Source organism: Streptomyces sp. NPDC046261, from assembly GCF_040646235.1.
GTDB lineage: Bacteria > Actinomycetota > Actinomycetes > Streptomycetales > Streptomycetaceae > Streptomyces.
On sequence record NZ_JBEYZU010000015.1, the window covers coordinates 1 to 111,827 of the forward strand.

Genomic DNA, 111,827 nt, shown 5'->3' on the forward strand with positions numbered 1-111,827 from the left:
GTCCAGCCCCCCCCCCCCCGCCGGGACTTCCTCAACGTGCCCTCCGCCCACGGGGCCCCCCAAAAAAACACCGGCGGGGGCCGGGGGAAACCCATTGGGTTTCCCCCGCCCCCGGCGGTTTTCGTCTTAGTGGCTCTCGCGCCGAAGGCTCGGCTTGAGCTCCTTGAAACGACCGAGGAGGCCGTTGACAAAGGCCGGCGAGTCGTCGGTGGAGAACTCCTTGGCGAGCTGCACCGCCTCGTCGATCGCGACGGCGTCCGGGGTCTCGTCCTCCCAGATCAGCTCGTACGCGCCGAGCCGCACGATGCTCCGGTCCGCGGCCGGCATGCGGTCCAGGTCCCAGTCGATCGCATAGGTGGCGATCAGCTCGTCGATCCGGGCGGCGCGCTCGGCGTAGCCCTCGATCAGCTGCATCGTGTACGGGTTCACCGGCGGCTGCCGGTCGTCCGACCGGGCGTGCCGGACCCAGTCCGCGAGGACGTCGCGCACCGAGCTCTCGCGCTGGTCGGCCTCGAAGAGGATCTGGAAGGCGCGCTTACGGGCCTTGCTGCGGGCGGACACGGTTAGCTGTTCACCCGGCCGAGGTAATCACCGGTGCGAGTGTCGACCTTGATCTTCTCACCCGTGGTGATGAAGAGCGGGACCTGGATCTCGTAGCCCGTCTCCAGCTTCGCGGGCTTGGAGCCACCGGTGGAACGGTCGCCCTGGACACCGGGCTCGGTGTGCTCGATGGTCAGCTCGACCGCGGCGGGCAGCTCGACGTAGAGGACGGAGCCCTCGTGCTGCGCGACGGTGGCCTCGAAGCCCTCGATGAGGAAGTTGGCGGCGTCGCCGACGGCCTTGCGGTCGACCATCAGCTGGTCGTACGTGTCCATGTCCATGAACACGAAGTACTCGCCGTCCATGTACGAGAACTGCATCGTCCGCTTGTCGACGGTGGCCGTCTCGACCTTCACGCCCGCGTTGAAGGTCTTGTCGACGACCTTGCCCGAGAGCACGTTCTTCAGCTTCGTACGGACGAAGGCGGGGCCCTTGCCGGGCTTGACGTGCTGGAACTCGACGACGGACCAGAGCTGGCCGCCTTCGAGCTTGAGCACCATGCCGTTCTTGAGGTCGTTCGTGGATGCCACGGTTGCGGTATCTCCTGGGCTGGTGGAACCAGAAAGTGCGATGCGCCCCGCTAGAGCGCGAGCAGCTCTTTGGTCGTGATGGTGAGTAGCTCGGGTCCGCCGTCCGCCTCGGGGCGGACGACGAGCGTGTCATCGATCCGGACGCCGCCCCGCCCCGGGAGGTGGACTCCCGGATCTACGGTGACCGGCACGCAAGCGTCCAGTTTACCCATTGCCGAGGGCGCCAGCCTCGGGTCCTCGTCGTTTTCGAGTCCGACGCCGTGTCCGATGCGCGGCCCGACCCGTTCGCCGTGGCCCGCGGCCTCCAGCACGACCCGTGCCGCCCGGTCCACGTCACGGTAGGCCGCGCCCGGCGCGAGCGCCTCGCGGCCGGCCCGCTGAGCGGCGAAGACCTGCTCGTACAGCTCGATCTGCCAGGGGGCGGGAGAGGTCCCGATGACGAACGTACGGGCGATCTCACTGCGGTACCCACGATAGTCCGCCCCCAGGCAGACGCTGAGGAAATCGCCCTCCTCGACCCGGCGGTCGGTGGGCACATGGCCCGCCAGGCCCGAGTTCGGCCCGGCACCCACACAGGTGGGGAAGGCCGCGCCGTCCGCCCCGTGGTCGATCAGCCGGCGCTCCAGCTCCAGCGCGAGGTGGCGCTCGGTCCGTCCCACCAGGATCGACTCCAGCAGCTCGCCCAGGGCCTGGTCGGCGATCTCGGCGGCGATCCGCAGGGACGAGATCTCCTCGTCGTCCTTGACGATCCGCTGCTGCTCCACGGCCGTGCCGAGGTCGTTCAGCAGCACCCGGGGCACCACCGAGCCCACCGCCCGGTGCCGGGCCACGGTCAGGTGGTGCTCCTCCAGCGCCAGCGAGCGCGCGCCGGCCTCGGCGGCCCGCTCGGCGCCCGCGACGGCCGGGTCGCCCTCGGGCGTCGGCAGCACCTGCACACACAGGTCGTCGGCGGGCCGGCTGGCGCCCGTGGCGTCCGCGAAGGGGTCGGTGGCGCACACCAGCACGTCCTGGCCGGGCCCGAGCAGCAGCACCGCGCCCGCCGGGGCCCCGCCCGACAGATAGCGCACATTGGCCCAGCCGGAGACCAGGGCGGCGTCGCTGCCGCCCGCCTCGCACCGCTCGCGCAGCCGCGAGCGCCGTGCCGCGTACACCTCGGACATGCTTCCGAGCGTACGTTCGGCGGCGGGTTCCGGCCTTTCCAACGCCTCCGACCGGGCGGCGCGGGCCGGGCCGGGGCCGCTACCGGGCGGTGAGGGAGCGGGCGACGACCTCGTCCAGGAGCCGGGCCGTGGTGGCGACGTCCTGCTGGGTGTTGTCGATGATGGGCAGCCCCGAGCCGTACCAGCCCGCCATGCGGCCGTGGATCCGGGCGACCTCCTCGTCGCTGAGGCGGCGGTTGCCGGTCCGCTCGGCGTTGCGCTCCAGGACGACCTCCAGGCCCGGCAGCAGCACCACGGGCAGCAGCCCGGGGCCCACGTGCCGCTTCCAGCCACCGAGGCCGACGACGGGCCGGTCGGGGAAGACGGCGTCGTCGAGGATGCAGGAGATGCCGTTGGCGAGGAAGTTGCGGGCGGCGAAGCCGCAGGTGCGGCGGGCCAGCCGGTACTGCGCCTCGGAGTGGTCGTTCCAGCCGGACTGCGGGTCGGCGAAGCCGGACCGCACCCACTCGCGCACGTCGTCGAGGCTGACGTGGGCGGTGGGCACCCGGCGGGTGTCCGCCCAGTGCCGGGCGACCGTCGTCTTGCCGGCCCCGGCCGGGCCGATGAGGAGCACCGCCACCGCGGCCGTCTGGGCCGCTCCGGCCAGCGGGAAGTGCCCGGTGGCGGCGTCCTGACCGGGCGGGGGCGGCGGCACTGCCGGCATCGGGGGGTGCGTTGGCGGCCCCACGGGGTACTGCATCCGGTGGCACTCCGTCTCGTACGGGCGACTGGCGGGGGATGTTCTTCCCCGGACCCGCCGCTTCCCGTAACCGGGGGCCGGTCCGGGGAAAGAGTAAGCTTTCCGGCCCCCACCGTGGGAACGGCCCCGTCAGCCCCCGAGTTCCTCCGCCAGCGCCCGCAGCGCCAGCCGGTACGAGCCGATGCCGAAGCCCGCCACGGTCCCGCTGGCGACCGCCGCGATGACGGAGGTGTGGCGGAACTCCTCCCGGGCGTACGGGTTGGAGATGTGCACCTCGATCAGCGGCGCGGTGCGCTGGGACGCCGCGTCCCGCATGGCGTACGAGTAGTGCGTGAACGCCCCGGGGTTGATGACGACCGGCACCGAGCCGTCGGCGGCCTCGTGCAGCCAGCGCACCAGCTCGCCCTCGTCGTTGGTCTCGCGCACCTCGACGGCGAAGCCGAGCTCCGCACCGAGCCGGGTGCACTCCTCGACCAGCCCCTTGTAGGAGGTCGAGCCGTAGACGTCGGGCTCGCGGGAGCCGAGCCGGCCCAGGTTGGGCCCGTTCAGCACGAGAACACGGCGCGCGCTCACGCTGCAATCTCCGCGTGAGCGGCCAGCAGCATCGCCGGGTCCGGGCCCTCCAGAACCGTCGGCTTGGCCAGGCCGTCCAGGACGATGAAGCGCAGCCGGTCGCCGCGGGTCTTCTTGTCGACCTTCATCGTCTCCAGCAGCTTGGGCCACTGGTCGCCCCGGTAGGTCACCGGCAGGCCCACGGCCTTCAGGACCGCGCGGTGCCGGTCGGCGGTGGCATCGTCCAGCCGGCCGGCGATCCGGCCCAGTTCGGCGGCGAAGACCATGCCGACGGCGACGGCCGCGCCGTGCCGCCAGTTGTAGCGCTCGTTCTTCTCGATGGCGTGGGCGAGCGTGTGACCGTAGTTGAGGATCTCGCGCAGGCCCGACTCCTTGAGGTCGGAGGAGACGACGTCGGCCTTCACCCGGATCGAGCGCTCGATCAGCTCGGCGGTGTGCGGGCCGGCGGGCGTGCGGGCCGCCTCGGGGTCGGCCTCGATGAGGTCCAGGATCACCGGGTCGGCGATGAAGCCGGCCTTGATGATCTCGGCGAGCCCGCTGACGTAGTCGTGGACGGGCAGCGACTCCAGCGCGGCCAAGTCGCACAGGACGCCGGCCGGGGGGTGGAAGGCACCCACGAGGTTCTTGCCCTCGGCGGTGTTGATGCCGGTCTTGCCGCCGACGGCCGCGTCGACCATGCCGAGCACGGTGGTGGGCACGGCGATCCAGCGCACCCCGCGCAGCCAGGTGGCCGCCACGAAGCCGGCGACGTCCGTGGTGGCGCCGCCGCCGACGCCGACGATGACGTCGGTGCGGGTGAAGTTGGTCTGCCCGAGCGCCTTCCAGCAGTAGGCGGCGACCTCGACGGTCTTGGCCTCCTCGGCGTTCGGCAGCTGGATCGCGATGGCCTCGTAGCCCTGGGAGGCCAGGTCCTCGCGGATGGCCTCGCCGGTCTCGGCGAGGGCCTCGGGGTGCAGCACGGCCACGCGCTTGGCCTTGGTGCCGATCAGGCCGGGCAGCTCGCCCAGCAGCTGGCGCCCGACCAGGACCTCGTACGGCGCGGTACCCGCGCTGCCGGCGACCTGGATGCGGGTGGGGGCGTCGGTCATGCGTTCCTCACTGCGTGGTGTCCGGTGTGTGGGCCCGGGGCAGCCGCAGCGCCTCCATCACGGCGTCGGCTACCTGGTCCGGGGTACGGCCGCCGGTCGCGACGACGGCGCGGGCGACCTCGGTGTAGAGCGGGCGGCGCGCCTCCATCAGCTCGCGCCACCGCTTGCGGGGATTGACGGCGAGCAGCGGGCGCGGGGCGTCCAGGCCCACGCGGTGGACGGCGTCGGCGAGCTCGACGTCGAGGAAGACCACGGGCAGGCCGGTGAGCAGGGCCCGGGTGGCGGGGTCCATGACGGCGCCGCCGCCGAGGGAGAGCACCCCGGGGTGCTCGGCCACGGCGGCGGCCACGGCCTGCCGCTCCAGTTCGCGGAAGTGCGGCTCGCCCTCGTCGATGAAGATCTCCGGGATGGGCTTGCCGGCCGTCCGCTCGATGTCGGCGTCGGTGTCCCGGTAGCCGGTGCCCAGCCGCTGCGCGAGCAGGGCACCGATGGTGGACTTGCCCGCTCCGGGCGGGCCCACCAGGACCGCTACGGGGGGTGTCACTTGATGGCCAGGTTCTCGAGGTAGCCGCGGACGTTGCGGCGGGTCTCGGTGACGCTGTCGCCGCCGAACTTCTCCACGATCGCGTCCGCGAGGACGAGGGCCACCATGGCCTCGGCCACGATGCCGGCGGCCGGGACCGCGCACACGTCGGAGCGCTGGTGGTGCGCCTGCGCCGCCTCGCCGGTGGTGACGTCCACGGTGGCCAGCGCGCGGGGCACGGTGGCGATGGGCTTCATCGCGGCCCGCACGCGCAGCAGCTCACCGGTGGTCAGGCCGCCCTCGGTGCCGCCGGAGCGGCCGGAGGTGCGGCGGATGCCGTCCTCGGTGGCCACGATCTCGTCGTGCGCCTGGGAGCCGGGCACCCGGGCGAGGTCGAAGCCGTCGCCGAGCTCGACGCCCTTGATGGCCTGAATGCCCATCAGGGCGGCGGCCAGGCGGGCGTCCAGGCGACGGTCCCAGTGGACGTGCGAGCCGAGGCCCACCGGCACCCCGTAGGCGAGGACCTCGACGACGCCGCCGAGGGTGTCACCGTCCTTGTGCGCCTGGTCGATCTCGGCGACCATCGCCTCGCTCGCCCCGGCGTCCAGGCAGCGCACCGGGTCGGCGTCGAGCTTGTCGACGTCGGAGGGCTTGGGGTAGACGCCGTAGGGCGCCTTGGCGGAGGCCAGCTCCACCACGTGCGAGACGATCTCGATGCCGGCCGTCTCCTTGAGGAAGGAGCGGGCGACGGCGCCGAGGGCCACGCGGGCGGCGGTCTCGCGGGCGGAGGCGCGCTCGAGGATGGGCCGGGCATCGGCCACGCCATACTTTTGCATTCCGGCGAGATCCGCATGCCCCGGGCGCGGCCGGGTCAGCGGGGCATTACGAGCCAGCTCCGCCAGCTCGGCGGGGTCCACGGGGTCGGCGGCCATGACCTTTTCCCACTTGGGCCACTCGGTGTTGCCCACCATGACCGCAACCGGGGAACCCATCGTCAGGCCGTGCCGGACGCCGCCGATGAAGGTGACCTCGTCGCGCTCGAACTTCATGCGCGCGCCGCGCCCATAGCCGAGGCGCCGCCGAGCAAGGTGGTCCGCCACCATCTCAGTGGTGATCGGCACGCCGGCGGGAAGACCCTCCAGCGTCGCCACGAGTGCGGGGCCGTGCGACTCCCCTGCGGTCAGCCAGCGCAACCTGCTCAACGGTGCTCCTCATCAGCCTTGGCCATGCAAAATGCTCGTTCCGATCCTCCCACGAGCAGCCGCCCGGACAGGTCTCAGGTCCAAGGTGCGGACGCATGAGGACAAAATGCGGGCGGCAGCGCAATCCGCTGCCGCCCAATCCCCGCAAGTGCGGGGAGCACCAAGCCGACCTCGCCGGCATCCAAAAATACGGCGGACCACCCCCGCAGCCGCGGGGAATTTCGGCTCTTCCCCGCTAACGATGGCGGCTGCAGCAGGTCACGCGCGACGGGCCGCCAGCGCCGCCTCGCCGGCGGCGCGCATCGCGGCCAGCGGGGCGGGGGCGCGGCCGGTCATCTGCTCGACCTGGAGCACCGCCTGGTGCACCAGAAGGTCCAGGCCGCCCAGGACCGTGCCACCGTGCCGCGCCCAGGCGGCGGCCAGGGGGGTGGGCCAGGGCTCGTAGAGGACGTCGAAGAGCGTGCCGGGGCGGTCGGGCACGGCGCCGGCCAGCGCGTCGGTGGCGCCCGCCGGGGTGGTGGCGACGACCAGCGGCGCGGTGAGGGCCTCGGCGGCCCGGGACCAGTCGGCGGTGCGCACGGTCACGCCCAGCCGCTCGCCCCACTGCCGCATCTCGGCCGCGCGCTCGGCGCTGCGCACGTACGCGGTGACCTCGCCGGTGCAGATCCTGGCGAGGGCTGCCAGCGCCGAGGAGGCGGTGGCGCCGGCGCCCAGGACGGCGGCGCTGTCCACCGTCCCGACGCCGCGTTCGCGCAGGGCGGCCGCGATGCCGGGGATGTCGGTGTTGTCGCCGAGGCGGCGGCCGTCCTCGGTCAGGACGACGGTGTTGACGGCCTCCACGGACCGGGCCGTGGCGCTGACGGAGTCCAGCAGCGGGATCACGGCCCGCTTGAGGGGCATGGTGAGGGAGAGCCCGGCCCAGCTGCCGTCGAGGCCGTCGAGGAAGCCGGGCAGGGCCGCCTCGTCGACCTCGAAGCGGTCGTACGTCCACTCCCCCAGGCCCAGCTCCGCGTAGGCGGCCCGGTGCAGCACCGGCGAGAGCGAGTGGGCGATGGGCGAACCGAGCACGGCCGCGCGGTGGCGGGCGGCCTCCCTCACGTGACTCATTGCGTCTTCCGACTCTTGTTGAACTCGTCCACGAGCTTCTGGTGCTCCTGCAGGTTCTTGGTGAACGTCGTCTTCTCGTTGATGGAGACGAAGTAGTACCAGTCGCCCGGCTCGGGATCCATGGCCGCCCGGAGCGCCTCGGCGCCCGGATTGCCGATGGGGCCGGGGGGCAGGCCCTTGTAGAAGTACGTGTTGTACGGGTCGTCGAAGGCGCGGAGCTGCTTGGGGCTGAGGTCCAGCTTGCTCTGGTTCTTCAGGTAGTTGTACGTCGAGTCGAACTCCAGCTTGCCGTTCGTCTCGGTGTTGGTGGGCTTGAGGCGGTTGTAGACGACCCGGGACATCTTGCGGAAGTCGTCGTGCGTCATGCCCTCGGCGTTGACCAGGCTGGCCACGGTGATCAGCTGCAGCGGGGACTTCAGGCCCAGCTCGCGGGCCTTGCCCTCCAGGTCCTGCTTGGCGTAGTTCTCCTTGGCCCGGGTGACCATCTGCCTGAGGATGGCCTCCGGCTTGGTGCCCTTGCCCGCGCTGTACTGCGAGGGGTAGAGGAAGCCCTCCAGCGGGTCCTTGATCTTCGGGTCGGAGTTCGCCCACTCGGGCAGTCCGAGGCTCTTCGCCTGGTTCTTGGCGACGTCCTTGGTGGTGCCCGCCGGGAGCCCGAGCTTCTCGTCGATGGCGCCGTAGATCTGGACGGCGCGGCGGCCCTCGGCGATGGTCAGGAAGTTCGCCGCGTTGGTCATCATCTCCACGGCCGCGGCGCCCGACATCTCCTTGCGCAGGGTGTAGGTGCCGGCCTGGATGGACTTGCCCTTGGGGTTCTTGCCCGCGGCCTCGGTGAAGGCGCCGACGCTCTTGACCACGCCGGCCTTGTACAGGGCCTGGCCCATCGTGGTCAGGCTGGAGTTCTTGGGGATCTCGACCTGCACCTCGCCGCTGCCCTCGCCCGTGTAGTCGGGCGCGGCGCCGTAGTGGGTCTGCCAGTAGTCGTAGGCGAGGTAGCCGCCACCGCCCACGACGCCGACGAGCACGACGGCGACCAGCAGGCAGGCGGTGCCGCTGCGGCGCTTGGGCTTCTTCTCCCGGCCGCCCTTGCCCTTGCCGCGCCGCTCACGGCCGCGGCCGCGCTCCTCGCGGGGATCGGGGTCGTCGTCGACCGGGGCGGGCGGGGTGTCCTCCGGGTCGTCGAAGAGGGAGATCTTGTCCTCGACGGGTTCCGGACGCCACTCCTGGGGCTCCTGGCGGGCGGGGGCCGGCTGCTGGGCCTGCGCCTGGGCGCGGACCTGCTCGTGCTGTCCCTGGTGCTGCTCGCCCACGTAGGGGGCCTGCTGCTGCGGGTAGCCGCCGGTGTCGTACTCGTAGTACTCCGACGGGCCGCCGGCGTACGTCCCGGGCTGCCCGGCGTACGAGCCGTCCTGGCCGGCCGGGGCGTACGGGCCGGGACCCCCCGCGCCCTGCGAGGGATCCCAGCCGTACTGCTGCTGCTCGGGATAGGGCTGCTGGCCGTAGGGGGGCTGGGACTGCTGCTGCGGCTGTCGCTGCTGCGCGTACTGCTGCCCGGTGTATCCCTGGTCCCCGTAGAGAGGGTCCTCGGGATGCCACGGTTGGGAGCCGGAACCCCGGCCGTACTCAGTCATCTATCCCCTAGAGCCGCACAGCGGCAGCCAGTGCGCCAGGTGAAGCGCGGAAGTCCGACGTCTGGTCCTGCCCTGTAGACATTCGAACAGCTGCCATGTCGCGCGGAACGTTACCGTATTGCGATCAGATGACCACTTCGACGGCCTCACCCGGAGGCCGCCCGGAGATCTTCTCGATCTCCAGGGCGTTCTGCAGGATCACCACGGCGGCCGCCTGGTCGACGACCGAGCGGCCCTTCTTGGAGTTGACGCCGGAGGCGCGCAGGCCCTGCGCGGCTGTGACGGTCGTCATGCGCTCGTCGACCAGCCGCACGGGCACGGGAGCGATCCGCCGGGCCATCTCCTTGGCGAAGGTGCGCACCTTGGCCGCGGCCGGCCCCTCTCCCCCCTTGAGGGAGCGGGGCAGACCGACGACGACCTCGACCGGCTCGTACTCCGCGACGATCGCCGCGAGCCGCTTGTGGGCCTGGGGGATGTCCCGTCCGGGGACGGTCTCGACCGGGGTGGCGAGGATCCCGTCGGGGTCGCACGACGCGACCCCGATCCGGGCGTCCCCGACGTCCACGGCGATACGCCTGCCTCGTCGCACGATCAGGCCGCTTCCGCCACGAGGCGCTCGACGGCGGCCATGGCCTCGTCGACGGCCTCGGGGTTCTGACCGCCGCCCTGGGCGACGTCCGGCTTGCCGCCGCCACCGCCGCCGAGGGTCTTGGCGGCCGTGCGCACCAGGTCGCCGGCCTTCAGGCCCCGCTCGCGGGCGGCCTCGTTGGTGGCGATGACGGTCAGCGGACGCCCGTTGACCACCGTGAAGAGCGCCACGACGGCCGCCCGGCCGCCCTGGATGCGGCCACGGACGTCCAGGACGAGCTTGCGCAGGTCGTCGGCGCCGGTGCCGTCCGGCACCCGGCCGACGGCCAGGGCGGTGCCGTGGACGTCGCGGGCACCCTCGGCGAGACCGGCCGCGGCCTGCAGGACCTTCTCGGCGCGGTAGCGCTCGATCTCCTTCTCGGCGTCCTTGAGCTTGGCGAGCATGCCGGAGATCTTCTCCGGGAGCTCCTCGGGACGGCCCTTGACCAGCTCGGTGAGCTGGGCGACGACCGTGTGCTCCTTGGCCAGGAAGTGGTAGGCGTCGGCGCCGACGAGGGCCTCGACGCGGCGCACGCCGGAGCCGATCGAGGACTCGCCGAGCAGCTTCACCAGGCCCAGCTGGGCGGTGTTGGCGACGTGCGTACCGCCGCACAGCTCCTTGGAGAAGTCGCCGATGGTCACCACGCGCACGCGCTCGCCGTACTTCTCGCCGAACTCGGCGATGGCGCCGGCCTTCTTGGCCTCGTCCAGGCTCATGACCTCGGCCTGGACGTCCAGCTCGCGCGAGAGGACCTCGTTGATCCGCTGCTCGACGTCGGTGAGCACCGTGCCGGGCACGGCGGCCGGCGAGCCGAAGTCGAAGCGGAAGCGGCCGGGCGAGTTCTCCGAGCCGGCCTGGGCGGCCGTCGGGCCCAGGGCGTCGCGCAGCGCCTGGTGGGTGAGGTGGGTGGCGCTGTGGGCGCGGGCGATGGCCCGGCGGCGCGTGACGTCGATGGAGGCGTGCGCGGAGGCGCCCACGGTGACCTCGCCGACCTGGACGACGCCCTTGTGGACGTTGACGCCGGGGACGGGCTTCTGCACGTCCCGGACCTCGATGACGGCGCCGTTGTCGAGCCGGATACGGCCGGTGTCGGCGAGCTGGCCGCCGCCCTCGGCGTAGAAGGGGGTGCGGTCCAGGACGACCTCGACCTCGTCGCCCTCGGAGGCGGCCGGGGAGGTCACGCCGTCGACGAGCAGGCCGACGATCGTGGCCTCGTTCTCGGTGAGCGAGTAGCCGGTGAAGTCGGTCTCGCCGGCGGTGTCGGCGACCTCGCGGTAGGCGGAGAGGTCGGCGTGGCCGGTCTTCTTGGCCTTGGCGTCGGCCTTGGCGCGCTCCCGCTGCTCCTTCATCAGGCGGCGGAAGCCGTCCTCGTCCACGGACAGGCCCTGTTCGGCGGCCATCTCCAGGGTGAGGTCGATCGGGAAGCCCCAGGTGTCGTGGAGCAGGAACGCCTTGTCGCCCGCGAGGACGGTGCCACCGGCGGACTTGGTCTCGGCGACGGCGGTGTCGAGGATGTTGGTGCCGCCCTTGAGGGCCTTGAGGAAGGCGGCCTCCTCGGCGAGCGCGACGGTCTCGATGCGTCCACGGTCGCTCAGCAGCTCGGGGTACTGCTGGCCCATCGTGCGGATGACGACGTCGAGCAGCTCGGCGACGACCGGGCCGGTGGCGCCGAGCAGGCGCATGTTGCGGATGGCGCGGCGCATGATGCGGCGCAGGACGTAGCCGCGGCCCTCGTTGCCGGGGGTGACGCCGTCGCCGATGAGCATCGTGGAGGTGCGCATGTGGTCGGCGACCACGCGCAGCGCGACGTCGGAGTCCTTGCCGGCGCCGTACTGGACGCCGGTGAGCTCGGTGGCCTTGTCGATGACGACGCGCAGGGTGTCGGTCTCGTACATGTTCTGCACGCCCTGCAGGATCATCGCCAGGCGCTCGAGACCGAGGCCGGTGTCGATGTTCTTGCTGGGGAGCTCGCCGAGGATCGGGAAGTCTTCCTTCCCGTCGCCCGCGCCCCGCTCGTACTGCATGAAGACCAGGTTCCAGATCTCCACGTAGCGCTCGTCGTTGACGGCCGGGCCGCCCTCGATGCCGAACTCGGGGCCACGGTCGTAGTTGATCTCGGAGCAGGGTCCGCACGGGCCGGGGACGCCCATGGACCAGTAGTTCTCCTTCTTGCCCAGGCGCTGGATGCGCTGGGCGGGCACGCCCACGACGTCGCGCCAGATGCGCTCGGCCTCGTCGTCGTCGAGGTAGACGGTGATCCAGAGCTTCTCCGGCTCCAGGCCGTAGCCACCGTCCGCCACGGGAGTGGTCAGCAGCTCCCAGGCGTACTTGATGGCGCCTTCCTTGAAGTAATCGCCGAAGGAGAAGTTGCCGCACATCTGGAAGAACGTGCCGTGCCGGGTGGTCTTGCCGACCTCTTCGATGTCCGGGGTGCGCACGCACTTCTGCACGCTGGTGGCGCGCGGGAAGGGCGGCTTGACCTCGCCGAGGAAGTAGGGCTTGAACGGGACCATGCCCGCGGGGACCAGCAGCAGCGTCGGGTCGTCCGCGATGAGCGACGCCGACGGCACGACGGTGTGCCCACGCTCCTCGAAGAAGCGCAGCCAGCGCCTGCGGATTTCAGCCGACTCCATCAGTGGTCCTCTTTCCGGGTGTACGAGTTGTAGGTGTGCTGCTGCTCGAGAGCGACGAGGTGGCGCTGCTCGGGGAGCGCGCGGCGATCGGGTGCGGGAGGTACGGCGGTCAGGCCGAGCGCGTCCTTGAGCGCCGCCTCACGGTGCGCCATGCCCTCGCGCACGTCCAGGGCGAAGAGCTTGACCTTGCGGCCCGCGATGACGGCGCGGTCGGCCGCCTGCAGGGCCAGGCTCTCGGGGGTGAGCTTGGCGAGCTTGCGGTTGACCTTGGTCGTGGCCCAGACACCGGCTGCGACACCGGTGGTGAACCAGAACGTGCGGCGGAACATTTCTGGGGTCAACCCTTCTTGCGGATACGGCTGCTGCCGCGCCGGGCGGACGGCAGGTCCTTGCCGACGGCTCTGCCGACGAAAACGGTGCCGCCGCCCTGCCGCCCGGTCTCGGTCGTGAGGCCCATGGCGCGCCGCACGCCGTAGCCGAACGCGGCGACCTTGACCAGGGGCCCGCCGAAGGCGGAGGAGACGGTCGAGGACAGCGCGGAGGCGTTCGCGGTGACTTCCTGGACGTCCGCGGTGATCGAGTCGACGCGGGCGAGCTGGGTGTTCGCGGAGCGGACGGTCGCGGAGGCGTCGGCGAGGAGGGGTACGGCCTGCTCGGAGACGTCGGCGACCAGCTTGGTGGCCGCTTTCAGCGTCTGCGCCAGCCGCACCAGCACCAGGGCGATGAAGGACACGAGGATCGCCCAGAAGACGGCCACGAGGATCCCGGCCACCTCTCCACCGGACACGCTGCACCGCTCCCTAGCTGGTTCGTCGTCGCTTGTCCGTACCTTCCCAGGTACAGGTACCGACCTTATCGCGCCGGGCCTGCGCGCCCGTACCGCATTACCGGTCCGTACGGCACGGATGTACGACCGTACGGACGGGGGAAACGCGCCAGCCCGCCGGCTCGCCGACCGCGGGGGCCGGAGAGACGACGGGCTGGGCAGAAGGAGAGTTCCGCGTCCGGGTCAGCGGGCGTAGTACTCGACGACGAGCTGCTCGTCGCAGATCACGGGGATCTCCTTGCGGTTCGGGTCCCGGTCCAGGCGGAAGGCCAGCGCCGGCAGGTTGACCTGCAGGTAGCGCGGGGTCTCGCCCTCACCGGCGTAGCCGCCGGCCATGGCGACCTGGAAGGGGTGCTTGGCACGGCTGCGCTCGCGGACCATCACGACGTCGTTCGGACGGACGCGGAAGGACGGCTTGTCGACCTTGCCACCGTTGACCTCGATGTGGCCGTGGACGACCATCTGGCGGGCCTGGTAGATGGTGCGGGCGATGCCCGAACGCAGAACCAGGGCGTCGAGACGACGCTCGAGCTCGACGACCAGCGCCTCGCCCGTCTTGCCCTCGGCCTTCTTGGCGCGGTCGTAGGCGCGCGCCATCTGGCGCTCGCTGATGTCGTACTGGGCGCGCAGACGCTGCTTCTCGAGCAGACGGACCTTGTAGTCCGAGTTCTGCTTGCGGCCACGGCCGTGCTCGCCCGGCGGGTAGGGGCGGGCCTCGAAGTACTTGACCGCCTTCGGCGTCAGCGCGATGCCGAGCGCACGAGACTTCTTGACCTTGGGACGCGACTGGTTAGGCACGTTCTCCAGACCTCCGTTGTAAGTTAGGTTAGGCTTACCTTACTCAAGGAGATCGCATGTCTCGTCCGGGGAACACCAGTCACATCACGGACAGCACAAAGGAGGTCGACGCAACTGATGGCGTCGACGCGACGGAGGTCCGATCAGATCGTGGTCAGCCGCGTCCCAGCGGACTTGAAATCGCACGGATGCCGTCAGCAGCCGAGCGCACACGAACTCTCGTACAGAGTACATGCTCGGCGGTACTGCTGATTCCCGGCCTGAGCGGGGGCCACCCCGACCAGCTGATGCCGGACGCCCGGACCGTGGGCCCCGACGGCGAGGTGTTCCTGGTGCTGCCCGCGGATTCCCCGGCCGTACGGGCCGCCACGCACGCCCAGGACGACGAGCTGTCGGCCGTGCTGGAGCTCACGGATGTGGCACCGGTCTCCGTGCCCAACCGTATCCGGGGCCGCGCCTGGCTGTCCGGCTGGCTCACCTGCGTGCCCGGGGTGGCCGAGCCGGGCCGGATGCTGCTGCGCCTGGAGCTGGGCGAGCTGAGCGTGGACGACCTGTGGGGCGCCGAGACCGTCGAGCCGGAGCAGTTCGCCGGCGCCCTCGCCGATCCCCTGGTCACGCACGAGGCGGAGCTGCTGCAGCACCTGGCCTCCGGCCACGGCGACCAGGTCCGCGGCCTGTGCACCCTGCTCGGCGACCGCGAGAGCGCCGCCTGGGACGCCTACGCCTCCGCCGTGCCGGTGGCCCTGGACCGCTTCGGACTGCGCGTGCGCTTCACCCGCCGCCACGGCGGCGGCACGGCGGCGGACCGCTCCTTCGACGCCCGCTTCGAATTCCCCGAACCGGTGCGGGACGTCATCGAGCTGCGCACGGAGATGCACCGCCTCTTCGAAGCCGCGGGCCACTGACCGGGGGGCACCGCCCCGGTCCCCGGCCGCCGGACGGGCTGAACGGCTCAGCCCTCCGGCTGCTCCCCTCTCAACCGCGACCGCACCCGCTCCACCACGTCCGCGTACCGCGCCTCCGCCCCGTACCGCGTCGGCTCGTAGTACCGCTTGCCGTGCACGGAGTCCGGCGCGTACTGCTGCGCCGCGATGCCGCCCGGCACATCGTGCGGATAGACGTAGCCCTGCCCGTGCCCCAGCTTCTGGGCGCCCTTGTAGTGGCTGTCCCGCAGGTGTGCCGGCACCGGTCCGGCCAGGCCCGCGCGGACGTCCGCCAGGGCGGCGTCGATCGCCAGATACGCGGCATTGGACTTCGGCGCGAGCGCCAGCGCCACCGCGACCTGGCTCAGCGTGATCCGCGCCTCGGGGAAGCCGATCATCGCGACGGCCTGCGCACCGGCCACCGCCGTCTGCAGGGCCGTGGGGTCGGCGAGGCCCACGTCCTCGCTCGCCGAGATCATCAGCCGGCGCGCGATGAACCGGGGGTCCTCCCCCGCCTCGATCATCCGGGCCAGATAGTGCAGCGTCGCGTCGACGTCGGAGCCGCGGATGGACTTGATGAGGGCGCTGGCGACGTCGTAGTGCTGGTCGCCGTCGCGGTCGTACTTCACCGCCGCCCGGTCGACGGCGCCCTCCAGCGTCTCCAGGGTGATCTCGTCCTCGCCCTTGGCGATGGCCGAGCCCGCCCCCGCCTCCAGCGCCGTCAGCGCGCGGCGGGCGTCACCGCCCGCGATGCGCAGCAGATGCGCCTCCGCGTCCTCGGGCAGCGTCACGGCGCCGCCGAGCCCCCGCTCGTCGGTCAGCGCCCGCCGGATCAGCGCCCGCAGGTCGTCGTCGGTCAGGGCCTGCAGGGTCAGCAGCAGGGAGCGGGACAGCAACGGGGAGATGATCGAGAAGTAGGGATTCTCCGTCGTGGCCGCGATGAGGGTGACCCAGCGGTTCTCGACGGCGGGCAGCAGGGAGTCCTGCTGTGCCTTGCTGAAGCGGTGGATCTCGTCCAGGAAGAGGACGGTCTCCTTGCCGTAGCCGCCGGAGGCGCGGCGGGCGCCGTCGATGACGGCCCGTACCTCCTTGACGCCCGCGGTGATCGCCGACAGCTCGACGAAGCGCTTGTTGGTGGCCTGGCTGACCACATAGGCGAGCGTCGTCTTACCGATGCCCGGCGGGCCCCACAGGATCACCGAGGACGGTCCGGCGGGACCGCCGCTCCCCTCCCCCACCAGCCGGCGCAGGGGCGAGCCCGGCTTCAGCAGATGGCCCTGTCCGACGACCTCGTCGAGGGTGCGGGGGCGCATACGGACGGCCAGAGGACTGCCTGCCGGGTCCTTCTCCTGGCGGTCCTCTGCGGCTGCGGTGAACAGGTCGGGCTCCACGCTCGAAACCCTATGCCACGGCACTGACAACGCCGCCGGACACCATGTCCGGCGGCGTTGATCAAGCCATGCGAGCGGTACGGACGGTCAGGCCGTGCCGCCGGTCCAGAACCACCACCACTTGGTGAGGATGAGCATCCCGATGATGCCGATCCACAGCACCGGCACCACCCAGTGGAACTCCAGCACCGTCTTCTTCAGCCCCTCGGGGGCCGGGATGAAGCCGTGGCGGAGGTTCTGCACGGTCACGTAGCAGAACATGACGATGGTGGCGACCCAGGCCAGGCAGCACCACAGGCACAGCGAGCCGATCACGTACAGCGACTCGTACTGCAGCCACGTGACGAAGCCGACGCCGAAGAGGCAGCCGGCCTCCATCCCGAGCCAGTACCAGCGCGGCAGGCGGGCGCCCGACAGCAGGGCCAGGCCGATCGCGATGATCATGCCGTAGGCGACCAGGCCCAGCATCGGGTTGGGGAAGCCGAAGGCCTTGGCCTGGTCGCTCGACATGATGTTGCCGCAGGAGACGATGGGGTTCAGGCTGCAGCCCGGCACGAAGTTCGGGTCCTCGAGCAGCTTGAACTTGTCGAGAGTGATGACCCAGGACGCCAGCAGCCCCATCGCTCCGGTGATCACCAGCAGCAGGGCGAACCCGCGGCCGGCGCCCACCGCGCCCGTGGCCGGGCCGTCCCGCCCCGCGCCGTCGGTGGCGGAGCGGTCGAGTGCCGAAGTCGTCATAGCGCCGTCGATCCCATCAGTAGGCCGTTGTCGCCCATTCTGCACCAAGGGCCCGGCAATCAGCCTTGGGCCGAAAGGACTTCACTCACCACGGAGTCGAACGCCACGGCCTTCTGCTCACCGCTCTCCAGGTCCTTGAGCTGGACCACGCCCTCGGCCAGATCCCGCTCGCCGGCGACGAGCGCGAAGCGCGCGCCGGAACGGTTGGCCGACTTCATGGCGTTCTTCAGGCCCTTGCCGCCGAAGGCGAAGTCCGTCGCGACGCCGGCCCGGCGCAGCTCGGTGACCAGACCGAAGAGCACCCGGCGGGCCTCCTCGCCCAGCGGCACGGCGAAGACCTCGGTGGCGGCGGGCAGTTCGAGCTCGACGCCCTCCGCCTTCAGGGCCAGCACCGTGCGGTCGACGCCGAGCGCCCAGCCCACGGACGGCAGCGCGGGGCCGCCGATCATCTCGGACAGACCGTCGTAGCGGCCGCCGCCGCCCACCGCGGACTGCGAGCCGAGGCCGTCGTGGACGAACTCGAAGGTGGTGCGGGTGTAGTAGTCCAGGCCGCGCACCAGCTTCTCGTCGTCGACGAAGGCGACGCCGGCGGCGGTCAGCAGCTCGCGGACCCGCTCGTGGTACTCCTTGCACGCCTCGCACAGGTGGTCGCGGAGCATGGGCGCGCCGACGAGCTGCTTCTGCACGGCCTCGCGCTTGTCGTCCAGGACGCGCAGCGGGTTGATCTCGATGCGGCGGCGGGTGTCCTCGTCGAGGTCCAGGCCGCGCAGGAAGCCCTGGAGGGCGTCCCGGTAGGCGGGGCGGCACTCCTTGTCGCCGAGCGAGTTCAGCAGCAGGCGGAAGTTCTTCAGGCCCAGCGACTTGTAGGCGTCGACGGCCAGGATGATCAGCTCGGCGTCCAGGGCCGGGTCCTCCGCGCCGATGGCCTCGGCGCCCACCTGCGAGAAGTGGCGGTAGCGGCCGGCCTGCGGGCGCTCGTAGCGGTAGTAGGAGCCGGAGTACCAGAGCTTGACGGGGAGGTTGCCGACCTTGTGGAGATTGGCCTCCAGCGCGGCGCGCAGCACGGAGGCGGTGCCCTCGGGGCGCAGCGCGAGCTGGTCGCCGCCACGCGTGGTGAGGGTGTACATCTCCTTGGTCACGATGTCGGTGGACTCGCCGACGCCGCGGGAGAACAGCTCGACCTGCTCGAAGCCGGGGGTCTCGATGTAGCCGTAGCCGGCGCGCTGGAGCGGGGCGGAGATGGCCTCGCGCACGGCGAGGTAGACCGCGGAGTCGGGCGGGGTCAGGTCGTAGGTGCCCTTGGGGGCCTTGAAGGTGCTCACGAAACTCGTCACATTCCTCGTCGCGGAGCCGGGGTGTCGGCTCCAAGGCCGGCGGCCACTTCCCGCAGGTACGGGTTGGCGGCGCGCTCGTGGCCGATGGTCGTCTGGGGGCCGTGGCCGGACAGCACCACGGTCGAGTCGTCCAGGGGCAGGCACACACGGGCCAGCGACTGGAGCATCTCGGCGTGGTCACCGCCGGGCAGGTCGGTGCGTCCGATGGAGCCGGCGAACAACAGGTCGCCCGAGAAGAACACCGACGGAATGTCGGCGGTCTCGGGCATCCGGAAGGTCACCGACCCCTTGGTATGGCCGGGCGCGTGCGCGACGGTGAACTCCAGCCCCGCGAGGTCGAGGCGGCTGCCGTCGGACAGCTCCTTGACGTCGTCGGGCTCCCCCACCGTCAGCTGCCCCATGAGCTGCTGACCGATGGAGCGGCCCAGTGCCTTCTCCGGGTCGCTCATCATGTAGCGGTCGGCGGGGTGGATCCAGGCCGGGACGTCATGGGCGCCGCACACCGGGACGACCGAGGCGACGTGGTCGATGTGGCCGTGGGTGAGGACGACGGCGACGGGCTTGAGCCGATGCTTCTTCAGTGCGTCCTCGACGCCCTGGGCCGCCTCGTGGCCCGGGTCGATGATCACGCACTCCTCGCCTGCGGCGGGGGCGACCAGGTAGCAGTTGGTCCCCCAGGCCCCGGCGGGGAACCCGGCAATCAGCACGTTCGTCCTTAAAGATCGGTCGGCAATCGGTCGGCGGGAGTCCTGCGGGGAGCCCCCCGGCGGAGGACACCCGACCGCCTCAGAGCCTACCGGCGGCACTCCTGCCGCCGCGAACCCGTATACGGTACGGGCACAATCGCGATATACCGCTCATGACATGCGACGAACGGCAGGAGAAGAGGACCCGGTGGTCAGTAACGAGCAGCGGCGGCGGCAGCTCGCCCGGGAGAAGTTCGAGCGGCAGCAGCAGCGCCGGGAGGCGGCCAAGCGCAAGGCCCGGCGCCGGAACGCGGTGATCGCCGCCGGCCTCGCGGTGGTGCTGGCCGCGGGCGCGACCGCGTATGCCACGGGCGTGCTCTCCGGCGACGACAAGGACAGGACCGACACCGCCGCGGACAGCGCCCCCACCCCGAAGAAGGGGCCGGACCCGTGCGCCAAGCCGGCGCCGGGCTCCCCTTCGACGAAGACGTGGAAGTCCGAGCCGGAGATGACGGTCGACAAGGACGACAAGTCGGCGTCGTACGCGATGGCCCTCACAACCACGTGTGGCTCGATCGACGTCAAGCTGGACGCGGCGAACGCTCCGCATACGGTCAACTCCTTCGCGTTTCTGGCGAAGGAAGGGTTCTTCGACCACAGCAAGTGCCACCGGCTGACCACCGCCGGGATCTACGTCCTGCAGTGCGGCGACCCCAAGGGCACCGGCCAGGGCGGCCCCGGCTACACGCTGCCGGACGAGAACCTCAAGGACTCCCGGCTCAAGGGGAACGTCTACCCGGCGGGCACGATCGCGATGGCCAACACCGGTCAGCCGCACACCGGGGGCAGCCAGTTCTTCCTCGTCTACCAGGACAGCCAGCTGCCGCCGCAGTACACGCCGTTCGGCACCATCGGCGCCGAGGGCATGAAGACGCTGAAGAAGATCGCCGGCGCGGGCGAGCAGTCGGGGGCCGGCGACGGCGCCCCCAACGCGACCGTCGTGATCGACAAGGCGGCCGTGACCAAAAACTGACGCCCGGACGGCGAAATTTCGGTCGCGCGGGATACGGACAGCCGGGCCGCCGTTCGCCTATGTTGGCGTTGTGTAGGGTGCCAGCTCCGACGGCTGTAAGCACCCGGATGATCAAGCCGTCGGACCGGCCAGGGCGCGGCCCTGCCCGGAACAACTGTGGACGATGCGCGGGCCGCACACCGGCCCGGCATCATGTGGAGGAGGCGCTGTGAGCAGCGACCCGTGGGGCCGCGTCGATGAGACGGGGACCGTGTACGTGCGTACCGCCGACGGAGAGCAGGTCGTCGGCTCGTGGCAGGCGGGGTCTCCCGAGGAGGCCCTGGCTTACTTCGAGCGCAAGTACGAGGGCCTGGTCGTGGAGATCGGCCTCCTCGAGCGGCGGGTCAGGACCACCGATCTGTCGGCCAAGGACGCGATGACCGCGATCGATCACCTGCGCACCCAGGTCGACGAGCACCATGCCGTGGGCGACCTGGCCGCGCTGCGGGAGCGGCTGGACAAGCTGGTCTCCACGGTCGAGTCGCGTCGCGAGGAGCGCAAGGCGGCCAAGGCCAAGCAGTCCGAGGAGGCCCGTACGGCCAAGGAGGCGCTGGTCGCCGAGGCCGAGGAGCTGGCGGCGAGCGAGCAGTGGCGGTCGGCCGGTGAGCGGCTGCGTTCGCTGGTCGACACCTGGAAGGGCCTGCCCCGGCTGGACCGCAAGACGGACGACGAGCTGTGGCACCGCTTCTCGCACGCCCGCTCGGCGTTCTCCAAGCGGCGCAAGGCGCACTTCGCCTCGCTGGACGCGCAGCGCGAGGAGGCCCGTAAGACCAAGGAGAAGCTGGTCGCCGAGGCCGAGGCGCTCTCCGGGTCCACGGACTGGGGCCCGACGGCCGCGCGCTACCGCGACCTGATGACGGAGTGGAAGGCCGCCGGGCGCGCGCAGCGCGAGGCGGAGGACGAGCTGTGGACCCGCTTCCGGGGCGCCCAGGACGTCTTCTTCCAGGCGCGCAGCGAGGTGTTCGCCGAGCGTGACGCCGAGCAGCAGAGCAACCTCACGCTCAAGGAAGAGCTGGTCATCGAGGCCGAGAAGCTGCTTCCGATCACGGACCTGAAGGCCGCGCGCGCGGCGTTCCGGTCGGTGAACGAGCGCTGGGAGGCCATCGGCCACGTGCCGCGCGACGCCCGGCCGAAGATCGAGGGCCGGATGCACGCGGTCGAGCGGGCCATCCAGGAGGCCGAGGAGGCCGAGTGGCGGCGTACGAACCCCGAGGCGCGGGCCCGTGCGGCCGGCCTGACGGGTCAGCTGCAGTCGGCCGTCGACAAGCTGCAGGAGCAGGTCGACAAGGCCCGGGCGGCGGGCAATGACGCCAAGGCCGACAAGCTCGCCAAGGAGCTCGAGGGCCGTAAGGCGCTGCTGGACCAGGCTCTGAAGGGCCTGGAGGAGTTCGGCGGCTAGTTTCCGATTTCCGCACACGATGTAAGGGGCTCCGGCTATCGCCGGAGCCCCTTACTCATGTCTGCCCTGTCTGCTTACGGCCTGCGGGCCGACGTCACGCGGTAGACGTCGTAGACGCCCTCGACTCCGCGCACCGCCTTCAGGACGTGCCCCAGGTGCTTGGGGTCGCCCATCTCGAAGGTGAAGCGCGAGGTGGCGACGCGGTCGCGGGAGGTCTGCACGGCGGCCGAGAGGATGTTGACGTGCTGGTCCGACAGGACCCGGGTGACGTCCGACAGCAGCCGGGACCGGTCCAGCGCCTCCACCTGGATGGCGACGAGGAAGACGGACGACTGCGTGGGCGCCCACTCGACGTCGAGGATCCGCTCGGGCTGCTGCGAGAGCGAGTCGACGTTGACGCAGTCGGCGCGGTGCACCGAGATGCCGTTGCCGCGGGTGACGAAGCCGATGATCGGGTCGCCCGGCACGGGGGTGCAGCAGCGGGCGAGCTTGACCCAGACGTCGTCGACGCCCTTGACGACCACACCCGGGTCGGCGCTGGAGCGCCGCTTGGAGCGGCCGCGGATCGGTGTGGCCTCCTCGATGTCCTCGGTGGCCGCGTCCTCGCCGCCCAGGGCCTGGACGAGCTTTTGCACCACGCCCTGGGCCGCGACGTGGCCCTCGCCGATGGCGGCGTAGAGGGAGGAGATGTCGGGGTAGCGCATCTCGTGGGCGAGGGTGACCAGCGAGTCGCCGGTGAGGATGCGCTGGATCGGCAGGTTCTGCTTGCGCATGGCGCGCGCGATGGCGTCCTTGCCCTGCTCGATGGCCTCGTCGCGGCGCTCCTTGGAGAACCAGGCGCGGATCTTGTTGCGGGCCCGCGGGGACTTCACGAAGCCCAGCCAGTCCCGGGAGGGGCCGGCGCCGGATGCCTTGGAGGTGAAGACCTCGACCAGGTCGCCGTTGTCGAGGGTCGACTCCAGCGGCACGAGCCGCCCGTTGACCCGTGCGCCTATCGTGCGGTGGCCGACCTCGGTGTGCACCGCGTACGCGAAGTCGACGGGGGTGGCGCCCGCGGGGAGCGCTATGACATCGCCCTTGGGGGTGAAGACGAAGACCTCGTTGCGCGAGAGGTCGAAGCGCAGGGACTCCAGGAACTCGCCCGGGTCCTCGGTCTCCTTCTGCCAGTCCAGCAGCTGCCGCAGCCAGGCCATGTCGTTGACGGTGTCCTGGCCCTTGCCGGCGTTCCTGGGCACGTCGGTGCGGATCTTGGAGGCTCCCGCGACGGCCTCCTGCTTGTACTTCCAGTGCGCGGCGATGCCGTACTCGGCGCGGCGGTGCATGTCGAAGGTGCGGATCTGCAGCTCGACGGGCTTGCCGCTGGGCCCTATGACCGTCGTGTGCAGCGACTGGTACATGTTGAACTTCGGCATCGCGATGTAGTCCTTGAACCGCCCCGGGACCGGGTTCCACCGGGCGTGGACGGTGCCGAGCGCCGCGTAGCAGTCGCGGACGGTGTCGACGAGGACGCGGATGCCCACCAGGTCGTAGATCTCGGCGAAGTCACGGCCCCGCACGATCATCTTCTGGTAGACGCTGTAGTAGTGCTTCGGGCGGCCGGTGACGGTGGCCTTGATGCGGGCGGCGCGCAGGTCGGCCTGGACCTCGTCGGTGACGATGGCCAGGTACTCGTCGCGCTTGGGGGCCCGCTCGGCGACGAGGCGGACGATCTCGTCGTACATCTTGGGGTAGAGGATCGCGAAGGCGAGGTCCTCCAGCTCCCACTTGATGGTGTTCATGCCCAGCCGGTGCGCCAGCGGGGCGTAGATCTCCAGGGTCTCGCGGGCCTTCTTCTCCTGCTTCTCCCGCTTGAGGTAGCGCATGGTGCGCATGTTGTGCAGCCGGTCGGCGAGCTTGATGACCAGCACCCGCGGGTCCTTGGCCATGGCCACGACCATCTTGCGGACCGTCTCGGCCTGCGCGGCCTCACCGAACTGCACCCGGTCGAGCTTGGTGACGCCGTCGACGAGGAGGGCGACCTGGTCGCCGAAGTCGCGGCGCAGGTCGTCCAGGCCGTACTCGGTGTCCTCGACGGTGTCGTGCAGCAGGCCCGCCATCAAGGTGGCCGGATCCATGCCGAGCTCGGCGAGGATCGTGGTGACGGCCAGCGGGTGGGTGATGTACGGGTCGCCGCTCTTGCGCTTCTGGCCGCGGTGCCAGCGCTCGGCGACCTGGTAGGCCCGCTCGATCTGGCGCAGCGTCGTGGCGTCGGCCTTGGGGTCGTTCCCGCGCACGATGCGCAGCAGCGGCTCGAGCACCGGGTTGTACGGGCTGGAGCGCTGTACGCCCAGGCGGGCGAGGCGGGCCCGGACGCGGCTGGAGGAGCCGGGGCGGGACGTGGCGCCGGGCGGGGGCGTGGGGCGGGCGGGAGCGGTGGAGGCGGGGGGCTGTGCCGCGGCCGTGCGGGGCGGCGGTCCGTCGCCGCTCCTGTGCTCGCTCCGGCCGCCGGGGGCGGGCTCGGGGGCGTTGCCCGGGCGGCCCGTGGGCGTGCCCGTGGCCGCCGCGGCCTCGGGAGACGGCTTGTCCTGTTGAGCGGCGGTGAGCGGCTGGACCTCGTCTGGCAAGAGCACTCCTCATGCGTTCCGGCCCCCCGTTCAGGTCCGGACTGCCCATGGTATCGATCCCGGCCACCGGACGGCCGCGCGCCCGGCGGCACCACGGGCGTCACATCTCCCACAACGCCTGACGGGCACCGGGAGCTTCCCCGGTGCCCGTCATGTGGTCGCGTCGTGCCTCAGACCGTGATCAGCGCCTCCAGAGGCGCGCCGTCCAGGGCGCCCTCCAGCCGCTCGCGGCCGGGCAGGAAGCCCAGCTCCATCAGGACGGCGACGCCTGCCACCTCGGCGCCTGCGCGCCGGATGAGCTGCAGCGACGCCTCGGCGGTGCCTCCGGTGGCCAGCACGTCGTCGATGACGAGCACCCGGTCGCCGCTGTCCAGGGCGTCGGCGTGCATCTCGATCGCGGCGGTCCCGTACTCGAGCTCGTAGGACTGCGCCAGGGTGGCGCCGGGGAGCTTGCCGGCCTTGCGTACGGGCACGAAGCCGAGCCCGGCGCGGACGGCGACCGGGGCGGCCAGGATGAAGCCCCGCGCCTCCAGGCCGACGACCTTGGTGGCGCCGTAGCGCTCGCACAGGCCCGCGAGGGCGTCGGTGAGCGCGCGGAATGCCTCGGCGTCGGCGAGCAGGGGGGTGATGTCCTTGAACATCACGCCCGGCTTCGGGTAGTCCGGCACGTCGTGGATGCGGCTGAGCAGCAGCTCCCGCAGCTTCGGGTCGGCGCTCTGGGCGCGTGCGGCGGTCATCGGCGCTTGCCCGAGGGCCGGCCGCGGCCACCGCGGTTGCCGCTGGCGTCCTCGCCGCGCTGGCCGACCACGCCCGCGGCGTCCTGCACGTCGTCCTCGGCCGCGGAGTCCTGGGCCCCGGTGGCCTCGCCCTTGGCGGCGTCGGCCGCGCGCCGGGCGCGCACCCGCTTGGCCAGGGCCTTCATCTGCGGGTCGCGCTCCTTGAGGTCGGCGACCAGCGGGGTGGCGATGAAGATCGAGGAGTAGGCGCCGGCCGCGAGACCGACGAAGAGGGCGAGGGAGATGTCGTTGAGCATGCCCGCGCCGAGGAAGCCACCGCCGATGAACAGCAGGCCGGCGACCGGCAGCAGCGCGACGACCGTGGTGTTGATCGAGCGCACCAGGGTGCTGTTGAGGCTGCGGTTGGCGATCTCGCTGTAGGTGAAGCGGGTCTGCTTGGTGATGTCCTTCGCGCCCTCCTTCAGACCGTCGAAGACGACGACGGTGTCGTAGAGGGAGTAACCGAGGATGGTCAGCAGACCGATCACCGTGCCCGGCGTGACCTCGAAGCCGACCAGCGCGTACACGCCGACGGTGATGGTGAGGTCGTGGATCAGCGCGATCAGGGCGGCGAGCGCCATGCGCCACTCGAAGGCGATCGCCAGATAGATCACCACGAGGATCATGAAGATCCCCAGACCCGTCCAGGCCTTGTTGGCGATCTGGTCACCCCAGCTGGGGCCGACGATGTCGGTGTTGACCTTGTCCAGGGAGACGTCGAGCTTCTTGGCCAGCGCTTCCTGGGTCTTGCGCGACTGCTCGGGGGTCAGGTCGCTGACCTGGACGCGCAGCGTGCGGTCGCCGAGCTTCTGGACGACGGCGGTGTGGCCGGAGGCCTCCTCCGCCGTCTCCCGGGCCTGGGTGGCGGAGACCGAGGTCTTGGGCGTGGTGAAGACCGCGCCGCCGGAGAACTCGATGCCCATGTTCAGACCACGCACCGCCAGGCCGACGATGGCCGTGATGGTGATCAGGATCGAGATGCCGTACCAGATCTTCCGCTTGCCGACGAAGTCGTAGCCGACCTCACCGCGGTAGAGCCGGGCGCCGAGGGTGCCGAGTCGCGACATCTCACGCCTCCTTCGGGTCGACGGGGGCGGAGGGGCGGCGGCGGGAGGCCCGCAGCGGCGGCTTGACGCCGAGCCGCGTGGGGTCCAGACCGGACCAGGGGTGGCCGTTGGCGAAGAACGGGCGGCGGGCGAGAAGCGTCATGAGCGGCTTGGTGAAGAAGAAGACCACGACGACGTCGAGCAGCGTGGTCAGACCGAGGGTGAAGGCGAAGCCCTGCACCTTGCCGACGGTGACGACGAAGAGCACCGCGGCGGCGAGGAAGGAGACGAAGTCGGAGACGAGGATCGTGCGCCGGGCACGCGGCCAGCCGCGCTCGACCGACGGGCGCAGGCTGCGGCCCTCGCGGATCTCGTCGCGGATGCGCTCGAAGTACACGATGAAGGAGTCGGCGGTGATGCCGATCGCCACGATGGCACCGCAGACGGCCGGCAGGTTCAGCGCGAAGCCGATGGCCGGGCCGAGCAGGACCATGATCGTGTAGGTGAGGACCGCGGAGACCGCGAGGCTGGCGAGGGCGACGAGCGCGAGGCCGCGGTAGTACGCCACCAGGTAGACGATGACGAGGGCGAGGCCGATGGCACCGGCGATCAGGCCGGCCCGCAGCTGCTCACCGCCGAGCGCGGCGGTCACGGTGGTCTCGGTGACCACGTCGAAGGAGAGCGGCAGGGCACCGTAGGACAGCACGTTGGCCAGGTCCGTGGCGCTCTGCTGGGTGAAGCCGCCGGAGATCTCCGCCTGGCCGCCGCCGATCGAGGTGGAGACGGAGGGGTCGGAGACGACCTCGCCGTCGAGGACGATCGCGAACTGGTTCTGCGGGGCGGGCTTGGTGGCCAGCTGGCCGGTGACGTCGGCGAACTTCTTCGCGCCGGACGAGTTGAACTTCAGCTGGACGATCCAGCCCTTGCCGCCCTGGGTGTCGAAGACGGCATCGGCGTCGGTGACGCCGGTGCCCTCCACGGCCACCGGGCCGAGGATCTCCTTGACCTGGCCGTCCTTGCGGCACGCGACGACGGGGTCGCTCGGCTTGGCGGCGGCAGCGGCCTCGTTGGCGTTGGCACGGCTCTCCTTGGTGGAGCAGTCCAGCGCGTCGAGCTTCTTCTGCAGGGCCGCCATGTCCCCGGCCGGGGCCGGCGTGGGCGTGGGCGCCTTCTTGCCGTCCTGCTTCGTGTCCTTGTCGGACGAGGCGGCGGCGCTGGGCGTCGCGTCGGCCTTGTCGGCCTTCAGGGCGTCGGTCACGGGCCGGCCCTGGGTGCTGGCACTGGCCGACGGCGAGGGCGAGCCGGACGCCTTGTTCTTGTCGTCCTGCTTGCTCTTGTCGTCCTGCTTGCCCTTGTCGGCCTTGTCGGCCTTGTCACCGGAGGCGCTGGGCGCGGGCTCCGGGGTCTTCACACCGGGGGCCCCCGTCAGGACGGGCCGGAAGGCGAGCTGGGCGGTGGTACCGACCTGCTGGCGGGCCTGCTTCGCGTTCGTCCCCTTGGGGATGTTCACGATGATGTGCTTGTCGCCCTGCGTCTGCACCTCGGCCTCGGTCACACCGAGACCGTTGACACGACGGTCGATGATGCCGACCGCCGTGTTCATGTTGGTGGGGTTGATCGCATTGGGCCTGCCGGGCTGGTTCTTGGCCTCCAGCGTGAAGCTGGTGCCACCCGCCAGGTCGATGCCCAGCCTGGGCGTGGTGTGCCCGGAGGCGAACATCCCCCCGGTGAGCGCCGCCATGGCGATCAGGATCAGGGCCAGGACTCGGCCCGGCCTGCCCTGGCCGCCCGGGGACCTGCGGCCCTTCTTCGGTGCTGCCACCTTGTCGTTTCTCCCTGTCCAACCATCCGGCGTCGGGTGTTCGCCGGACGGCCACGAAGTGTTGTGGGGACCTGCCCCCCCGCCGGAGCCTAGACCGTAACGGAACCGCGGCTCACCGCTCGGTGGGTGCTCCGCGGTTCCGGAAAGGGGCTACTTCGCGTCGGTGTCGCCGTCCCGCTTGGCGTCCTTCTTCTCCGCGTCGGTCACATCGCCGGACGTGTCGGACGTGGCGTCCTTGTCTTCGGCGGCCGCGGCGGTGTCCTTGCCGAGGTCGATCTTCTTCTCGGCCGGAGCGTCGGCGTCGGTTCCGGTCAGCGACGAGGCGTCGTCGGGCACGACCGGCGTCTCCTCCGGCTCCAGGCCGTGGACGATGCGGTTGTACTCGGCGTCCTCCAGGACGGCACCGATGGCGTTCTTCGCGTAGATCGCGTGCACGCCCGGGGCGACCTCCAGGAGGACCGTGTCCTCGTTGATCTCCTTGACGGTGGCGTACATGCCGCCGATCGTCCGGACACCGGTACCCGGCTGCATCTGGTCGCGCATCTGCATGGCCTGGCGCTGCTTGTTCTTGGCCGACCGGGTCATCAGGAACATGGCCCCGATAAGCACGATGAACGGCAGGAGAGTCACGATATTCACGGGACGGGGTTTCCTTCACACGACCGCTGGGGCGCGGCCTGGTCTACGGGGGTGGTATGCCGCACAAATACGGACGGCATCGGCGGAGTCTAAGCGAGTCCGCACCTATGGAACAACGCCCAGCATGGCACCGTGGTTCCTGAGCCGACCAGCCCACGCGCCGGTCACTGCCCGAAGAGGCCCTGCTGCGCCTTGCCGCCCGCCTGGTGCTGGGGCGGGGTGAGCCCGAGGTGGGCCCACGCCGCCGGGGTGGCGATCCGGCCCCTGGGCGTACGGGCCAGCAGCCCCTCCCGCACCAGGAACGGCTCGGCGACCTCCTCGACCGTCTCGCGCTCCTCGCCCACGGCGACGGCGAGCGTGGACAGCCCGACGGGGCCGCCGCCGAACAGCGTGAGCAGCGCCGTCAGGACCGCGCGGTCCAGCCGGTCCAGGCCCCGGGCGTCGACCTCGTACACCTCCAGGGCCTGCTCGGCGATCTCCCGGGTGATCACTCCGTCGGCCTTGACCTGGGCGTAGTCGCGCACCCGGCGCAGCAGGCGGTTGGCGATGCGGGGGGTGCCGCGGGAGCGGCCGGCGATCTCGCCCGCGCCTTCCTCCTCTATCTCCACGTCCAGCAGCCGGGCCGAGCGGTGGACGACGCGCTGGAGCTCGGCGGGGGCGTAGAACTCCATGTGCCCGGTGAAGCCGAAGCGGTCGCGCAGCGGGGGCGGCAGCAGGCCGGCCCGGGTGGTGGCGCCGACCAGGGTGAAGGGCGGCAGCTCCAGGGGGATGGCGGTGGCGCCGGGGCCCTTGCCGACGATGACGTCGACGCGGAAGTCCTCCATGGCCATGTAGAGCATCTCCTCGGCGGGCCGGGACATGCGGTGGATCTCGTCGAGGAAGAGCACCTCGCCCTCGGTGAGCGAGGAGAGGATGGCGGCGAGGTCGCCGGCGTGCTGGATGGCGGGGCCGGAGGTGATGCGGATCGGGGCGCCCATCTCGGCCGCGATGATCATCGAGAGGGTGGTCTTGCCGAGGCCGGGGGCGCCGGAGAGCAGGACGTGGTCGGCGGTGGCGCCGCGGGCGCGGGCGGCCTTCAGGACGAGGTCGAGCTGCTGGCGCACGCGCTCCTGGCCGACGAACTCGCCGAGGTCCTTGGGGCGCAGCGCGGCCTCGACGGCCCTGTCCTCGCCGTCGGCGTCGGTGGCGACGAGGCGGTCGCCTGCCGAGGATGCTGCGGATGCTGCGGATGCGGCGGGTGCGGAGGGTGCGGGGTAAGCGGACTCGTCGTCCCAGTTCACGAGTGCCTCACGAATTCGTTGGCGGGGTGGTGGTGGCCGTTGGCGGTGGGTCTTCCCCCACCCTCACCGCGCCCGGTTCAGGCTCTGCAGGGCCGCTCGCAGCAACTGCCCCACCTGCGGGGTGCCGCCCTCGGCGGCGACGGCCTCGGCCTGGGGCGTCACCGCCGCCACCGCCTCGTCCGCGTCGCGGCCCGCGTAGCCAAGACCCACGAGCGCGGCGTGCAGTTGGTCGCGCCAGCCGGCGGCGGCCGACGTCGCCGCGGCCGCGGCGGCCGGACCGACCGGCTCGCCGAGCCGGTCCCTGAGCTCCAACAGCAGCTTCTGGGCGCCCTTCTTGCCGATGCCGGGCACGGCGGTGAGGGCCTTTTCGTCGCCGGAGGCGAAGGCGCGGCGCAGGGCGTCGGGCGTGTGGACGGCGAGCATGGCCTGGGCGAGGCGGGGGCCGACGCCGCTGGCTGTCTGCAGCAGCTCGAAGGTCTGGCGCTCGTCGTCGTCGGCGAAACCGTAGAGGGTCAGGGAGTCCTCACGGACCACCAGGGACGTGGCGAGCCTGGCCTGTTGGCCGACGCGGAGCCCGGAGAGGGTGCCCGGCGTGCACTGCACGGCCATGCCGATGCCACCGACCTCGACGACGGCGGTGTCCGGGGCGAGGGCGGCGACCGGGCCGGAGACGAAGGCGATCATCGGGTGCCCTTCGGGAGTCGTACGGAAGCGGGGGAACGGCGCTGGGCCTCGGCGAGCCGCTGCAGGCGGCCGGCCGCGGGGGCCCGCCAGATGTGGCAGATGGCCAGGGCGAGGGCGTCGGCGGCGTCGGCGGGCTTCGGCGGGGCGTCGAGCCGCAGCAGCCGGGTGACCATCGATCCGACCTGGGCCTTGTCGGCCCGGCCGGAGCCGGTGACGGCGGCCTTGACCTCGCTGGGGGTGTGCAGGGCGACCGGCAGCCCGCGGCGGGCGGCGCAGAGCATCGCGACGGCGCTGGCCTGGGCGGTGCCCATGACCGTGCTGACGTTGTGCTGGCTGAACACCCGCTCCACGGCGACGTATTCGGGGCGGTGGGCGTCGAGCCACTCCTCGATGCCGCGCTCTATGAGGACGAGGCGCTCGGCGACCTCCGCCTCCGCCGGGGTGCGGACGACGCCGACGCCGACCATGCGCAGCGGACGGCCCGCGGCGCCTTCCACCACGCCGACGCCGCACCGTGTCAGCCCCGGGTCAACACCCAGCACTCGCATCGCCCCTCCCTTCGATCATCTGCCCGGAAGGCTATCCGCTGCCACTGACAACGGCCGCTCATGCCGACGGGCCGGCGGGGTGTGTTCCCCGCCGGCCCGCCGAGCGACCGCGGCCGACCGCGGTCGACAAGCCTTACGCGTCGACCTTGGCCATGACGTCGTCGGAGACGTCGAAGTTGGCGAAGACGTTCTGCACGTCGTCGCTGTCCTCCAGGGCGTCGATCAGCTTGAAGATCTTGCGCGCGGCCTCCTCGTCGAGCTCCACCTGCATGGTGGGGACGAAGTTGGCCTCGGCCGAGTCGTAGTCGATGCCTTCCTTCTGGAGCGCGGTGCGGACCGCGACCAGGTCGGTGGCCTCGGAGATGACCTCGAAGGACTCGCCGAGGTCGTTGACCTCCTCGGCACCGGCGTCCAGGACCGCGCCGAGCACGTCGTCCTCGGTGAGCTCGCCCTTGGGGACGATGATGACGCCCTTGCGGTTGAACAGGTACGACACCGAACCCGGGTCGGCCATGGAGCCGCCGTTGCGGGTCATGGCGACGCGCACGTCGGAGGCGGCGCGGTTGCGGTTGTCGGTGAGGCACTCGATGAGCACCGCGACACCGTTCGGGCCGTAACCCTCGTACATGATCGTCTCGTAGTCGGCGCCGCCCGCCTCAAGACCGGCGCCGCGCTTGACCGCGGAGTCGATGTTCTTGTTCGGCACCGAGCTCTTCTTCGCCTTCTGGATGGCGTCGTAGAGCGTCGGGTTGCCGTCGATGTCGGCGCCGCCCATGCGGGCCGCGACCTCGATGTTCTTGATCAGCTTCGCGAAGAGCTTGCCGCGCTTGGCGTCGATCACGGCCTTCTTGTGCTTCGTCGTAGCCCATTTAGAGTGGCCGGACATCCGCCTGTCTCCTTCGCGTAACCAAATTCTGAGAACGAACGACTGAGATCCTACCGGGATCCCGCTACCGCGCTGCGCGCACCATCTCCACGAAGAGGGCGTGCACTCGGTGGTCGCCGGTGAGCTCCGGGTGGAAGGACGTGGCCAGTACGTTGCCCTGCCGGACGGCGACCGTGTGGCCGTCGTAGGTGGCGATGACGTCGGCGGCCGCGCCGACGGACTCGACCCAGGGGGCGCGGATGAAGACGCCCTCGACGGGGCCGCCGTCGATGCCGGCCATCTCGACCGCCGCCTCGAAGGACTCGTTCTGCCGGCCGAAGGCGTTGCGCCGCACGATCATGTCGATGCCGCCGAGGGTCTCCTGGTCCTCGCGGCCGTCCAGGAGCTTGTCGGCGAGCATGATCATGCCGGCGCAGGTGCCGTAGACGGGCATGCCGGCGCGGACGCGCTCGCGCAGCGGCTCCAGCATCCCGAAGACGACCGCGAGCTTGGACATGGTGGTCGACTCGCCACCGGGTATGACCAGGCCGTCGACCTCGGCGAGCTCCTCGGGGCGGCGCACCGGGCGGGCGAGGGCGTCGGCCGCGGCGAGGGCCACGAGGTGCTCGCGGACGTCGCCCTGGAGGGCGAGGACGCCGATGGTGGGGGTGGTGGTCACGGGTGCGTACCTCTCAGGGATCTACGACGCCGGTGGGCGGCCCGCGGACTGCTGCGGACCGCCCACCGGGACGAACGTGGTGTTACCAGCCGCGGTTGGCGTAGCGCTCGGCCTCGGGCAGGGTGTCGCAGTTGATGCCGACCATGGCCTCGCCGAGGTTGCGGGAGGCGTCCGCGATGATCTTCGGGTCGTCGTAGAAGGTGGTGGCCTTCACGATGGCGGCGGCGCGCTTGGCCGGGTCGCCGGACTTGAAGATGCCGGAGCCGACGAAGACGCCCTCGGCACCGAGCTGGCGCATCAGCGCGGCGTCCGCGGGGGTGGCGACGCCACCGGCGGAGAAGAGGACGACGGGCAGCTTGCCGAGCTCGGCGACCTCCTTGACCAGCTCGTAGGGGGCGCGCAGCTCCTTGGCAGCGGCGTAGAGCTCGTTGTTGTCGAAGCCGCGCAGCTTGGCGATCTCGTTCTTGATCTGGCGCAGGTGGCGGACGGCCTCGACGACGTTGCCGGTGCCGGCCTCGCCCTTGGAGCGGATCATGGCCGCGCCCTCGGCGATGCGGCGCAGGGCCTCGCCGAGGTTGGTGGCACCGCAGACGAAGGGGGTGGTGAACGCCCACTTGTCGGAGTGGTTGATCTCGTCGGCGGGGGTGAGGACCTCGGACTCGTCGATGTAGTCGACGCCGAGGGACTGCAGGACCTGGGCCTCGACGAAGTGGCCGATGCGGGACTTGGCCATGACCGGGATGGAGACGGCGCCGATGATCTCTTCGATCATGTTCGGGTCGGACATCCGGGCCACGCCGCCGTCCTTGCGGATGTCGGCGGGGACCCGCTCCAGGGCCATGACGGCCACGGCGCCCGCGTCCTCGGCGATCTTCGCCTGCTCGGCGTTGACGACGTCCATGATCACGCCGCCCTTGAGCTGCTCGGCCATGCCGCGCTTGACGCGCGCCGTGCCGGTCTCGGGATTCTGCGTGGTGGGGCTGGACACGATGTGACCTCACTATCAAGGGCGGTGATGCTGCAGCGTCATCAAACCCAGTGCCGGTGGACCCGAAAAAGGGCCAATTCGAGGTGAGTGGCTTGTCGCAGCGCGGCGGGGGCCCTGGCGTCGCCCCCAGGAGGCCGCGGTCAGTGGCCGCTGCGGTCGCCGAGCACCGCCGGAGGCTCGTCGTCCATCTCGAAGGCCATGGGGAACGGGGCATGGCCGGCCAGCCGGAACCAGCGCACCGTGCGGTGGCGGCGCAGCGCCCGGGCCGCCCGGACCGCGTCGTTGTGGAACCGCCGCGCCATCGGCACCCGGCGCACGGCCTGGGCCAGCTCCTCCAGCGACTCCTCGCCGCCGGGCGCCTGCCGTACGGCCTCGACCTGCGGCGCCTCGCCGAAGACCGCCCGCAGGGCCTGGCTCAGCTCGCTCTCGGCGACCTCGCGGTGCTCCTCCTCAGCCTGCCGGGCGGCGTGCGCCGCCTGATAGAGCACGATCGAGGCGGCCGGATCGAGGATCCCGGCGGTGGCGAGCTCCTGGGCCACCGAGGCCCGCCGCAGCAGCTGGGCGTCCAGGGCGGCGCGGGCGGCGTCGATGCGGCTGTGCAGCCGGTCCAGCCGGCCCGCGGTCCAGCTCAGGTAGACGCCGATGACGACCAGGGCGGCCGCGATCCAGATCAAAGTGGTCACGCCGGGTCACGTTACCGCTCGCCGCCCGGGCAGCCGGACGTCCCCGGCCACGGCGGCTGAGCTCTTCGACTGCGGCCGGGGACGACGGGTTGGCGCCGCTAGTCGCGGGCGAGGCCGAAGCGGGCGCGCAGGCTGGTGCGCTCGTCGGCGGCGACCGAGGCCGCGCCGGCCGTGACCGTCTCGTAGACGGCCAGGATGTCGGCGCCGACCACGGACCAGTCGAAGCGGCGTACGTGCCTGCTGCCGCGCTCGCTCAGCTCCGCGCGGCGCCCTGGGTCGCCCAGCAGCCGCAGGGCCGCGGCGGCGAGGGCGTCGGCGTCCTCGTTGGCGAACAGCTCGCCGGCCGCGCCCCGGTCGAGGACCTGCGCGAAGGCGTCCAGGTCGCTGGCGAGGACGGGGGCGCCCGCCGACAGGGCCTCGACGAGGATGATGCCGAAGGACTCGCCACCGGTGTTGGGCGCCACGTAGACGTCGACGCTGCGCAGCAGGCGGGCCTTGTCCTCGTCGCTGATCATGCCGAGGAACTCGACGTTGGCGCGCATCGCGGGGGGCAGGGCGGCGACGGCCTCCTCCTCGTCGCCCCGGCCGGCGACCAGGAGCCTGGTGTCCGGGCGCTCGGCGAGGATCCTGGGCAGGGCGCGCATGAGGACGGGCAGGCCCTTGCGGGGCTCGTCGATGCGGCCGATGAAGCCGATGGTCCGGCCCTGCCACTCGGGCCGGGGCTCGGCACCGGCGAAGAAGCCGACGTCGACGCCGTTGGGGATGACGACCGCGTCGCCGCCCAGGTGCTCGACCAGCGTGCGGCGGGCGTACTCGCTCACCGCGATGCGGGCGCTGATCTTCTCCAGCGCGGGCTGCAGGATCGGATAGGCCGCGATCATGGCGCGGGAGCGCGGGTTGGAGGTGTGGAAGGTCGCCACGATCGGGCCCTGGGCGGCCCAGCACGACAGCAGGCCCAGCGAGGGGGAGGTGGGCTCGTGGATGTGGATGACGTCGAAGTCGCCCTCGTGCAGCCAGCGGCGTACCCGGGCGGCCGAGAGGAAGCCGAAGTTCAGGCGGGCCACCGAGCCGTTGTAGGGCACGGGGACCGCTCGGCCGGCGGAGACGACGAAGGGCGGCAGCGGCGTCTCGTCGTCGGCCGGCGCCAGCACCGACACCTCGTGGCCCAGCCCGATCAGATGCTCGGCCAGGTCACGGATGTGGAACTGGACGCCTCCGGGGACGTCCCACGCATACGGGCAGACGATCCCGATCCTCAAGGCTTCTCCGTTCCGGAGCTCTCGTCGGGGCGGGGCGGGCGCCGGTCGAGGTCGGCGAGCCACAGCCGCTGCAGCATGTGCCAGTCCTGCGGGTGTTCGGCGATGCCCGAGGCGAAGGCGTCGGCGAGCCGCTGCGTCATCGCCGCGGCCTTCTGCGCCCGGGTCCCGCTCTCCGGCACCTCGATGGGGGCGTGTATGCGCCCGCGCATCACCGGCGACCGGTCGTACCAGAGGGTGACCGGCAGCAGCAGTGCGCCGGTCTGCACGGACAGCATGGCGGGGCCGGCGGGCATCTTGGCGGCCTCGCCGAAGAAGGTGACCTCGACGCCGGAGGAGGACAGGTCGCGGTCGGCCACCAGGCAGACCACGCCGCCGGCGCGCAGCCGCCGGGCGAGGGTGCCGAAGGCGCTGCCCCCGGCGTGCGGCAGGACCTCCATGCCCAGGCCCTCGCGGTAGGCCACGAAGCGGTCGTAGAGCGTCTCGGGCTTGAGCCGCTCGGCGACGGTGGTGAAGGGCGTGCCCAGCTCGGTGGTGAGCCAGGCGCCGGCCAGGTCGTAGTTGCCCATGTGGGGCAGGGCCACGACGACGCCGCGACCGCTCGCCAGCGCCTCCTCCAGGCGGTGCAGTTCCTCGGCCGAGAAGCCGCCGCGGATGCGCTCCTCGCTCCACGTCGGCAGCCGGAAGGACTCCATCCAGTAGCGCATGTAGGAGCGCATGCCCGCCCGGGACAGCTCGGCGAGCCGGGCCGGCCCGGCGTCGGGCACGACCCGGGCGAGGTTGGCCTCCAGACGCAGCACGCCCTGGCCGCGCCGCTTCCAGGCCACGTCGGCGATCCGCCGTCCCAGCCCGGTGGCGACGGGCTCGGGAAGCTTCTTGACGGTGCTCCAGCCCAGCCCGTACAGCGCGTCGGTCAGCCGGTCCTTCACCCGGCCTCGCCCCCGCCGGCCGTCGCGGCGGCGTCCGCCTCGGCGGACTCGCGGCGCACGGTGACCATCCGCTGGATCAGCGTGATCAGGCTGCCCACGGCCACGATCCACAGGGCGATCGGCAGCAGGATCTGGATGTGCGGCACACCGAACGCGTGGAGGCCGGAGAAGCCGCAGGCCACCAGGGAGATCACCAGTCGCTCGGCGCGCTCGACCAGGCCGTTGACGTTGACCGGCAGCCCGATGCTCTCGCCGCGCGCCTTGGTGTACGACACGACCTGGCCACTGGCGAGGCAGAAGATCGCCACCGCGCACAGCGGGAGACTGTCGCCGCCCCCGGCATACCACAGGGCGAGACCGCCGAAGATCGCCGAGTCGGCGACCCGGTCCAGCGTCGAGTCGAGGAAGGCCCCCCAGCGGCTCGAGCGGCCGAGCTGGCGCGCCATGTTGCCGTCGACCAGGTCGGAGAAGACGAAGAGGGTGATGACGATCGTGCCCCAGAAGAACTCGCCCTGGGGGTAGAAGACCAGCGCACCCGCCACCACGCCACCGGTACCGATGAGAGTCACCGCGTCGGGGCTGACGCCCAGGCGAATGAGCAGAGCGGCGAACGGCGTGAGAACACGCGTGAAGAAAGCACGCGCGTACTTGTTCAGCATGGCCTTCCCGGAGGGTCGTATCGGGCCGGGTGGTCGGAAGGCCACCGGCTGGCCCATCGTAGCCAGGCCACGGGGGCCCACCGCGCAGACGTCGCTCCCCCGGCCCATGGCGCAGGTCACGCCCGTCGCGGCCGTCCGCCCCGGCGGGCTCACTCGGGGGGCGGGCGGTTGCGTGCGCCTGTGCGACGTATGGACGCAGCGTGACCACGGTGGAAAGCTCGAAGGACCGCAGGTGTCGACCGGGAGGCGAGACACATGGGCGAGAAGACGAGTACCCACCCAGGGGCCGCGGGCAGAGCAGTGACGGCCGACCGGCCGGACGCTATCCGCAACGTGGTGCTGGTCGGCCACAGTGGCTCCGGAAAGACGACGCTGGTGGAGGCGCTGGCACTGGCCACCGGCGCGGTCAACCGGGCCGGCCGGGTCGAGGACGGCTCGGCCCTGTCCGACTACGACGAGATCGAACACCGTCAGCAGCGCTCGGTACAGCTGTCCCTCGTGCCCGTCGAATGGGCCGGGATCAAGATCAACCTGCTGGACACACCCGGCTATGCCGACTTCGTCGGCGAGCTGAGGGCCGGTCTGCGCGCCGCGGACGCGGCCCTCTTCGTCGTCTCGGCGGCCGAGGGCGCCGAGGGCATCGCGGGCCCGACCCGCATGGTGTGGGAGGAGTGCGCGGCGGTCGGGATGCCCCGCGCCATCGTGGTGACGCACCTGGAGGCCGCCCGGGCGGACTTCGAGGAGATGACCGCGACGTGCCGCGAGGCGTTCGGCAACGACGACCCCGACAGCGTGCTCCCGCTCTACCTCCCCCTGCACGGGGAGGAGGGCCCCGACGGCCACCGCCCGGTGGCCGGCCTCGTGGGCCTGCTCACCCAGCGCGTGTTCGACTACTCCTCCGGCACCCGGACCGAGGCCGCCCCCGGCCCCGACCAGCTGCCGCTGATCGAGGAGGCCCGCAACCGGCTCATCGAGGGGATCATCGCCGAGAGCGAGGACGAGACCCTCATGGACCGCTACCTCGCCGGCGAGGAGATCGACGTCAAGACCCTGATCGGCGATCTGGAGACCGCGGTCGCCCGCGGCCGCTTCCACCCCGTGCTCGCCGCGGCGCCCGCCACGGACGGCGCCAAACAGGGCCTGGGCACGGTCGAGCTGCTGGAGCTGATCACCGGCGGCTTCCCCACCCCGACCGAGCGCACGGCTCCCGTCGTCACCACGCCCGACGGAGCCCCCCGCCCCGAGCTGGCCTGCGATCCGGCCGGCCCGCTGGCGGCCGAGGTGGTCAAGACCGCCTCGGACCCCTACGTCGGACGCATCTCCCTGGTCCGGGTCTTCTCCGGCACCCTGCGCCCCGACGAGACCGTGCACGTCTCCGGGCACGGCCTGGAGGACCGGGGCCACGAGAGCCACGACGTCGACGAGCGCGTCGGTGCCCTCACCTCGCCCTTCGGCAAGCACCAGCGCCAGCTCAACCAGGCCGTCGCCGGCGACATCGCCTGCGTGGCCAAGCTGGTGCGGGCCGAGACCGGGGACACCCTCTCCTGCCGCACCGACCCGCTGCTGATGGAACCGTGGCTCATGCCCGACCCGCTGCTGCCCGTCGCCATCCAGGCGCACAGCAAGCCGGACGAGGACAAGCTCTCCCAAGGCCTGTCCCGGCTCGTGGCCGAGGACCCCACGATGCGGCTGGAGCACAACCAGCACACCCATCAAGTGGTCCTGTGGTGCCTGGGCGAGGCACACCGCGACGTGGCCCTGGAGCGGCTGCGCACCCGCTACGGCGTCCAGGTCGACGTGGTGCCGCACAAGGTGTCGCTGCGCGAGACCTTCGGCACCCGGGCGGCCGGCCGCGGCCGGCACGTCAAGCAGTCCGGCGGCCACGGCCAGTACGCCATCTGCGAGATCGAGGTGGAGCCGCTGCCCGGCGGCTCCGGCATCGAGTTCGTGGACAAGGTCGTGGGCGGCGCGGTCCCCCGCCAGTTCATCCCCTCGGTGGAGAAGGGCGTACGGGCCCAGGCCGCGCGCGGCGTCGCGGCCGGCTATCCGCTGGTCGACGTGCGGGTGACCCTCCTCGACGGCAAGGCGCACTCGGTGGACTCCTCGGACGCGGCCTTCCAGACCGCCGGCGCCCTCGCCCTGCGCGAGGCCGCCGCCGAGGCCCGCATCCACCTCCTCGAACCGGTCGCCGAGCTCCAGGTGCTGGTCTCCGACGACTACGTCGGTCCGGTCATGAGCGACCTGTCCGGACGACGCGGCCGCGTCGTCGGCACGGAGCAGTCCGGCGCCGGCCGCACCCTCGTACGCGCCGAGGTCCCGGAGATCGAGATCGGCCGCTACGCGGTGGACCTGCGCTCCCTGTCGCACGGCACCGGGCGGTTCAGCCGCTCCTACGCCCGGCACGAGCCGATGCCACCGCAGCTCGCGGACCGCATTCGCGAACAGGCGGAGAACGGCGCATAGTTCACAAGCCGCCCACATCAACTCGCTTGGTGCGGGCGGCTTTCCGATCTCCCACGACAGACGGCCCCGGCCCCATTACGCTGAGCACGCGGCCCATGACGCAGTCCATGGGCGGTAGTCGGGAGCAGGCCGGCGCACCGGACGCGTACGGCATTGGGGGCATCAGTGGCAACAGGCGACGCGTACGACTTCAGCCCGGGTGCGCAGATCCCGGTCGCCGGCGGCGCCGGGCAGACCGCGGCGACCCAGGCGCTGGCCTCGGCGGCCTACCGCGACGGCCCGGTCGAGGAGCTGCTCAAGGCCAACTCCGAATGGGCCAAGTCCGAGGTGAAGAAGCCCCGCATCTCCCTCTTCGAGCCCAACCTCGGCGAGGCCTTCGCCCGCGCCGTGCAGACCCGCATGCTCGGCGGCGGGCGCAAGCCCCTCATCCAGTCCTTCGGCCTCGAGCCCCAGGTCATCGTCGAGCACTGCCTGGCAGCGTCCCGCATCCGCAAGGAGCGCGACACCAGGCTCACCCTGATCATGGCCGTCTTCGGACTGCTCTTCCTGCCCGGCGTCCTGCTGTGGCTCGGCGCCTTCCAGCTGCGCCGCAGCCTGGCCGGCGCCCAGAACAAGCGCGCCGGGGCGCTGGGCACCACCCTGCTCGTGGCCCTCGCCGCCGTCGTCGTGATCTTCATGGTCAAGGCGCCGCTCAACGGCCTCCTGGGCCTCTACCTCCGCGCCATGATCATCGCCCCCCTCGTCGGCGGCTACTGGGCGAAGACCGTCTGCGAGCGCACCGCCAAGGACCTGCGCGAGCGCTGGACCGGCCTGCTCGACGGCGGCGGCGTCGCCGCCAAGATCCCCGAAGCCGTCCCCTCCACCCCCGGCCAGACCGCCGCCGAGCAGCTGCGCCAGAACCTGGCGAAGCTCAGCGCCGAGCAGCAGAGCAACCTCGTCTTCTACGCCGGCCCCAAGGGCATACTCGGCATGGGCACCCGCTGGGGCAGCTGGCAGCTCGCCGAGGACCTCGCCCCCCTCGAGCCCGGCAAGGACATCAACCCCTTCCGCAGCTGGGACATCGCCCGCGCCGTGCACGACCAGCTCAAGCTGCTGGAGCGCACCCCCATCAACACCGGCGGCCTCCCCCAGCCCCACGTCGAGCACTGGGTCGTCTCCCCCATCGGCGAAGGCGCCTCCGCCGTCTCCCGCCCCGGCGGCAGCGACGCGGCCTCGTACCAGATACGGGGCGCCAAGCTCCAGGAGATCTGCGACAAACAGCACTTCGGCAGCGGCGACCGCCATTACCTCGGCGTCCAGTTCGTCCTCTGGGACGGCCAGCTGGTCATCAACCTGCTCATCAACGTCACCGTCCTGCACAAGACCCTGCGCATCGAGGTCACCGGCCACGCCCTCGGCCCCACCCACGCCGTCTTCAACGCCAGGCCCAAGAACCGCACCCGGACCTTCAAGAAGGGCCTGAAGTTCTGGGAGACCTACACCCGCACCCTGCCCGTCGTCGAACCCCGCGAGGTCGTCCGGCTCGCCGCCCGCGCCCCCCTCACCTGGTACCCGCCGCTCCTGGAGTACTGGGGCGGCAAGCTCGTGCTGCCCGAGCCCTTCGGCCTGCGCCACGCCTGGGCCGACAAGCCCTGGCGCCACCGCTTCATGGCCGACGACGCCCTGCGCGCCGCCACCCCCGTGCTCCGCGTCGTCCACGAGGCCACGCTCCGCGTCCTCACCGAGCACGGCGTCGACACCACCCGCTTCGCCAGCCGCGCCGGCAACCTCAGCGGCGCGGTGCAGGACCCCACACCGCGCCAGGCCGACGTCTACAACGCCTGAGGCCCCCCGCTGGGCCACGCCCTACCGGAAGATCCCGGTGTGGCCCAGCGAGTACCGGCCCGGCTGCGGATAGACCGCCAGGCCGTGCGGGCCGTCGCCCACCTTGATCCGGGCGATCTGGTGCCCGTCCTCGGTGTCGATCGCGTAGACCTCGCTGTCATAGCGCCCCGACAGCCACAGCACCTTGCCGTCCGCCGACACCCCGCCCATGTCCGGGCTCCCGCCGTCGGGCAGCTCCCACTTCTTCACCAGCTTGCGGCTGGGCAGGTCCAGCACCGAGATCGAACCCTCGCCCCGGTTGGAGATGTACATCGACTTCGAATCACGGCTCACATACAGCCCGTGCGCGCCCTTGCCCGTGGGCATCAGCCACGGCTCGCCGAACTTGTCGCCGTCCAGCACCCACAACCCGTCGGCCATCATGTCCGCGACGTACCACGTCTTGCCGTCCGAGGCGATCTTCACGTCCTGCGGCATCGCCCCGTCGAACGGCAGCTTCTGCTTGTCGATCACCTTCATCCGGGCCGTGTCGACCTTCAGCAGCTCCCCGGAGAACTCGCACGAGACGATGAAGTAGCGCCCGTCCGGCGAGAAGTCCGCGTGGTTGACCCCCAGGCAGTTCACATGCTCGGTCTTCACCCGCTTCATCGTGTGCGCGTCCCGGAACACCAGCTCCCGGTCCATCGACGCCATCACCACCGCGTACTTGCCGTCGGGAGTGAAGTAGAGGTTGTACGGGTCGTGCACGTCGACCGTCTTACCGGGCTTGCCGGTGGCCGGGTCGATGGGCGTGAGCGTGTGCCCGCGGTCGTTGTTGACCCACAGCGTCTTCATGTCCCAGGAGGGGACGACGTGCTGGGGCTGGTTGCCCACCGGGATGGTCTCGATGACCTTGTACGTCTTGGGGTCGATGACGCTGACCGTGTCCGACTCCGTGTTGGGCACGTACACCCGCGACGGGAAGTCCTTCACCACCGGCGACAGGGCGTTCGGCCGGTCCGCCGCGTACAGGTCGTTCGGATCCAGCAGCGGCGGCATCCCCGGCAGCCCCTGCGGGACCCCGCGGCCCGCGCCCTGACTGTGGGCGCCCTGCTGCGGCTTGCCGGCCCCCCCGTCCCGGCCGCCGCCACAGCCGGACGCCGCCAGCAGGGCACAGGCCGCCGTCAGGAGCGCGGCCGTGCGCACTCCCCGCGTGCGGAAGGGGGTACGGGGACGGGAACGGTGATGCGAGAACTGGATCATCGGGTCAGCAGCTCCGTAGTCGTCACCGCACGCAGACCGCGGCGGTGCAGGCCGTCGAGGATCGCGGGCAGCGCGGCGACCGTGCCGGCATGCCCGAAGTGCAGACTCACGACCGACCCGGGCCGTACCGCGCTCAGCACGGTACGCCGGACCGCCTCGGCACCCGGGTCGGTGTGGTCGAGGGAGTCCACGTCGTACGACAGGATGTGCGGGTACCCCGCCTTGCGTGCCAGCCGCACCACCTCATCGGTGGCCCGCTGCGCACGGGAGGGACGGAACCAGCGGCCGATGCCGCCCGTGAGCCGGCGCAGCCGGTCCGCGCACTCCGTGATCTCGGCGTAGGCGGCCTTGGCCGGCATCGAGCAGATGTTCAGATGCCGCATCGTGTGATTGCCCAGCTCGTGCCCGCCGTCGAGCACCCGCCGCGCGAGCTGGGGCTCGGCGTCGAGCCACTGGCCGACGGCGAGCACGGTGAGCCGGGCCCCGGCCCGCTCGGCCTCCGTCAGCAGCGCGGTGGTGGACTTCCGGTCCCCCTGGCCGTGGAAGGTCAGGGCCACCGCCCGGTTGCCGCGCGGACCGTGTTCGATCTGTGCCGGCAGCCCCGCCGGCAGCCTGGGCAGCAGCAACGGCGGCCCCGGCGGCATCGACGGCCGGGCGGCCGCGGCGGTCCCCGTCCGCGCGGCCGCCGGCGTACGCGCCCGCGAGCCGGTGGCCGTCCGGTCCCCGCCGCACCCCGAGGCGGCAGTCCCGACGGCCCCGGCCAGGGCGCTGCCCGCGGCCGCGCGCAGCACGGTGCGACGGTGAAGGAAGGTCACCGTCCCATTAGAGCTTCTTTAGAAAGAATTGGTGTGATTTGCCCGATTTTGCTCGGGTGTGTCATGTCCGGTCGTCATACGACCACCATTCCGACAACGCCTGGCCGCGGCTAGACGGTCGGCCAGACGTCCGCGAGCATCTTCCGCGTGTCCGCGAGGAGTTGGGGCAGCACCTTGGTGTGGCCGACGACCGGCAGGAAATTGGTGTCCCCGCCCCAGCGAGGCACGATGTGCTGGTGCAGATGGGCGGCGATGCCCGCGCCGGCGGTGGCCCCCTGGTTCATGCCGATATTGAAGCCGTGCGCCCCGGAGGCCGCACGCAGCGCCCGCATCGCACGCTTGGTGAAGTCGGCCAGCTCGACCGTCTCGGCCTCGTCCAGGTCGGTGTAGTCGGCGACGTGCCGGAACGGCACGATCATGCAGTGGCCGCCGTTGTAGGGGTAGAGGTTCAGGACGGCGTAGACGAGCTCGCCCCGGGCGATGATCAACCCGTCCTCGTCGCTCTTGGCCGGGATCGAACAGAACGGGCAGCCGTCGTCGGCCCCGGGGCCGGTGGGCTTGCCCTCGCCCTGGATGTACGCCATCCGGTGGGGCGTCCACAGGCGCTGGAAGGCGTCCGGCGCCCCCACTCCGAACTGCTGCTCCGGCTCACTCGTCATGCAGGCAAGCATATTCCCCGGGGCGGACGCGAGGAGGGGCGGCCCTGGTGGGCCGCCCCTCCGACCCCGCATGGGCGGGGAACGCGTCACACCTGGACGCGACGCTCCACGACGTCGACGAGCTTCGCCAGCGCCTCCTGGCGCGGAACGCCGTTCTCCTGCGAGCCGTCCCGGTAGCGGAACGAGACCGTGCCCGCGTTCATGTCGTCGTCACCGACGATGATCATGAACGGCACCTTGGACTTCTGCGCGTTCCGGATCTTCTTCTGCATCCGGTCCGAAGAGGAGTCCACCTCGACCCGCAGGCCCTTCTTCTTCGCCTCGGCGGCGAACTCCTGCAGGTACTCGACGTGCGCGTCACCGATCGGGATGCCGACCGCCTGGACCGGAGCCAGCCACGCCGGGAACGCACCCGCGTAGTGCTCCAGCAGGACGGCGAAGAACCTCTCGATGCTGCCGAACAGCGCACGGTGGATCATGACCGGGCGCTGCTTGGTGCCGTCAGCCGCCGTGTACTCCAGGTCGAAGCGCTCCGGCAGGTTGAAGTCCAGCTGGATGGTCGACATCTGCCAGGTCCGGCCGATGGCGTCACGCGCCTGCACCGAGATCTTCGGGCCGTAGAAGGCCGCGCCGCCCGGGTCGGCGACCAGCTCGAGGCCCTGCTTCTCCGCGACCTTGCGCAGCGTCTCGGTGGCCTCTTCCCAGGCTTCATCGGTGCCGACGAACTTCGTCTCGTCCTTGGTGGACAGCTCGAGGTAGAAGTCGTTCAGACCGTAGTCGCGCAGCAGGTCCAGGACGAAGGTGAGGGTGCGGTCGAGCTCCTCGGCCATCTGCTCACGGGTGCAGTAGATGTGCGCGTCGTCCTGGGTGAAGCCGCGGGCACGGGTCAGGCCGTGCACGACGCCCGACTTCTCGTACCGGTACACGGTCCCGAATTCGAACATGCGCAGCGGAAGCTCCCGGTAGGAGCGTCCCCGCGCATCGAAGACGAGGTTGTGCATGGGGCAGTTCATGGGCTTGAGGTAGTAGTCCACGCCCTCGTCGAGCTGCATGGGCGGGTACATGCCGTCGGCGTACCAGTCCAGGTGGCCCGAGGTCTCGAAGAGCTTCCCCTTCGTGGCGTGGGGGGTGTAGATGAACTCGTACCCCTCCTCCTCGTGCCGCTTGCGGGAGTAGTCCTCCATGACCCGGCGGATGATGCCGCCCTTGGGGTGGAAGACCGCCAGGCCCGAGCCGATCTGCTCCGGGATGGAGAACAGGTCCAGCTCGGAGCCGAGCTTGCGGTGGTCGCGCTTCTCGGCCTCGGCCAGGAACTCCAGGTGCGCCTTCAGCTCGTCCTTGGTCGGCCACGCGGTGCCGTAGATGCGCTGGAGCATGGGGTTTTTCTCGCTGCCGCGCCAGTACGCGGCGGCGTTGCGCATCAGCTTGAACGCCGGGATCATCCGGGTCGTCGGCAGGTGCGGGCCCCGGCACAGATCGCGCCAGCACAGCTCGCCGGTCTTCGGGTCGAGGTTGTCGTAGATGGTGAGCTCGCCCGCTCCCACCTCGACGTCCGCGCCGTCGTCGTGCGAGGCCGAGCCCTTGAGGCCGATCAGCTCGAGCTTGTACGGCTCGTCGGCCAGCTCCTCGCGGGCGGCGTCGTCGGTGACCACGCGGCGTGAGAAGCGCTGACCGCGCTTCTGGATCTCCTGCATGCGCTTCTCGATGAGCTTGAGGTCATCGGGAGTGAACGGCTTCTCGACGTCGAAGTCGTAGTAGAAGCCGTCCTTGACCGGCGGGCCGATGCCCAGCTTGGCCTCGGGGAAGAGCTCCTGCACGGCCTGGGCCATGACGTGGGCGGTCGAGTGGCGCAGGATGTTGAGGCCGTCCTCGGAGGAGATCTCGACGGGCTCGATCTCCTCGCCGTCGGCGACGACGTACGCGAGGTCCTTCAGCTCGCCCGCGACGCGCGCGGCGACGATGGTGCGCTCACCGGCGAAGAGGTCGGCCGCCGTAGTGCCCGTCGTCACCACGCGCTCTTCCCGCTCGGAATCGCGTTGGATGATCACACGGACGTCTGACACCGGTCTCTCCTGACGTATGGGGCGCTGCAGTGGTCACTGCGCGCCTGAATCGTACCGAGCCCGGCGCACTGGACGCTAAACGGTTATCCGGCGCCGGTCATCCGGCATCGTGCTTCTCCTCGAAGACGTCGAGGTTCTCGTGCAGGGACTTCAGCAGCCGGTCCCGCTCCGCCTCGTCGACCCGGACGGGCAGCACGCCGCCGGCGTCGGCCAGCCGACGGAAGCCGGCCCGGCTCTCCAGCCGTCCGCTGACGGTGACAGCCAGCCCGGCGAGGTGGGCGTGGCCGGCGATGCGGTAGTCGTCCTCGGCGAGGGTGGCCCGTACCTGGGTGACGTCCGCGCCGGTCAGGACGCGCAGTCGCACGGTGCCGGGCCCGCCGGGCGCCTCGCGGCGCATGCGGACCACGGTCGCGGTGAGCCGTACGGGCAGGGAGGGCTCGTGGCGTACGTAGCGGGCGCCGGCCTCGCGCAGCGCGGGCAGGTCGCCCGCGGAGAACTCGACGGGTTCGGGGCGGGCGGCGAAGCCCTCGGGCGGGCCCACGGCCGGTGCCCACTCCACTGCGATGCGTATCCCCTGCGCGCCGCCGACCAGGGCGACGAGGGCCTCGGTGAGCTCCTGGCACACGCCGGCCCCGACCGCGGCGTCGAAGGCGTCCGGGCGGCCGGTGGCGCGCTGGTAGTCGGTGGCGTCCCGGGCGGCCTGCAGGGCGCGCAGCAGTGCGGTCACCAGGGGGCGGCCGCCTTCGGTGACGGCGCCGACCGGGGGTTCGACCGGTACGAAGACGGTGAGCCGGCGGCCTTCGGGGTCGGGGCAGGCCAGCAGCGGGTCCAGGGCCGCCTCGGCCTGCCGGCGGCCGCGGGCCCCGTGGTGGCCGGCCCTGCCGCGGGCGGCAAGGGCCCCGGCGAGCAGGAGGGCGCGGGCGCCGGACCGCAGGCGTTCCTGGGCGCTCCAGGCGGCGGGGGCGCCGGGCCCGGGGATCTCCTGGCACCAGCGGATCTCGTCGCTGGGCCGGTGCAGGGCCAGGAGGATGTCGCGGGCGGAGGGCGCGGCGCTGCGCTCGAGGGCGGTGAGGGCCTCGGCGAGCAGGTCGGCGCTGTCGGGGAAGGCGTGGCCGACGGGCACGAGGAGGCTGGTGCCGGTGCCCTCGGGCGGTGTCCAGCGGCTGTAGCGCCCGGGCGCTCCCCCGCGCCGCCGCCAGCCGTGGCGCGCCAGGAGGGCGCCGAGAACGGCGGGGTCGGGGTGGTGCCGGGGGTCGTGGGTGGGCCGGTGCATCAGGGTCTCCCTCCCGCCCCGACCCGGGTCATGATCTCGCAGAGTGCGCGGTCGTCGAAGACGCGCGAGGTCGGGATCCGCACGGTGGTCCTGCGCCGGCCGGTGACGGGGTGGCCGGCCAGGTTGGTCCAGTAGCAGCAGTGCCGCAGTGCGAGGTGGTCGTGGCCCGCCAGCAGCCAGTCGTCCCGGGCGCGCGGCACGATCATCACGACGAGGATCTTGTGGACCGACACGGGGGTGCGGGCGAGCTTGGCCAGGTGGTCGTTGTCGAGGGTGAAGGCGAAGGTCGGCCCGGGGGGCGGGAAGGGGGCGGGCGGCAGCGGGGGGCGGGGCTCCGGCGGGCGGGCCGAGGCGTGGGCGGTGAGGTGGCGGGGCGGGCGGGCGGCGGGTGAGGCCGTGGGGGCGCGGGGGCCCAGCTGGTAGGTGCTCTTGAGCTGGACCTTGATGGTGACCTCGTCGTCGGCGGCGTGGCCGGGGGCGCTGTGGCTGACGTGCCAGTCGATGCCGTTGTCGGGGAAGGGCTGCGCGAGGGAGCAGCCGGCGGCGGCCGCGACGGCGTGCAGGTAGCCGACCTGGAGGGTCTCCATGCACGCGGTGGTGGCGAGGGTGCCGCGCGGTGGTGCGGGCTGCCCGGGCGGCCGGCCGCTCGTGGGCGTGGCCGGGTCGGGCTGAGCGAGCGCCATGTCCGAAATACCTTCCGGGCTCGCATGTTTTCGGGTCTCCTCCTGTGTTGTCTCCATGCGAACTCCCCGGCAAACAGCGGCGGTTCGGGCAGCGGGGTGGCCGGGTATCACCTGAGCGGGGAGGCGAAACACGCCATGTGACGTACAAGCGCGAGGAGTTGTGTCATGCCCTGTTGGTTCGAGGGGCCGTTGGCCGCCTTCGACACCGAGACGACCGGTGTCGATGTGGAGCACGACCGGATCGTCTCGGCGGCCTTCGTGACGCAGTCACAGGCGGGGGCCTCGCCGGTGGTCACGCGGTGGCTGGTGAATCCGGGGGTGCCCGTGCCCGCGGAGGCGACGGCGATACATGGGCTCGGTGATGAGCATCTGCAGCGCCACGGCCGGTGGCCGGCGCCGGTGATGGAGGAGGTGGCGCGGGCCCTGGCGGGGCATGCCACGCGGGGCATACCGCTGGTGGTGATGAACGCGCCGTTCGATCTGACGCTGCTGGACCGGGAGTTGCGCCGGCACCGGGCGTCGTCGCTGGCCTCGTACCTGGGGGGCGGGGCGCTGTGCGTGATGGACCCGTGGGTGCTGGACAAGCATCTGGACCGCTACCGCAAGGGGCGTCGCACGCTGTCGGATCTGTGCGCGCACTACGGGGTGGAGCTGGCGGGGGCGCACGACGCGGCGGCGGACGCGACGGCGGCGCTGGAGCTCGTCCGGGCGGTGGGGCGCCGGTTCGCCTCGCGGCTGGAGCGGCTGAGCCCGGCGGAGCTGCACACGCGGCAGGCGGTGTGGCACGCGGCGCAGGCGCGGGGGCTGCAGGCGTGGTTCGCGCGCAACGGCTCGGACGAGGAGTGCGATCCGGCGTGGCCGCTGCGGCCGGGGCTGCCCGCCGCGGCGTGAGGGCGGTGGCGTAACGGGTGGGCGGCAATGCGGAAGGCCGGCCCATCAGTTGATGGACCGGCCTTCCGGATGTGTGGGCGATACTGGGATCGAACCAGTGACCTCTTCGGTGTGAACGAAGCGCTCTCCCGCTGAGCTAATCGCCCGGGAGCGTCTCGGGGTTTCCCCCGGGAACGCACTGAACAATACAGGTCGCGGCGGGTCTCGTTCAAATCCCGTCCGGCGGTCCTTTCCGGTGGGCGCCCGGGCCCGCTCCGGGGCGCAAAAAACCGAGGGCCCGCGAAGTGTGTACCTCGCGGACCCTCGGTGTGATGTGGGCGATACTGGGATCGAACCAGTGACCTCTTCGGTGTGAACGAAGCGCTCTCCCGCTGAGCTAATCGCCCGGGCGCACCGCAAACATTACCGCATGTCAGGCGGTGCCTAGAACCACCCGTGCCTGGTCAGGGGCCGGGCGGTGGTCAGCGGGAGACCTTCCAGGGCATCTGGATGCCGTACCGGGCGACGTAGACGCCGACGAGGGCGGTGACGATGACGAGCCCGATCACGGTGAGCGTGATGTTGCGGCGCCGGACCCTGGGGTCGAGGGCGCGCTGGGCGGCCTCGGTGACCTTGCGCTTGGTCCAGCGCAGCACCAGCTGGGCCCAGACGAACTCGGTCGCCCAGATCGCCATGCCACCGAAGATCACCAGCCAGCCCGGCCCGGGCAGGGGCAGCATGATGACGCCGGCCACGACGACGGCCAGGCCGACGACGAAGACGCCCACCTGCCAGCTCAGGTGCAGGGGCCGGGACCGCTTGACGAAGTGGGGGGCCCGGGAGCCGAGGGGCTTTCCGGGCTCGGCGATGTCGTCGATGTCGTCCGCAGCTGCGGATCTCTGCTCGTCACTCTCCGCGTTCATACGGCCCAAAGTACCCGACGGGCCCGAAGTCACCGGTTCGGCGGTACGCGCGCCGCGACGACTGGGCCGTACGAGGTATACGAAGGGCCTCAAAACGGTCAGAGGGGTTTACAACGGCACCGTAGGTGGCATGTCGATTTCGCCGACGTGCGAATCCCCGAGCGCACACTGAGCGAAAGGCCCTGGCGCTTATGAACACCACGGTCAGCTGCGAGCTGCACCTGCGCCTCGTTGTGTCGAGCGAATCCTCACTGCCTGTACCCGCAGGCCTGCGGTACGACACGGCCGATCCCTATGCCGTGCACGCCACCTTCCACACCGGAGCCGAAGAGACGGTCGAGTGGGTCTTCGCCCGGGACCTGCTCGCGGAGGGCCTGCACCGGCCCACCGGAACCGGCGACGTCCGCGTCTGGCCCTCCCGCAGCCACGGCCAGGGCGTCGTCTGCATCGCCCTGAGCTCGCCGGAGGGCGAGGCCCTGCTGGAGGCCCCGGCCCGGGCCCTGGAGTCGTTCCTGAAGCGGACCGACGCCGCGGTTCCACCGGGCACCGAACACCGTCACTTCGATCTGGACACCGAGCTCTCCCACATCCTGGCGGAGAGCTGATGCCGGGCCGGAGCTGATCCGGGCGCGCCGGCCCACTCGGGGAGGCCGCGCGCCACATCCGGACATCTCGCATACGGCACGAGGACGGCGCCGTCGCCGCGGATCCACCGCGGGCGACGGCGCCGTCGCGTTGCGGAGCCGCTAGAGTCTGCTCCCCGCGGTCGAACACTTGCCGCCCTACCTCCATCCGGCCAGGGAGCGAACGTTCCGTGCTGATCAACCACGACACCCGGTGCACGCTCGACGCCATCGTCGACCTGTTGAACATGGACCTCGACGACCTGGCCGCGCTGGAGGGCTTCGTCGAGCGCCACGACATCAGCGGCATCGACACCCTCGGCGAGCCGGATCTGGCCGCCGTGGGGTCCATACGCGACCGGATCGCGCAGGTTTTCGACGCCACCGACACCCGGTACGCCGCGGAGCTGCTCAACGCGCTGGTGGCCCAGGCGGGCACCACGCCCCGGCTCACCGACCACGACGGCTACGACTGGCATGTGCACTACTTCGCGCCCGGCGCCTCGCTGGCCGAGCACCTGGCGGCCGACGGCGGCATGGCGCTGGCGTTCCTGCTGGTGGAGGGCGAGCGCGAGCGGCTGCGGCGCTGTGAGGCGCCGGATTGCGGACGGGCCTTCGTCGATCTCTCCCGCAACCGCTCGCGCCGCTACTGCGACGGCCGCACCTGCGGGAACCGGCTGCACGTCGCCGCGTACCGGGCGCGCCGCCGGGGGGCCTCGGACTGACGGGCGGCACCGGACGGGCGCACGTCACCACCGGTAGAGGTCGTGCACGGCGGTCACGAGGATCAGGGTCGCGATGAAGGCGAGGAAAAACATCAGCGGCGGCTGGGAGAGCGCGAACAGACAGCCGCGCGGCTCGTCGGTGATCTGGGCCGGTTCGTCGTTCATCTCCGACAGATCATGGCGCAGCTCCGCCGGGGGACCTCACCAACGTGTCACTCGTGAGGGGGAGTTGTTCAGATTCCGTGTTTTTTGAGGATCGCTTCGATATCGGAGAAGTCCTCCGCGTCGCCGCCGGAGCCGCGCGTCCCCCTGCTCTTGGGGCGGTCCGCCGTACGGGCCGGGCCGAGCGAGGGCGCCGAGGCGGCCGGGGCCACCGCGGCTCCGGGTGCGCCGGCCGCCGCCTCGCGGCGCTGCTTGCGGGTGCCGCCGGTGCGGCGCTCGGCGGCCCGGGTGATCATGAACAGGAGCGCGGAGAGCGCGAGCACACCGAAGCCGGCCCAGACGGTGGGCTTGAACACCAGGTCCGTGACCCAGTCGACGACGCCCGTCATGACGAGGCCGACGGGGATCAGGGACCAGGCCGCTATCCGCGCGGCACGCAGGAAGCGCTTGCGGTAGGCCGTCAGCAGGGCGATGCCCAGGCCGGCCGCGGATACCGCGGCGCATACGGTCGAGGTCAGCATCCGGTCCTCCTGCCGATGGTGGGTCCTGCATCCATCCTGCACCGGCCATGGCGGCCGGGGCCACGGCCGGCCCGGAGATCGGGGAGAACTCCGGGTCGTCTCAGGGTCGCCGCCGCCGGGCTGGAAGACTGGCTCCATGAGCGATAGCGACACCCCCCGCCCCGTCCGCCCCGTCCTGGACGTGTGGTGCGAGCTGCAGTGCCCCGACTGCCACCGGGCCATGGACGACCTGCGCGCGCTGCGCGCCCGCTACGGCGACCGGCTCGAGATCCGGCTGCGGCACTTCCCGCTGGAGAAGCACAAGCACGCCTACGCCGCCGCGCAGGCCGCCGAGGAGGCCGCAGAGCAGGGGCGGGCGTGGCCGTACGCGGAGGCGGTGCTGGCCCGCACCGAGGAGCTCGGCGCCCGGGGCGAGCGGCTGCTGACGGAGATCGCCGGTGAGCTGGGCCTGGACGCCGGGGAGGTGGACACCGCGCTGATCGACGGGCGCCACATGCTGATCGTCGACGCCGACCAGGCCGAGGGCAAGGCGATCGGCGTGACCGGCACGCCCACCTACGTCATCGACGGCGAGCGGCTGGACGGTGGCACGAGCCAGGAGGGGCTGCGCGAGCGCGTCGAGGAGATCGTCGACCGGCTGCTGAACGCCTAGTGCAGCACTTTGTACAGGTGGATCTGGGTGGGCTCGTAGCCCAGTGACGTGTACAGCCCCAGGGCCGGGGTGTTGTCGGCGAAGACGTTGAGCCCGAGGGTCGTGGCCCCGGCCGCCAGGCACTCGCGCTCGGCGAGCAGCATCAGGGTGCGGCCGTGGCCGCGGCCTCGGTGGCGGGCGTCGACCTCGACGTCGAAGACGAAGCCGCCTTCGCCGGACAGCGACAGCCACAGGGTGCCCACGTCGACGCCGTCGTGCGCGAGGACGCGCAGCACCGCGCCGGGGCTGGCCACGCCGGCCGGCAGCTTCGCGGCGTGATCGGTCTCGGCCTTGGCCTCGGCCCGGTCGCGGGAGACGCCGCGGTCCCGCCACATCCGGGCGTACTCGGCCTTCGCCGCCCGCTGCCACGGCGCGAACTCCGCCTCGCTCATGGGGCGGGCGACGCTGCCCGCCGGCAGCTCGGGGACGGTGGCCAGCGGCTTGGTCATGTTGCGGTTGCGTTCGACGTAGCCGAGCGCGCCCGCCAGCGCCAGGGCGGTGGCGGCCCCCGCCGGGACGCTCACGTTGATCTGCGCGCACCCCCAGCCGCGCAGCACCTCCTCGGCGGCGAGCGCGGCCACCGTGCCGCGGCCGCGGTGCCGGTCGCGCTCGTCGATGGCGAGGTGGGCTATCCGGCCGAAGCCGGGCCCGAAGCGGGCGTCCGTGGCGAGGTCGATCCTGCCGACGGGCCGGGCGTTGACGCAGACCTCGTACGAGCGGGACCGGCCGCCGTCGTCGGTGCGCTGCTCGGGTGCGGTGGGCCGCAGGGTGGTGGTCACGTTGGTGTTGTACCGGCCCCGCGGCCCCACGTCACCCGGTTTACGGATCGAGGTCCGCGGTCGCGTGCTCGTCGAAGATCCGCATGGCCTTCGCGGTCACCGGGCCCGGGGCGCCGGGCAGTTGACGACCGTCAAGAGTGTGCACGGCCTGCACGTCGCGCAGGCTGGAGGTCAGGAAGATCTCCTCCGCGCGGTCCAGGACGTCGAAGGGCAGGTCGGTCTCCTTCGCGCCAGCCCACTCGACGACCAGGGCGCGGGTGATGCCGGGCAGGCAGCCGGAGGAGACGGGCGGGGTGTGCAGCTCGCCGTCGAGGACGACGAAGACGTTGGAGCCGGTGCCCTCGCAGAGCGCGCCGACGGTGTTGGCGAACAGCGCCTCGCCGGCGCCCTGTTCCCTGGCCCGGGCCAGGGCGACGACGTTCTCGGCGTACGAGGTGGACTTCAGGCCGGCCAGCGCGCCGCGCTCGTTACGGGTCCAGGGGACGGTGACGGCGGCGGTGCTGTCGGCGTGGGGGGAGGTCGGTACGAGGGCGACGACGAGGGTGGGGGTCACGGCGCCCCGGTCCGAGCCGAGCGGGGCGACGCCGCCGGTGTAGGTGATCCGCAGCCGGCCGAGCGGCATGGGGTTGGCCTCGAGCACCGCCGCGCAGGCCCGGCGGATCTCGTCCGCGTCCGGCTCGGGCAGGCCCAGGCCGCGGGCGCCGGCGCCGAGGCGGGCGAGGTGACGGGTCAGGGCGAAGGCCCGGCCGTCGGTGGCCTTGAGCGTCTCGAAGACGCCGTCGCCGACCGTGAGCCCGTGATCGAAGACCGAGACCTGGGCGCTGTCGGCGTCACGCAGTGCGCCGTTGAACCAGATTCTCACCGTTTCGTCCCTCCTAGCGGCTGCTGTGCTGCCGACGCTATCGCGAGGAGCCGGGACGCCTTCAGTTCCGTCTCGGCCCACTCCCGCTCCGGGTCGGAGCCCCAGGTGATGCCGGCGCCGGTGCCGAAGCGCAGCACGGGGCCGCCGGTGGCCGCGCGGTCGATCCAGAACGTGCGGATGCCGACGGCCAGCTCGCCGGTGCCCCGGTCGGCGTCCACCCAGCCGACGCCGCCGCAGTACGGGCCGCGGGGCGCGGTCTCCAGGGCCTCGATGATCCCAAGGGCGCTGGCCTTGGGGGCGCCGGTCACCGAGCCGGGCGGGAAGGTGGCGGCGAACAGGTCGGCCCAGCCGGCGCGCTCGGCGAGCTCGCCGCGGACGGTGGAGACCAGGTGGACGAGGCCGGGGTGCTGTTCCAGCGCGCACAGGGCGGGGACGGTCACGGTGCCGGTGGCGCAGACGCGCCCGAGGTCGTTGCGGACCAGGTCCACGATCATGACGTTCTCGGCGTGGTCCTTCTCCAGCAGATCCCCGGCGGTCCGGCCGGTGCCCTTGATGGGCCCGGACTCCACGGTGCGCCCGGAGCGGCGCAGGTAGAGCTCGGGTGAGGCGGTGGCCACCTCCACGCCGTGGGCGGGCAGCCGGACCGTTCCCGCGTAGGGGGCGGGGTTGCCCTGGGCGAGGAGGGCGGTAAGGGCGTCCACGTCGGCGGCCGCCGGCTCGGGCAGGGGCGCGCTCAGGACGCGGCAGAGGTTGGCCTGGTAGACCTCGCCGGCGGCTATGTGCTCGCGTATGCGCCGTACGCCCGCGGTGTAGGCGGCCCGGTCCAGCGAGCTGCTCCAGTCCTCGGGGGCGGGGCCGCGCCAGCCGCCCGGCACGGGCGCGGGGGCCGGGGCGGGGCGTACGTCGCCGAAGCGGGCACAGGTGAGGCGCCCCTCGAAGTCCGCGACCACGGCCCACCAGCCGGTGGAATCCAGGGCCGCCGGGTCGCTGGTCACATCGCGCAGATCGGTGGCGAGGAGACCGCCGAAGCGGGCCATCGGGGAGATCGTCGGGGGGAGGCTGTGCACGTCATCGAGTCTATGGCGGCACCCGTGAAGATCGTCCGTGAGCCGTGCGGGAGGCGGGCCGGCGGCGAGCGGGAGCCCTCCGGGCGGCGCCCTCGTGGACGATCAGCGCAGCATGCTGGGCAAACGGAATTTGAGCTGGCGCCGGAATCCGCTAAAGTTCAACACGTCGCCGGGACGCGGAAGCGGGCCGGAAAGACAAATGCGGACGTAGCTCAGTTGGTAGAGCACCACCTTGCCAAGGTGGATGTCGCGAGTTCGAGTCTCGTCGTCCGCTCGAGTTGGGGGATCTTCCCGAACCCCCGCACTCCTGGTGGAGTGGCCGAGAGGCGAGGCAACGGCCTGCAAAGCCGTCTACACGGGTTCAAATCCCGTCTCCACCTCCAAGGACGATTAGCTCAGCGGGAGAGCGCTTCCCTGACACGGAAGAGGTCACTGGTTCAATCCCAGTATCGTCCACCAGGGTCCTCATGGACCTTCCCGCGCGATTAGCTCAGCGGGAGAGCGCTTCCCTGACACGGAAGAGGTCACTGGTTCAATCCCAGTATCGCGCACGCAGCGTCCCGGACGATTAGCTCAGCGGGAGAGCGCTTCCCTGACACGGAAGAGGTCACTGGTTCAATCCCAGTATCGTCCACCGAGGTCCTCACGGGCCTTCCCGCGCGATTAGCTCAGCGGGAGAGCGCTTCCCTGACACGGAAGAGGTCACTGGTTCAATCCCAGTATCGCGCACGCTGATCGGCCGGTGGCCGGGGCTTTCGGGCTCCGGCCACCGGCCGTTTTCGTCGGTCCGCCCGCCCGTCGGCCGGGCCCGGCCCGGGAAACGCGACGGCCGGGTACCTCCCCAGGTACCCGGCTCGTCGTGCCGTCCGCCGCACCCCCGTCCCCACGGGGTTATGACCGGTCTGTACCCGGCCCGGGCCGCTCTCCCGGGCCGGAAGCGCTCAGCGCCCCAGCATTCCGGCCACGGACGACGCTTGAAGGACGACGGCGTCCCAGCCGCCGAAGACCACCGCCAGGAAGGCCGCCAGCGGCAGCACCATGGCCGCCGCGACCAAGGGGTGGCGGGTGGTCGAGGCCCTTGAAGGAGGGGAAGGAGGCGCGGGAGACGCGGGCGTCGAGGGCACAGCCGCCCGGCGCTCGCCGAAGACGTCCGCGCCCCGGCCGCCGTGTGCCCGGTGGCCCGTACGCCCCGCGATGTGCGCCATCGTCCCGCTCCCTTCATGTGTGCGGAGCGGCGGGCACCTGGCCTCGGGGGACGAGTGTCGTGCCCGCCGCTTGTCTTCAACCCTAGGCGCGGGGCCCCTGCCGGGCGTCATGCCCTCGTACCGCTTGCCGGTTCTCCCGGAGGATGAGGGTGGTACCTGGGTGGTACTCCCCTGGGTGGAGACCGACCCCCTTGGCCTTGGGGTCTTCCCGGAGGGGGGACCGGTGACTTCGCTCACTTCCGGCCCACTGCGCCGGGCGACCGTCCGCGCCTGCCGGGCGGCCCCGCCCACCACCGCTTCATACGTTCGAGCCGGACCGCGCCACCACGCCACCGTCGTCCCAAGATCACCATCCGTCCCGTCAATCCCCCTGTGGCGATGGCCCCTTGGGAGGCAGCCCGCACGCCGGTGACCTGCGGCCGGATCCCCCGGACGGGGCCGCGGGCGCCTGGCCGGGCACCGACAATCCACCCGCCGACGCATGCGCGGCCTCTGCGCACGACCGTCCGTCAATCCGTAAGCTGTGCCACGTCAGACGCCGGGAAGCTACGTGGGGCAGCCCCACCGGAGGTAGGGGACGAAGATGACGATGATGCGGCTCCGGCGCGAGGACCCGCGTGTCGTCGGCTCGTTCCGGCTGCACCGGCGGCTGGGCGCGGGCGGCATGGGCGTGGTCTATCTCGGCTCCGACCGGCGCGGCCAGCGGGTCGCGCTGAAGGTGATCCGGCCGGACCTGGCCGAGGACCAGGAGTTCCGCTCCCGCTTCGCGCGCGAGGTGTCCGCCGCCCGGCGGATCCGCGGCGGCTGTACGGCGCGGCTGGTGGCCGCGGACCTGGAGGCGGACCGGCCCTGGTTCGCCACGCAGTACGTACCGGGGCCCTCGCTCCACGACAAGGTGAACGAGGAAGGGCCGCTGTCGGCGGCTCAGACCGCCTCCATCGGGGCAGCGTTGGCCGAGGGCCTGCTGGCCGTGCACGACGCCGGAGTGGTCCACCGCGACCTCAAGCCCTCGAACATCCTGCTCTCCCCCAAGGGCCCCCGCATCATCGACTTCGGCATCGCCTGGGCCACCGGGGCGAGCACCCTCACGCACGTGGGCACGGCCGTCGGCTCCCCCGGTTTCCTCGCGCCCGAGCAGGTGCGGGGCGCCGCCGTCACCCCCGCCACGGACGTCTTCGCGCTCGGCGCGACCCTCGTCTACGCCTCGACCGCCGACTCTCCCTTCGGACAGGGCAGTTCGGAAGTCATGCTCTACCGCGTCGTGCACGAGGAACCGCAGCTCATGGGCGTACCGGACGCACTCGCCCCGCTGGTGCACGCGTGTCTGGCCAAGGACCCGGAGGAGCGGCCGAGCACGCTGCAGCTCTCGCTGCGGCTGAAGGAGATCGCCGCGCGCGAGGCCCACGGCATCGGCGAGGGCCGGCCGCCGGCGCCCCGCCGCGAACCGGACCGCCCCTCGGCACGGCGGGCGGCGGAGTACGAGCGCCAGCGCACCGAGCGCCGCCCCGGCAGCGCCCCCACGCCGCGTCCGCACGCGCCCCACGGCTCTCCCGGCGGGCATGCCCCGCACGGGGGCGGCGCCCGCGCCGGCGGTGGCCGGATGCCGGACGGCCGGCCCGTGCCGCAGCGCGGCGGCGGCCAGGCCACGGGCGGCCGGGGTGCCGCCCGCCCCGCCCGGCGCCCGCGGCCGGCCGCACGACGCCCGGGTCCGGACCGCAAGCTGCTGCGTCAGCGCCTGATCGTCTTCGTGGTGGTGACCCTGCTGGTCGCCCTCGGCATCGCGGCCGCCCAGGGCTGCCAGGGCCCCGCCCACAGCATGGGCGAGCTGCCGGTCACCGTCTCCCGGGACGTGGCCCCGGACACCGGTCCTTGATCGCCGGACGGGCTCCGGGCCGGCGCCACCGGCCTCACGCCACCGGTCTCAGGCCGTCGGACGGCCCGTCGTGACCGCGTAGAAGGCCACGGCCGCCGCCGCGCCCACGTTGAGCGAGTCGACTCCGTGGGCCATCGGGATACGGACCCACTCGTCGGCCGCCCGCAGGGCGCGGGGCGACAGGCCGTCACCTTCCGCCCCCAGCATGAGCGCCACCCGCTCCAGGCGGTGCGGTGCCGCCTCGTCCATGGAGGTGGCCTGCTCGGCCGGGGTGAGGGCGAGGACACGGAATCCCGCCTCGCGCACGGTCTCCAGGTCGCCGGGCCAGGTCTCCAGGCGCGCGTACGGGACGGAGAAGACGGCGCCCATGGAGACCTTCACCGAGCGCCGGTAGAGCGGATCCGCGCAGTCCGGGGAGAGCAGGACCGCGTCCATGCCGAGGGCCGCCGCGCTGCGGAAGATCGCCCCGATGTTGGTGTGGTCCACGAGGCTCTCGAGAACCGCGACGCGTCGTGCGTCCCGCAGTACCTCGCCCGCCGCGGGCAGCGGCTTGCGCTGCATGGACGCGAGCGCGCCGCGGTGGACGTGATAGCCCGTCACCCGTTCGGCCAGGTCCGGCGTCACGGTGTAGACGGGGGCGGGGCTCGCCTCGATGACGTCCCGCATCACCTCGATCCACTTGGCCGTCAGCAGCATCGACCGCATCGCGTAGCCGGCCTGGTGGGCTCGCCGGATCACCTTCTCGCCCTCGGCGATGAACAGGCCCTCCGCCGGCTCCCGGCGGCGGCGCAGCTCCACGTCCGTCAGGCCCGTGTAGTCGTGCAGGCGCGGGTCGTCGGGGTCGTCGATGGTGATGAGTTCGGCCATGGGAGGTGCTGCCTTGTCCTGGTGCGGGTGGTGCGGGGCGGTTCGGGACGGTGACGCGGTGTGCGGGGGTTACGTGCCGGCCGGCGCCGGGGCCGGCGTCACCACCTCGCCGATCACGATGACGGCCGGCGGGCGTATGCCCTCCGCCTTCACCCGCTCCCCCGCCGTGGCGAGCGTGGCGTCCACGCGGCGCTGGGCCGCCATGGTGCCCTCCTGCACGACCGCCACCGGGGTGTCGGCCGGGCGCCCGTACCGCATGAGGGCCGAGGCGATCGCGCCGATGTTCTCGACCGACATCAGCAGTACGAGCGTGCCGCGCAGCCGCGCCAGCGCCTCCCAGTCCACGAGCGAACGCGGGTCGTCGGGCGCGACATGGCCGCTGACCACGGTGAACTCATGGGCCACGCCACGGTGGGTGACGGGGATTCCGGCCGCCCCCGGCACGCTGATCGAGCTGGAGATGCCCGGCACGACGGTGCACGGAATGCCATGCTCCGCCAGGGCCTGGACCTCTTCCATGCCGCGTCCGAACACGAACGGGTCCCCGCCCTTGAGACGGACGACCGCCTTGCCGGCCTTGGCGTGCTCGATCAGAGCGCCGTTGATGGCCTCCTGGGCCATGTACCGGCCGTACGGGATCTTCGCCGCGTCGATCACCTCGACGTGCGGCGGCAGCTCGTCCAGGAGGTCGCGGGGGCCGAGGCGGTCGGCGATGACCACGTCGGCCTCGGCGAGCAGCCTGCGGCCGCGGACGGTGATCAGGTCGGGGTCGCCGGGGCCGCCGCCGACCAGGGCCACGCCCTTGGCCCGGTCCCGGAAGTGCGGTGCGGCCAGCGAACCGTCGCGCAGGCCCTCGACGATGGCGTCGCGCACGGCGGCGGAGCGGCGCGGGTCCTGGCCGGTCAGCACGGCCACGGTCACGCCCGCGCCGCGGCCGGTGGCCGGCGTCCAGGCGGAGGCGGAGGCGGCGTCGTCGCTGCGCACGGCCCAGACGCGGCGCGCCTCGGCCTCGGCGGAGGCGGCCTCGTTGGCGGCGGGGTCGTCGGTGGAGATCAGGGCGTACCAGGCGCCGTCCAGGTCACCGTCGCGATAGCGGCGGCGCTCCCAGCGGACCTCGCCGGCCTCGGCCATGGCCTCGACGGAGGGCGTGGCCGAGGGGGACACGAGCAGCACGTCCGCACCGGCGGCGATCAGTGCGGGCAGCCGGCGCTGTGCGACCTGGCCGGCGCCGAGAACGACGACGCGGCGCCCGGCAAGGCGCAGTCCGACGGGGTAGGCGGCGACTTCGGCATGCTCGGCCATGGGCAGGTCTCCTCGTACGAATGCGCTGGTGAGGACACCTTAAGGGGCGTGGCGCGGGTTGTGGGCAGTCGTTCCGCAAGGCGGAACGGGTGGGCACAACCAACCACCGGGCCGCACCCGCATCGTCAACCCGCCGCCCCCCGGACGTCAGCTCTTCTCCGCCACACCCGCCGCGTCAAACGTGGCGACCTCATGCATCGCCCGCGCCGCACTCTGCACGACCGGCAGCGCCAGCAGCGCCCCCGTGCCCTCGCCCAGGCGCAGGTCGAGGTCCACCAGCGGGCGCAGGCCCAGCTTGGTGAGGGCCGCGACATGGCCGGGCTCGGCGCTGCGGTGGCCGGCGATGCACGCCGCCAGCGCCTCGGGGGCGATGGCGCGGGCGACCAGGGCCGCGGCCCCGGCGCTGACGCCGTCGAGGATCACCGGCGTGCGCAGGGACGCGCCGCCCAGGATCAGGCCGACGAGCGCGGCGTGCTCCAGGCCGCCGATCGCGGCGAGCACACCGATCGGGTCCTTCGGGTCCGGCTTGTGCAGCTCCAGCGCGCGGCGCACGACGTCGATCTTGCGGGCGTGCATCTCGTCGTTGATGCCGGTGCCGCGGCCGGTGATCTCGGCCGGGTCGGCGCCGGTGTAGACGGAGATGAGGGCCGCCGACACCGTGGTGTTGGCGATGCCCATCTCGCCCGTGAGCAGGGCCTTGTTGCCGGCCGTGACCAGGTCGCGGGCCGTCTCGATGCCCACCTCGACGGCCTGCAGGGCCTCTTCTCGGGTCATCGCGGGGCCGGTGGTGAAGTCGGCCGTGCCGGGCCGGATCTTGCGCGGCAGCAGGCCGGGCGTGCTGGGCAGCTCGGCCGCGACGCCCACGTCCACGACGCAGACCTCGGCGCCGACCTGGTTGGCGAAGGCGTTGCACACCGCTCCGCCGCCCAGGAAGTTGGCCACCATCTGCGAGGTGACCTCCTGGGGCCATGCCGTGACGCCCTGGGCGTGCACGCCGTGGTCCCCGGCGAAGATGGCGACGGCCGCGGGCTCCGGGATCGGCGGCGGGCACTTGCGGGAGAGGCCGCACAGCTGCGCGGAGATGATCTCCAGCATGCCGAGCGCGCCGGAGGGCTTGGTCATCCGCTTCTGCCGCTCCCACGCCTCGCCGAGCGCCTTGGCGTCCAGCGGGCGGATGCCGCGCAGGGTCTCGGCGAGCAGGTCGTGCGGGTCCTCGCCGGGCAGGGCGCGGCGCCCGTACTCCTCCTCGTGGACGACCCACGACAGGGGGCGGCGCTTGGACCAGCCGGCCTGCATCAGCTCGGGCTCGTCCGGGAACTCGTCGACGTAGCCGACGCAGAGGTAGGCGACAACCTCGAGGTGCTCCGGCAGGCCGAGGGCGCGGACCATCTCCCGCTCGTCGAAGAAGCTGACCCAGCCGACGCCGAGGCCCTCGGCGCGTGCCGCGAGCCAGAGGTTCTCGACGGCGAGCGCGGAGGAGTACGGCGCCATCTGGGGCTGGGTGTGCCGGCCGAGGGTGTGCCGGCCGCCCCGGGTGGGGTCGGCGGTGACGACGATGTTGACGGGCGTGTCGAGGATGGCCTCGATCTTCAGTTCCTTGAACTGCTTGGCCCGGGCCTTGGGGAGGGACTTGGCGTAGGCCTCGCGCTGGCGGGTGGCCAGCTCGTGCATCGTCCGGCGGGTCTCCTCGGAGCGGATGACGACGAAGTCCCAGGGCTGGGAGTGGCCGACGCTGGGCGCGGTGTGCGCGGCCTCCAGGACGCGCAGCAGCACCTCGTGCGGGATGGGGTCGGTACGGAATCCCTTGCGGATGTCGCGCCGCTCCCTGATCACACGGTGGACGGCGGCCCGCTCGGCCTCGTCGTAGCCGACGGCCGGGGGGCCAAGCGGCTCGGGCTCGGGCTGCGGCTCGGGCTCGGCCTCGGCGGCGGGCGCCGCTTCGGTCTCGGGCGCCGCTTCGGCCGCCGCGTCCTGCTGGGCCGGCTCGGCCGGGACCAGGTGGATGTGTACGGGCTCGGGGGCCGGTTCCGGGACCGGCTCGGGCGCCGGGGCCCGGTCGGCGGCCGGCGTCTCCTCGACGGGGGCCGGGGCGGGGACCTGGTCCTGCTCCGGGGCATGCTGCGCGGGCACCGCCTGGTCGGGGGCCGCCTGGACAGGGGCCGCCGCCTCGGGGGCCGTCGCCTGAGGAGCCGCTTCCTCGGGCGCGGTGGCCTGCGGCGCGGGCTCCTCGACGGATGCCTGGGGCTGCTCCTCGGCGACCGGCGCCGGGGGCACGGGCGCGGGCTGGACCGGTGCCTCGACGGGCACCTCCACGACCGGCGCCGGCTCGACGGGTGCCTCCGCCACCGGGGCAGGCTCGACGGGCACCTCTACCACCGGGGCAGGCTCGACGGGCGCTTCCGCGACCGGGTCGGGCGTCGGCTGGGCGGCCGGCACCGGCTCGGCCGGAGCCGGGACGGCGTCGGCGACGGCCTCGGGGACGGCCTCGGGCTCGGCGGAAGCCGGGTCGGCGGCGACGGCCGGTACGGGCGCGGGCTGCTCGGCGTCCAGGGCCGGCGTCACGGTCGCCTCGTGCTGTTCGGGTGCGGACTGCTCGTCAGCTTCCGCCGCCGGAGCGGGCTCGGCGGCCTCGGCGACCGGGGCCTCGGGCGCGGGCTGCTCGACGACGGCCTGCGGCTCGGGCGCGGGCGCCTCTTCGGCGACCGGCGCCGGGGGCACGGCCGCGGCCGTGTCCTGGGCAGGCGTCAGGGGCTCCTCGACGGCGGCCGGGGCCTCGGGCGCGGCCGGGGCCTGCACGGGGGTCTGCTGGGCGAGGTTCGGCACCAGGCGTTCGACGAACGCCTGTGCCGCGCCGGGGGCCACGCCCCCGACCGGCTGCTGCTGCGGCTCGGCGGGCGCCGGGACCGCGGCGGGCTCCGCGGCCGCCGCCTGCGGCTGGGGCGCGGCGGCGGACGCGCCGTCCTGCGCCGGCACCGACACGGGCTGCGGCGCGGCGACGGCGGTGGCCTCGGGCTCCCGCTGGCCGGGCACGGACTGCGGGGCGGGGCTCTCCGCGGACGCCAGGGCTGAGGCCGGCTCAGACTCCGGCAGCGTCTGGGCCTCGGGGATTATTTCGTGCCCCGCCACGGGTGCGGGTGCCGCCTGCGCCACTCCGGCGCCGGCGTTCTGGGTCGGCACGAAGGCCACGGGGGGCGCCGTGTCGTCGGGGCCCGGGGAGGGCGGTGCGTCGAGGTACTCGACGCCCGCGACCTGCGGGGCCGGGGTGCCGACGGGCTGCTGGGGAGCGGCCGGGCCACGGTCGGCGAGGGAGCGGACGACGCCGTTGGAGGGGTCGGGCACGGGCGGGCCCATGTGCAGCGGGCGGCGCGGCGGCGCGGCGGCCGCGGGGGCCTGGGCCGGCGGCGGGGTGCGCACGCCCGTGTAGTCGAGGGAACCGGTGTCACGGCCGCCCGTCTCGTGCGTACCGCCCTGGGGCGCCGGCTGCTCCATCCAGGCGCCCTGGGCGCCCGGCATCAGCAGGAGGTCGTCCTCGTCGGCGACGTCGTTCTCGAGGAAGGCATACGTAGAAGGTGCAGTAGGCGCAGTAGGGGCGGTAGGCGCAGGTGGCGCAGCGTGCGCAGTCGGTGCAGCGTGCGCAGTCGGGACTCCGGTGTCGGCAGGGGCTGCGGCGTCCGCGGGAAGCGGGTGGCCGGGCAGTGCGCCTGCGTTCTCCGGCTGTCCCTCGTCCGGGAACCGGCCGGTGTCGGTCATGCGTACCCCTCGCCCATCGGTAGTGCTCCTTCCAACCGCTCACGCCCATAGACAAGAACGAGCGTGGATGCCTCGCGGCACGTTGTGTGCCGTCCGGTGTCACCCTGCCCTGTACGCGCCAAGCGGGGGGTGCGTTCGGAGCATTGACGACTGTGGTGTCGGACACCGAGCGGCTGCAACAACGATCCGCCAGCCTACCCTCCGCCCGGCCCCCGGCCCTCAGGGGTGTGTACGACGGCCACTCAGGAGGAAGGCTACGGCGCGCTCGCGCTCGGCCCAGGCGGTTGTGTCCAACTCCACCGCCTGGAGCAGCGTGCACTCCACGGCGTACCCGCCCTCGGCGAGGGCGCGGCCGATGGCCTCGGCCTGGTCGCGGGTGGCGGCGTGGGTGACGATGCGCTCGGGGCGGCGGTCGGCGCACGCGGCGACGACGGGGGCTCCCCCGCCGCCGACGCGGACCACGTCGGGTTCGGGGAGGTCCTCCAGGACCTGGGGGGCGGTGCCCTCGACGACCTGGAGCTGCACGCCGTGGTGCCGGGCCGCCGCGGCGGTGCGCCGGCAGGCCTCACGGTCGCGGTCGACGGCGATGACGGCGGCGCCGAAGCGGGCGGCTTCCACGGCCGCCGCGCCGCTGCCGGAGCCGATGTCCCAGACGAGGTCGCCCACGCGCGGCCCGAGCCGTGCGAGTTGGGCGGCGCGCAGTTCGGTGCTCTCGCCCTCGCCGAGCCCGGGTCCGTACGCCTCGGCGGGCAGGGCCCAGCCCCGCGCGGCCGACGGGTGGCCGGGGTCGCGGCCGGCGATCCAGCCTCCGGTGCGCACGGCGGGCACGCCGGAGCCGCCGATGACGATGACGACGTTGGGGTCGCGCCAGGTGTGGTCGGCGGCCCGGTCGGAGGTGACGACGGTGACCTGTTCGCGCTCGGTGCCCAGTTCCTCGCAGATGACGAAGGTGCGGTGGACGGTGCCGAGGAGGAGGGCGAGTTCGGCGGGGCCGGCGCCGGGCGAGGTGAGGACGGCGACCTTGGGGTGGGCGCGGCAGACGTTGACGGCGCGTCGCAGGTCGCGGCTGTGGGCGACGACGATCTGGGCGTCGTCCCAGGGCATGCCGGCGCGGGCGAAGGCGGCGGCGACGGCGGAGACGGCGGGCACCACCTCGACCTCGAGGCCGTGCTCGGGTGCGCGCAGGGTGCGGACGACGCCGAAGAAGCCGGGGTCGCCGTCGGCGAGGACCACGGCCGAGCCGCGGTGCTGGGCGATGCGGCGGGCGGCGAGGTCGACGCTGCCGAGCCGGATGCGCTCGGCGGTGGGCGGCACCTCGGGCAGGGCCAGGTGGTGGGCGGCGCCGGCCACGAGGGTGGCGGCGGCCAGGGCGGAGCGGGCCGCGTCCGGAAGCGGTGAGCCGTCCCACCCGATCACCGTGACCCGGTCGGCCATCGTCGTCTGTCTCCTGGGCTTGTCTGGGGTCGGTGGTCCCCCGGGCAGGGGGCCGGCGCGGGCAGGGTGAGCGTACCCCGATGGGTAGGGACCGCAGCGGGGCCGCGGGGCTGAAGGGGGCTCAGCGCCAGTCGGGGAAGGTGGAGGCGTAGTCGTAGCCGCCCCCGGGGTGGCCGTCGCGGCCCTCGTCGAGGTCCTCGGGCAGCAGGCTCCAGACGATGAGGTCGGTGCGGGTCTCGGTCCACCCGGCGTCCTCGGTGCGGGTGCGTGCTATCCACGCGCTGCGCAGCACCCCCTCGCTGACGCAGCCGGTCTTCTGGGCGACCTGCTGGGCGGCGGTGTTGTCGGCGGCGGTGCGCAGTTCGAGGCGTTCGAACTTCTGGTCGCGGAAGAGCCACTCGGCGACGGCGAGGACGGACTCGCAGGCGTAGCCCTCGCCGCGGGCCCAGGGGGCGGTGATGTAGGAGGCCTCGGTGGCCAGCATGCGCCAGTCGGTGTTGCGGAGGTGGACGGTGCCCACGAGGCGGTGGGTGAGGAACTCGGTCACCGCAAAGACGATTCCGCGCCCGGAGGTGCGCTCCCCCGGTGCCCGGCGCAGCGCCCAGTCGCGGGCGTCGGCGGTGGTGTAGGGGTAGGGCGCGGAGGTCCAGGCCGTGATGAGCTCGTCGTTCATCATCTCGGCGAGGGCGGGGATGTCTCCGGCTTCGAACGGGCGCAGCACCAGCCGGTCCGTACTGATGGAGATGTCCGGAAAGGTGGAAGTCATGCGCTGCTCCAACGCCGGGGCGGGTGGGCTCGGGGTGATGCGGGTGTGCTCGGGTGCACCAGCATGCAGCATCGACGGGTGGGTATGCCAAGCGCCGGGCCCCGCGTACGGCGAATGCGTACGCGGGGCCCTGGGCCATCTGCGCGGCCGTGGTGACAGAGTGTCAGCTCTGCTCGGCCGCTGCCGTCAGCTCTTCGGCGCGCCGAAGGCGGGGATGACGGCGCCGTTGCTGAACTTCTCCTCGATGAACTTCTTGACCTCGTCGGAGTTGAGGAGCTTGGCGAGCTTGGCGATGCGGGGGTCGCCCTCGTTGCCCTTCTTGACGGCGAGGAAGTTGGCGTAGGGGTTGCCGTCGGCCTTCTCCAGGGCCAGGGAGTCCTTGGCGGGGTTGAGCTTGGCGCCGATGGCGAAGTTGCCGTTGATGACGGCGGCGTCCACGTCGGCCAGGCGCGAGGGGATCTGGGCGGCCTCGAGCTCGGTGAACCGCACGCCCTTCTTGTCCTCGATGTCGGAGAGCTTGGCCTCGGCGCCGACGCCGTCCTTGAGCTTGATGATGCCGTTGTCGGCGAGCAGCTTGAGGGCGCGGCCCTCGTTGGTGGCGTCGTTGGGGACGGCGATGGTGGAGCCGGAGCCCAGGTCGCCGACCTTCTTGCCCTTCTTGGAGTACAGGCCGAGCGGCTCGATCTCGACGTTGACGACGGGCACGATGTCGGTCTTGTTCTTCTTGTTGAAGTCGTCGAGGTACGGCTTGTGCTGGAAGAAGTTCGCGTCGACGTCGCCGTTCTGGGTGGCGGTGTTGGGGAGCACGTAGTCGTTGAACTCCTTCACCTCCAGGTTCAGGCCGGCGTCCTTGGCGAGCTTGTCCCGGACGAAGTTCAGGATGTCGCCGTGGGGGGTGGGGCTGGCGGCGACGACGAGCTTGGCCGCCGGGTCGGCGTCCTTGCCCTTCTTCGAGCTGCTGGAGGAGGTGTCGGAGGGGGCGCTGCAGGCGCTCAGGCCGAGGGTCAGCGCGGCGGCTGCCGCGACGGCGGCGGTGAGCTTGACGGTGGTACGCACGAAGAGTGCCTCTTTCTTGTTCTCACGAGGTGTTGCCGCCCGGCAAAGGGTCCGGGCTCGTGGGTTGTGGGGGGTGGGGGCTCGCGGGCCGCCCGGCTCAGGCCGCCTTGGTGGGCTCCGCGGCCTCGGGGGCGGTGCGGGGCTTGGGGACGGCGGGGGCCCAGAGCCTGCGCAGGCCCACGGCCGTGGCCTGGCGGCCGCTGCGCCGGGTCAGGCGTCGTACGGCGAGGTCGCCGGCGAGCTGGACGATCGTGACGATGGCGATGAGCAGCACGATGGTGACGTTCATCAGGCCGGTCTCGTGGCGCATGTAGCCGTAGGTGATGGCGAGGTTGCCCAGGCCGCCGCCGCCGACCGCGCCGGCCATGGCGGAGTAGCCGAGGAGGGCGATGACGGTGGTGGTCAGGCCGGCGATGAGGGAGGGCAGGGCCTGCGGGAGGAGGACCTTGAAGACGACGGTGAAGGTGCCGCCGCCCATCGACTGGGCCGCCTCGATCAGGCCGTGGTCGACCTCGCGGATGGCGGTCTCCACCAGCCGGGCGAAGAACGGCACGGCGCCGATGACCAGGGCCACGACGGCGGCGCTGGGGCCGATGGAGGTGCCGACGATCAGGCGGCTGAGGGGGATCAGCCAGACGAGCAGGATGATGAAGGGCAGCGAGCGGCCGAGGTTGACGATCACGCCGATGACCTTGTTCACCACGACGTTCTGCAGCAGCGCGCCCCGGTCGGTGAGGACCAGCAGCAGGCCCAGCGGGATGCCGCCGATGACGGCCCAGACGGTGGACCACCACACCATGAAAAGGGTGTCGAGACAGGCGTCGCGCAGCAGGGGCTGCATCTCGGTCCAGGTCACTTGGCACCTTCCTTCAGGAGCGCGTCGGCAGGCGCCGGGGTCTTGATGTCGGCGACGTCGACCTGCAGGCCCTGCTCGCGCAGGAAGCCGATCGGCACGACGTTCTCCTCGAAGCGGCCGGGCAGCTCGATGCGCATCCGGCCGACCTGCTTGCCGGCGATGGTGTCCATCGCGGCGCCCAGGATCGAGATGTCGATGTTGTACGTGCGGGAGAGCTGCGAGATCACCGGCTGGGTGGCGGCCTCGCCGTGGAAGGTGACGTCCACGACGGTGCGGTCGGGGCCGGAGGGCTCGCCGCCGACGGGGAAGAGCTCGGCGGCGAGCTCGGAGCCGGGGGTGGCGAGGATCTCGGAGACGGTGCCGGACTCCACGACGCGGCCGCCCTTCATCAGCGCGGCGGAGTCGCAGATGGTCTTGACGACCTCCATCTCGTGGGTGATGAGGAGGACGGTCAGGCCGAGCTGCTGGTTGAGGTCGCGCAGCAGCTGGAGGATCGAGCGGGTGGTCTCCGGGTCGAGCGCGGAGGTCGACTCGTCGGAGAGCAGCACCTTGGGGTCGCCGGCCAGGGCGCGGGCGATGCCGACGCGCTGCTTCTGGCCGCCGGAGAGCTGGGCGGGGTAGGCCTTGGCCTTGTCGGCGAGGCCGACGAGGTCGAGCAGTTCGAGGGCCTTGCGCTCGCGCTCCTTGCCGGAGACGCCGAGGATCTCCAGCGGCAGCTCGATGTTGCTCTGCACGGTGCGCGAGGAGAGCAGGTTGAAGTGCTGGAAGACCATGCCGATGCGGCTGCGTGCCTTGCGCAGTTCGGCGCCCGCCCGGGTGCCTCGGCCGGCGAGGGCGGTCAGGTCCTGTCCGGCGACGGTGACCGTGCCGGAGCTGGGGCGCTCCAGGAGGTTCACGCAGCGGATGAGGGTCGACTTGCCGGCGCCGCTCTGTCCGACGACGCCGTACACCTCGCCCTCACGGACGTGCAGATCGACGCCGTCGAGGGCGGTGACCTCGCGGCCGCGTGAGCGGTAGACCTTTGTCAGGCCCGTAGTGGTGATCACAGGGGTTTCCGTCACTGTCGAGTGCGCGGCGGTGGTGGTGCCGGCACGGGCATTCATTGCGGAACGCGGCATGGGAGCCCCCGGTGGGCGCGTACGGGCGCGGTGCGGGGGTCCTGGTGACGCGGGGCGGTGGTCCGGGTCCGGCGGCGGTGGCCGGGCGCGGGGTCCACGGGGTCTCGCTTCGGGGCGCGAGGCTACGGAACGGGGGCCCTCAGCGGTCACACATTCGACACATGCGACGAGCAGCACCGGGCGTCGTCATCGCCTCGGTCGCAAGAGTGCGGGTGCTCGTCGTGGTCATGCGGGCCAGTAAAACAGAAGTGCGTGCGAATCGGCCAAGCCTGTCCGAATGCCGGACACCGATGATCACCTGGTGGACAGGCGGGGGCGCGGGCGGTCCGTGCCCACCGGACGATTAAAGTCGTCCCATGCCTGTCAAGCCCCATTCGCCCGCCCGCGCCGCCGGGGGGTCACGGTGATCGGCGCGCTGACGCTCGCGGCCGGTCTGGCCGCCCTCGCGCTGGCCGCCTGGTGCGGCTTCGCCTTCTCGCGCGACCAGCCCACCAAGGACTGGCACTTCATCGGCATGGCCGTGGTGACGGTACTCGCCCTGGCGCAGCTGGTCATCGGCGTGGTGCGGCTGGCCGGCGGCGACGAGCCCGCGCAGGGCACGGCCATCTTCGTGGCCTATCTGCTCGGCGCGGCGGCGGCGGTACCGGCGGCGGGCTTCATGTCGCTGGCCGAGCGGACCCGCTGGGGCTCGGCAACCGTGGCGGCGGGCGCCGTGATCCTGGCCGTGCTCGAGGTGCGGCTGTACGACATCTGGGGAGGCTGACCGTGTCCGAACCCACGACGCCCGGCAAGGGGTCCCGGGCCGCTTTCGACCTCGGCCAGGGGCCCGGCCGGCTGCTGGTCTGGCTGTACGGGGTGTTCACCGTCGCCGCGGCCTCGCGCTCGGTCGTCCAGATGATCCTGGACTTCGGCCGGGCGCCGCTGGCGTACGTGCTGTCGGCCGCCGCCGCGCTGGTGTACGCCTTCATCACGTACTCGCTGGTGCGCGGCGGCGAATCGGCCCGCAAGGCGGCGCTGGTGTGCTGCGCCGCCGAGCTGGCCGGCGTGCTGATCGTGGGCACCTGGACGCTCGTCGAGCCGTCCGCCTTCCCCGACGCGACGGTCTGGTCCGACTACGGCATGGGCTACCTCTTCATCCCCGTGATCCTGCCGGTGACCGCCATGGTCTGGCTGCGCCGGGCACCACGCTGAGGAACCCCCGGAACGCTAGGCACTCGTCACGAAGGCGGGTGCCGCTTCCTTTTCCAGGGTGATCAGGGTCAGCGTGCGCGAGATCTGCTCGGTACGGGTGCGCTGGTATCCCTTGTCGCGGTAGAAGCGCAGGTTGACCTCGCTGCGCTGGCCGGTGGCGAGGCGGTACCGCTTGGCGGACCAGTCGGCCGCCAGGTGCTCCTCGACCGCGGCGAGCAGCCGCCCGCCCAGGCCGTGCCGCCGCATCCGGGGGTGCACGATGAGTTTGGTGATCACGGCCGTTCCCTCGCCGTCGACCGTGCCGCGCACGGAGCCGACGACCTCCTCGCCGAGCCGGGCCACGAGCACGCAGCCGCCGCCCAGTTCGGCGCGCAGGTCGTCGAGGGTCTGGGTGAGGGGCTCGATGGAGTAGTCGCCGTAGAGCTCGGCCTCGCTCTGATAGCAGAGGTATTGGAGTTTGAGGATCTGCTCGGCATCGTTCCCGGCCGCGGCCGAGATGGTCACGCTCATGCCCATGTGCGCATGCCTCCCCTGGTGGGTTGCCTATCGCTCCTTTCCCCCGCGTCAAGGAGCCGCAATCTCTGCCATGAGCATTCTGCGCAGGCATCCCAGGCAACGGGAACGTACGGGCCCCAAAGATCCTTGTGACATTCCCAACTTCCCTGCGATTTCCCGGTAGGTCGGGTCGTTGCCGGACAGCAGGGCCGCCAGCAGCCCGGGGCAGCGGCCGGGCAGGCGGCGGACGGCCGCGCGGAGTTCGCGGCCCGCTTCGGCGGCCAGCACGGTCTGTTCGACTCCGGGGCCGGCCCCGGGCGGCGGCTGCGCGGTCGGGTCGTAGGGCACCTCGCGGCGCGCCCGGCGGCGGGCGGCACGGGCCTCGGAGCGCACGGTGGTCCGTAACCGGGCGGCGGAGACGGTCGTGCGGCCGTCGCTCAGCAGCCGCAGCCAGACGGACTGTTCGAGATCGGCGGCGTCGAGCCCGCCGGCCGCGGCCGCCTCCGCGGCGCACTCGGCCTCGAGCAGGGGTCCGAGCCGGGTCAGGAGATCACTGTGCGTCATGCGGTCGGGGACGCCCCGCCCCGCCCCGCGGTTTCCCGCTCACCCGGCAATCACCCGTACGGGGCGGGCCGCGGCCGGCCCGCCCCGCCTCGCCGGACGCGGTGCGTCAGCGCTTGAGGTACGCGTCCCGCGCGAGGGCCGCCGTGTCGGGGTTGTCCGAGAATATGCCGTCGATGCCGGTCGCGAAGTAGGTGGCGAACGCGCCGAAGGCGTCACCGTAGGCGTTCGGGTCGCCGCCGCGCCGGAAGTCGGCCGGCAGGAAGCTGTTCTCGTTGCGCATCGTGTACGGGTGCACGATCAGCCCGGCGGCGTGCGCGTCGCGCACCAGCGCGGTCGGCTTGGTGAGCTTGTCGTTCTTGTCCCGGGGGATGACCAGGTTCAGCCAGGGGCCGATGCCCTGGGCGAAGCCGGAGACCCAGGCCAGGCCCTTGGGCGTGATGAGGTCGGCGACCGTGCGCGGATCCTTGGCCTCGGTGAAGTCCCAGGGGCGGGTCGTGAGGTCGTCCAGCAGCAGGACCTTGGGGCAGTCGACGCCGAGCCTGTTCAGCCGCTGGAGGCTGCTGGGCTCGAAGGACTGCACGAAGGTGTAACCGTTGCGGCCGGCGCGCCCGTAGCGGCGCAGCAGCTTGGCCAGGCGCTCCTCCAGGCCGAGGCCGGCCTTGCGGAAGTAGGTGGGGTGCTTGGTCTCGACGTGCAGCCAGATCCGGCGGCCGCGCTTGCGGCCCTGCTCCTCGGCCCACTTGAGGACCTCTTCGAAGGTGGGCACCTGCCAACGGCCGTCGTAGAGGGTGTTGTGCTGACGGGTGGCGGGGATGCGCTCCTTGGCGCGGAGCGTCCTGAGCTCGGCGAGGGTGAAGTCCTCGGTGAACCAGCCGGTGTGGGCCTCGCCGTCGACGGTCCTGGTGGTCTTGCGGGAGGCGAACTCCGGCCGGGAGGCGACGTCGGTGGTGCCGGTGATGTCGTTCTCGTGCCGGCAGACCAGGTGGCCGTCCTTGGTGGGGACGAGGTCCTGCTCGATGACGTCCGCGCCGTTGTCCAGCGCGAACTGGTAGGAGCCGAGGGTGTGCTCGGGGCGGGAGCCGCTGCAGCCGCGGTGGCCGATGACGGTCGGCACCGGCAGGTCCTTGTACGAACCTCCCCGGCCGCCGCGCTCCGTCGCCGTCCCTGCCGCCATCGCCGGTGCCGCTCCGCCGCTCAGGACGACCGCTCCCGCGCCGAGGGCCGCCGCGGCCCCCAGCATCGTGCGCCTGCCCGGCCGCTGCTCCTGCTGCATGAACTCTCCTCGGTGCTGTGTGTTGCGCTGGCCGGGCGATCGTATGCGCGTACGACTTCCCGGTTGAAGAACGCAAACGGAACGGAGGGAAAAGTCACGTCAACACTCTGTTTCGAGTCGGTCAACCTCAGGTGCGTGGGACGGGTACCCGCGAGTATCGTCACGTGCGCGCTGTGTGCGCCCGCCCGAACACCACGACCGGAGGGTCCGTTGTCCCGCATCTTGCTCAAGGCGTTCCTCGGCTTGCTCATGCGCGTCCTGTACCGCCCGACGGTTCAGGGAGCCGAGCACATCGCCGGGAGCGGGCCCGTGATCCTGGCCGGGAACCACACGACGTTCATCGACTCGCTGTTCCTGGCCCTGATCGTCAAGCGGCAGGTGTTCTTCATCGGCAAGGACGAGTACGTCACGGGCAAGGGCGTCAAGGGCCGGCTGATGGCGTGGTTCTTCACCGCCTCCGGCATGATCCCGGTCGACCGGGACGGCGGCAACGGCGGTGTGGCCGCGCTGATGACCGGCCGCCGGGTGCTGGAGGAGGGCAAGGTCTTCGGCATCTACCCCGAGGGCACCCGCTCCCCCGACGGCCGGCTGTACCGCGGCCGCACCGGCATCGCCCGCCTCGCGCTGATGACGGGCGCGCCGGTGGTGCCGTTCGCGATGATCGGCACCGAGAAGGTCCAGCCCAGCGGCAAGGGCATCCCGCGCATCGCGCCGGTGACGGTGCGCTTCGGTGAGCCGCTGGACTTCTCCCGCTACGAGGGCATGGACCGCGACCGCTATGTGCTGCGCGCCGTCACCGACGAGGTGATGAGCGACGTGATGCGTCTGTCGGGCCAGGAGTACGTGGACATGTACGCCACCAAGGCCAAGGCGGCCTGAGCCGTCACCGGCCGTCAGGCTCCGCCGAGGCAGCGGGGCTGGAAGGCCGGGTCGGCCGGGCCCTTGCGGCCCAGGGCGTTGAGCACCCACTGCGCGACGACCGGGTCCTTGGTGGCCTGGTCGTGCATGTAGAGGTCGAGCGGGCACTTGTCCTGCAGGACGACGTTGGTCAGGCGCTCGGCCGGGCCGGTGAGCAGGGCGCTGGTGTAGGGGATGACGACCTCGTCGTACCGGGTGGTGACGACCGTGTAGTCGGGGCCGGCCGGCGTCTCGTCGCCCTCGTTGAGCTTCTTCAGCAGGTCGGAGCCGGCCTGCTGGTCCACGCAGGAGGGGCAGAAGGTCCAGCCCGCCGGGATCGCGAGCGGGTTCTTCGTGCCGTGGTTGGAGGGGACGATGCCCACGAGGTCGTCGACCTTGTCGGCGCCGCCGAGGAACTTGACGTAGTAGCGCGGCAGCATGCCGCCCTGGCTGTGGCCGACGATGTCGACCTTCTCCGCGCCCGTGGCACCGCGCACGGCCTCGACGAAGTCCTTGAGCTCGGCGGCTCCCTGCGGGATCGGGGCGGTCTCCATGTTCCCGTAGTTGAAGGCGAAGACGCAGTAACCCGCCTCCTTGAGCTTCGGGGAGAGCCGGGACCAGTTCTCGACCATCAGCTTGAACGTGCCGTTGACCAGCACGACCGGCTGCGGGTGTGCCGAATCCGGCTTGCAGGACCAGTCGTTGGCGCCCTTGGGCGGGATGTCCAGGGGCGAGGCGGAGGCCGGGGACGCGGTGAGTCCCATGAGGCTCAGGGCGGCGGTGGCCGCGGCGGCGACCAGGAACCGTGCGGTGGTACGCAGACGCATGGTGTGGGGATTCCTTTGAACACGGCGTCCGACCACGGACGCCCTCGTCCGAACGACGTTCGACAATGTCGACCGATGTGGACGTGATGTTCCCCGGGGCGTCAGTACGGCGTCAAGAGAGTTACCCGCCGGTAAAATTCACAGGGACCGGGGCTTGCCAGCCCCGGTCCCTGTGCGGTTTGCTGCTCATTCGAGCCCTACCCGGCTCAGCCGCCGTACCCTTCCTCCAGCCGTTGCCCGCGCAGCAGGCACCAGGCCGCCACCGCCGTGGCCAGCAGCACCACGGCCCCGACACCCGAGGCGATCCGCAGACCCTCGACGAAGGCGTCCTGGGCCGAGGCCAGCAGCGCCCCGCCGGTGTCGGCCGGCAGCGTGGCCGCCGACTCGACCGCCCCGCCCAGCGACTCCCGGGCCTCGGTGGCCTGTGCCACCGGGACGTCGGCGGGCACGGCGAAGTCGCGGTAGACGCCGGTGACGATCGAGCCGAGCAGCGCGATGCCGAGCGCGGCACCGAGCTCGTAGGCCGTCTCGGAGACCGCCGCGGCCGCGCCCGCCTGCTCCTTGGGCACGCTGGAGAGGATCACGTCGGCGGTGACGGTGAAGGAGAAGCCCGCGCCCACGCCGACGACCAGCAGCACCGTGCCGAGCACGGGGTAGGTGGTGCCGGGCGCCAGCCAGACCAGCACCGCGAGCGCCAGCCCGATCGCCGCGAGCCCGCCGGCCACCACCGACCGCACGGACCAGCGCCGGGCGGCCTGCCCCGCAAGGAGACCGGCCGTCACCGCGCCGATCGCCGCGGGCAGTTCCGCGAGCCCCGCCTCCAGGGGGCTGCGGTCCTGCACCAGCTGGAGGAACTGGGACAGGAAGAACACCATTCCGGACAGGCCCAGCACCGTCAGCAGGTCCGCCATGACCGCGGCCGAGAAGCCCCGGTGATGGAAGAGCCGCATGTTCAGCAGCGGCGAGTCCAGGGTGAGCTGACGCCGTACGAACCACGTCAGCGCCGCCAGGCCCACCGCGGCCACCAGGGCGATCGGCCAGGTCGGGCCGTGCGTGGCGCCCTCCTTGATCGCATAGACGACGGCGATGACGCCCACCATCGACAGCACGACACTCAGCAGGTCCCAGGGCCCCGGCGCGGGGTCGCGGGACTCCGGCAGCAGCTTGACGCCGACGAGCACGAGCACGGCCATGACCGGCAGGTTGATCAGGAAGACCGATCCCCACCAGAACTTCTCCAGCAGGAAGCCGCCCACCACCGGGCCCACGGCCGCACCGGCGGAGGCCATGGCGCCCCAGACGCCGATGGCCAGGCTGCGCTCCCTGGGGTCGTGGAAGATGTTGCGGATGAGGGCGAGGGTGGATGGCATCAGCGTCGCGCCCGCCACACCCAGCAGCGCCCGGGCGGCGATCATCAGCTCGGGGCTGGTCGCGTAGGCGTTGAGCACCGAGACCGCGCCGAACGCGACCGCGCCGGTCAGCAGCAGCTTCTTGCGGCCGATGCGGTCGCCGAGGCTGCCCATGGAGACGAGCAGACCGGCGATGACGAAGGAGTAGACGTCGCCGATCCACAGCAGCTGGGTGCCGGAGGGGCGCAGGTCCTCGCTGAGGAAGGGCGTCGCCAGGCCCAGCACGGTGGCGTCGACGGCGACGAGCAGGACGGCCAGCGCGAGCACGGCCAGCGCGAGCCAGCGCCCCGGGCGCGGCGGCTGCGCGGTCTTGCGCCCATCGGGCTGTGGGGCGCTGGTTTTGCTGCTCACCGGTCCACCCTCCGCTGCGCGCCGCCGAGCAACAGCTCGGAGACCATGCGGGTGAGGTCCTTGGCGGCCACCCGCCCATCGTGCACGGCCCACGCCCCCGCGGCGATCAGGCCGTACAGCGCGTCGGTGAGCCAGGCGGGTGACAGGTCGATGCGGAAGGCCCCCTCTTCCTGGCCGCGCACGAAGAGCGCGTTCACGCGGGCGTCGAGACGGTTCCAGCCCTCGTTGATCTCGCCTTCGAAGAGTTGGTTCTCGCAGTAGAGGAAGGACAGGATCCCGGCGACCGGCTCGGTGTGGGTGATGAGCCGCCGTACGGCCTCGACCGCGTCGCCCTCGTCGGTCCGGGCTTCGTCCAGGGCCCGCTCGAACTGCTCGATGCCGAGCTGTTCGAGGGCGCGGACGAGCGCGTCACGCCCGGCGAAGTGACGGTGGAGGGTGGCCCTGCTGATGCCGGCGGCCTTGGCGATCTCGTCCATGGAGGCGGTCGCCTTGCGGGTGAGCAGGGCCGCGGCTGCTCTCAGTACTCGTTCACGGTCGAGGCTCATGAGACGACGATAACCCGAATGAGACAATGATGTCTCATTCGGGTCGTCGATGTGTCGACAGCGACTGGTCGGGGGCAGGTCGGTGCCGTCAGCCGCGCCAGGCGTCCGCCCACTCCCGCTGGAGAGCCAGGTCCGCCTTGACCTCCTGCAGCTGCGTCGCCACGGCGGAGGGGGCCGTACCGCCCCGGCCGCTGCGGGAGGCGAGCGCACCCGGCACGCTGAGGACCGTACGGACCTCGGGGGTCAGGTGCGCGGAGATCGCCTCGAACTGCTCGTCGGTCAGCTCGTCCAGCTCGATGTCGCGCGCCTCGCACTCCTTGACGCACGCGCCGGCGACCTCGTGCGCCACCCGGAAGGGCACGCCCTGCTTGACCAGCCACTCGGCGATGTCGGTGGCCAGCGAGAAACCGGCGGGGGCCAGCTCCTCCATCCGCTCGCGGTGGACCGTGAGGGTCGCCATCATCCCGGTGAAGGCCGGCAGCAGGACCTCCAGCTGGTCGCAGGAGTCGAAGACCGGCTCCTTGTCCTCCTGAAGATCCCGGTTGTAGGCGAGCGGCAGGGCCTTGAGCGTGGCCAGCAGCCCGGTGAGGTTGCCGATCAGCCGGCCCGACTTGCCGCGCGCCAGCTCGGCGATGTCGGGGTTCTTCTTCTGCGGCATGATCGAGGAGCCGGTGGAGAAGGCGTCGTGGAGGGTCACGAAGGAGAACTCCTTCGTGTTCCAGATGATGACCTCCTCGGCGATGCGCGACAGGTCGACGCCGATCATCGCCGTGATGAACGCGAACTCCGCGACGAAGTCGCGCGAGGCCGTGCCGTCGATGGAATTGCCCACCGAGCCCCGCTCGAAGCCGAGGTCGGCGGCCACCGCCTCCGGATCCAGCCCCAGGGAGGACCCGGCGAGCGCCCCCGAGCCGTACGGCGAGACGGCCGTGCGCTCGTCCCACTGCCGCAGCCGCTCCGCGTCCCGGGACAGGGCCTGGACGTGGGCGAGCACATGGTGGGCGAAGAGGACGGGCTGGGCGTGCTGCAGGTGCGTACGCCCGGGCATGGCCACGTCCGGGTGGGCCTCGGCGAGGCCGACGAGCGCCTCCTGGAGGTCGGCGATGAGCCCGCCGATGATCCGGGCGTGATCCCGCAGGTACATCCGGAACAGCGTGGCGACCTGGTCGTTGCGGGACCGTCCGGCGCGCAGCTTGCCGCCGAGCTCGGGCCCGCACCGCTCCAGCAGCCCCCGCTCGAGGGCGGTGTGCACGTCCTCGTCGGCGATGGTGCCGGTGAACGTGCCGGCCGCGACGTCGGCCTCGAGCAGCCCGAGGCCCTCGATCATGCGCGTGAGCTCGTCGTCGGTCAGCAGCCCGGCCTTGTGCAGCACGCGCGCGTGCGCGCGGGAGCCGGCGATGTCGTAGGGGGCGAGCCGCCAGTCGAAGTGGACGGAGGCGGAGAGCTTGGCGAGGGCCTCGGCCGGTCCGTCCGCGAACCGGCCGCCCCACAGGCGTACGTCCTGCTGCTCGCTCACGCGAGGTCCCGCTTGGCGGCGATCTTCGAGGACAGGCCGAAGATCTCGATGAAGCCCTTGGACATGGACTGGTCGAAGGTGTCGCCGGTGTCGTAGGTGGCGAGGTTGAAGTCGTAGAGCGACTTCTGGGACCGCCGGCCGTTGACGACGGCCCGGCCGCCGTGCAGCGTCATCCGGATGTCACCGGAGACGTGCTCGTTGGCCTCGGCGATGAAGCCGTCCAGGGCCCGCTTGAGCGGGGAGAACCAGAGGCCGTCGTAGACGAGCTCGGCCCACCGCTGCTCGACCTGCCGCTTGTACCGGGCGAGCTCACGCTCGACGGTGACGGCCTCCAGCTCCTGGTGCGCGGTGATCAGCGCGATCGCGCCGGGGGCCTCGTAGATCTCCCGGGACTTGATGCCGACCAGCCGGTCCTCGACCATGTCCAGCCGCCCGACGCCCTGGGCGCCGGCCCGCTCGTTGAGCTGCTGGATGGCCTGCAGGACGCTGACCGGCTTGCCGTCGATGGCCACCGGCACGCCCTGCTCGAAGGTGATGATCACCTCGTCGGCCTCCCGGGGGGTGGCCGGGTTGGCGGTGTAGTCGTAGACGTCCTCGATCGGGGCGTTCCAGATGTCCTCGAGGAAGCCGGTCTCAACAGCCCGGCCGAAGACGTTCTGGTCGATGGAGTACGGCGACTTCTTGGTCGTCGCGATCGGGAGGCCCTTGGCCTCGCAGAAGGCGATGGCCTTGTCCCGGGTCATGGCGTAGTCCCGGACCGGGGCGATGCACTTCAGCTCGGGCGCGAGCGAGGAGATACCGGCCTCGAACCGCACCTGGTCGTTGCCCTTGCCCGTGCAGCCGTGGGCGACGGTGGTCGCGCCGTGCTTCTTGGCGGCGGCCACGAGGTGCTTGACGATCGTGGGCCGGGACAGGGCGGAGACCAGCGGGTACCGGTCCATGTACAGGGCGTTCGCCTTGATCGCCGGGAGGCAGTACTCCTCGGCGAACTCATCCCTGGCGTCGGCGACCTCCGCCTCCACCGCACCGCAGGCGAGCGCGCGCTTGCGGATGACGTCCAGGTCCTCGCCGCCCTGGCCGACATCCACGGCGACGGCGATGACCTCGGCGCCCGTCTCCTCGGCGATCCAGCCGATGGCGACGGAGGTGTCAAGGCCGCCCGAATAGGCGAGTACGACGCGCTCGGTCACGGGGTTCTCCTTACGGTGCAGTGCGCTGCGCTCTCATGCGCTGTTAGGCATAACTATGCACTGCGCCGTATGTTTCGTCAATAGCGCGCGAGGGTGAATGTTCGGGCTTCGCCGCGTTCGGAGGCGTTCTACGATGCGACTATCGATCGACCCGAGCAGGGGAGGCTGTTCTGACCATGACCGCGCAGAGCGATTCCTTGCAGGAAGCCATCGAACGCATCGCGGCGGTGCTGGACGGCTTCAAGATCGAAGCAGTGGGGGACCGCATCATCATGACGCCGCAGAGCAGCGTCCAGAGCCTGACCATCTTCGACATCCGCGACGCCGCCGTGGCGTCCGGCATCCGCAAGGATCGCGTGTTCTCCGACGTCCCGTTCGAGTTCCCTGGAGAGCCCCGGCGCTGCCCGGATCTGTCGATCGTCGAGGACAGGGCCGCGGAGAAGTTCACGTACGAGGATCTCCTGGCCGCGATCGAAGTCGTATCGTCGAAGCACGACAAGAACGACTACGCGATCAAGGTGCGGCAGTACGCCCGCTTCGGCGTCCCCGCATACCTGATCATCGACCCGTTCCTCGGGGAGTGCACTTTGCTCACCCTGCCCCGGGACGACGCCTATACCCGTCGTGAGCTGTTCAAGTACGGCGACACCATCCCCCTCAGCCTGCCGGACGGGCGCCGGATCGACATCCCCACCGACACCTTCAAGCGCCGCAGCTGACCACCAGCACCCCCGATTTGGATCACAGCCCAGAACAGGATATTTTCTTTCTGCACGCCCCACCGGGAAGAAACGCCCGGAGGGACACGGCACCGGGACGTGGCGCAGCTTGGTAGCGCACTTGACTGGGGGTCAAGGGGTCGTGGGTTCAAATCCCGCCGTCCCGACGGTGAAGTAAGGGCCGGCCGCCCGAGGGTTTCCTCGGGCGGCCGGCCTGTTTTGGTACACCCGTATGGCCGCCTCCCCGGTGACATCATGATTCCTCCGTACTGGGGAGGGGCCAATGGAAGACGTCGCCCGAAGGGCACTGCTGATCGGTGTCGGGCAGGCGCCCGGAGCACTCGGCGCGTTCGCGCCCTTGGACGAAGCGGTCGACGCGGACCTCAAGGCCATGCGATCCGCCCTCGAAGAGTCCGGATATGAGGTGGACACGCTGACGGGGGCCGGGGGCGCGGCCATCGGCACCGGCATTCACGAGGCCGCCTCGCGGATTCCGGCGGGTGGCACGCTGCTCATCTACTTCACCGGCCACGGCGTGCGCTTGAACGGCGTGGACTACCTGGTCCCATCGGATGCCCGGGCACCGCGGGACGGCGACTGGCAGCAGCCCTACCTCGACTCCCTTCTGCGTGCCGACATCAGCCCCTCCCTGCGGGCGAGTGCGGCGGGAACCGTTCTGTGGATCATGGATGCCTGCCGCAACGAGTTGTCCGGAACGCGCGAGGCGTTCGGCAGCCACATCGTGCAGGGCCCGCCCACCGGGCGTTTCGCCGTCATGGCGGGTTGCTCGGCCGGAGAACGTTCCGGCTACACGGCGGACGGCAGCTTCTTCACCCAGGGGCTGGCCGCCGCCCTCGGTTCCCTGTCGGCCCCGAGAACCGTGGAGGAGGTGTACGCGGCCGCCAAGGCCCACGCCTTCAAGATCGCCAGAGGGCAGGGCCTGGTGCAGAAGGCGTGGCTGCGCTGCGGCACCGAGCTCGACCGTGAGACACGGGATACGGAGATCTGCCAGGGGCGTCACATGCTGGAGGAGTGGCGGGCCGCGGTACTCGACGAACGGCTGTGGAAGCTCGCCACGGCGGGGGACGCCTCGGCCAAGGGCGTGTCCCACCTGCAGAAGTGTCTGCTCTCGCTGGTCGACGGGTGCGCGCGTACGGTTCACCACGCCTGGAAGAGGCTGCCGGATCCGTGGGCCGACGACGACTTCCCCGTACGCCTGCTCCAGCGCAACCTCGTGGACCTCCTACCGGAGGGCGCGGAGCTTTCCCTCGTGGAGGTCACGGTGCTCCTGGCCGCGCCCTTCCTGCACGAGGCCGCGTGGGCCGAGCGGCTGAGCCAGGCAGCGGAGATCGATCCGACCTGGACGCGGCACGATCCCGATGCCGGTCCGCTCCGCAGACAGCTGGAGCAGGTCTGGGATCACCACGCACCGGCCGCGGAGAAGCTGAGATCCTCCTGGCTGGCGGACCGTGAGGACGACACGCAGGCCATCTCCCTGTGGCTGGTGCACCGCTGGATCGCCGAGCGCTTCGAGACGGACGAGCAGCCCGTGCCGGCCGGGAGCGCGGATGTCTTCGCTCGCGCCGTGCTGGGCGCGCACGAGAGTGAAGGGGCACGAAGCGACGAGCTCTCGGTCGCGCTGCGTGGGCTCGCGGCGGCGGTCACCGCGCACGCGCCGCTGGACGACGTTCAGGACATGGCTCCCCTCATGGTGCGCCTCCCCGGAGGACGCAAGCCCCAGCGGCTTCGGGTCCGGCCGCTGGCCGCACTGCTGCGGCTGGCGGCGGCGCTGGCCACCGACGTGCGCACCCTGCCCGAGATCATCGCCGAGCACCTGGGGGTGTCGGACCCGGTGCGGCCCGGGGCCGTCGTCCGGGCGGCCCAGCACTCCCTGCGCTGGACGCCCGACGGTGACCAGCTGCACATGGACATGCCCTGCCGGCACCACGCGCTCCACGCCGCCATGGCCGAGTTGGCCGAACGAGCGGACCAGCTCGCGTCCGTCGCACGGGAAGGGGCTGAAGTCCTTCCTCGTAGCGAAGGAGACCTTCTGACCGCGGTTCCCTCCCGGATCACGGCCCGCGACCTGCGTCCCTGGCAGCTGCAGGACGGACGTGCGGCGTACGAGGTACCACTGCTGCGCTTCCACCTGGCGCAAACGGAGGTGCGCGACCTCCTTATGGGAACCCAGTTGTACGGCGACCGGGCGCTGGCCGTGCGGGAGCTGTACCAGAACGCGATGGACGCCTGCCGGTACCGCGCCATGCGCGGGAAGTACCTACGTCTCAAGGGACGGCAGACGCTGGACTGGTCAGGTGAGATCACCATTGTCCAAGGGGAGGACGAGCGCGGGCGGTACGTCGAGTGCCGGGACAACGGTGTCGGCATGAGCAAGGAACAGCTCATGAACACCTTCACCCGCGCCGGCAGCCGCTTCGAACGGTCGCGGACGTTCCAGCGCGAGCAGGCGAGCTGGCTACGCCTGGACCCGTCCCTGCAGCTCTACCCGAACAGCCGGTTCGGCATCGGCGTCTTCAGCTACTTCATGCTCGCCGACGAGATGTCGATCGTGACCCGGGAAGTGAGACCGGACGGCATCCCGGCCAACCACGCGTTGCGGGTGGACATTCCGAGCAGCGGGAGCCTGTTCCGCATCCGGCGGCACGATGACAGCCATGACGGGGACGGGCTGCTGGCGGGAGGCACTCGCATACGGCTGTATCTGCGCAGTGGGGTCGCCGTGTCGTGCGCGGACACGCTCCGGAAACTGGTCCGTGTGAGCGAGTTCCGGCTACGGGTCGACGACGGCTCGTCCCCCGCGGAGCACTGGGAGCCCGGGGTGCTCTACGAAGGCCGCCTGAGGAGCACGGGGCACGAAGCGGTGCCGGGCGTGCTGTGGTGGGTGAACGGTCAGGGCGCCATCCTGTGCGACGGCATCGCGACGAACAAGAAGCCCTACGGCTACGTCCTCAATCTCACCGGCCGCCACGCGGGAAAGCTCAGCGTGAACCGCAATGAGCTGCAGGAGTACGACAAGAGCTGGGCACAGCACAACTGGCGTGAGGGCGCCGGCTGCCTTCCCAAGTGGCCTTGGCTCACCATGGAGTGGCTCTGGGCACTGGAAGAACAGAGTCTGTCCACTGCCCGGGTGGTCTGGGACGTGTTGCGTGGCAAAGGAATTCAGGTCCGGTCACGCACGCGCGAATGGGAATCGCATTCCTTGGACGCGGTCGGATGGTTCCGGCCGGACCGGCAAGTGGACAAGGCGATACCGGCCGGCGAGCGTGGTATTACCGGGAACGCACGGCCGTGGCGTACGGCCGTACTCGGCAGGCGGTACGTACCGGCCTCGGAATCCGCTCCCCTGTCCTTGGCCGGCTTCCCCGTGCCTGGCCCGGGGGACGCTGCCCTCTGTGACGAGGTCGGCCAGGACTGGCGCACCGCCGTATATCAGGCAGCCGGCCGGAACACCACGGTCGCCGAAGTGGTGCGATCCATGCGACGGCTGAGAATCATCCACCCGTCCGTCGCGCCTCCGCCTGTCCGCGAGGGAGCACTCGACTGGAAACCGAAGCCGCTGGACGCTTGGCTGGCCAAGGCCTTGAGCGGCGGCTTGGATGCCCAGAAGGAGCGAAAGGTCGTCACCGCGGAACCGGACGACCTGGGCGCCTTGGTCTGGGCATCGCAGCTCTACCGCAGGCCACTGGGTGAGCTGGCTCGCGCGTGCGCGCGCTACGCGCCGATGCTGCGTTCGCCGGTACCCGAGGCTCCCGGGCCGCATCAGGACTATGTGTGCACTGGTAAGGACCTCTCCTTGCTCTACATCACGGACGGAGAGGGAAGGTTGCGTTCGACGCGACGCACACAATGGTCCTGGGATGTCTGGACAGTGGCCCGGGAGCACTCCATGGACCCGCGGGACGTCTTGAAGCACCTCTCGCGGTTCCGCTGGCTCGGCTGGACCCCTCCAGCCGAACCCGACGTCCTCGCGTGGACGCCGGACGACATCGAGGTCCTCGGAGTGCTTCGGGAATACCTCGTCGTCGAGCCCGGGGGCCGTCCCGTCCTCCCTTGGGCAGCCACCATTGCCGTCGCGGCGCAGGGCCTCGCGCCGGAGCGGGACGAGGAAGAAGATCCGGAGGACGCGGACGATGGGGAGGACTGGTGGGAGACCAGTCTGCAGGAGGCCGAAGAGAGGCTGGCGGGCTGTGCGGCACGGCTCGGGTTCGCCTATGAGAAGCGGTTCGTCTCGGATGATCCCCGGGGCACGGTCGTCCCGTCGGAAGAGGCCGCGGACATCGTGTCCCTCGCTCACCGGCGCGGAATCCGGGTCGAGCATGGACTGACGGTGGAAGACCTGGCGCTGGCGCAGTCGTACGAGCTGAGCGATGAGGAATTCTCCGCAGCCGTTGACGAGCTCCGTGCCGCCGGGATCCCCGTCCCGGACAATCTCGATCTCATCCACCAGTGGAACGACCTCCCCACCCGTACGCGCTATGCGTTTTCAGGGGAGGACCCCAGCTGGGACGGTAACGACTTTCCCGTCCTGCCTACGGCTGTCGTGCTCTTCACCGCGAGCACCGAATTGGGCGAGCCCCTCGGTGCCACATGGGAGGTGGCCCAGCGCGAGGCTACCCGCTTCGGGCTCAGCACCCCTCCCCTGCCCGGTTCGCTCGCCGCCTTCACACCGGGCTGGCAGGAGATGCGGGCGCTGGTGACGGGCGGAATGACCGAGAACGATGACGAACCCAGTCTCTACTTCGAGCCCCTCCGCTGGCAGCCCCTGACCGCGGGTTCCCTGGCCCGCTATGCCCAAGAACGCAATCTGACCCCGGCCCGCGCCTACGATCGTCTTGCCCCGCTCCGCGACATCGGGGCCATGATCCCCGAGCTCACCCCGGACGCACTGGCCGGACTTCCCGGGACCGTCCCCACCGAACGCGACCTCATCGCGCTGGAGGAAGGTCACCGGGTCTCCCCCGTCGACACGCCCCTCGTGCCGCTCGACCTGGTGAGCATGGCCGGCCGTCTGGGTGAGCCCGTCGCCGGTACATGGCTGCGGATCGAGCCCTACCTGCCCCTGCAACCGGCCCCGCGGTTCTCGGTGACAGACCTCCCGGACGTCACCCCCCTCTGGCAAGACCTCGCCCTGCTCTCCGTCCATCTGGACGGCCTCCTTCCCGCCCTCAGCGGCAGGGTGTCCGCGGCTCACGTGAGCTTCGCCGCCGGCGAGGTGGGCGAGAGTCCAGCATGGGTATGGCAGCGCCTGGAGTTGTACGCAAACCTGTTCGGACTGGAGCTCGATGAACGTCCCCACGAGTGAGACCCCGGCAGTCGGCGGCCACGACTTCGGCGTCCCCTACGCCGAGGAGCCGCCCCTGGAGACGGCCGCGCCCTTCACCGCCCGCACCTCGGCCGATGGCCGGCGGGTGATCGTCGAGGGTCACTGTCCCCGCTGTCAGGGCAGGACGGTGTCCGAGCTCCCCCGCGGCATCCCGGGCGGCGGTGGCACGAAGGGCATGTTCTCCCGCCTCTCCGGACGCGACCGCCCCCGCGCCGCGCACGACCCCGCCGCGGAAGTCCTCTCCTCGGAGGTCTTCTTCTGCGAGTGCGGTTACGCCCATCCGCAGCAGCCCGCCGACGTGTCGTTCATGGGGTGTGGGGCCAGCTGGCGTGCCGTCGCGCCGTCGACGGACGGCGGCGACGGCCGATGAGCAGCGCCCGTACGGAACGACGGTGGGCGGAACTGGCCCGGGAGCTGGAGTTCACCCAGCTCCCGGAGCTGCGCCGCCAGGCCGAGGGATGGCGGACGGGACTGACCGGGCTGACCGCGCTCGTCACGGTGCTCGCCGTGCTCAAGGGACGGGACAACCTGACGGATCTGCCCGAGGCGGCCCGCCAGACCGCCACCGCTCTCCTCGGCAGCGCCTTTCTCGTCCTCGTCGTGGGTTCGCTGCTGGCCGTGCGGGCGTCGCACGGGCAGCCGGGGGACGAAATCACCCTCGGTGGCCAGGCCCTGCGCCGGTGGACCGAGCGCGAGGTGGTGCGCACCGGTCGGTTCGTGAAGGCCTCAGCCGTGTGCTGCGTGCTGGGCGTCGTCCTGGTCTTCGCCGCCGTGGCCACCGCCTGGTCCACGGCGAGCGGCCCGGCGGCAAGCCTCGTGCAGGTCCGCACGCCGTCGGCCACCGTGTGCGGTGAGCTCCACGCGGCAGGGGCTCAGGGGGTGAGCCTGTGGGTCACGGCGGAGGGCCGACGTGAACTCCGCGTCCTGCCGGTGGAGGCGGGCACCTCGATCACGCCCGCCAAGACCTGCCCCGCCGCCCGGCCGTGACAGCGGGGCCGGACCTCAGCGTTCCTTCTGCGCCAGTCTCAGCAGGTGGTCCGCCAGTGCCTGGCCGCCGGCCGGGTCGCGGCTGATCAGGAGGAGGGTGTCGTCGCCCGCGATGGTGCCGATGATCTCGTGGACGCCCGCCTGGTCGATGGCCGAGGCGAAGAACTGCGCGGCGCCCGGTGGGGTGCGCAGGACCACCAGGTTGGCCGAGGCCTCTGCCGAGATCAGCAGCTCGGCGGCCAGGCGGCCCATGCGGGCCTCCGTGGCGGACTCGCCGAGGGGGGCGCGGGGGGTGCGGTCGCCGCCTTCGGAGGGGACCGCGTAGATCAGCTCGCCGCCGGTGTTGCGGATCTTCACCGCGCCCAGCTCGTCGAGGTCCCGGGAGAGTGTCGCCTGCGTGACGGAGAGGCCGTCGTCCGCGAGCAGCTTGGCGAGCTGGCTCTGTGACCTGACGGCTTGCCGGCTGAGGATGTCCACGATCCGGCGGTGGCGTGCGGTGCGGGTCTGCGGCACGGCCTGCCCGCCGTGGCCCGGCTCGGTCTCCTGCGCCTCGGTCATCGTTGTCGTCAGTCTCCGGATCGTCGTTCCTCGTGTGCCCCGCCGGCGGCGGCGTCCAGGACGCCGGGCAGTGCCTGGAGGAACGTTTCCACCTCATCCTCGGTGATGATCAGTGGAGGGGCCAGCCGCACCACGTGGGGTGCGACCGCGTTCACCAGGAGACCGGCTTCCTGGGCCGCCTGCTGCACCTTCGGTGCGAGGGGCTCGTCAAGGACAATACCCAGGAGCAGGCCCGCACCACGGACATGGCCGACGAGCGGGTGGTTCAGCGCAGCGATCCCGTCACGCAACCGGGCGCCCATGTGCCGCACGTGGGCGAGGGTGTCCCCGGCCGCGAGGGTGTCGAGGACGGCGAGGGCGGCCGCGCAGGAGACGGGGTTGCCGCCGAAGGTGGAGCCGTGCTGACCGGGCGTCAGCAGGTCGGCGGCGGGGCCGAAGGCCAGGGTGGCCCCGATGGGCAGGCCGCCGCCGAGGCCCTTGGCGAGGGTGACGACATCGGGTTCGACGCCCTGTGCCGTGTGCGCGAACCAGTCCCCGGTGCGGCCGATACCTGTCTGGATCTCGTCCAGCACCAGCAGCGTCCCGGTGGCCCGGGTGATCGCGCGGGCGGCGGCCAGATAGCCCTCGGGCGGTACGACGACCCCGTTCTCGCCCTGGACCGGCTCCAGCACCACCAGCGCGGTGTCGGTGGTGACCGCCGCGCGCAGGGCCGCCACGTCCCCGTACGGGACGTGGGTGACGTCCCCAGGCAGCGGAAGGAACGGCTCCTGTTTTGTGGGCTGGCCGGTGAGGGCGAGGGCCCCCATGGTGCGGCCGTGGAAGCCGCCCGTGGCGGCCACCATGTGGCCGCGGCCCGTGCGCCGGCCGATCTTGAAGGCGGCTTCCACGGCCTCCGCGCCGGAGTTGGAGAAGTACACCCGTCCCGGCCGGCCGGCCAGGCACAGCAGCCGCTCCGCCAGCTGGACGGTGGGCTCGGCGGTGAAGAGGTTGGAGACGTGGCCCAGGGTGGCGATCTGGTCGGAGACCGCGCGGACGATCGCGGGGTGCGCGTGCCCGAGGGCGTTGACCGCGATGCCGCCGACGAGGTCCAGGTAGGCGTTGCCGTCGGCGTCCCAGACGGTGCTGCCCTCGCCGCGCACCAGCGGGACGCGGGGCGTGCCGTAGTTGTCCATGAGGGCGCCCTGCCAGCGCCGGGTGAGCTCCGCGTTGGTCATGACTCCCCCTCCGGGTCCGGGACGACCATCGTGCCGATGCCCTCGTCCGTGAAGATCTCCAGCAGGATGGCGTGCTGGACCCGTCCGTCTATCACGCGGGCGGTGGTGACGCCGTTGCGTACGGCGTGCAGGCAGCCCTCCATCTTGGGGACCATGCCGCTGGCCAGCTCGGGCAGCAGCCGCTCCAGCTCGCTCGCGGTGAGCTGGCTGATGACGTCGTCGCTGTGCGGCCAGTCCGCGTAGAGGCCCTCGACGTCGGTGAGGACCATCAGGGTCTCGGCGCCCAGCGCGGCGGCGAGCGCGGCGGCGGCGGTGTCGGCGTTGACGTTGTAGACGTGCTGGTCGTCGGCGCTGCGGGCGATGGAGGAGACGACCGGGATGCGGCCGTCGTCCAGGAGGGCGCGTACCGCGCTCGGGTCGATGTCGGTGATCTCGCCGACCCGGCCGATGTCCACGCGCTCGCCGTCGATCTCGGCGTAGTGCTGGGTGGCGGTCATCAGGTGGGCGTCCTCGCCGGTGAGGCCGACGGCGAACGGGCCGTGCCGGTTGAGCAGCCCGACGAGCTCGCGCTGGACCTGTCCGGCGAGGACCATGCGGACGACGTCCATGGCCTCGGGCGTGGTGACCCGCAGGCCGGCCTTGAACTCCGACTGAAGGCCCATCCGGTCCAGTTGGGCACTGATCTGCGGCCCGCCGCCGTGCACGACGACCGGGCGCAGCCCGGCGTGCCGGAGGAAGACGACGTCCTGGGCGAAGGCGGCCTTCAGCTCGTCGTCGATCATGGCGTTGCCGCCGAACTTGACCACGACGGTCTTGCCATGATGGCGCGTCAGCCAGGGCAGGGCCTCGACGAGGGTGCGGGCCTTGGGCAGGGCCGTGTGCCGGCGGGTGGTGGGAGTGCTCATGAGGAGTACGCGCTGTTCTCGTGGACGTAGTCGGCGGTGAGGTCGTTGGCCCAGATGACGGCGGTCTCGGTGCCCTCGGCCAGGTCGGCGGTGATCCGTACCTCGCGGTAGCGCATGTCGACGAGGTCGCGGTCCTCACCGACGGAGCCGGCGCGGCAGACCCAGACGCCGTTGATGGCGACGTTGAGCTTGTCGGGGTCGAAGGCGGCCGAGGTGGTGCCGATGGCGGAGAGCACCCGGCCCCAGTTGGGGTCCTCGCCGTGGATGGCGCACTTGAGGAGGTTGTTGCGGGCGATGGAGCGGCCCACCTCCACGGCGTCGTCCTCGGTGGCCGCGCCGACGACCTCGATGCGGATGTCCTTGCTGGCGCCTTCGGCGTCGCCGATGAGCTGACGGGCGAGGTCGTCGCAGACGGTCCGTACGGCCTCGGCGAAGGCGGCCGCGTCGGGGGTGATGCCGGAGGCGCCGGAGGCGAGCAGCAGCACGGTGTCGTTGGTGGACATGCAGCCGTCGGAGTCGACGCGGTCGAAGGTGGTGCGGGTGGCGTCGCGCAGCGCGGCGTCGAGGCCGGCGCTGTCGACGTCGGCGTCGGTGGTCAGGACGACGAGCATGGTGGCGAGTCCCGGGGCGAGCATGCCCGCGCCCTTGGCCATGCCGCCGACGGTCCAGCCCTCGCCCTGGGCGACGGCGGTCTTGTGGACGGTGTCGGTGGTCTTGATGGCGATGGCGGCCTTCTCGCCGCCGTGCGCGGACAGTTCGGCGGCGGCCTTGTCGATGCCGGGCAGGAGCTTGTCCATCGGGAGCCGGACGCCGATGAGGCCGGTGGAGGCCACCGCGATCTCGCCGGCGTTGTGGCCCAGGGCCTCGGCGGCCTTCTCGGCGGTGGCGTGCGTGTCCTGGAAGCCCTCGGGGCCGGTGCAGGCGTTGGCGCCGCCGGAGTTGAGGACGACGGCGGAGACCTGGCCGCCCTTGAGGACCTGCTGGGACCACAGGACGGGCGCGGCCTTGACGCGGTTGGCGGTGAAGACGCCGGCGGCGGCCAGGCGGGGGCCCTGGTTGACCACGAGGGCGAGGTCGGGGCTGCCGCTCTCCTTGATCCCGGCGGCGATGCCGGCCGCCGTGAATCCCTGTGCTGCGGTGACGCTCACTGCATCTCCTCGTCGGTCGTGCTCGTGGTGTTCTGGGGAGTGCACGGGACCAGCCGTGCCAGTACGGTCGCGATCATGCGGCGGACGCTCATGGCGCCACCCCGGTGGCCGGCAGCCCCAGCTCCTCGGGGAGCCCGAGGGCGATGTTCATGCTCTGGACGGCGCCGCCGGCGGTGCCCTTGGTGAGGTTGTCGATGGCGCTGACGGCGACGAGGCGGCCGGCCGCCTCGTCGAGGGCGACCTGGACGAGCGCGGTGTTGGAGCCGTATACGGACGCCGTGGCCGGCCACTGCCCCTCGGGCAGGAGGCGGGCGAACGGCTCGTCCTGGAACGCCTTCTCGTACGCGGCCCGCAGTGCCTGCGCGGTCGCACCCGGCGCGGCCTTGGCGCTGCACGTGGCGAGGATGCCGCGCGACATGGGCGCCAGCGTGGGGGTGAAGGAGACGGTGACCGGCTGCCCGGCGACGGCGGAGAGGTTCTGGCTCATCTCGGGGGTGTGCCGGTGCCCGCCGCCGACACCGTACGGGCTCATCGAGCCCATGACCTCGCTGCCGAGCAGGTGGGGCTTGGCGGCCTTGCCGGCGCCGGACGTGCCGGACGCGGCGACGATCACGGCCTCGGGCCCGGCCAGGGCGGCGGCGTAGGCGGGGAAGAGGGCGAGCGAGACGGCGGTCGGGAAGCAGCCCGGCACGGCGACCCGCTTCGTCCCCCGCAGCGCCTTTCGTGCCCCGGGCAGCTCGGGCAGCCCGTACGGCCAGGTGCCGGCGTGCGCGGACCCGTAGAAGCGCTCCCACTGGTCCGCGTCCTCGAGCCGGAAGTCGGCCCCGCAGTCGACGACCAGCACCTCGTCGCCGAGCCGGTCCGCGACGGCGGCGGACTGCCCGTGCGGCAGGGCGAGGAAGACGACGTCGTGCCCGGCGAGCACGTCGGCCGTGGTCGGCTCGAGCACCCGCGCGGCGAGCTGCGGCAGGTGCGGCTGGAGGGCGCCGAGCGGCTGCCCGGCGTTGGAGTTGCCGGTCACGGCACCGATGCGCACCTCGGGGTGCCCGAGCAGCAGGCGCAGTATCTCCCCGCCCGCGTATCCACTGGCCCCGGCCACTGCCGCACGTATCGCCATCGGTCGTTCCTCCTCCACGTCGAAGCATGACTATACGGATGCTTGCAGTTTTATGCAATGCCTCGTATGGCCGGCTGTACCGACTGGAAAGTCCGCTTGGACGGCGCCGGCATTCGTGACGCGCTTCAGCGCCCGGCCCCGCGTCACCCGTCGCTCCTTAAGGTACGGAGTCCGACACGGAGAGTCACGGCGCTCGCGCCCGCCCAGACGCCCGGCCGGAGTACCACCGGCAGCGACCACGGCCGGAGCCTCGTCGGCAGCGGCCTCCATCAGGGGCGCACGGACGTCGGCGGGCGCTGGGCGAACGTGAAGTGCGCTGGGGACTCACCCACGAAGTCGCGTAACCACCCTTCACATTGTGTGGTTACAAGACTGAGTGACCGGAAGCCGACGCTCCGGTCGGCTCATTCGTTTCCCACCCCCACCGCAGCGAGGAAACCCCATGAACCGAAAGCTCACCGCCCGTCTCGCCGGTTTCGTAGGCGCCTCGGCCCTCGCCCTGGGCGGCGTGGTCGTCGCCGCCCCCGCCGCGCAGGCCGACGGTGCCGGTTGCGCGAACTACCTGGCCCAGGTCCCCAACTCGCGCAGCACCACCGACGGCAACCTCGCCTGCGGCCTCGGTGCCGCCGGCCTCCCCGTGAGCGACGAGCTGTGCGAGCTGGTGCTGGGCAACGTCTCCCAGGTCAACGGAACCGCTACGGACACTGCCTGCAAGCAGGCCAAGCAGTAGGCAGTACCGCCACCTCCACGCGGACCAGCACCCCCGGGCAGGCTGCCCAGGGGTGCTGGTCCGCGTTTCCCTTACGGAGTTACCCGACGGTCGCGCCGTATGCCGTCAGCGCCTCGACCACCGGCTGGAAGTAAGTGGTCCCGCCGTCGGTGCAGTTGCCGGTGCCGCCCGAGGTGAGGCCGATCGCATCGGAGCCGGAGAAGAGCGGACCCCCGCTGTCGCCGGGCTCGGCGCAGACGTTGGTCTGGATCAGCCCCCTGACCTGGCCCTCCGGGAAGTTCACGGTCGCGTTGAGGCCGGTGACCGTGCCGCTCTTCAGGCCGGTGGTGGAGCCACTGCGCTGGACGTCTTCGTTGAGGACCGCGTCACGGGCAGCCGTGATCTCCTGCTCATCGCCGTTCCAGAGGTTCACCTCGCTCGGGTGCTCGGGGGCACCGGCGACGTACTCCGCGATGGCGTAGTCGTTGCCGGGGAAGCTCGATGCCGTGGTTACCGCGATCTCCTCGCCGCTGTCACTGGTGGCCCAGCTCCTGATCGGGTTGCCGCAGTGCCCGGCCGTGAGGAAGGCGTCGGGCTTGCCGGACCGCTTGACGTTGAAGCCGAGCGAGCAACGCGCCCGGACGCTGGACACGTTGGAGCCGTAGATCGGGTCACCGCCCGAGAGGAACATCTTCAGCTCGGAGTCGGTCCGCTCCAGCTTGACCTTCTCCCCCAGCGGCTTGAGCACCGTGGTGAGCCGGGCCAGCTTCGCCCCCTTCACCGTGGGGTCGGCGGTGACAACGACCTTGTTGACTCTCGGGTCCGGCACCCACGCGGTGCCGGGGATCGGCTCACTGGCGTTGAGGGTCGTCATGGTGGCGGCCAGCGTGGAATCGTCGAACTGGACCTTCCTCGGCTCGGCCCCCGCCTTGCGGACCTTCGCGGCGGCCTCCGGGGTGGTGACGTTGACGACGAGCTTCTTCGCCGTGCGGTCGTAGTACGAACCGGCTGCCGCCCCCTTCAGCTGCGGGGCGAGCGACTTCGCGAGCTGCCCGGCGGCAGCCGGGGTCATGACCTTGGCGGGCCGGCCGGCCGAGGCGCCGGCGCTGTGCGGAGAGAGGGCGACGGCGGCCACCACGGCGAGTGCGGTGGCTGCCAGAGTGGCGACGCGGCGGAGTGGAGCGGAAGGTTGCAAGGAATCTCCCGAGTGAGTGCCGGAAACACGGGTCCGGAAGGCGCGTCCCCACGCCGTGCGGCGCAGGCGGAAAACCCATCCTCACAGCGGCCGACAACCCCTAGTGCAGACGGGCGGCACCACCGGAGCAAACCACCCATAACAGCGACAGAACCAACAACTCCAGTTCGTTCAGGGCTGGTTAGTCCTAGCCGTGACACCCCGACCACCGTGACCCGCGGTCACCCCGAGGAACGGGACGTGCGCAATCCGGCGCCGCCCTACGGGCCTGGGTCCTGTCCGCAGAGACCTGGCAGGAACTGGCCACCGGCTACCGAACGTCGCGGGGCCACCTATCGCTCTTTGTCACACCGAACGGGTGACGACAGGGCGCGGCCGACCGAGGGCCGGCGCGTCGGCCTTCTACCGTGCCGAGCATGGTGACGACCGGTGCGGACGGTGCGGCGGACGCCGAGGAGGCGCCGGGCGCGGAGAGCTCGGAGCGGCTGGTCGCCCTGTCCGACGGGATCTACGCGATCGCCATGACGCTGCTGGTGCTCGACGTCTCCATCCCCGACGGGCTGGACGAGGCGGGCTTTCGGCGCGCGCTGCGCCAGGAGTGGCCCAGCCTCGGCGCCTACGCGCTCAGCTTCGCCGTCCTCGCGGCCCTGTGGCGCGACCAGCGCCGGATCCTCCACCACGTACGGCGGGCCGACACCCTGGTGGTGCGCCTGACACTGGCCGGCCTGGGCACGGCGGCGCTGCTGCCGTTCCCCACCGCGCTGCTGTCCGAGTACGGCGCCCGAGAGCCCATGGCCGTGGCCACCTACGCGGTCGCCATCGCCCTGATCAGCCTGCTGCACCTCGCGGTGTTCGTCAGGGTCCGGCGCCGCCCGCGCCTGAGGGTCCGCCCCATCCCCGACCGGGCCGCCCGGGCCGTCGTCACCGAGCTCGGCGCGGTCGTCCTGGTCTGCGCCGCGTCCGTCGTGCTGGCCTTCGCCGTCTCCCCCCTGGCGGGACTGGTGACCTGGCTGCTGTCGATCCCCCTCAAACACGCCATCCGCCGAATCGGCTGAGCGGTGCCGGGCGGCGTCCCGGCCCGCCGTCCCAGGTTCGCGCGTTCGCGCAGGTCAGGGGCGGTGGAACGTCCCGGCGTCCCACATGTGCGGTCAGGGCTGGCGGCCGGGACGGTCCTCAGTTCATGATCCTTTCCGACCACCGCACCGACAGACAACGGGGGATCCCGCATGCCCAAGCCCGGCCACCGCCTCACCACCGCCCTCCTGACCGCCGCCGGCCTGGCGGCCGTCACCTGTGCCACCGCCGCTCCGGCCGCCGCCGTGCGCGGCGGCTCGGCCACCACGAGCCAGGCGGCGCCGTTCACCGTGATGCTCAAGAACCCGGACGCGCCGGCGGGCGGGGACAGCGCGTGGTGCGGCGGCACGCTCGTCGCCCCCGACAAGGTGCTCACGGCCGCCCACTGCGTGACGAACGCTCCCCGGCCCCTGGCGATGACCGTGGTCGGCGGGCGCACCGACCGGCTGTCGACGGCCGGTCAGGAGCGGCGCGTCACCGCCGTCACGGTGGACCCCGAGTACACCGCCGCCCTCGTGCACGACGCGGCCGTCCTCACCCTGGACAAGCCGCTTCCGTACAAGCCGCTGCGCGTCGCGACGGGCAAGGACGCCGCGCTGTACGCCACCGGGCGCACCGCCACCGTCTACGGCTGGGGGCGTACCGACGGCACGACCGAGGGCCGGGTCCTGAAGAAGGCCACCCTCACCCTGTCCCCGCTCGCGGCCTGTGAGCCGTATTCAAACACCACCGACACCACGCTGAAGGTCTGCGGGACCTCCGCGAAGGGCAAGGGCGAGAGCGTCTGCCCGGGCGACTCGGGCGGGCCGCTCGTCGCCGGCGGTGTGCTGATCGGCATCGTCTCGGCGGGCAACAAGTACTGCGACGCCCAGTACCCGGTGTCGGTCTTCACCAAGGTGAGCACGGTCGCCCCGGGGCTGGGCCTGAAGTAGCCGCGCCGCGCGCCGGGCGGGGGGTCAGTACCCCGCCGGGCGCACCAGGCCCGTTTCGTAGGCGAAGACCGCGGCCTGGGTGCGGTCGCGCAGGCCCAGCTTGACCAGGATCCGGCTCACATGGGTCTTCACGGTCTGTTCCGCCAGCACCAGACGTGCGGCGATCTCCGCGTTCGACAGGCCCTGCGCGATCAGGGACAGGACCTCGGTCTCGCGTTCCGTCAGGGCTCCGACGCGTTCCTTGAGCGGGGCGCGGGGGGCGCCGGCCGTCCGGGAGAACTCGGCGATGAGGCGCTTGGTGATGTTCGGGGAGAGCAGGGCGTCGCCGCCCGCCACCACGCGGACGGCGTGGGCGAGTTCGGCGGCCGAGGCGTCCTTGAGCAGGAACCCGGAGGCGCCCGCGCGCAGCGCCTCGTAGACGTATTCGTCGAGGTCGAAGGTGGTCAGGACGAGGACCTTGACGGTGGCGCCGGCCGGTGCGGTGATGCGGCGCGTGGCGTCGATGCCGCCGAGGCCGGGCATCCGGATGTCCATCAGGACGACGTCGGGGTCCAGTTCGGCGACCTTGGCGACCGCGTCCTCGCCGTCCACGGCCTGGCCGACGACCTCGATGCCGGGTTCGGCGTCGAGCAGGACGGTGAAGCCCTGGCGGACCATCATCTGGTCGTCGGCGATCAGCACGCGGATGGCGTTCATGCGGTGTCCTCAACGGGGTGGTCGGTGCCGGGGGCGGGGAGGTGCGCGGGCAGGGTCGCGAGCACTTCGTAGCCGCCGTCGGGGGTGGCTCCGGCGGCGAGTTCGCCGCCGAGCATCGCGGTGCGCTCGCGCATGCCGAGCAGGCCGTGGCCGGCGCCCGGCGAGGGCGGGGCCGGCCGGGCGGGCGGGGTGTTGACGACGCGGACGGTGACGCCCGAGGGGTGGTAGCCGATGCCCACGCGTACCTGCGCTCCGGGGGCGTGGCGCATCGCGTTGCTGAGGGACTCCTGCACGATGCGGTACGCCGACAGCTCCACACCGGGCGACAGCGGGCGCGGTGCGCCGGTGATCGCGGTGGTGACGGCGAGGCCCGCGCTACGTACGTTGTCGACGAGTTCGGGCAAGCGGTCGAGGGTGGGCTGGGGCGTGTGCCGGCTGCCCTCGGCGGAGGTGTCCTCCGACCGCAGGACGCCCAGGACCCGGCGCAGTTCGGTCAGCGCCTCGACGGCGTTCTGGCGGATGCCGGCGAGGTTCTCCTTCAGGTCCGCGGAGGGGTTCTCGACCAGGTGCGGGGCGACCTGCGCCTGGATGGAGATGACCGACATGTGGTGGGCGACGACGTCGTGCAGCTCGCGGGCGATGCGGTTGCGCTCCTCCAGCAGGGTGCGCCGGGAGCGCTCCCCGGCGGTCAGCACCTCCTGCTCGGCCAGGCGGGTTCTGGCCACCCGGCTCATGCGCAGCGAGGCCCCGACGACGACCGCGGTGGCGAAGGTCACGGCGCCGCGGGCGAGGACCTCGTTGTGCTCCTGGGTCTGGAAGGCGGAGTTGACCAGGCCCGCGAGGACGGTCAGCGCCAGTGCCCCGGCCGCGATCAGGGGGCGGACCCGCAGGGCGAGCAGGAGCAGGACGAAGGTGTGCAGGATGATGTCCTCGATCCTCCACGGCCACAGATGGTCCCGGCCGACGTCGGCCTCGCAGAGTGCAGCGACGAGGAAGAGCGTGATCGTCGACAGCCACCAGGCGGGTACCGGGCGGGACAGGGCGAGGACGAGGGACGCCGACTGGAGCACCGCGAACAGGGTCCGCAGTGCCGGGTGCTGGTGGAACTCCTGGCTGCTGTCACCGAGGTTGTAGATGGCCGTGAGCGCCGCGATCAGTACCACGTGGGCGTGCGGCAGCCAGGCCAGCCAGCGCATCCGCGGCAGCGGATCGTGGGCCACCGTGAGCAGGCCCGTGGCCAAGGCGCGCGGCAGCGAGCGCGCTGCCGCGGCGAACCGCTCCTTGTCCCCCATCCACACAAGATCAACTCTAGGCACGCCGTACCTCCGCCGTCCGCGCCGCCCCCCGCTCGCGCACGGTACGGCTCCCACCGCGCCCGCGCCCGCCGCCCTGTTCGTAGGTGTGGAAGGCCGCCAGGCACACCAGCAGCGCCACGGCGAACGCCGGCAGCCAGGCGAGCCGGGCGAGCACCCAGGCGGGGCCGTCGGGCACGGTGTGCAGTCCCGGCAGGGCCTCACCGGCGAGGAGGCCGAGGGCGGTGACCGCCATCATCGCGGTCTGGTGCCAGAGGAAGACGGTCATGGCGCACAGGTTCACCAGCGCCACCGCCGCCCAGGCCGCCGGCCGCCGCAGCACCCGGCGCAGCGGGCCGGCGAGCAGCAGGGCCGCCCCGCACTGCGCGAGGCCGAAGGTGACGGCCGCGAGGGTGGGCGGGTCGAGGTTGGACAGCGTGGCGCCCGGCACCCCGACCATGGACGCCGGGTAACCGGCGTACAGGACAAGGCCCGTGGTGGCGGCCGCGCCGCCGGCCAGCAGCGCCCGTCCGGTCGCCCGCACCGGGAAGGCACCGCGCGCCCAGGCGGCACCCAGGCAGTACGGCACCAGCCAGCCGGCGGCCACGTTGAGCCCGCCGAGCCAGGCCGGGCCGCCGAGGCCCAGCCGGACGAGGTCCCCGCACGCCACCGCCACCAGCGGCCACAGCGGGTGCAGGCCGGCCACGAGCGGGGTCGCGGCCGTCAGCACGGCGAAGACCAGCAGGAACCACAGCGGGGACAGCACCAGCTTGCCCAGGGCGTGGACGGTCCGGTAGCCGGCGCCGGCCGCCAGCATCGCGCCCGCCGCGGCCGTCCACACCGTCAGCAGGGCGGCGACCGGGCCGAAGAGCCGCGCCAGCCGGGCGCCGAGCCACTGCCGGTACGTCGTGCCGCGGGCGCGGGCCGAGGCGTAGCCCGTCGCGCCGACGTGCCCGCCCACCAGGAAGAAGACGGCGAGGGTCTGGAACACCCAGGAGAGGGGGACCAGTCGGGGCATGTGCCGCAGCGGGCTGGCACCGTGCACCGTGCCGGTGTCGGTGACCAGGGCGGTGACCAGCCAGTGGCCGAGCACCACGCCGAGGACGGCGAGGGCGCGCAGGGCGTCGATACCGCGGTCGCGGCCGGGCGGGGTGGCGCGCTCGACGCGCCGGACGGTCTCACGCATGCCGGCCCTCCTGGGCGGGCGTCGCGCCGCGGACGATCCGGGCGATGTTCCGCAGGGAGGTGGAGCGCGGCGCGAGGTAGTCGCCGTGGCCGGCGGAGCCCGCGTCGAAGGGGCGGGCTCCGAACCGCTTCGCGAGCGGATCGGTGCCGAGCCCGACGGTGGCGAAGCCCAGGGGCAGCCGTACGTGCGGTACGTCCGCGATCCAGTCTCGGGTGCCCCGGCCCGCCCAGACGGTGGCCCCCGTCCGCAGCGCGCCGACGTGGTCGGCGGCGCCGGCGCCGGGGCTGCCGTACAGGACGATGTCGGCGACCGGCAGGCCCGGGGCGGCCCGGGCGCAGACGACGGCGCCGTAGGAGTGGCAGACCAGCGAGGTCCGGGCCGCCGGTCTGGCCGCCCTCAACTCGCCGACGAAGGCGCGGAGTCGGGGTGCGGCGGAGTCGGCCCGTGCCGGCGTCAGGGCGGCGGTGCTGAACGTGCCCGGGGTGCCGTAGCCCAGCCAGGCGATGACGGCGGTCCGTCCGCTCAGTTCCCGCTGGAGCGCCACGGCGCCGGCCCGCAGGCGCCCGTAGGTGTCGAGGCTGGTGTCGGAACCGGGCACCAGCACGGCGATCCGCTCGGCGCGCGCGAGGTCGCCGACGACCTCGGCGGTGCGCCCGCCGTCGCGGCCGTCGAAGGCGAGGAAGCGGCGCGCCGGGTCCGCCATGGCGCGCAGGGTGGCGGCGCGTGCGCGGTCGCCGTGGGCGGTGGCCGCGCGCTCGGCCGCCCGGATGCCGGCGCGGTGGGCGGCGTAGCGCTCCTTCAGCGCGGCGGGGCTCGCGTCGCGCAGGGGGGCGAGGACGGCCGGAGCGGGTGCCGGAACCGCCGCGGGACGGGCCGCTGCCGACACCGGCACCGCCACCGAGGCGGTGACGAGCGCGGCGAGGAGGGCGCGACGCAGACTGCGGCGCGGGCGGGACACCATGACGGCCATGAGGAGGGCCTTCCGTACCAGGGGCTCTTTCGTGCTTGCGGTACGGAAGGTAGGGATCGGCTGGGGTGGTCGGCGTCCCGCCGGGGAGCGCACCGCGCGCGTAGCTCCGAAGTACTACGGGTAGGGGTGCGCGGGCGCTACGGGCGCGGGGCCCCTGTGCCGAGCTGGCCGGTCTCCCGGGCCCGGGCCGCCATGCCGACGCGGTTGCCGGGCCGGAGCGTGGACTGGATGTCGGCGACGTGGGTCGTGGCGGTCCCGGGCGGGATGAGCAGCTGGGCGCCGATCTTCGCGTCGGTCAGGCCGCGGGCGATCAGGCGGACGTTCTCCCGCTCGCGGCCGGTGAGGGGATCGGCGCCGGGCGGCGGACCGCGTCGCCCGCCGTGGGGTGCAGGCGCAGGGCGCCGGCCAGGGCGCCCAGGCAGACGAGCGCGAGCAGGCAGAAGGCCACCGCGTAGGCGGTCGCCGGCGTCGCGTGGCCGGGCAGCAGGTCGCCGACGGCCCCTCCGGCGCGCAGCGCGAGCGTGGCGGCGGCGATGCCGAGGCCGGCGGCGGCCTGCTGGGCGGTGGACTGCAGGGTGTTGGCGTGGCGCATCCGCTCCTGGGGGACGTCGGCGAAGGCGATGACCTGGTAGCAGGTGAGGCCGAGGGAGCGGGCGGCGCCGCTGACCACGGTGAGGGCGACGACGAGGGCGAGCGGCGTCGCGGCGGTGAGGACGGCGCACAGCGCCGTGGTGGCGCCGACGCCGAGCGTGGCGGCGATCAGCAGCGGCCGGAAGCCGTAGCGGTTGAGCAGGACGGTGGTCGCCGGCTTGATGGCGATGTTGCCCACGAAGACGAACAGCACCACGGCGCCGGAGGCGACCGCGCTCCAGCCGAAGACCTCCTGGAAGAGCAGCGGCAGCAGGAAGGGCACGGCCGCCACGGTGATCCAGAACAGCGAGCCCCCGGACACCGAGGCCCGGAAGGTGGTCACCCGCAGCATGCGCAGATCGATCAGGGGCTCGGCCGTCCGCAGCAGATGCCGGACGGCCGCCGCCAGCAGCAGCACGGCGCAGCCGCCCGCGACGAGCACGGGCGTCCAGGCCGCCGAGGTCCCGGACAGCAGGTGTGCCGCCCACGTCAGCGCGCCGAGGCCGGTGGAGGTGAGGACGACGCCCCACCGGTCCAGGCGCCCCGCGGCGGTGGCGTCCCCGCCGTCGGGCCCGGCGTCGACGAGGCGCCAGGCGATGGCGAACGCCAGGGCGCCGAGGGGGAGGTTGACGAGGAACATCCAGTGCCAGCTCGCGTAGGTGGTGAGCAGTCCGCCGGCCAGCGGGGCGAGGACGGGGGCGACGAGGGCGGGCCAGACGACGTAGGCGACGAGCCGGGGTATGTCGGGCTTCTCGGCGCCGGAGACCACCATCAGCCGCCCGACGGGGACCATCATGGCGCCGCCGGCCCCCTGCAGGACGCGGAAGGCGACCAGCTGGCCGAGGCCGGTGCTCAGCGCGCACCCCAGCGAGGCGAGGGTGAACACGGCGATGGCGGTCAGGAACACGCGTCGCGCCCCGAAGCGGGCGGTCAGCCAGCCGCTGAGGGGTATCAGGACGGCCAGCGTCACCAGGTAGGCGGTGACGACCAGGCCGATCGCCGCCGGCGCGACCCCCAGGGCGGCGCCCATCCGGGGCGCGGCGGTGGAGACGATGGTGCCGTCCAGGTTCTCCATGAAGAAGCAGCCCGCGACCAGGAGGGCGGTGTTGCGTCGCTTGGTGTCGATCATCTGTACCGTCGCTTTCTCGTGTCCGGTTCATCGTGAAGGCGAGGGACGATTGACCACAAGTTCCGAATACTCAAGGCAGAATTGACTGCCATGCACCTACCGGACATGAATCTGCTGCCCGCGCTGGACGCCCTGCTGCGCGAGGGCAGCGTGACCGGGGCGGCGGCCCGCATGAACGTCTCGGCGTCCGCGATGAGCCGCACCCTGGGCCGGCTGCGCCGGGCGCTGGGCGATCCGCTGCTGGTCCCCGCCGGGCGGGGGCTGACCCTCACCCCGCGGGCCCTGGAGCTGCGCCCGCGGGCCGAGGCGGCTCTCGCCGGGGCGCTGGCCGCGCTGCTGCCGGCCGAACCGCTCGACATCGCCTCCGTACAGCGGCACTTCACGCTCCGCACGAACGACGCCTTCGCCGTCGTCGTCGGCCCGGCGCTCACCGAGCGCGTCACCCGCCAGGCCCCCGGCATCCGGCTGCGCTTCCTGCCCGAGGGCGACGAGGACCCCGCGGACCTGCGCGACGGCGTCGACCTGGACATCGGGCAGCTGCCCGACCTCCCGCACGACGTGCGCAGCTCCCCGCTCGCCCCGCAGCACTACGTCGCCGTCTGCCGGGCCGGCGCGCCGCACGCCGACGAGCCACTGACCGTCGAGCGGTTCGCGGCGCTCCCCCACATCACCGTCACCCGCCGGGGCCGCCTCCACGGCGTCGTCGACGACCGGCTCGCCGACCTGGGGCTGGCGCGCCGGGTGCTGGCGACCGTGCCGAGTCATGTGACGGCGTGCTTCCTGGCGCTGAGCTCGGACGCCCTGGCCCTGGTGGCCGCTTCCGTGGCGGCGCACGCCGCACGGACGATGCCCCTGGTCGTCCGGGACATCCCGCTGTCCCTGTCGGCCGTCGGCACGGCCATGGCCTGGCATGTGCGGGTCGATGACGATCCGGCGCACCGGTGGCTGCGGGACGCGGTGGCGCGGGACGCCGGGGGGCCCGTCACCGGCCCGCGGTGAGCTCCTCGTACGCCACGCGCAAGCGGCGTACCCCCTCGGCCAGTTCGGCCGTGCCGGCGGCGGCCGCGAAGCACAGGCGCAGGTGCGGGGCCGGGGGTTCGGCGCAGTAGAACGGGCGGCCGGCGTTGACGGCGACCCCGGCGCGCAGCGCGGCGGCGGCCAGGGCGCCCTCGTCGGTGCCGTCCGGGAGGCGGGCCCACAGGTGGAAGCCGCCCGGCGGTACGAAGTCGGGGGTGAGGGCGGGCAGTTCGCGGGCCAGTTCGGCCAGGAGCGTCTCGCGGCGGGTGCGCAGCTCGGCGGCGACCGCGCGGCGGTGGCGGGGCCAGGCGGGGGCGCCGACGAGTTCGAGCGCCGCTTCCTGCAGCGGGCGGGGCACGAAGAAGCTGTCGACGACCTGGATGGCCCGCAGCCGGTCCAGGACGGGCCCGCGGGCGGCGAGGGCGCCCACGCGCAGGCTGGGCGAGGTGAACTTGGTCAGCGAGCAGACGTGGACGACGACGCCGTCGGGGTCCTGCGAGGCCAGGGTGGCCGGCAGCGGCGGCGCGTCCTCGTGGACGAGGCGGCGCGCGAAGTCGTCCTCGACGACGAACGCCCCGGCCGCGCGGGCGATCCGCAGCACCTCCCGGCGCCGCTCGTCGGCCAGGACCGTGCCGGTGGGGTTCTGGAAGAGCGGCTGGCAGACGAAGACCCTGGCCCCGCTGGCCCGGAAGGCGGCGGCGAGCAGGTCGGGGCGTACGCCGTGGCCGTCCACGGGTACGGGCACGGGCCGCAGCCCCGAGGCGCGGGCGACGGCGAGCATGCCGGGGTAGGTGGGGGACTCCACGAGCACGGGCGCGCCGGGCGGGGCGAGGGCGCGCAACGCGGTGGCCAGCGCGCTCTGGCCGCCGGCGGTGATCAGTACGCCGGCGGGGGCGACCGTGCCGGCCGGGCCGCCGATCTCGCGGGCGAACCAGGCCCGCAGCTCGCCGACGCCCTCCAGGGGCGGGCGTTCCCACGCGCCCGGCCGGCGCCCGGCCCGGCCGAGCGCGGCGGCCAGGGCGCGTTCGGGCTGGAGGCCGGGGTGGAGGTAGCCGCCGCTGAGCTCGATGACGCCGGGCGGCGGGCTGGCGAGGGAGGTCATGACGTCGGAAGCGTCGACGGAGCGGGGTACGGCCTCGTCGCCGGTCTCGGCGCTGAGCGCGACCTGCTGCCAGGAGGTGTCGCCGGGCCGGCCGGGGGCGGGGTGCGGCTCGGCCCGGAAGGCGCCGGCGCCGGGCCGGGTACGGACCAGGCCCTCGGCGGCCAGGGCGGCCAGCGCCCGGGAGACCGTGACGGGGCTGACGTGGAAGCGCTCGACGAGGGCCCTGCTGGACGGCAGCTTCTCACCGGGAGAGTAGCGGTTGAGCTCCCCGCGCAGGATTCCGGCGAGTTCCGCCACGCTGTTACGCTCGTGCATGACAGCACAAGATAGCGCTACTCCCACCTCCGCGAAAGCGGTGACCGGCCCCGCGGAGGGACCCGCCGCGGCCCCGCCCACCTCACGCGCGGCCCACCGCCCGGCCACCGGCGGCACCCTGCTCGCCGCTCTCGGCGTGGCCGCCTTTTCCCTCACCTTCCCCGGGACCGCGTGGGCCCTGGAGGGCTTCGGCCCGTGGTCGGCGACCAGCTGCCGGCTGGTGCTGGCCGGGCTGCTCGCCGGGGCCGCTCTGCTGATCGGACGGGTGCCGCGGCCCGTGCGCGCCCAGTGGCCCGGGCTGTGCGTGGTGGCCGCCGGCACCGTGGTCGGCTTTCCGCTGCTCACCACGCTCGCCCTGCGCACCTCGACCACCTCCCACGCGGCCGTGGTGGTGGGCCTGCTGCCGCTGACCACGGCCGCCTACTCCACGGTGCGCACCGGGGCCCGGCACTCGCGCCTGTTCTGGGTGGCCGCGCTGGCCGGGGCGGTGGTGGTGGCGGGCTTCGCCCTCCAGCAGAGCGGCGGCGCGCCGACCACCGGCGACCTGTACCTCTGCGGCGCCCTGCTGGTGTGCGCGGCCGGCTACTCGGAGGGCGGCCGGCTGGCCCGGGAGATGCCGGGCTGGCAGGTCATCGGCTGGGCGCTGGTGCTGTGCCTGCCGGTGGCCGCCGTGGGCGCGGTGTTCGCGCTGTCGGCCGAACCGGTGCGGCTGACCGCTCACGCGGTGGCCGGGCTGCTGTGGGTGGCGATCGGCTCGCAGTTCGTGGGGCTGTGGGTGTGGTACCGGGGCATGGCGGCCATCGGGGTGGCCCGGGCCAGCCAGCTGCAGCTGGCCCAGCCGCTGCTGACCCTGGTGTGGTCGGTGGCGCTGCTGGGCGAGCACCTGACGCCGGCGGCGCCGCTGGCGGCGCTCGCCGTGCTGGTCTGCATCGGTGTCACGCAGCGGGCCGGACGGTGACGCGGCGGCCGGCCCCCGCACATTCCTGAGCGCGCCCTATACCGCCGGCCACCCTAGGCTGGGAGTATCCGAGTGCACCTGTCCACCCACACAACGGAAGGGTCACCGTCGATGCATGCGAGCAAGGGCGACCGGCTGGTCGTACACGGCAGGGTGGTCGGCAAGGAGGACCACGTCGTGGAGATCGTGGAGGTACTGGGCCCCGACGGCACGCCGCCCTACCGGGTCCGGGCGAAGGACGGGCACGAGACGATCATGTCGCCGGGCCCCGACTCCGTGGTGGACCACCGCAAGACCGACGACCAGCACTGACCCGTCAGCGCGGCGGGCGCGCGCGGTGGGGGTAGTGGTCCTTCACCACGCGCGCCATCGCCCCGATGCGGTCGATCGCCATGTGCTTGGCGGAGAAGTAGACGTTGCCCAGCACCTCGGGGTGGCTGCGGCCCAGGGCGATGTGGCGGGAGAGCTCGGCGGGGTCCTGCCAGGGCGCGGGCTGCGCGGGATCGCCGGCCCGGTACAGGGCCTCGCCGATGTAGAGGTGGACGTCCGTGCCGCGGACGGTCTCGGCCCACCAGGGGACGAGCTTGGCGTAGTCGGCGACGAGGAAGCCGATGTGCCAGTAGCACTGCGGGACGATGTAGTCGATCCAGCCCTCGCGGACCCAGCGCCGGGTGTCGGCGTACAGGTCGTCGTAGGTCTGCACGCCGGCCCGGGTGTCGGAGCCGAGCGGGTCGGTGGACCGGTTGCGCCAGACGGCGAACGGGCTGACCCCGAACCGCACATGCCGCTTGCGCTTCTTGATGCGCTCGCGTGTCTCCCGCACCAGGCGGTCGGTGTTGTCGCGCCGCCAGGCGGCCCGGTCGGGGAAGCCGGCGCCGTAGCGCTGGTAGGCGGCGGTGTCGTCGAAGGTGTGGCCGGCCACGGGGTAGGGGTAGAAGTAGTCGTCGAAGTGCACGCCGTCCAGGTCGTAGCGCCAGACCGCGTCGAGCATGGCGTCCTGGACGAAGCGGCGGACCTCGGGCAGGCCGGGGTTGTAGTAGAGCTTGCCGCCGTAGGGGACGACCCACTCGGGGTGGACCCGCGCCGGGTGGCCGGGGACGAGCCGCCCGGGGTCGGTGTGGTTGGCGATGCGGTAGGGGTTGAACCAACCGTGCAGCTCCAGACGGCGCTTGTGGGCCTCGCGCACGGCGAAGGCCAGCGGATCCCAGCCGGGCGAGCGCCCTTGAACGCCGGTCAGGTATTCCGACCACGGCTCGAAGCGGGAGGGCCAGAAGGCGTCGGCGGTCGGCCGGATCTGCAGGATCACGGCGTTCAGCCGGCGGGCCACGGCCGCGTCGAACAGTGCCAGCAGCTCGGCGCGTTGGGCCTCCGGCGCCAGGCCGGGGCGGGAGGGCCAGTCGACGTTCACGACCGTGGCCGCCCACATGCCGCGGAATTCCCGCTTGCGGGCCGGGGCGCCACCGTCCCCGGAGGCCGGCAGCGCGGCCGCCTCACCCGTCGCCAGCATCACCGTCATGGCGCCGGCGGTGGCCATAGTGAACCCTCTTCGGCTCATACGTCCCATATGCAACCCCTCTTTCGTCAACGGCGGACCGCGCGCCGCACCGCCTCGCGCAGAGCATGCCCGCCCCGGCCCGCCCGGCACCGCCTGGCGCGGAGTAACGTCTTTTCCGAGGCGGGAGCCGGATGACCTCCGATCCCCGCCGGTCGACGAAGATCAGCGATCAGCGAAAGGCACGATGTGACCGACATCGAACGCGTCGGAGTGGTGGGCTGCGGCCAGATGGGCGCGGGCATCGCGGAGGTGTGTGCCCGGGCCGGCCTGGACGTCAAGGTCGCCGAGACCACGGGCGAGGCGCTGGAGCTGGGCCGCACCCGACTGACCAACTCCCTCGGCAAGGCCGCCGAACGCGGCAAGATCACCGAGGCGGAGCGCGACGCCACCCTGGCGCGCCTGACCTTCACCACCGACCTGGGTGAATTCGCCGACCGGGACCTCGTCATCGAGGCCGTCGTCGAGAACGAGCAGATCAAGACCGAGATCTTCCAGGTCCTCGACCAGGTGATCACCCGCCCGGACGCCATCCTGGCGTCCAACACCTCCTCCATCCCGCTGGTGAAGCTGGCCGTGGCGACCTCCCGCCCCGACCGGGTGATCGGCATCCACTTCTTCAACCCGGCCCCCGTGCAGCAGCTCGTCGAGCTGATCCCGGCGCTGACCACCGGCGAGGAGACCATCAAGCGCGCCGAAATACTGGTCGGCAACGTCCTGGGCAAGCACGCCATCCGCGCCCAGGACCGCTCCGGCTTCGTCGTCAACGCCCTGCTCATCCCGTATCTGCTCTCCGCGATCCGGATGTTCGAGTCGGGCATGGCCAGCCGCGAGGACATCGACAACGGCATGGAGCTGGGCTGCGCCCACCCCATGGGCCCGCTCAAGCTCGCCGACCTGATCGGCCTGGACACGGTCGCCTCTGTCGCGTACAGCATGTACGAGGAGTACAAGGAGCCGCTGTACGCCGCTCCCCCGCTGCTGCAGCGCATGGTCGACGCGGGCCGGCTGGGCCGCAAGACGGGCTCGGGCTTCTACACCTACTAAACCGATACGCACAGTTACGTTCCGCACCGGCGCACACCGCCCCTTTCACACGGGGTGTGCGCCGGTGACCCGCATATACCCCCCGCACACGCTCCCGCTACGCAGGCCGACGCGGTTGACTCGCACTGTCGGCAAGCACGAAGGACTCTTCCGGAAGGGGTACGGACCGTGACCACCCATCCCGAGCACGCCGCCAAGGCGGCCGAGCTCGCGGAGCTCAGGCGCAGTCTCGATGTCGGCGTCGTCCGCATCGACGGCCACCTCGCTCTTCTCACCCAGCGCAGCGACCAGACGGAGCGCGACATCACCGAGATGACGGAGCGGGTACGGGCTCTGGAGCACGGCAAGTGGCCGCTGCCGTCACTTGCCGCGCTCACCGGCCTCGCCGGACTGGCGGTCGCCGTGTGGCAGGCGGTCGGCCGATGAGCGCGGGACGCGCCCCGCGGCCCGTCAGCCGAGCCGGATGTGGTGCAGGAGCAGCAGGGCCGCCGCCATGTTGGCGGCCGGCACCTCACCGCGGGCGATCAGGTCCGGCACCAGCTTGAGCGGAACCCACTCGCGGCGGTCCGACTCGAAGCCGTCCTCGGGGTCCCCGATGTACTCGGCCTCGTCCGTCCAGTAGATGTGGTGCCGGGCGTCGGTGAGCCCGTTGGACGGCTCGACGGACATCAGGTGCCGCAGCCGGGAGGGGCGCCAGCCGGTCTCCTCCTCCATCTCCCGGGCCGCCGCGTAGGCGATGTCCTCGCCGTCCTCGACGACGCCGGCCGCCAGCTCCCAGCCCCAGTTGTCGGTGATGAAACGGTGCCGCCACAGCAGCAGGACCTCGTTGGCCGCGTTGACCACGGTGGCCACGGCGACGGGCCGCAACCGGATGAGGAAGTGGTCGAGATGCCGGCCGTCGGGGAGCTCGACGTCGGCGAGATTGACCTGGAACCAGCGGTTCTCGTAGACGGTCAACTCCTTGAGATTCTTCCAACGCACGTGTTTGCCACCTTCCGCCGAGGTGGCCACCTCCCGGGCGCTGTCCTGGCAATCTCTCTCACAAGGGCACGCGCAGCGCCCCGTCGATCATCTCGGCGGCCTCGGCCGTGGCCGCGCACCCACTCCCGATCAGGTGCTCGCGCACCGCACGGAGCCGGTCCCGTAAGCGCTGCGATTCCATGCCTCTCGCCTGCTCGGTCATCTCCCGTGCGGTGGCCACCGCCTTGTCCGCGTCTCCCTGACGCAGCTCGATGTGCGTGAGCATGGCGAGCCGGTGGACACGGCCCCGGTCGTGGGCGGGGGTGTCGACGGCCCGGTCCGCGTGCTCACGGGCGGGTCCGAGGTCGCCGAGGCTGAGCAGCGCCTCCGCCACCTGTACGTTCACCAGGCCGGGCTGGACGTAGCCGGTCTCGGCGGGCTCCTGGCCACGGTGGATGCGCTCGGCGGCCGCCTCGGCCCGCCGGATGCAGCCCAGCGCCCCGGCCCCGTCGCCGAGCCGTGCGTAGGCCTTGGCCTGCATCGCGTAGAGGTCGGCGGCGAGGGCGGGGGTGAGATGGGTGCCCCCGGCCCGCAGCGCGGACTCGGCGAAGGCGACGGCCTGGCGGTACTCCCCCATGAACAGCGACTGGTTGACGAGGAGGGCGATCACATACGCGCCCAGGCCCCGGTCCCCGCTGGCCTTGGCCAGCCGCAGCGCCTGGTGGAAGTAGCGCTGGGCCAGTCCGTGCGCGTCGGAGTCGTAGGCGCAGATGCCGGCGACGGCCACCAGTCCGCCGGTGGCGCGGTGCAGTTGACGCCCCAGCGCGTCGGAGTAGCCGCCGCGCAGCAGCGGCGCCGCCTCGGCGTTGAGGAAGCCGACGACCCGGCCCCGGGTCGCCACGCCGCCCGCCTTGCGGTACATCTGCTCGTAGTGCGCCCGGGCCGCGCGCAGCATGTCGATGTCGTCGTGGGAGACCCGGGTCAGGCCGCGCCGGGAGACGTCGGCGTCCTCGGGCGGGTTCTCCCACTCCCAGACCGGGATGACCGCGTGCGTGCCGGTGACGGCGGGGGCCGTGACCACGTGCTCGCGCTGCTGCTCGTCGGAGCGCCACAGGGCGGTGGCACGCTCGACGAAGCCGGACAGGGGGGTGCCGGGCACCCGGGGGCTGCCGGGGGTGCCGAGACCGATGTCGTCGAGGGTCAGCGCGCGGTGCAGCCGCTCGCCGAGGACCTCGCAGATGAGGTCCGGTACCTGGCCGCGCGGCCGCTGGCCCTTGAGCCAGCGGGCGACGGCGGTGTGTTCGTAACGCAACGCCAGTCCCCGGGCCCGGCCTGCCGCGTTGATGTGGGCGGCCAGACCTGCGTGGGAGATTCCCGCTTCGTCGAGGATGGCGTCGAGCAGTGTGTTGGGCTCCATCCTGCCCTCCGGTGCGCTCGGTGGGATCAGCGTAGTGGAGATCCCTTCGCACGGGGTGTGAACGGGCCACGGCCGCGCCCGCACGTCAGGAGCGCAGGCAGGAGCGCACCAGCGGCACGGGGCGGGGCTGCGCCGGGACGCGGTCGCGGTCGTTGCGCAGGGCCAGCAGCGCGAAGTCGTCCGAGAGCAGCCCTCCGGTGTGCCGCAGCAGGGCGCCCTGGACGCGCTCGACGACGGTCGCGGGGGCCGCGGCCGCGCCGGCGCGGGCGGCCTCGGCCAGCACGCCGGTGAGGGGGAAGAACGCCCCGCCGGCGTCGCGGGCGTCCTCGGCGCCGTCGGTGTGCAGGACGAGGGCGTCGCCCGGCAGGAGCCGGGTGAGGGCGAGCGGGGGCAGCTCGGCGGGCAGCGGGAACATCCCCAGCGGCGGCAGCGGTTCGCCGCCCGTGGCGAGGACGGCGGGGGCCGGGCCGTCCGCGCCGGTGAGCCGGTGCGGCCAGGGGTGCCCGCAGTTGAGCGCCATGACCTCGCCCTGGTCGCGGATCTCCAGCAGCAGGACGGTCACGAACTCCTCGGCGTCGCAGCGCGCCCGCTCCGCGGCGTCGGCGGCGGGTGGGTGCTCGGCGCGGGCCCGGTCGCGCAGATGACGGTGCAGGGCGCGCTCCAGGCGGCGCAGGACGCCGGGGAGTTCGCCCTCGTCGTGGGCGGCCTCGCGGAAGCTGCCGAGGAGGGCGGCGACGGTGCCCAGCGCGGGCAGGCCGTGACCACGGACGTCGCCCATGATGATGCGCACCCCGTGCGGGGTGGCCTGCACGTCGTACAGATCGCCGCCGATCAGGGCGCCTTCGCTCGCGGAGAGGTGGCCGCCGGCGAGGGTGAGCCCGTCGAGCCGGGGCGGCAGGGGGCGCAGCAGGGCGCGCTGTGCGGTGACCGCGATCTCCTTGGCCCGCTCCAGCTCCGCCACGAGCCGGTGGCCGCCGCGGGGACGGCCCGCGCCGGCGGCCACGGCCACGGCGCAGGCGAGGACGGGCGCGGCGGCCAGGAGCGGGACGAACTGCGGGCCGAGCGAGCTGACGAGTTCGAAGACGACGACGGTGAGCATCCACAGGCCGGGCAGCGCGAACACCGCACCCCGCCAGCAGCGCAGCGCCCCGGTACGGATCATGCCGTGCCCCCCGTAGCAGCAATGACGGCTCGATTCTTGCGAGCAGTCACGCGAAAGTAACGACCCGACCCCCCGATTCCACCCCATTGAGTGATATTCGGACCGTGCCTCGCTGACGGTGCGTGACATACGGAAGGGCGCCCCGGAGTTCCGGGGCGCCCCTCACACAGGACGGCGGCGTGCGTGCCGCGCGTGACCGCGCAGCGCGCTAGGCGCCGCGCAGCACCGCGCCCGTGCGCTCGACGGCCACCCGGACCGCCGCGTCGCGGGCCGCCGATGCCTCCTCGGCGGTCAGGGTGCGGTCGTCGGCGCGGAAGCGCAGCGCGTAGGCCAGCGACTTCTTGCCCTCGCCCAGCTGTTGGCCGGTGAAGACGTCGAACAGGCGCAGCGACTCCAGGAGTTCACCGGCGCCCTCGCGCAGCGCGGCCTCGACGTCGCTCGCGGCGACCGAGGCGGCCACGACGAGCGCGACGTCCTGGGTGGCCACGGGGAAGGTCGACACGTGCGGGGCCTCGACCACGCCCGCGCCGGCCTCCTCCAGCCGGTCCAGCTCGATCTCCATCGCGCAGGTGCGCTCCGGCAGGCCGAACGCCTTGGTGACGCGCGGGTGCAGCTCACCGGCGTTGCCGACGAGCACCTCCTGGCCGTCGACCAGCGCCAGCAGCGCGGCGCAGCGGCCGGGGTGGAAGGGGGCCTGCTGGTCCTGGCGGACGATCAGCTCGAC

Annotated in this window: 106 protein-coding genes and 9 tRNA genes (1 of these 115 running past the window's edge); 32 read left to right on the forward strand and 83 right to left on the reverse strand. The window is 72.2% G+C overall.

The features are described 5' to 3' along the window. Positions 1 to 126: 126 nt before the first annotated feature. From nusB to rpsD, 15 genes are all read right to left on the reverse strand, one after another. Complete coding sequence (gene nusB, locus ABZ956_RS23120; RefSeq protein WP_361896791.1) at positions 127 to 561, reverse strand: transcription antitermination factor NusB; 435 nt, start codon at positions 559 to 561, stop codon at positions 127 to 129. A 2-nt stretch (positions 562 to 563) separates the two neighbouring features. After that, a complete protein-coding gene (efp, locus tag ABZ956_RS23125; RefSeq protein ID WP_071966192.1) occupies positions 564 to 1,130 on the reverse strand; it encodes an elongation factor P in 567 nt (188 codons plus the stop codon). A gap of 50 nt (positions 1,131 to 1,180) precedes the next feature. Further along, positions 1,181 to 2,290 carry an aminopeptidase P family protein gene (locus tag ABZ956_RS23130; protein ID WP_361896794.1) on the reverse strand — a complete coding sequence of 370 codons (1,110 nt, stop codon included), beginning with the start codon at positions 2,288 to 2,290 and terminating at the stop codon, positions 1,181 to 1,183. A 79-nt stretch (positions 2,291 to 2,369) separates the two neighbouring features. Beyond that, positions 2,370 to 3,029 (reverse strand): AAA family ATPase, encoded by a 660-nt coding sequence (locus ABZ956_RS23135; protein WP_361896797.1) that lies wholly within the window; start codon positions 3,027 to 3,029, stop codon positions 2,370 to 2,372. A gap of 129 nt (positions 3,030 to 3,158) precedes the next feature. Further along, entirely contained in the window at positions 3,159 to 3,602 is a 444-nt protein-coding gene (gene aroQ / locus ABZ956_RS23140) for a type II 3-dehydroquinate dehydratase (RefSeq protein WP_361896800.1), read from the reverse strand. Beyond that, positions 3,599 to 4,690 carry a 3-dehydroquinate synthase gene (aroB, locus tag ABZ956_RS23145; protein WP_361896803.1) on the reverse strand — a complete coding sequence of 364 codons (1,092 nt, stop codon included), beginning with the start codon at positions 4,688 to 4,690 and terminating at the stop codon, positions 3,599 to 3,601. Before aroB ends, aroQ begins: the two co-directional genes overlap by 4 nt. Positions 4,691 to 4,697: 7 nt before the next feature. Further along, positions 4,698 to 5,234, reverse strand: a complete 537-nt coding sequence (locus tag ABZ956_RS23150; RefSeq protein ID WP_361896806.1) for a shikimate kinase — start codon at positions 5,232 to 5,234, stop codon at positions 4,698 to 4,700. Next, positions 5,231 to 6,415, reverse strand: a complete 1,185-nt coding sequence (gene aroC / locus ABZ956_RS23155; RefSeq protein ID WP_361896808.1) for a chorismate synthase — start codon at positions 6,413 to 6,415, stop codon at positions 5,231 to 5,233. The genes ABZ956_RS23150 and aroC overlap by 4 nt, the downstream gene beginning before the upstream one ends. 258 nt (positions 6,416 to 6,673) lie before the next feature. Beyond that, positions 6,674 to 7,522: a shikimate dehydrogenase gene (locus ABZ956_RS23160; RefSeq protein ID WP_361896811.1), complete on the reverse strand. Its 849-nt coding sequence runs from the start codon at positions 7,520 to 7,522 to the stop codon at positions 6,674 to 6,676. Continuing rightward, positions 7,519 to 9,153 carry an endolytic transglycosylase MltG gene (mltG, locus tag ABZ956_RS23165; RefSeq protein WP_361896814.1) on the reverse strand — a complete coding sequence of 545 codons (1,635 nt, stop codon included), beginning with the start codon at positions 9,151 to 9,153 and terminating at the stop codon, positions 7,519 to 7,521. Before mltG ends, ABZ956_RS23160 begins: the two co-directional genes overlap by 4 nt. A gap of 124 nt (positions 9,154 to 9,277) precedes the next feature. Further along, positions 9,278 to 9,742, reverse strand: a complete 465-nt coding sequence (gene ruvX, locus ABZ956_RS23170) for a Holliday junction resolvase RuvX (protein ID WP_361896817.1) — start codon at positions 9,740 to 9,742, stop codon at positions 9,278 to 9,280. 2 nt (positions 9,743 to 9,744) lie between these two features. Beyond that, a complete protein-coding gene (alaS, locus tag ABZ956_RS23175; RefSeq protein WP_361896820.1) occupies positions 9,745 to 12,414 on the reverse strand; it encodes an alanine--tRNA ligase in 2,670 nt (889 codons plus the stop codon). Further along, entirely contained in the window at positions 12,414 to 12,743 is a 330-nt protein-coding gene (locus tag ABZ956_RS23180) for a DUF6167 family protein (protein ID WP_361896823.1), read from the reverse strand. Before ABZ956_RS23180 ends, alaS begins: the two co-directional genes overlap by 1 nt. Positions 12,744 to 12,751: 8 nt before the next feature. Beyond that, on the reverse strand, positions 12,752 to 13,201 hold the full coding sequence (locus ABZ956_RS23185) for a DUF948 domain-containing protein (RefSeq protein WP_361896826.1): 450 nt from the start codon (positions 13,199 to 13,201) through the stop codon (positions 12,752 to 12,754). Between the two features lie 222 nt (positions 13,202 to 13,423). Beyond that, positions 13,424 to 14,038 carry a 30S ribosomal protein S4 gene (gene rpsD / locus ABZ956_RS23190; protein ID WP_071966204.1) on the reverse strand — a complete coding sequence of 205 codons (615 nt, stop codon included), beginning with the start codon at positions 14,036 to 14,038 and terminating at the stop codon, positions 13,424 to 13,426. A gap of 188 nt (positions 14,039 to 14,226) precedes the next feature. Between rpsD and ABZ956_RS23195 the strand changes: the two genes are divergently transcribed. Continuing rightward, positions 14,227 to 14,943: a DUF2470 domain-containing protein gene (locus ABZ956_RS23195; protein WP_361896831.1), complete on the forward strand. Its 717-nt coding sequence runs from the start codon at positions 14,227 to 14,229 to the stop codon at positions 14,941 to 14,943. Between the two features lie 47 nt (positions 14,944 to 14,990). On the opposite strand, the gene ABZ956_RS23200 is transcribed toward ABZ956_RS23195, so the two are convergent. From ABZ956_RS23200 to ABZ956_RS23215, 4 genes are all read right to left on the reverse strand, one after another. Further along, on the reverse strand, positions 14,991 to 16,352 hold the full coding sequence (locus tag ABZ956_RS23200; RefSeq protein WP_361896834.1) for a replication-associated recombination protein A: 1,362 nt from the start codon (positions 16,350 to 16,352) through the stop codon (positions 14,991 to 14,993). Between the two features lie 87 nt (positions 16,353 to 16,439). Further along, positions 16,440 to 17,090 carry a vitamin K epoxide reductase family protein gene (locus tag ABZ956_RS23205; protein ID WP_361896837.1) on the reverse strand — a complete coding sequence of 217 codons (651 nt, stop codon included), beginning with the start codon at positions 17,088 to 17,090 and terminating at the stop codon, positions 16,440 to 16,442. 59 nt (positions 17,091 to 17,149) lie between these two features. Beyond that, entirely contained in the window at positions 17,150 to 18,412 is a 1,263-nt protein-coding gene (hisS, locus tag ABZ956_RS23210) for a histidine--tRNA ligase (protein ID WP_361896840.1), read from the reverse strand. 8 nt (positions 18,413 to 18,420) lie between these two features. Beyond that, entirely contained in the window at positions 18,421 to 19,131 is a 711-nt protein-coding gene (locus ABZ956_RS23215) for an MBL fold metallo-hydrolase (protein ID WP_361896843.1), read from the reverse strand. A gap of 187 nt (positions 19,132 to 19,318) precedes the next feature. Here ABZ956_RS23215 and ABZ956_RS23220 point away from each other — a divergent pair, with 187 nt between their 5' ends. Both ABZ956_RS23220 and ABZ956_RS23225 read left to right on the forward strand, forming a co-directional pair. Then, complete coding sequence (locus ABZ956_RS23220; protein ID WP_361897143.1) at positions 19,319 to 20,143, forward strand: peptidylprolyl isomerase; 825 nt, start codon at positions 19,319 to 19,321, stop codon at positions 20,141 to 20,143. A 208-nt stretch (positions 20,144 to 20,351) separates the two neighbouring features. Next, positions 20,352 to 21,581, forward strand: a complete 1,230-nt coding sequence (locus tag ABZ956_RS23225) for a DUF349 domain-containing protein (RefSeq protein WP_361896846.1) — start codon at positions 20,352 to 20,354, stop codon at positions 21,579 to 21,581. A 74-nt stretch (positions 21,582 to 21,655) separates the two neighbouring features. Here ABZ956_RS23225 and ABZ956_RS23230 read toward each other — a convergent pair whose 3' ends face one another. The 15 genes from ABZ956_RS23230 to pgsA form a co-directional block, all read right to left on the reverse strand. Then, positions 21,656 to 24,184 (reverse strand): RelA/SpoT family protein, encoded by a 2,529-nt coding sequence (locus ABZ956_RS23230; protein WP_361896849.1) that lies wholly within the window; start codon positions 24,182 to 24,184, stop codon positions 21,656 to 21,658. Positions 24,185 to 24,354: 170 nt separating this feature from the next. Further along, the gene (locus ABZ956_RS23235; RefSeq protein ID WP_361896852.1) at positions 24,355 to 24,921 is read right to left on the reverse strand and encodes an adenine phosphoribosyltransferase; all 567 of its coding nucleotides are present in this window, start codon (positions 24,919 to 24,921) and stop codon (positions 24,355 to 24,357) included. Next, positions 24,918 to 26,027, reverse strand: coding sequence for a protein translocase subunit SecF (gene secF / locus ABZ956_RS23240; protein WP_361896855.1), 1,110 nt, complete (start codon positions 26,025 to 26,027; stop codon positions 24,918 to 24,920). Before secF ends, ABZ956_RS23235 begins: the two co-directional genes overlap by 4 nt. A gap of 1 nt (position 26,028) precedes the next feature. Further along, complete coding sequence (gene secD, locus ABZ956_RS23245) at positions 26,029 to 27,828, reverse strand: protein translocase subunit SecD (protein WP_361896858.1); 1,800 nt, start codon at positions 27,826 to 27,828, stop codon at positions 26,029 to 26,031. Positions 27,829 to 27,978: 150 nt separating this feature from the next. Continuing rightward, complete coding sequence (yajC, locus tag ABZ956_RS23250) at positions 27,979 to 28,467, reverse strand: preprotein translocase subunit YajC (protein ID WP_361896861.1); 489 nt, start codon at positions 28,465 to 28,467, stop codon at positions 27,979 to 27,981. A 164-nt stretch (positions 28,468 to 28,631) separates the two neighbouring features. Next, on the reverse strand, positions 28,632 to 29,747 hold the full coding sequence (ruvB, locus tag ABZ956_RS23255; RefSeq protein WP_361896864.1) for a Holliday junction branch migration DNA helicase RuvB: 1,116 nt from the start codon (positions 29,745 to 29,747) through the stop codon (positions 28,632 to 28,634). 63 nt (positions 29,748 to 29,810) lie between these two features. Next, positions 29,811 to 30,431, reverse strand: a complete 621-nt coding sequence (ruvA, locus tag ABZ956_RS23260) for a Holliday junction branch migration protein RuvA (protein WP_361896867.1) — start codon at positions 30,429 to 30,431, stop codon at positions 29,811 to 29,813. Continuing rightward, on the reverse strand, positions 30,428 to 30,979 hold the full coding sequence (gene ruvC, locus ABZ956_RS23265; RefSeq protein ID WP_361896870.1) for a crossover junction endodeoxyribonuclease RuvC: 552 nt from the start codon (positions 30,977 to 30,979) through the stop codon (positions 30,428 to 30,430). Before ruvC ends, ruvA begins: the two co-directional genes overlap by 4 nt. A gap of 133 nt (positions 30,980 to 31,112) precedes the next feature. Continuing rightward, positions 31,113 to 31,865, reverse strand: coding sequence for a YebC/PmpR family DNA-binding transcriptional regulator (locus ABZ956_RS23270; RefSeq protein ID WP_361896873.1), 753 nt, complete (start codon positions 31,863 to 31,865; stop codon positions 31,113 to 31,115). Positions 31,866 to 31,929: 64 nt separating this feature from the next. Next, positions 31,930 to 32,523, reverse strand: a complete 594-nt coding sequence (pdxT, locus tag ABZ956_RS23275; protein ID WP_361896876.1) for a pyridoxal 5'-phosphate synthase glutaminase subunit PdxT — start codon at positions 32,521 to 32,523, stop codon at positions 31,930 to 31,932. Positions 32,524 to 32,605: 82 nt separating this feature from the next. Continuing rightward, positions 32,606 to 33,514 carry a pyridoxal 5'-phosphate synthase lyase subunit PdxS gene (gene pdxS / locus ABZ956_RS23280; protein WP_361897145.1) on the reverse strand — a complete coding sequence of 303 codons (909 nt, stop codon included), beginning with the start codon at positions 33,512 to 33,514 and terminating at the stop codon, positions 32,606 to 32,608. A 137-nt stretch (positions 33,515 to 33,651) separates the two neighbouring features. Beyond that, complete coding sequence (locus ABZ956_RS23285; RefSeq protein WP_361896879.1) at positions 33,652 to 34,194, reverse strand: hypothetical protein; 543 nt, start codon at positions 34,192 to 34,194, stop codon at positions 33,652 to 33,654. 98 nt (positions 34,195 to 34,292) lie between these two features. Next, positions 34,293 to 35,453, reverse strand: coding sequence for a glycosyltransferase family 4 protein (locus tag ABZ956_RS23290; RefSeq protein ID WP_361896882.1), 1,161 nt, complete (start codon positions 35,451 to 35,453; stop codon positions 34,293 to 34,295). Continuing rightward, entirely contained in the window at positions 35,450 to 36,379 is a 930-nt protein-coding gene (locus tag ABZ956_RS23295; protein WP_361896885.1) for a phosphatidylinositol mannoside acyltransferase, read from the reverse strand. The genes ABZ956_RS23290 and ABZ956_RS23295 overlap by 4 nt, the downstream gene beginning before the upstream one ends. Then, a complete protein-coding gene (pgsA, locus tag ABZ956_RS23300) occupies positions 36,376 to 37,038 on the reverse strand; it encodes a phosphatidylinositol phosphate synthase (RefSeq protein WP_361896888.1) in 663 nt (220 codons plus the stop codon). Before pgsA ends, ABZ956_RS23295 begins: the two co-directional genes overlap by 4 nt. A gap of 255 nt (positions 37,039 to 37,293) precedes the next feature. Here pgsA and ABZ956_RS23305 point away from each other — a divergent pair, with 255 nt between their 5' ends. Together ABZ956_RS23305 and ABZ956_RS23310 are read left to right on the forward strand one after the other, a co-directional pair. Further along, positions 37,294 to 39,501 carry an elongation factor G-like protein EF-G2 gene (locus ABZ956_RS23305; protein WP_361896891.1) on the forward strand — a complete coding sequence of 736 codons (2,208 nt, stop codon included), beginning with the start codon at positions 37,294 to 37,296 and terminating at the stop codon, positions 39,499 to 39,501. Positions 39,502 to 39,666: 165 nt separating this feature from the next. After that, positions 39,667 to 41,325, forward strand: a complete 1,659-nt coding sequence (locus ABZ956_RS23310) for a hypothetical protein (protein ID WP_361896893.1) — start codon at positions 39,667 to 39,669, stop codon at positions 41,323 to 41,325. 21 nt (positions 41,326 to 41,346) lie between these two features. Here ABZ956_RS23310 and ABZ956_RS23315 read toward each other — a convergent pair whose 3' ends face one another. The 6 genes from ABZ956_RS23315 to ABZ956_RS23340 all read right to left on the reverse strand — a co-directional run bounded on the left by ABZ956_RS23315 (position 41,347) and on the right by ABZ956_RS23340 (position 48,060). Next, positions 41,347 to 42,567: a beta-propeller fold lactonase family protein gene (locus ABZ956_RS23315; protein ID WP_361896896.1), complete on the reverse strand. Its 1,221-nt coding sequence runs from the start codon at positions 42,565 to 42,567 to the stop codon at positions 41,347 to 41,349. Further along, the gene (locus ABZ956_RS23320; RefSeq protein WP_361896899.1) at positions 42,564 to 43,382 is read right to left on the reverse strand and encodes a polysaccharide deacetylase family protein; all 819 of its coding nucleotides are present in this window, start codon (positions 43,380 to 43,382) and stop codon (positions 42,564 to 42,566) included. Before ABZ956_RS23320 ends, ABZ956_RS23315 begins: the two co-directional genes overlap by 4 nt. Positions 43,383 to 43,492: 110 nt before the next feature. Then, entirely contained in the window at positions 43,493 to 44,053 is a 561-nt protein-coding gene (locus ABZ956_RS23325) for an HIT domain-containing protein (protein WP_361896902.1), read from the reverse strand. 74 nt (positions 44,054 to 44,127) lie between these two features. Then, positions 44,128 to 46,104, reverse strand: a complete 1,977-nt coding sequence (gene thrS, locus ABZ956_RS23330; RefSeq protein ID WP_361896905.1) for a threonine--tRNA ligase — start codon at positions 46,102 to 46,104, stop codon at positions 44,128 to 44,130. A gap of 97 nt (positions 46,105 to 46,201) precedes the next feature. Next, a complete protein-coding gene (locus ABZ956_RS23335) occupies positions 46,202 to 47,377 on the reverse strand; it encodes a hypothetical protein (RefSeq protein WP_361896908.1) in 1,176 nt (391 codons plus the stop codon). Continuing rightward, positions 47,377 to 48,060, reverse strand: coding sequence for a DUF4365 domain-containing protein (locus ABZ956_RS23340; RefSeq protein WP_361896911.1), 684 nt, complete (start codon positions 48,058 to 48,060; stop codon positions 47,377 to 47,379). Before ABZ956_RS23340 ends, ABZ956_RS23335 begins: the two co-directional genes overlap by 1 nt. 165 nt (positions 48,061 to 48,225) lie before the next feature. Here ABZ956_RS23340 and ABZ956_RS23345 point away from each other — a divergent pair, with 165 nt between their 5' ends. Further along, positions 48,226 to 48,951 carry a 3'-5' exonuclease gene (locus tag ABZ956_RS23345; RefSeq protein WP_361896914.1) on the forward strand — a complete coding sequence of 242 codons (726 nt, stop codon included), beginning with the start codon at positions 48,226 to 48,228 and terminating at the stop codon, positions 48,949 to 48,951. Between the two features lie 74 nt (positions 48,952 to 49,025). Here the strand turns inward: ABZ956_RS23345 and ABZ956_RS23350 are convergent. From ABZ956_RS23350 to ABZ956_RS23360, 3 genes are all read right to left on the reverse strand, one after another. Beyond that, positions 49,026 to 49,097, reverse strand: a tRNA-Val gene (locus ABZ956_RS23350). A gap of 168 nt (positions 49,098 to 49,265) precedes the next feature. Next, a tRNA-Val gene (locus tag ABZ956_RS23355) sits at positions 49,266 to 49,337 on the reverse strand. A gap of 75 nt (positions 49,338 to 49,412) precedes the next feature. Further along, positions 49,413 to 49,853, reverse strand: a complete 441-nt coding sequence (locus ABZ956_RS23360) for a TIGR02611 family protein (protein WP_361896917.1) — start codon at positions 49,851 to 49,853, stop codon at positions 49,413 to 49,415. A gap of 191 nt (positions 49,854 to 50,044) precedes the next feature. On the opposite strand from ABZ956_RS23360, the gene ABZ956_RS23365 reads away from it, so the two are divergent. Both ABZ956_RS23365 and ABZ956_RS23370 read left to right on the forward strand, forming a co-directional pair. Beyond that, positions 50,045 to 50,458 carry an SsgA family sporulation/cell division regulator gene (locus ABZ956_RS23365; RefSeq protein ID WP_003959770.1) on the forward strand — a complete coding sequence of 138 codons (414 nt, stop codon included), beginning with the start codon at positions 50,045 to 50,047 and terminating at the stop codon, positions 50,456 to 50,458. 209 nt (positions 50,459 to 50,667) lie between these two features. Continuing rightward, positions 50,668 to 51,201, forward strand: a complete 534-nt coding sequence (locus ABZ956_RS23370) for a CGNR zinc finger domain-containing protein (protein ID WP_361896920.1) — start codon at positions 50,668 to 50,670, stop codon at positions 51,199 to 51,201. Positions 51,202 to 51,225: 24 nt separating this feature from the next. On the opposite strand, the gene ABZ956_RS23375 is transcribed toward ABZ956_RS23370, so the two are convergent. Together ABZ956_RS23375 and ABZ956_RS23380 are read right to left on the reverse strand one after the other, a co-directional pair. Further along, the gene (locus tag ABZ956_RS23375; RefSeq protein ID WP_177338528.1) at positions 51,226 to 51,366 is read right to left on the reverse strand and encodes a hypothetical protein; all 141 of its coding nucleotides are present in this window, start codon (positions 51,364 to 51,366) and stop codon (positions 51,226 to 51,228) included. Positions 51,367 to 51,434: 68 nt separating this feature from the next. After that, positions 51,435 to 51,884, reverse strand: coding sequence for a hypothetical protein (locus tag ABZ956_RS23380; RefSeq protein WP_361896923.1), 450 nt, complete (start codon positions 51,882 to 51,884; stop codon positions 51,435 to 51,437). A gap of 136 nt (positions 51,885 to 52,020) precedes the next feature. On the opposite strand from ABZ956_RS23380, the gene ABZ956_RS23385 reads away from it, so the two are divergent. Beyond that, positions 52,021 to 52,536, forward strand: coding sequence for a DsbA family protein (locus tag ABZ956_RS23385; protein ID WP_361896926.1), 516 nt, complete (start codon positions 52,021 to 52,023; stop codon positions 52,534 to 52,536). Here ABZ956_RS23385 and ABZ956_RS23390 read toward each other — a convergent pair. Genes ABZ956_RS23390 through ABZ956_RS23400 form a run of 3 tightly spaced genes read right to left on the reverse strand, consistent with a single transcriptional unit; the run spans position 52,533 to position 55,253 of the window. Further along, positions 52,533 to 53,354, reverse strand: a complete 822-nt coding sequence (locus ABZ956_RS23390; RefSeq protein WP_361896929.1) for a GNAT family N-acetyltransferase — start codon at positions 53,352 to 53,354, stop codon at positions 52,533 to 52,535. The genes ABZ956_RS23385 and ABZ956_RS23390 overlap by 4 nt on opposite strands. A 40-nt stretch (positions 53,355 to 53,394) precedes the next feature. Next, a complete protein-coding gene (locus ABZ956_RS23395; RefSeq protein ID WP_361896931.1) occupies positions 53,395 to 54,216 on the reverse strand; it encodes an aminodeoxychorismate lyase in 822 nt (273 codons plus the stop codon). Then, entirely contained in the window at positions 54,213 to 55,253 is a 1,041-nt protein-coding gene (locus ABZ956_RS23400) for a chorismate-binding protein (protein ID WP_361897148.1), read from the reverse strand. The genes ABZ956_RS23395 and ABZ956_RS23400 overlap by 4 nt, the downstream gene beginning before the upstream one ends. 231 nt (positions 55,254 to 55,484) lie before the next feature. On the opposite strand from ABZ956_RS23400, the gene ABZ956_RS23405 reads away from it, so the two are divergent. The 6 genes from ABZ956_RS23405 (at position 55,485) to ABZ956_RS23430 (ending at position 56,012) form a co-directional block, all read left to right on the forward strand. Continuing rightward, positions 55,485 to 55,557 (forward strand) — tRNA-Gly (locus ABZ956_RS23405). 35 nt (positions 55,558 to 55,592) lie between these two features. After that, positions 55,593 to 55,666 (forward strand) — tRNA-Cys (locus ABZ956_RS23410). Position 55,667: 1 nt separating this feature from the next. Then, positions 55,668 to 55,742, forward strand: a tRNA-Val gene (locus tag ABZ956_RS23415). Positions 55,743 to 55,762: 20 nt separating this feature from the next. Beyond that, positions 55,763 to 55,834, forward strand: a tRNA-Val gene (locus tag ABZ956_RS23420). 11 nt (positions 55,835 to 55,845) lie between these two features. Beyond that, positions 55,846 to 55,917, forward strand: a tRNA-Val gene (locus tag ABZ956_RS23425). A 23-nt stretch (positions 55,918 to 55,940) separates the two neighbouring features. Then, positions 55,941 to 56,012: transfer RNA gene (locus ABZ956_RS23430), tRNA-Val, on the forward strand. A 212-nt stretch (positions 56,013 to 56,224) separates the two neighbouring features. Here the strand turns inward: ABZ956_RS23430 and ABZ956_RS23435 are convergent. Further along, positions 56,225 to 56,488 (reverse strand): hypothetical protein, encoded by a 264-nt coding sequence (locus tag ABZ956_RS23435; RefSeq protein ID WP_361896934.1) that lies wholly within the window; start codon positions 56,486 to 56,488, stop codon positions 56,225 to 56,227. 583 nt (positions 56,489 to 57,071) lie between these two features. On the opposite strand from ABZ956_RS23435, the gene ABZ956_RS23440 reads away from it, so the two are divergent. Beyond that, the gene (locus ABZ956_RS23440) at positions 57,072 to 58,361 is read left to right on the forward strand and encodes a serine/threonine-protein kinase (RefSeq protein ID WP_361896937.1); all 1,290 of its coding nucleotides are present in this window, start codon (positions 57,072 to 57,074) and stop codon (positions 58,359 to 58,361) included. Positions 58,362 to 58,409: 48 nt separating this feature from the next. On the opposite strand, the gene ABZ956_RS23445 is transcribed toward ABZ956_RS23440, so the two are convergent. The 8 genes from ABZ956_RS23445 to ABZ956_RS23480 all read right to left on the reverse strand — a co-directional run bounded on the left by ABZ956_RS23445 (position 58,410) and on the right by ABZ956_RS23480 (position 69,495). Continuing rightward, the gene (locus ABZ956_RS23445) at positions 58,410 to 59,228 is read right to left on the reverse strand and encodes an RNA methyltransferase (protein WP_361896940.1); all 819 of its coding nucleotides are present in this window, start codon (positions 59,226 to 59,228) and stop codon (positions 58,410 to 58,412) included. Between the two features lie 69 nt (positions 59,229 to 59,297). Then, positions 59,298 to 60,530 (reverse strand): uroporphyrinogen-III C-methyltransferase, encoded by a 1,233-nt coding sequence (cobA, locus tag ABZ956_RS23450; protein ID WP_361896943.1) that lies wholly within the window; start codon positions 60,528 to 60,530, stop codon positions 59,298 to 59,300. Positions 60,531 to 60,677: 147 nt separating this feature from the next. Then, positions 60,678 to 64,280, reverse strand: a complete 3,603-nt coding sequence (cobT, locus tag ABZ956_RS23455) for a nicotinate-nucleotide--dimethylbenzimidazole phosphoribosyltransferase (protein ID WP_361896946.1) — start codon at positions 64,278 to 64,280, stop codon at positions 60,678 to 60,680. A 219-nt stretch (positions 64,281 to 64,499) separates the two neighbouring features. After that, positions 64,500 to 65,714 carry a precorrin-6y C5,15-methyltransferase (decarboxylating) subunit CbiE gene (cbiE, locus tag ABZ956_RS23460; RefSeq protein WP_361896949.1) on the reverse strand — a complete coding sequence of 405 codons (1,215 nt, stop codon included), beginning with the start codon at positions 65,712 to 65,714 and terminating at the stop codon, positions 64,500 to 64,502. A 121-nt stretch (positions 65,715 to 65,835) separates the two neighbouring features. Then, entirely contained in the window at positions 65,836 to 66,480 is a 645-nt protein-coding gene (locus ABZ956_RS23465; RefSeq protein ID WP_361896952.1) for a GNAT family N-acetyltransferase, read from the reverse strand. A gap of 186 nt (positions 66,481 to 66,666) precedes the next feature. After that, positions 66,667 to 67,536, reverse strand: a complete 870-nt coding sequence (locus tag ABZ956_RS23470; RefSeq protein WP_361896955.1) for a MetQ/NlpA family ABC transporter substrate-binding protein — start codon at positions 67,534 to 67,536, stop codon at positions 66,667 to 66,669. Positions 67,537 to 67,633: 97 nt separating this feature from the next. Continuing rightward, entirely contained in the window at positions 67,634 to 68,392 is a 759-nt protein-coding gene (locus tag ABZ956_RS23475; protein WP_361896958.1) for a methionine ABC transporter permease, read from the reverse strand. Continuing rightward, positions 68,389 to 69,495 (reverse strand): ATP-binding cassette domain-containing protein, encoded by a 1,107-nt coding sequence (locus ABZ956_RS23480; RefSeq protein WP_361896961.1) that lies wholly within the window; start codon positions 69,493 to 69,495, stop codon positions 68,389 to 68,391. The genes ABZ956_RS23475 and ABZ956_RS23480 overlap by 4 nt, the downstream gene beginning before the upstream one ends. A gap of 418 nt (positions 69,496 to 69,913) precedes the next feature. Here ABZ956_RS23480 and ABZ956_RS23485 point away from each other — a divergent pair, with 418 nt between their 5' ends. Next, the gene (locus tag ABZ956_RS23485) at positions 69,914 to 70,273 is read left to right on the forward strand and encodes a hypothetical protein (protein WP_361896964.1); all 360 of its coding nucleotides are present in this window, start codon (positions 69,914 to 69,916) and stop codon (positions 70,271 to 70,273) included. Beyond that, entirely contained in the window at positions 70,270 to 70,701 is a 432-nt protein-coding gene (locus tag ABZ956_RS23490) for a hypothetical protein (protein WP_361897150.1), read from the forward strand. Before ABZ956_RS23485 ends, ABZ956_RS23490 begins: the two co-directional genes overlap by 4 nt. A 15-nt stretch (positions 70,702 to 70,716) precedes the next feature. Here the strand turns inward: ABZ956_RS23490 and ABZ956_RS23495 are convergent, their stop codons facing one another. The 3 genes from ABZ956_RS23495 to ABZ956_RS23505 all read right to left on the reverse strand — a co-directional run bounded on the left by ABZ956_RS23495 (position 70,717) and on the right by ABZ956_RS23505 (position 73,033). Next, complete coding sequence (locus tag ABZ956_RS23495) at positions 70,717 to 71,217, reverse strand: GNAT family N-acetyltransferase (protein ID WP_361896967.1); 501 nt, start codon at positions 71,215 to 71,217, stop codon at positions 70,717 to 70,719. 48 nt (positions 71,218 to 71,265) lie between these two features. Next, the gene (locus tag ABZ956_RS23500) at positions 71,266 to 71,760 is read right to left on the reverse strand and encodes a sigma-70 family RNA polymerase sigma factor (RefSeq protein WP_361896970.1); all 495 of its coding nucleotides are present in this window, start codon (positions 71,758 to 71,760) and stop codon (positions 71,266 to 71,268) included. Positions 71,761 to 71,866: 106 nt separating this feature from the next. Then, complete coding sequence (locus tag ABZ956_RS23505) at positions 71,867 to 73,033, reverse strand: glycerophosphodiester phosphodiesterase (RefSeq protein ID WP_361896973.1); 1,167 nt, start codon at positions 73,031 to 73,033, stop codon at positions 71,867 to 71,869. A 210-nt stretch (positions 73,034 to 73,243) separates the two neighbouring features. Between ABZ956_RS23505 and ABZ956_RS23510 the strand changes: the two genes are divergently transcribed. Beyond that, on the forward strand, positions 73,244 to 73,912 hold the full coding sequence (locus ABZ956_RS23510) for a lysophospholipid acyltransferase family protein (protein ID WP_361896976.1): 669 nt from the start codon (positions 73,244 to 73,246) through the stop codon (positions 73,910 to 73,912). Positions 73,913 to 73,926: 14 nt separating this feature from the next. On the opposite strand, the gene ABZ956_RS23515 is transcribed toward ABZ956_RS23510, so the two are convergent. The 5 genes from ABZ956_RS23515 to ABZ956_RS23535 form a co-directional block, all read right to left on the reverse strand. Then, positions 73,927 to 74,757, reverse strand: coding sequence for an alpha/beta fold hydrolase (locus ABZ956_RS23515; RefSeq protein WP_361896979.1), 831 nt, complete (start codon positions 74,755 to 74,757; stop codon positions 73,927 to 73,929). Positions 74,758 to 74,963: 206 nt separating this feature from the next. After that, positions 74,964 to 76,517 (reverse strand): MFS transporter, encoded by a 1,554-nt coding sequence (locus ABZ956_RS23520; protein ID WP_361896982.1) that lies wholly within the window; start codon positions 76,515 to 76,517, stop codon positions 74,964 to 74,966. Next, complete coding sequence (locus tag ABZ956_RS23525; protein WP_361896985.1) at positions 76,514 to 77,062, reverse strand: helix-turn-helix domain-containing protein; 549 nt, start codon at positions 77,060 to 77,062, stop codon at positions 76,514 to 76,516. The genes ABZ956_RS23520 and ABZ956_RS23525 overlap by 4 nt, the downstream gene beginning before the upstream one ends. An 88-nt stretch (positions 77,063 to 77,150) precedes the next feature. Beyond that, entirely contained in the window at positions 77,151 to 78,578 is a 1,428-nt protein-coding gene (gene argH, locus ABZ956_RS23530) for an argininosuccinate lyase (protein ID WP_361896988.1), read from the reverse strand. After that, positions 78,575 to 79,768: an argininosuccinate synthase gene (locus tag ABZ956_RS23535; RefSeq protein ID WP_361896991.1), complete on the reverse strand. Its 1,194-nt coding sequence runs from the start codon at positions 79,766 to 79,768 to the stop codon at positions 78,575 to 78,577. The genes argH and ABZ956_RS23535 overlap by 4 nt, the downstream gene beginning before the upstream one ends. A 176-nt stretch (positions 79,769 to 79,944) precedes the next feature. Here ABZ956_RS23535 and ABZ956_RS23540 point away from each other — a divergent pair, with 176 nt between their 5' ends. The 5 genes from ABZ956_RS23540 to ABZ956_RS23560 all read left to right on the forward strand — a co-directional run bounded on the left by ABZ956_RS23540 (position 79,945) and on the right by ABZ956_RS23560 (position 86,818). Further along, positions 79,945 to 80,487, forward strand: coding sequence for a Uma2 family endonuclease (locus ABZ956_RS23540; protein ID WP_361896994.1), 543 nt, complete (start codon positions 79,945 to 79,947; stop codon positions 80,485 to 80,487). Between the two features lie 93 nt (positions 80,488 to 80,580). Continuing rightward, positions 80,581 to 80,654 (forward strand) — tRNA-Pro (locus tag ABZ956_RS23545). Between the two features lie 116 nt (positions 80,655 to 80,770). Next, complete coding sequence (locus ABZ956_RS23550; RefSeq protein WP_361896997.1) at positions 80,771 to 85,810, forward strand: caspase family protein; 5,040 nt, start codon at positions 80,771 to 80,773, stop codon at positions 85,808 to 85,810. Further along, a complete protein-coding gene (locus ABZ956_RS23555; RefSeq protein WP_361897000.1) occupies positions 85,791 to 86,201 on the forward strand; it encodes a hypothetical protein in 411 nt (136 codons plus the stop codon). The genes ABZ956_RS23550 and ABZ956_RS23555 overlap by 20 nt, the downstream gene beginning before the upstream one ends. Beyond that, on the forward strand, positions 86,198 to 86,818 hold the full coding sequence (locus tag ABZ956_RS23560) for a hypothetical protein (RefSeq protein ID WP_361897003.1): 621 nt from the start codon (positions 86,198 to 86,200) through the stop codon (positions 86,816 to 86,818). The genes ABZ956_RS23555 and ABZ956_RS23560 overlap by 4 nt, the downstream gene beginning before the upstream one ends. A gap of 15 nt (positions 86,819 to 86,833) precedes the next feature. On the opposite strand, the gene ABZ956_RS23565 is transcribed toward ABZ956_RS23560, so the two are convergent. The 5 genes from ABZ956_RS23565 to argC all read right to left on the reverse strand — a co-directional run bounded on the left by ABZ956_RS23565 (position 86,834) and on the right by argC (position 91,760). Then, the gene (locus ABZ956_RS23565; RefSeq protein WP_360911745.1) at positions 86,834 to 87,376 is read right to left on the reverse strand and encodes an arginine repressor; all 543 of its coding nucleotides are present in this window, start codon (positions 87,374 to 87,376) and stop codon (positions 86,834 to 86,836) included. 8 nt (positions 87,377 to 87,384) lie between these two features. Beyond that, the gene (locus tag ABZ956_RS23570) at positions 87,385 to 88,590 is read right to left on the reverse strand and encodes an acetylornithine transaminase (RefSeq protein WP_361897006.1); all 1,206 of its coding nucleotides are present in this window, start codon (positions 88,588 to 88,590) and stop codon (positions 87,385 to 87,387) included. Then, on the reverse strand, positions 88,587 to 89,495 hold the full coding sequence (gene argB / locus ABZ956_RS23575) for an acetylglutamate kinase (RefSeq protein WP_361897009.1): 909 nt from the start codon (positions 89,493 to 89,495) through the stop codon (positions 88,587 to 88,589). Before argB ends, ABZ956_RS23570 begins: the two co-directional genes overlap by 4 nt. Next, positions 89,492 to 90,643 carry a bifunctional glutamate N-acetyltransferase/amino-acid acetyltransferase ArgJ gene (gene argJ / locus ABZ956_RS23580; RefSeq protein ID WP_361897012.1) on the reverse strand — a complete coding sequence of 384 codons (1,152 nt, stop codon included), beginning with the start codon at positions 90,641 to 90,643 and terminating at the stop codon, positions 89,492 to 89,494. The genes argB and argJ overlap by 4 nt, the downstream gene beginning before the upstream one ends. Before the next feature lie 88 nt (positions 90,644 to 90,731). Further along, complete coding sequence (argC, locus tag ABZ956_RS23585) at positions 90,732 to 91,760, reverse strand: N-acetyl-gamma-glutamyl-phosphate reductase (RefSeq protein ID WP_361897015.1); 1,029 nt, start codon at positions 91,758 to 91,760, stop codon at positions 90,732 to 90,734. Between the two features lie 442 nt (positions 91,761 to 92,202). Between argC and ABZ956_RS23590 the strand changes: the two genes are divergently transcribed. Further along, positions 92,203 to 92,490 (forward strand): hypothetical protein, encoded by a 288-nt coding sequence (locus ABZ956_RS23590; protein WP_361897018.1) that lies wholly within the window; start codon positions 92,203 to 92,205, stop codon positions 92,488 to 92,490. A 79-nt stretch (positions 92,491 to 92,569) separates the two neighbouring features. Here the strand turns inward: ABZ956_RS23590 and ABZ956_RS23595 are convergent, their stop codons facing one another. Then, on the reverse strand, positions 92,570 to 93,664 hold the full coding sequence (locus tag ABZ956_RS23595) for a S1 family peptidase (RefSeq protein ID WP_361897021.1): 1,095 nt from the start codon (positions 93,662 to 93,664) through the stop codon (positions 92,570 to 92,572). Between the two features lie 416 nt (positions 93,665 to 94,080). Between ABZ956_RS23595 and ABZ956_RS23600 the strand changes: the two genes are divergently transcribed. Both ABZ956_RS23600 and ABZ956_RS23605 read left to right on the forward strand, forming a co-directional pair. Beyond that, positions 94,081 to 94,719: a TMEM175 family protein gene (locus tag ABZ956_RS23600; RefSeq protein WP_361897024.1), complete on the forward strand. Its 639-nt coding sequence runs from the start codon at positions 94,081 to 94,083 to the stop codon at positions 94,717 to 94,719. A 171-nt stretch (positions 94,720 to 94,890) separates the two neighbouring features. Next, positions 94,891 to 95,670, forward strand: coding sequence for a serine protease (locus tag ABZ956_RS23605; RefSeq protein ID WP_361897027.1), 780 nt, complete (start codon positions 94,891 to 94,893; stop codon positions 95,668 to 95,670). 24 nt (positions 95,671 to 95,694) lie between these two features. Here the strand turns inward: ABZ956_RS23605 and ABZ956_RS23610 are convergent, their stop codons facing one another. From ABZ956_RS23610 to ABZ956_RS23635, 6 genes are all read right to left on the reverse strand, one after another. Further along, positions 95,695 to 96,366: a response regulator transcription factor gene (locus tag ABZ956_RS23610; RefSeq protein WP_361897030.1), complete on the reverse strand. Its 672-nt coding sequence runs from the start codon at positions 96,364 to 96,366 to the stop codon at positions 95,695 to 95,697. Continuing rightward, positions 96,363 to 97,658: a histidine kinase gene (locus ABZ956_RS23615; RefSeq protein ID WP_361897033.1), complete on the reverse strand. Its 1,296-nt coding sequence runs from the start codon at positions 97,656 to 97,658 to the stop codon at positions 96,363 to 96,365. The genes ABZ956_RS23610 and ABZ956_RS23615 overlap by 4 nt, the downstream gene beginning before the upstream one ends. Positions 97,659 to 97,674: 16 nt before the next feature. Beyond that, the gene (locus ABZ956_RS23620) at positions 97,675 to 98,844 is read right to left on the reverse strand and encodes an acyltransferase (protein ID WP_361897036.1); all 1,170 of its coding nucleotides are present in this window, start codon (positions 98,842 to 98,844) and stop codon (positions 97,675 to 97,677) included. Next, entirely contained in the window at positions 98,837 to 99,805 is a 969-nt protein-coding gene (locus ABZ956_RS23625) for an alpha/beta fold hydrolase (RefSeq protein ID WP_361897153.1), read from the reverse strand. The genes ABZ956_RS23620 and ABZ956_RS23625 overlap by 8 nt, the downstream gene beginning before the upstream one ends. A 146-nt stretch (positions 99,806 to 99,951) precedes the next feature. Further along, positions 99,952 to 100,236: a helix-turn-helix transcriptional regulator gene (locus ABZ956_RS23630; protein ID WP_361897155.1), complete on the reverse strand. Its 285-nt coding sequence runs from the start codon at positions 100,234 to 100,236 to the stop codon at positions 99,952 to 99,954. Beyond that, on the reverse strand, positions 100,125 to 101,573 hold the full coding sequence (locus ABZ956_RS23635) for an MFS transporter (RefSeq protein WP_361897039.1): 1,449 nt from the start codon (positions 101,571 to 101,573) through the stop codon (positions 100,125 to 100,127). The genes ABZ956_RS23630 and ABZ956_RS23635 overlap by 112 nt, the downstream gene beginning before the upstream one ends. A 90-nt stretch (positions 101,574 to 101,663) precedes the next feature. Here ABZ956_RS23635 and ABZ956_RS23640 point away from each other — a divergent pair, with 90 nt between their 5' ends. Beyond that, the gene (locus ABZ956_RS23640; RefSeq protein ID WP_361897042.1) at positions 101,664 to 102,572 is read left to right on the forward strand and encodes a LysR family transcriptional regulator; all 909 of its coding nucleotides are present in this window, start codon (positions 101,664 to 101,666) and stop codon (positions 102,570 to 102,572) included. Here the strand turns inward: ABZ956_RS23640 and ABZ956_RS23645 are convergent. Then, entirely contained in the window at positions 102,556 to 104,007 is a 1,452-nt protein-coding gene (locus ABZ956_RS23645) for a PLP-dependent aminotransferase family protein (protein ID WP_361897045.1), read from the reverse strand. The genes ABZ956_RS23640 and ABZ956_RS23645 overlap by 17 nt on opposite strands. On the opposite strand from ABZ956_RS23645, the gene ABZ956_RS23650 reads away from it, so the two are divergent. Together ABZ956_RS23650 and ABZ956_RS23655 are read left to right on the forward strand one after the other, a co-directional pair. Further along, positions 104,006 to 104,965 carry a DMT family transporter gene (locus tag ABZ956_RS23650; protein WP_361897048.1) on the forward strand — a complete coding sequence of 320 codons (960 nt, stop codon included), beginning with the start codon at positions 104,006 to 104,008 and terminating at the stop codon, positions 104,963 to 104,965. The genes ABZ956_RS23645 and ABZ956_RS23650 overlap by 2 nt on opposite strands. 111 nt (positions 104,966 to 105,076) lie before the next feature. Next, positions 105,077 to 105,277 (forward strand): DUF1918 domain-containing protein, encoded by a 201-nt coding sequence (locus ABZ956_RS23655; protein WP_361897051.1) that lies wholly within the window; start codon positions 105,077 to 105,079, stop codon positions 105,275 to 105,277. Between the two features lie 4 nt (positions 105,278 to 105,281). On the opposite strand, the gene ABZ956_RS23660 is transcribed toward ABZ956_RS23655, so the two are convergent. Then, entirely contained in the window at positions 105,282 to 106,529 is a 1,248-nt protein-coding gene (locus ABZ956_RS23660; protein ID WP_361897054.1) for a family 10 glycosylhydrolase, read from the reverse strand. Between the two features lie 177 nt (positions 106,530 to 106,706). Here ABZ956_RS23660 and ABZ956_RS23665 point away from each other — a divergent pair, with 177 nt between their 5' ends. After that, the gene (locus tag ABZ956_RS23665; RefSeq protein WP_361897057.1) at positions 106,707 to 107,564 is read left to right on the forward strand and encodes a 3-hydroxybutyryl-CoA dehydrogenase; all 858 of its coding nucleotides are present in this window, start codon (positions 106,707 to 106,709) and stop codon (positions 107,562 to 107,564) included. 168 nt (positions 107,565 to 107,732) lie between these two features. After that, positions 107,733 to 107,990, forward strand: a complete 258-nt coding sequence (locus tag ABZ956_RS23670; protein WP_071964703.1) for a hypothetical protein — start codon at positions 107,733 to 107,735, stop codon at positions 107,988 to 107,990. Positions 107,991 to 108,014: 24 nt separating this feature from the next. Here the strand turns inward: ABZ956_RS23670 and ABZ956_RS23675 are convergent, their stop codons facing one another. The 4 genes from ABZ956_RS23675 to pheT all read right to left on the reverse strand — a co-directional run. Then, positions 108,015 to 108,545: an NUDIX hydrolase gene (locus tag ABZ956_RS23675; protein ID WP_071964726.1), complete on the reverse strand. Its 531-nt coding sequence runs from the start codon at positions 108,543 to 108,545 to the stop codon at positions 108,015 to 108,017. 58 nt (positions 108,546 to 108,603) lie between these two features. Continuing rightward, positions 108,604 to 109,941 (reverse strand): transcriptional regulator, encoded by a 1,338-nt coding sequence (locus ABZ956_RS23680; RefSeq protein ID WP_361897061.1) that lies wholly within the window; start codon positions 109,939 to 109,941, stop codon positions 108,604 to 108,606. A gap of 85 nt (positions 109,942 to 110,026) precedes the next feature. Then, positions 110,027 to 111,103, reverse strand: a complete 1,077-nt coding sequence (locus tag ABZ956_RS23685) for a PP2C family protein-serine/threonine phosphatase (protein ID WP_361897064.1) — start codon at positions 111,101 to 111,103, stop codon at positions 110,027 to 110,029. Positions 111,104 to 111,311: 208 nt separating this feature from the next. After that, a protein-coding gene (gene pheT / locus ABZ956_RS23690; RefSeq protein ID WP_361897067.1) for a phenylalanine--tRNA ligase subunit beta crosses the window boundary here: on the reverse strand, positions 111,312 to 111,827 show its end. It continues 1,995 nt past the right edge of the window; 516 of the gene's 2,511 nt are visible here — the last part of the coding sequence; the start codon falls outside the window, past its right edge; its stop codon occupies positions 111,312 to 111,314.

Coding starts and splice junctions, on each gene's coding strand:
- ruvA (WP_361896867.1), bottom strand. CDS start 30,431: ATGATCGCCTTCGTCTCCGGCCCGGTCGCCGCCCTCGCCCCGGACACC.
- ABZ956_RS23440 (WP_361896937.1), top strand. CDS start 57,072: ATGACGATGATGCGGCTCCGGCGCGAGGACCCGCGTGTCGTCGGCTCG.
- ABZ956_RS23650 (WP_361897048.1), top strand. CDS start 104,006: ATGACAGCACAAGATAGCGCTACTCCCACCTCCGCGAAAGCGGTGACC.
- ABZ956_RS23325 (WP_361896902.1), bottom strand. CDS start 44,053: ATGCTTGCCTGCATGACGAGTGAGCCGGAGCAGCAGTTCGGAGTGGGG.
- ABZ956_RS23590 (WP_361897018.1), top strand. CDS start 92,203: ATGAACCGAAAGCTCACCGCCCGTCTCGCCGGTTTCGTAGGCGCCTCG.
- cobT (WP_361896946.1), bottom strand. CDS start 64,280: ATGACCGACACCGGCCGGTTCCCGGACGAGGGACAGCCGGAGAACGCA.
- ABZ956_RS23505 (WP_361896973.1), bottom strand. CDS start 73,033: ATGCAGCAGGAGCAGCGGCCGGGCAGGCGCACGATGCTGGGGGCCGCG.
- ABZ956_RS23635 (WP_361897039.1), bottom strand. CDS start 101,573: ATGATCGACACCAAGCGACGCAACACCGCCCTCCTGGTCGCGGGCTGC.
- ABZ956_RS23645 (WP_361897045.1), bottom strand. CDS start 104,007: ATGCACGAGCGTAACAGCGTGGCGGAACTCGCCGGAATCCTGCGCGGG.
- ABZ956_RS23465 (WP_361896952.1), bottom strand. CDS start 66,480: ATGACTTCCACCTTTCCGGACATCTCCATCAGTACGGACCGGCTGGTG.
- ABZ956_RS23640 (WP_361897042.1), top strand. CDS start 101,664: ATGCACCTACCGGACATGAATCTGCTGCCCGCGCTGGACGCCCTGCTG.
- pgsA (WP_361896888.1), bottom strand. CDS start 37,038: ATGCTGAACAAGTACGCGCGTGCTTTCTTCACGCGTGTTCTCACGCCG.
- aroB (WP_361896803.1), bottom strand. CDS start 4,690: ATGACCGACGCCCCCACCCGCATCCAGGTCGCCGGCAGCGCGGGTACC.
- cobA (WP_361896943.1), bottom strand. CDS start 60,530: ATGGCCGAGCATGCCGAAGTCGCCGCCTACCCCGTCGGACTGCGCCTT.
- ABZ956_RS23435 (WP_361896934.1), bottom strand. CDS start 56,488: ATGGCGCACATCGCGGGGCGTACGGGCCACCGGGCACACGGCGGCCGG.
- ruvC (WP_361896870.1), bottom strand. CDS start 30,979: ATGCGAGTGCTGGGTGTTGACCCGGGGCTGACACGGTGCGGCGTCGGC.
- ABZ956_RS23305 (WP_361896891.1), top strand. CDS start 37,294: ATGGGCGAGAAGACGAGTACCCACCCAGGGGCCGCGGGCAGAGCAGTG.
- ABZ956_RS23500 (WP_361896970.1), bottom strand. CDS start 71,760: ATGACGCACAGTGATCTCCTGACCCGGCTCGGACCCCTGCTCGAGGCC.
- ABZ956_RS23655 (WP_361897051.1), top strand. CDS start 105,077: ATGCATGCGAGCAAGGGCGACCGGCTGGTCGTACACGGCAGGGTGGTC.
- ABZ956_RS23625 (WP_361897153.1), bottom strand. CDS start 99,805: ATGGTGTCCCGCCCGCGCCGCAGTCTGCGTCGCGCCCTCCTCGCCGCG.
- ABZ956_RS23480 (WP_361896961.1), bottom strand. CDS start 69,495: ATGAATGCCCGTGCCGGCACCACCACCGCCGCGCACTCGACAGTGACG.
- ABZ956_RS23195 (WP_361896831.1), top strand. CDS start 14,227: ATGCCGTCAGCAGCCGAGCGCACACGAACTCTCGTACAGAGTACATGC.
- ABZ956_RS23235 (WP_361896852.1), bottom strand. CDS start 24,921: ATGACCGCCGCACGCGCCCAGAGCGCCGACCCGAAGCTGCGGGAGCTG.
- ABZ956_RS23375 (WP_177338528.1), bottom strand. CDS start 51,366: ATGAACGACGAACCGGCCCAGATCACCGACGAGCCGCGCGGCTGTCTG.
- ABZ956_RS23660 (WP_361897054.1), bottom strand. CDS start 106,529: ATGGGACGTATGAGCCGAAGAGGGTTCACTATGGCCACCGCCGGCGCC.
- ABZ956_RS23540 (WP_361896994.1), top strand. CDS start 79,945: ATGACCGCGCAGAGCGATTCCTTGCAGGAAGCCATCGAACGCATCGCG.
- ABZ956_RS23400 (WP_361897148.1), bottom strand. CDS start 55,253: ATGGCCCGCTTCGGCGGTCTCCTCGCCACCGATCTGCGCGATGTGACC.
- ABZ956_RS23565 (WP_360911745.1), bottom strand. CDS start 87,376: ATGACCGAGGCGCAGGAGACCGAGCCGGGCCACGGCGGGCAGGCCGTG.
- ABZ956_RS23180 (WP_361896823.1), bottom strand. CDS start 12,743: ATGTTCCGCCGCACGTTCTGGTTCACCACCGGTGTCGCAGCCGGTGTC.
- argC (WP_361897015.1), bottom strand. CDS start 91,760: ATGGCGATACGTGCGGCAGTGGCCGGGGCCAGTGGATACGCGGGCGGG.
- argB (WP_361897009.1), bottom strand. CDS start 89,495: ATGAGCACTCCCACCACCCGCCGGCACACGGCCCTGCCCAAGGCCCGC.
- ABZ956_RS23560 (WP_361897003.1), top strand. CDS start 86,198: ATGAGCAGCGCCCGTACGGAACGACGGTGGGCGGAACTGGCCCGGGAG.
- ABZ956_RS23160 (WP_361896811.1), bottom strand. CDS start 7,522: ATGAGTCACGTGAGGGAGGCCGCCCGCCACCGCGCGGCCGTGCTCGGT.
- mltG (WP_361896814.1), bottom strand. CDS start 9,153: ATGACTGAGTACGGCCGGGGTTCCGGCTCCCAACCGTGGCATCCCGAG.
- ABZ956_RS23610 (WP_361897030.1), bottom strand. CDS start 96,366: ATGAACGCCATCCGCGTGCTGATCGCCGACGACCAGATGATGGTCCGC.
- ABZ956_RS23525 (WP_361896985.1), bottom strand. CDS start 77,062: ATGAGCCTCGACCGTGAACGAGTACTGAGAGCAGCCGCGGCCCTGCTC.
- ABZ956_RS23495 (WP_361896967.1), bottom strand. CDS start 71,217: ATGGGCATGAGCGTGACCATCTCGGCCGCGGCCGGGAACGATGCCGAG.
- ABZ956_RS23570 (WP_361897006.1), bottom strand. CDS start 88,590: ATGACCAACGCGGAGCTCACCCGGCGCTGGCAGGGCGCCCTCATGGAC.
- ABZ956_RS23600 (WP_361897024.1), top strand. CDS start 94,081: ATGGTGACGACCGGTGCGGACGGTGCGGCGGACGCCGAGGAGGCGCCG.
- ABZ956_RS23680 (WP_361897061.1), bottom strand. CDS start 109,941: ATGGAGCCCAACACACTGCTCGACGCCATCCTCGACGAAGCGGGAATC.
- alaS (WP_361896820.1), bottom strand. CDS start 12,414: ATGGAGTCGGCTGAAATCCGCAGGCGCTGGCTGCGCTTCTTCGAGGAG.
- ABZ956_RS23360 (WP_361896917.1), bottom strand. CDS start 49,853: ATGAACGCGGAGAGTGACGAGCAGAGATCCGCAGCTGCGGACGACATC.
- secF (WP_361896855.1), bottom strand. CDS start 26,027: ATGTCGCGACTCGGCACCCTCGGCGCCCGGCTCTACCGCGGTGAGGTC.
- ABZ956_RS23340 (WP_361896911.1), bottom strand. CDS start 48,060: ATGGCGCTCGCTCAGCCCGACCCGGCCACGCCCACGAGCGGCCGGCCG.
- ABZ956_RS23620 (WP_361897036.1), bottom strand. CDS start 98,844: ATGCGTGAGACCGTCCGGCGCGTCGAGCGCGCCACCCCGCCCGGCCGC.
- ABZ956_RS23345 (WP_361896914.1), top strand. CDS start 48,226: ATGCCCTGTTGGTTCGAGGGGCCGTTGGCCGCCTTCGACACCGAGACG.
- ABZ956_RS23270 (WP_361896873.1), bottom strand. CDS start 31,865: ATGTCCGGCCACTCTAAATGGGCTACGACGAAGCACAAGAAGGCCGTG.
- ABZ956_RS23550 (WP_361896997.1), top strand. CDS start 80,771: ATGGAAGACGTCGCCCGAAGGGCACTGCTGATCGGTGTCGGGCAGGCG.
- ABZ956_RS23685 (WP_361897064.1), bottom strand. CDS start 111,103: ATGATCCGTACCGGGGCGCTGCGCTGCTGGCGGGGTGCGGTGTTCGCG.
- ABZ956_RS23615 (WP_361897033.1), bottom strand. CDS start 97,658: ATGGGGGACAAGGAGCGGTTCGCCGCGGCAGCGCGCTCGCTGCCGCGC.
- ABZ956_RS23205 (WP_361896837.1), bottom strand. CDS start 17,090: ATGACGACTTCGGCACTCGACCGCTCCGCCACCGACGGCGCGGGGCGG.
- ABZ956_RS23515 (WP_361896979.1), bottom strand. CDS start 74,757: ATGCGTCTGCGTACCACCGCACGGTTCCTGGTCGCCGCCGCGGCCACC.
- ABZ956_RS23445 (WP_361896940.1), bottom strand. CDS start 59,228: ATGGCCGAACTCATCACCATCGACGACCCCGACGACCCGCGCCTGCAC.
- ABZ956_RS23335 (WP_361896908.1), bottom strand. CDS start 47,377: ATGCACCGGCCCACCCACGACCCCCGGCACCACCCCGACCCCGCCGTT.
- ABZ956_RS23555 (WP_361897000.1), top strand. CDS start 85,791: ATGAACGTCCCCACGAGTGAGACCCCGGCAGTCGGCGGCCACGACTTC.
- ABZ956_RS23605 (WP_361897027.1), top strand. CDS start 94,891: ATGCCCAAGCCCGGCCACCGCCTCACCACCGCCCTCCTGACCGCCGCC.
- ABZ956_RS23365 (WP_003959770.1), top strand. CDS start 50,045: ATGAACACCACGGTCAGCTGCGAGCTGCACCTGCGCCTCGTTGTGTCG.
- cbiE (WP_361896949.1), bottom strand. CDS start 65,714: ATGGCCGACCGGGTCACGGTGATCGGGTGGGACGGCTCACCGCTTCCG.
- ABZ956_RS23130 (WP_361896794.1), bottom strand. CDS start 2,290: ATGTCCGAGGTGTACGCGGCACGGCGCTCGCGGCTGCGCGAGCGGTGC.
- ABZ956_RS23135 (WP_361896797.1), bottom strand. CDS start 3,029: ATGCAGTACCCCGTGGGGCCGCCAACGCACCCCCCGATGCCGGCAGTG.
- ABZ956_RS23380 (WP_361896923.1), bottom strand. CDS start 51,884: ATGCTGACCTCGACCGTATGCGCCGCGGTATCCGCGGCCGGCCTGGGC.
- ABZ956_RS23315 (WP_361896896.1), bottom strand. CDS start 42,567: ATGATCCAGTTCTCGCATCACCGTTCCCGTCCCCGTACCCCCTTCCGC.
- ABZ956_RS23385 (WP_361896926.1), top strand. CDS start 52,021: ATGAGCGATAGCGACACCCCCCGCCCCGTCCGCCCCGTCCTGGACGTG.